The organism is Kribbella sp. NPDC051936 (genome assembly GCF_040680955.1).
GTDB lineage: Bacteria > Actinomycetota > Actinomycetes > Propionibacteriales > Kribbellaceae > Kribbella.
In genome coordinates this window covers 506345-621687 of record NZ_JBFAXS010000005.1, presented here as the reverse complement: position 1 = coordinate 621687, position 115343 = coordinate 506345, and the positions used below count along the sequence as shown (strand labels likewise).

The following is a 115343-nucleotide window of genomic DNA, read 5'->3' as shown; positions in this document are numbered from 1 at the left end:
TGCGGGACCGCATCGACTCGGCGGTGTTCCCCGGACCGTGGGCGTTCGACCTGGCGACGACCGGCCACTGGCTCACTGTCCCGTCGACGCACCTGCCGCTGACCGGCGCCGCGCTGTACGCCGCTCTGCTGCGCGCCTCGCTGACGATCCCGGCCGTCGACCTGAGCCGCGTCAGCATCGACTCGCTCTCCCTCGCGGACGTCTCCGAGGCGTACAGCGAGATCGGCCTCGACACGGCGCAGGTGTACGACGTCCCGTACGAAGGGCCCGAGTCGGTGGCCGGCTTCGCGGCGTTCCACCGGGAGAAGTTCGAGCGCCAGCACACCACCGTCGCGCTGACCACGATCCTGTCCGTGGAGCGCGAGCTGCGCGCGGACGGCGTACCCGTACTGCGGATCGCGCCGACGCGGTCGAGTGTGCGGGACGCGCTGGAGACCGCCGTACTGCTCGGGCAGGGCACGCGGATGGGTGCGCACCAGCTCGCGATGATCGCCGTACAGGTCATTCCGTCCGGTGCCGAGTCAGGTGATTACTGGCAGCAGGAGCTGGCGTTGTCGACGCACCAGAAGCTGCTGTCCGAGGCCCGCCAGGTCGGTGCCTCGGTAACGCGTCGCTCGGACACGCTCTTCCTCGTCACCACGACGTACGGCGCTCTGCTGCGGCTGACAGAGCAGTTCGCCGTCGCGCCCTTCCTTGGTGCGTTGACGGCACAGCTGGGCGTGCCTGTCGCTGTAGGCGCGGGCACCGGCCAGACTGCGCGTGCTGCCGAGGCAAACGCGCTCATGGCCGTTGAGGAATCTGTTGCGGCCGGCGGCAAGGTAGCGGTGTATCTGGACGGCAGCAGCGACCGGCTGGACCTGGAGCCCGGTGCTGCGACGACTGACGCCGCACCGATCGACGGTACGTCGCCGATCGACCAGCGGGCGCTGGAGATCGTCACCTCGATCGCCTCTGCCATGAGCTCCGCGCCGGGCCGGCAGGTCGTGGTTGACGTCGAGAGCGTCGCCGCGATCATGCAGGTCACCCAGCGCACCGGACGCCGGATGCTGAAGGAGCTGGTCGAGGCAGGTCTCGCTTGGCCGCTACCGCCGGCTCGCTCGACCGGGGGCGGACGGCCACGCCAGCAGTTCCGGCTACTGACCGAGAAGCTCGACTAGGAGGACGCTGTGCCCACACAAGCCGACCACCTCTATGCCCGCGCCAAGAAGGTGATCGCCGGCGGCGTCTCCAGCGACGCGCGGCGCGCCGACAAGCCGCTGTTCGTCGACCACGCCCGCGGCGCCGAGCTGTGGGACGTGGACGGCAAGAGGTACCTCGACTACGTGCTGGGGCAAGGCCCGAACCTGCTCGGCCACGCCGCCCCGCTCGTCGCGGACGCGGTCTCCGCACAGGTGCGCCGTGGCGTCGCGTACGCCGCGCAGCACGAACTGGAGGCCGAGGTCGCCGAACGCCTGTGCAGCATGGTGCCGGCGGCCGAGCTGGTCCGCTTCAACAGCGTCGGCTCGGAGGCGGTACACGGCGCGATCCGGCTGGCCCGCGGGCACACCGGACGGCCCAAGATCGTGAAGTTCGAGGGCAACTACCACGGCTGGCTCGACCCGGTCCTGTACAGCGTGCACCCCGACGTCGCGCTGGCCGGCGACGCGAAGCACCCGACCGCGGTCGGCGGTACGGCGGGCCAGCCGCGCCACGACGCGGACGACCTGATCGTCCTGCCCTACAACGATCTTGCTGCCGTCGCCGCGGTGCTCGACCGGTGCGGGGACGAGGTCGCCGCGGTCATCCTCGAGCCGCTGCTCTGCAACACCGGCTGCATCACTCCCTCCCCCGGCTACCTCGAAGGTCTGCGCGAGCTCACCAGGCAGCACGGGTCGTTGCTGATCTTCGACGAGATCATCACCGGGTTCCGGGTCGCTCCGGGCGGGGCGGGCGAGCTGCTCGGCGTCGTCCCCGATCTGGCCGCGTTCGGCAAGGCGATGGCCGGCGGGATGCAGGTGTCCGCGCTCGTCGGCTCGGCCGAGGTGATGGGGTCGATCGCCGACGGCAAGGTCGCGCACGCGGGCACGTTCAACTCGCACCCGGTCGCGATGGCCGCGGCGGACGCCGTCCTGACGTACCTCGACGAGAAGCGTGCCTCGGTCTACCCACCGCTCACCTCGACGGGTCAGCGGTTGATGGCCGGCCTGCGGACGGCGGCGGAGCGCCAAGGCGTACCGCTGCTCGTCGACGGGCCCGGTCCGGTGTTCCAGACCTACATCACGGACCAGGCCGCCGTCACGGACTATCGGTCGTTCGCCGCCTGCGACCGGGCCGCGATGGCTCGGTTCCATGCGGGGTTGTTCGCTGCCGGGATCAACATCGTCCCGCGCGGGCTGTGGTTCCTGTCCACCGAGCACACCGCGGACCAGGTCGACGAGACTCTTGCGGCAGCGGACTCAGTGCTTTCCTCCCTGTAGGTAGGAACAGGAGGCCGGGAACCCGCCGTACGGCGGACCCGGCCTCCTGCTGAGCAGCGAGTGTCAGGCGCTCTTCTCGCGCCGGTCGCGCTTGCTGCGCTCGATCTGGTCGCGCGGGATCAGCGTGGGGTTCACGTTCTCCAGGACGACCTCGCCGGTGACGACGACCTTCGCGACGTCCTCGCGGCTGGGCACCTCGTACATCACGTTCAGGAGGACTTCCTCCATGATCGCCCGCAGGCCACGGGCGCCGGTGCCGCGCAGCAGCGCCTGGTCCGCGATCGCCTCGACCGCGTCGTCGCTGAACTCGAGCTCGACGTTGTCGATCTCGAACAGCCGCCGGTACTGCTTGACCAGCGCGTTCTTCGGCTCGGACAGGATCTTGATCAGCGCCTCGCGGTCCAGCGGGGACACCGTCGTGATCACCGGGAGCCGGCCGATGAACTCGGGGATCAGACCGAACTTGAGCAGGTCCTCCGGCATGACGTCGGCATACCCGCCGAGCTCCTTCGGCTTCTCCGGCTCGCGGCTCGTGTTGAAGCCCAGCGTCTTCTTGCCGACCCGCTGCTCGACCATATGGTCCAGGCCGGCGAACGCGCCGCCGACGATGAACAGCACGTTGGTCGTGTCGATCTGGATGAACTCCTGGTGCGGATGCTTGCGGCCGCCCTGCGGCGGCACACTCGCCGTCGTCCCCTCGAGGATCTTCAGCAGCGCCTGCTGGACACCCTCACCGGAGACGTCCCGGGTGATCGACGGGTTCTCGCTCTTGCGGGCGATCTTGTCGACCTCGTCGATGTAGATGATCCCGGTCTCGGCCTTCTTGACGTCGTAGTCCGCCGCCTGGATCAGCTTCAGCAGGATGTTCTCGACGTCCTCACCGACGTACCCGGCCTCGGTCAGCGCCGTCGCGTCCGCGATCGCGAACGGGACGTTCAGCATCCGGGCGAGCGTCTGGGCGAGATAGGTCTTGCCGCAGCCGGTCGGGCCGATCAGCAGGATGTTCGACTTGGCCAGCTCGACGGCCTCGTCCTTCGCGTGCCGGCCGGCGCTCGACGCGCCCTGGCCGTCGCGGACCCGCTTGTAGTGGTTGTAGACCGCCACCGCGAGTGCCTTCTTGGCCACGTCCTGACCGACGACGTACGCGTTGAGGAAGTCGTAGATCTCCCGCGGCTTGGGCAGCTCGGTGAGTCCGACCTCGGAGCCCTCGTTCAGCTCCTCCTCGATGATCTCGTTGCAGAGATCGATGCATTCGTCGCAGATGTAGACGCCGGGACCGGCGATGAGCTTCTTGACCTGCTTCTGGCTCTTTCCGCAGAACGAGCACTTGAGCAGATCGCCGCCGTCACCAATGCGTGCCACCGGGACAGATCCCTTCTATGCGCAGTCGGACCGTTTTCGACGGTACCCCGTCCGGGGCCGAAAAACCGCGCTCGCCACCGGGTTGTGACTACGCCGGTGGCGAACGCGTCAAGCTCTTGACAGCCGGTCAGACCGGCCGAGCCTGATCTGAACCTGTTCAGACGCCGGCCGGGACCGGGGCCTTGAGGGACTGCAGGACGTCGTCGATCAGGCCGTACTCGATCGCCTGCTCGGCCGTCAGGAACTTGTCCCGCTCGATGTCCCGGGACACTTCCTCGTGCGACTTGCCGCTGGCGTCGGCGATCATCTTCTCCAGCAGCGCGCGCAACCGGAGGATCTCGTTCGCCTGGATCTCGATGTCACTCGACTGGCCGTACGTACCCTCGGTGGCCGGCTGGTGGATGATGATCCGGCTGTTCGGCAGGGCGAGCCGCTTGCCCGGCGTACCGGCGGCGAGCAGCACGGCGGCGGCCGACGCGGCCTGGCCGAGGCAGACCGTCTGGACGTCCGGCTTGATGTAGCGGACCGTGTCGTAGATCGCGGTCAGCGCGGTGAACGAGCCGCCGGGCGAGTTGATGTAGATGCTGATGTCGCGGTCGGAGTCCATCGACTGCAGGCACAGCAGCTGCGCCATCACGGCGTTCGCGATCTCGTCGGTGATCGGCGTGCCGAGGAAGATGATCCGGTCCTCGAACAGCTTCGTGTACGGGTCGATCCGGCGCATGCCGTACGACGTGCGCTCCTCCCACTGCGGGATGAAGTAGTTCATTGGTGCGTCCTTAACTGACGGAGTGGGAGATCAGGAGTTCGGGCTGCCCTGGCTGAGCTGAGCGGCGCTGCTGACCACGTGGTCGATGAAGCCGTACTCCTTCGCCTGGTCGGCGGTGAACCAGCGGTCCCGGTCGGCGTCGTTCTCGACCTGCTCGAGCGCCTGACCGGTGTGCTCCGAGATCAGCCGGAACAGCAGCGCCTTCAGGTGCAGCGACTGCTCGGCCTGGATCTTGATGTCCGACGCCGTTCCGCCCATACCGCCGGAGGGCTGGTGCATCATGATCCGCGCGTGCGGCAGAGCGAAGCGCTTGTTCTTCGCGCCGGCGCAGAGCAGGAACTGACCCATCGAGGCCGCCAGGCCCATGCCGACGGTGGCGACGTCGTTGGAGATCCACTGCATGGTGTCGTAGATCGCCATGCCGGAGTCCACCGAGCCACCCGGCGAGTTGATGTACAGCCAGATGTCCGCGTTGGGATCCTGCGCGTTCAGCAGCAGCATCTGCGCGCAGATCGCGTTCGCGTTGTCGTCGCGAACCTCGGACCCCAGGAAGATGATCCGATTTTTCCGCAGCTCGCGGTAGATGTCGTCGTCTTGTCCGCCGGATCCGTTGCCGCCCGCGGCGGTGGGGCTGGCTGCAAATGTCTCGTTCACGAACCCGACATTACTGGTCGGCGGCGACAGACCTAAGGCTGGGCCGGAGGTGTTCGCTCACGGCGCATCGCCCGCCCGCCGTTCGTCTGCTGTGAGCGAATTCGGGCGCGTTCACCAGCCGCACAGGACAACGGATCCGGATTCGTCGGCCGCTGCCTCGTCAGGTACCTCCGGCGCGGCCGGGCGGTCCGGTTCCCGCCGTACCTCCGGCTCCTGCAGCAGCGCGGTCACACCCGGCCCCCTCGCCTGGAAATCGTTTCACCAGCCACCGTAGGCGAGGTTTCTTGCGATCGTGTCGCGATCGTCCGGCGAACATGCGTACGGCCCGGACCCACCTGGGGTCCGGGCCGTACGGGGTCTTGCGGGCCTTGCGGGGTGGTGCCGGCGGGTCAGGCCTTCGCCGGCTCCGGCTCCTCGGCGGTCGCCTCGGCCTCGGCGGCCTCCGGGTCGGCGTAGGTGCCGTCCGGCTGCAGGGTCTTCAGCTCGACCGTGTTGCCGGAGGCGTCGGTGACCTTCGCGTTCTCCACCAGGTAGGCCAGCGCCTTGCCGCGGACGACCTCGGACACCAGGCTCGGGACCAGGTTGTTCTCCACCGCGTGCTGGGCGAACTGGTCCGGGCTGACGCCGGAACGCTGCGCGTGCCGGACGATGTGCTCGGTCAGCTCCTGGTCGTTGACGCTCAGCTCCTGCTGCTCGGCCACCAGGTCGAGCACGAACTGCGCCTTGATCGCGTCCTCGGAGCGCTTCTTCAGGTCCTCGTCGAACTCGTCCTGGGTCTGCTCCTCGCCCTCGAGGAACTGCTCCATGGTCATCCCGGAGTAACCGAGCTGCTGCTCCAGGTTCTCCTTGCGGGCGGCCAGCTCGTCGGTCAGCAGGCCCTCGGGGACCGGCACGTCGACCAGCGTCAGGATCTTCTCCAGCACGGCGTCGCGCGCCTCGCCGGCCTGCTCGAGCCGCTTGCCGCGCTCCAGCCGGCCCTGCACGTCGGCCTTCAGCTCGTCGGCGGTGTCGAACTCCGACGCGGTCTGCGCGAACTCGTCGTCGAACTCCGGCAGCTCCTGCTCCTTGACCGCGGTCACGGTCACCTCGACGTCGACGTCGTCGCCCTTCAGCGAGCCGCCGACCAGCTGGGTGACGAAGGTCTTCTTCTCGCCCGCGGTCAGGCCGATGACCGCCTCGTCCAGCCCGTCCAGCAGCTGACCGCTGCCGACCTGGTAGGACAGGCCGGTCGCCTGCGCCTCCTCGACCTTCTCGCCGTCCTTGCTGGCCGACAGGTCGATCGTGATGAAGTCCTTGTCGGCGACCGCGCGCTCGACCGGGTTCAGCGAGCCGAACCGCTGGCGCAGCGCCTCGATCTGCTCGGTCACCTCGTCGTCGGACACCGCGATGTCCTCGACCTCGGCCTCCAGGCCCTCCAGGTCCGGCAGTGTGATCTCCGGGCGGACCTCGACCTCGGCGGAGAACTGCAGGCTCTCCTTGTCGTTGAACTCGGTCACGTCGACCTCAGGCCGGCCGATCGCCTTCACCTGGTTGTCACTGACCGCCTGCGAGTACAGCTTCGGGAGGGCGTCGTTGATCGCCTCCTCGAGCACGGGGCCGCGGCCGACCCGCTGGTCGATGACCTGCGGCGGGATCTTGCCCTTGCGGAAGCCCGGCACCACGATCTGCTGGCCGATGCTCTTGTACGCCGCGTCGAGGCTCGGCTTGAGCTCCTCGAACGGCACCTCGACGATGAGCTTGACCTTGGTCGGGCTCAAGGACTCGACGGTGCTCTTCACGGTGGCGGTTCTCCTTGATTCGGTGACATGTTGCGACGCCGGACAGCCGACGCCACAGCCGGTGCTGCACGGGGTTTGTCGGGGCGACAGGACTCGAACCTGCGGTCTCCTGCTCCCAAAGCAGGCGCGCTAGCCACTACGCTACGCCCCGCAGTGACCGCACGAGTCTAGCCGCCCAGAACCAGTGCTCGCGCCACCGGGGCCCCCGAAAACCCGTTTTGGGTCCACAGCGCTCCGTATGGAATCATGTCCGAGCACCGCGGGTGTAGCTCAATGGTAGAGCCCCAGTCTTCCAAACTGGCTACGCGAGTTCGATTCTCGTCACCCGCTCGGAACGCAGAAGGCCCGTAGCCAAAGGGAATCCCTGGCTACGGGCCTTCTCTCACGCTGAGGCCCGATCCGGCCGCGTGCAATTAGCGTGCAACTAGGGGGTCGGCACCAGCACCCCGGCGGCACCGTCGTCGTCATCCCGCCTGTTCTCGCGCTCAACCACCTCATTCAGGGCGGAGGCGATCTCCCGAGCCCGTGCATCAGTAGCGTGCTGGTAAATCAGCGCGGCTCGCATCGTCCCGTGGCCCATCCTGTGCATGAGTTCCTTGGTGGACGCACCACTCTTCGACGCCAGGTGGTTACCGGTGTGACGCAGGTCATGGAAGTGGAACCCAGCCGGTAGGCCCGCAGCTTCGACCTTGGCCGTCCACTTCACGGTTGACCGCCAGCTCCCCCGCTTTGGCGTACCACCGCGCGGGCCGGTGAAGACGAGAGCCGTCTGCCCTTCCTTGACGTGCTCCGATAGATGAGTCCGCAGCTCTTCAACGAGCACAGCCGGGATCGGGACCGCGCGGGTACCAGCCGCCGACTTGGGCGGCTTTACCACCAGGCGGCCCCCGCTCAGCTCAGCGATGCTTCGGTGCACGCTGATTGTGGCGTCGTCCAAGTCGACATCGATCCGGCGCAGCGCGATCAGCTCGCCCCAGCGCAGGCCGGTGAACGCGGCAGCCAGGATGAAGGCTCGAAAGCGTGGACCAATCGCCTCAGCCAGCGCGTACACCTGTTTGACGCTGGCGACCGGTCGCTCAGCCCGGGCGGCGGTGTCAGCACCCTTGATACGGCACGGGTTGCGCTTGATCCTCCCGTCATCCACGGCAGTTGCCATGACTGCCCGAACCAGCCTGTACGCCTTGGCCACAGCATCCGCCGACCGCCCCTCCTCGGCCAGCTCCTTGCGCCACTTGCGGATCGTCTCGGGACCGATAGCCGCGAGTTCCTTCCGCCCGAGGAACGGATGGACGTGGAGTCGCAGCAAGGTCGCGTACAACTCCCGCGTGCGTTCACTCAGCTCATGCTCTTCGATCCAGCTCGCCGCGAAGTTGCCGAACGGGGCCAAGCCCCCCGAAGCCCGATCGGACATCTGACATGACCACTGCGCCCGACTGGACCCACAAGCACGCCGACCAGCTCACCGACCACTGGTGGTGGCGGCCCGGCTGGCAAATCGGCACGCGGTTCTATGCCTGGCACATCAACGTCTTCGAGGACGCGGCCCCGCTGCACCGCCTGGCGGCCCGCTATCAGGCCGAGCTGTCGAGCGTGCCGGGCCTCGACATGATCCCGCAGCAGTGGCTACACCTCACCATGCAAGGCGTCGGCTTCGTCAAGGACGTGACCACAGAGCAGGTCGACGCCCTCCTGGAGGCCGCGCGCTCCCGGCTCAGCGAGCTGGAGCCGCTCAAGGTCCGGTTCCAGCGGCCAGTTATCCGGCCCGAGGCGATTGCCCTTCCGCCGGACCCGTTCGTGCCGGTCCAGGACATCCGGTACACCGTGCGAGCTGCGATCGCGGATGTGTTCGGCCCGGACGGCGTCCCCGACAACGCCGACAACTACCAGCCCCACATCAGCCTTGCGTACGTCAGCACTCCGCAGCCCGCCAGCGTCACACTCGACACGATCAACCGAGTCACAGCCGACCCGGCCGACCTGACCATCAACGCCGTGTCACTCATCGAGATGCACCGCGACAACCGCATGTACGAGTGGCGGACGGTCGACGCTGTGCCGCTCGGCCACTCCGCCTAGCTCCCCGGTCTGTGCTCCGCCCGTTGATCAGCGACACATGTCTGCCAACTGACTCGCGACAGCCTAGAAGCCCGGCCACCACACCTGGGGCGGCGGCCAACGCACGGATCTGCCGATGACAGATCATCGGTCGGTCGGAAATGATGGAGCGGTGATGTGGCCGCCAAGTGACGAGCTTCCTGGGTGGAAGACCTCGGTCACCAAAGTGTCGGCAGGTGTGTTCAGGGTGAGCATCGTTGACGCTCGGGGTCATCGAGTCCAGGTCGTGGGCTCTGATCTGGATCAGCTCGTGGAACGTTGTCGGGTTGAACTTCTGGAGAATGGCCAAGCTGTGGGTCCTGAGCGAAGAATCCCGCCGTGGGTGGATCCTGGGACGCCTGAACGCCCGTGGCTGGACGTCGAGGCGGCGGTCCCTTGGTTGCGGCAGGAGCCGTACCTCGTCAACCCGAGTAGCGCCTCAGAGCTCCGAGAGCGCCTGTTCCGTGCCGGCTTCGTGGTGGTCGACGTGAGCTTGGCTGAGAGTCCGGAGGACCCGGAGGGTGCCTTCCTCGAAGCACTGACGCGAGGCTTGGGGTTTGATGAATTGGGCGCCGGAAGCTGGGCTGCGTTCAATGATCGGCTCTGGGATTTCCTGACGGGCGAGGAGTCGACGCCGCATGCCGTGGTGATCGAGGGTCTCGATGCGCTTGCTCGGTTCAGTACCTACCACTTTCTGCGGTGCGTGCATAACCTCCTGTCCTTGACCGAAGGCGCTGCCCTCGCTGACGTCACGGCCAACCGTCAAATTGAATGCTTCTTTGTTGGTGAATGGGTCAATCAGCAGACCGTTGTCCACGTCGAGGCGTGATCGTCAGCGACCCGCTCCCGAGCGAAGCCCCTGCCACGATCGGGGATCAGGCTCCACTCAACGCCGTTGGCGCGGACTGGTGGGGGTCAGTTCCACGGCAACCGATCGAGCTGCCGCGTTCGATCCTCCGGCCTGCAACGTCCGGTTCTGCCGCGATCCGTGCTTTCGCACTGTCGCAGATCACCTGGCGGACGAGTGACGCACATCAGTCGACGGAGGACACCTAGCTCCCCCGGTCTCTCTGCCGAGTTTGGCTCTTATGGATCAAGGGCGCGCCTTCGGCGCGCGGCCCCGGACTGCGGGCGGCGCCGGGGCGCCGTCCTCGCCGGTGCCCAGCAGCAGGGACGCTTCCTCGTCCAGGCGCTCCCAACTGCCAATGACCGACGTGTCTGGCGTCTGACCTCCCGATAGCCCCATCCCCCTCGCCGCTCGATCGTACGGTCATCACGACCCACATCAAGAGCGCCTACGGCGTCCCTGCGGGATCGGCAAGCCGACTCTTGACATGCGCCGCGCTGACCTGGGTTTGGCAGCTATGAGGGGGACGGGGCAGGTGTGGCGGTCGACCTACCTCCGTGCAATTAGCGTGCAATTACGACAGGTCAGCCGGGGTCAAGTGGGTCACTCAGCGGGCACCCTTCCACGCCTAAGCGGGACCCGTCAGCGTGCCATCGACCGATCTTCCAAACTGGCTACGCGAGTTCGATTCTCGTCACCCGCTCGGGCGAGCGGCGAGGTGTGCCGACGGAAAGCGTCGGCCTGCCTCGCCCTCTTCTTTTGTGCGACTTCGCTTCGCTCGGCGCGGGCGGGGGCTTCGCCACCCGCACCCCGTTGGCGTGGGCTGGGTCCGCTAGTTGGCGCCGCTCAGTCAGGTGGGTATCCAGGACGGCCACCAGGTGGGGACACCGCCGGAGCATCGCGGGTCGGGTGAGTCGACTGGTGTGCCTTGCCAGCGAACACAAACCACGCGAAGACGGCCAGTACGCCGAGCAGTTTCTGACGCCGGGTGCTGCCAGAGACGACGGCGAAGAGCAGGCCGAACAGGAACGGCAGCACGAAGAACAACAGAGTCGCGGAGTTGGCGCCGGCATTGACGCCGACGTCGCAGGCCCCCCACCCATGGCCCAGCAGAGCGGCACCTCCGTACGCAGCGAGGCCACCGAGCAAGGCACCGAGGCGCCGCCCAGCCGGAAAGCGATCCCGCCAGTAGGAGGGCTCCTCCTCCACCCTGATCGACCTCATCACATCCGGTTGGCTCTACGCGCGAGCTACCCCAGCCGGTGACCCGCCGGCGTCTCATCCCCACGGACCAGGGGCGCCCTCTGCCGCCCTGACTGGTGGACGCCAGAGGTCACCCAAGGGTTCAGGCGTGGAGTCCCCATCTTGGACAGACTTGCTGCCACCCGTACGCCGTAGGGTGTGGCGGGTGGGATGGGATGCGTTGGGGTTGTGGGGGGACGACGCTGTTCGGGTTGAGCGGTTGTCGGGTGGGGTGGCCAATGACGTTTGGCGGGTGCGGGTTGGTGGGCGGGTGGCGGTTGGGCGGCTCGGGGGGCGGAGTGATGCTGATCTTGCTTGGGAGACCGAGCTGCTGCGGTATCTCGACCGTGAAGGGCTGACGGTGCCGGTGCCGATTCCGACCGTGGACGGGCGGCTGTTTGCCGACGGGTTGGTGGTGATGACGCATCTGGACGGTGGACCGCCGGAGACGCCGGCCGACTGGCGTCGGGTGGCCGGCACGCTGCGTGAGTTGCATCGGTTGACGCGGGGCTGGCCGCAGCGGCCGGGGTGGCGGTCGTCGACCGACCTGCTGCATGCCGAGACCGGTACGAAGATCGATCTCGGCGCGATGCCGCCGGAGGGTGTGGTCCGGTGCCGGGCCGCGTGGGCGCGGCTGGTTGGACGTGAGACGCGCGTCGTCCATGGCGACCCCAACCCCGGCAACATCCGCATGACCGCGGATCATGTCGGGCTGATCGACTGGGACGAGTCACACGTCGACGTCCCGGACCTCGACCTCGTCCTGCCCGACAACGCCGCCGACCTCGACGCCGCCGCGTACGACGTCGCCGCCCAAGCCTCCGCCGCCTGGGAAGCCGCCGTCTGCTGGGACGACGACTACTCCGTCAAACGCCTCGCCGAAGTACGTCCCGCCTGAGAACGACTCAGGAGCCCTGAGCTTCTCCGCCGGCGGATCGCCCCAGGACAGTGGGCGGGCGCGCCGCTACCGGTGCAGGCGGTGTAACCAGCGCGTCGCCTGGGCCGGCCGGGTGAGGTGGAGGAACTTGAGGTTCGGCAGGTCGGGGCGGGTGAGGAGCGTGCGGCCCTCCTGGCGGCGGACTTGGTGGGATGTCCAGGCCCAGCGCAGCGGATGCTGAGGATCACGCCAGATGGCTGATCCTCCGGGCTTGTGCGCTCCGGCTGGTCGGCGGGTCAGCTCGATCCTGACGGTCCGGCGCAACGCTCGCCACACGACCAGAGGCTTCGGGTAGTCGAGGAAGACGACAGTGTCCGCCGCCCGGTAGATGAGCTCGTCGGCGTAGTACGGCGCCCCGTCGAGGATCCATCGGGGCCGGGCGGCCAACTCGGCCAAGGCTTCGAGGTATTCGCGCGATCCCATCGCGCCCAGTGCGTCCCGCTCGGTCAGGGGCAACGCCGTACGCGCGGCCAACTCTCTCGCGAGGGTCGACTTGCCGCTGCCGGCGCAGCCCATGACCACTACCCGGTCCACGCCTCCAAGAATGTCAGGAGAACGCGGGTGGGCCGCCGTGGAGGGAGCGGCAGGTGGCACCGGGGTCGGTGAAGAAGTTGGGGACCTGGGTCTTGGCGTCGTAGTACCGGTGGAAGACGGGGGTCTGGGAGCCGGACAGGGGCGGGACGATCCAGCTCCAGTCGGCGGGGCATTCGCGGCCGGCGCGCTCCTCTTTCTCCAAGTGGATGAGGAACCTGCGGGACTCGGTGTGGTGGTCGCTGACGGTGACGCCGTTCAGGGTGAACGAGTGCAGGACCGCGCGGTTGATCTCGACCAGCGCCTGGTCGCGCCACAGCGTCGCCTCGTGTGAGGTGTCCAGCCCCATCCGCTCGGCGACCTGCGGCACCAGGTCGTACCGGTCGCTGTCGGCGAGGTTGCGGGCGCCGATCTCCGTGCCCATGTACCAGCCGTTGAACGGCGCCGCCGGATACGAGACGCCGCCGATGTCGAGCCGGTTGTTGCTGATCACCGGTACGGCGTGCCAGCGCAGCCCGAGCCCCGCGAACCAGGGCAGCTCGGGGTGCTCCAGCGGGACCTCCTGCACCGCGTCGCCGGGCAGCTGGAACATCCGCGGCCCCTCGTCGACGGTCTCCACGACGAGCGGGAGTACGTCGAACGCGCCCGGCCGGTCGGGCGGCCGCCACCCGCGCTGGATGAGCTTGGTGGTGAACGCGCGATAGCGGGGGTCGCCGAGCGATCGCCCGTTCGGCTGCTCGTACCCGGCGTACCGGATGAGTTGCTCGTTCCAGATCCTGGGCGCGGGCCGGTTCGGCGTCTCGGGGGCGAACACGCTGATCATCGGCCGGATCTTGCCGCCGTTGTGCGCGCTCCGCAGGTGATCGAAGCAGTGCGCGGCGACGCTGCCGGCGTCGGACACCGTCCGCAGGTCGCGCACCTGCAGGCTCCGCCAGTACAGCCTGCCGATGCACCGCTTGTTGTTGCGCCACGCGACGCGGGCGCCGAACGTCAGCTCGTCGGCGGTGTGCCAGTACGTCCCGGTCAGGTCGATCTCCTGCATGACCGCGGCGAGCCGTGGCTCGAGCCGCCCGGCCCGCGGGTTCTCGGCGTGGAAGAGCTCGAGGAACTCCTTCGCCGCGGCCCGGACCACCTCGACATCGGCGACGTCGGGCGCAGGCTCCGGTACGGGCGGGCCTGACGAGACCGGACAGCCGGTACGCCGGTCACCGCCCGGCTGCTCGGCGTCAACCTGGGGCCGAGGCCCTCCACCCTGCAGGCGAGACCTGCCGCCCCGGCGGCGAGGTCCGAGCCGAGGCTCGCCCGCTGGGGGCCGGGAGTCGCCGGCCTGAGCTCGGGATTCGCCGGGTTGGGGACGCTGGGTGCCGGGGCGTGCCTCGACGGCGTACGCGACGCAGATTCCCACCGCCAGGAAGAGAATTGCCGCGCCGAGCGCGATCGCGACGACTGTCGGGAGGTCGCCGCCGAGGCCGAGCGCGCCGACGACGCCGGCCGCCACGGCCAGCCCGAGAGCCGCCAGCGGGCGGGCCAGCGGGCGGGCCAACGGGCGTGCGGGCAGGCGGCGAAGAGGCACCGGCGCTTGATGGGCCGGAAGGCCCAACGTGTCGTCCTCTGCGGGAGCGGGTCTCAGAGGAGCTCGCACCGGTCAGTCCGAGCTCGGAGACGCGGGGCCGCTCCCGTTCCGCAGGCGGACCTGCCAGTCGCTCATGTCGTCGAACCAGGCGTCCTTCTGGCGGGCCTCCGGCTCGCCGGGGACGGCTGCGCTGCCGATCCGGTCGACCTCGGTGGCGAAGGTGTCCACGATCGACTGCATCCGCACCTGGGCCGTCTGGGCGTACGAGCGGACCTGCTGCCCGGCCGAGTCCATTGCCTCCTCGACGATCCGGCGCTCGTGGGCGCGTGCCTGCCCGATGCGCTCGCGGGCGTCACGGCTGACGTCCTGGACCATTTCCTCGGCGACGAGCTGCGCCTGGCTGAACAGCTGGACGATCTGCTCGTTCACGCGGTCGCCGGCCTGCTCGTACTCGTCCACCTGCGTCTGCGCGCGCTGGAGCTCGGCCCGGGTGCGCTGCAGCTCTGCCTGGAGACGCTGGTTCTCGGCCCGGCTCTCGCTGAGGTCGCTGGCCGTCGCGTGGACCTGCTCGGCCACCACGTCGAGGTAGTCGTACACCTGGTCGGCGTCGAGACCCCGCAGCCGGCGCTGGAACGTCTCGCCCCGGATCGCTTCGGGTGTCCGGTAGTGCGGAGAGCCGTGGCGGTGCTTTCCGTTCGTCACTTGTTGTCTCCTGACCTGGTCAACGCTGGGCCGGCGGTGGCGGTGTGCTCGTCAACGGCCGCGTAGTAGAAGTGCTCGTACTTGATGTGCTCGGTGTCGACACCAGCGGCGGCGAGCCTCTCCAGCGTGTGCGCGACCATCTGCGGTCCGCCACACACCATCGCCGTACGCCCGTGCAGGTCCTGCTGCGCCGCGATCGTCCCGGCCTTGCCGCGCGTCCCCGGGTAGGACGCGTCGTCGGACACGACCTCCGTGTAGTCGAACCACGGCCGGGTCTGGGCCAGCTCTCGCAACCGGGGGCGCTCGTACAGGTGCCAGGGCATCCGTACGCCGTGCAACAGCTGGACCCGCGGCGCTGTGCGCGTCCGGTTCCACTCGTTGTCGATCTGCTCCAGGACCGCGAGCAGCGGGGCGAGACCCGTTCCGCCGGCGACCATCAGCAGGTCCCGTACGTCGTCGTCGCGCCGGGTCAGCCGCTCGCCGACCGGCGCGCCCAGCTTCACGGCGTCACCGGCTTTGAGCGACCGTACGACGCTCGGGCTCACCTGACCGCCGTCGATCTGCTGGACGTGCAGGTCGATCGAGCCGTCGGCACGCGGGGCGTTCGCCGGGCTGAAGTACCGCCACATCTTGGGGCGCTGCGGGATCTCCATCGAGATGGACTGACCGGGGCGGAAGTAGTACGCGCGCCGCGGCCGGACCGTGAGCAGGGTGAGATCCATGGTGCGCCGCTCGACCGAGAGCACGTCGGCGTCCCACCAGTCCGGGCTGGTCTCGGAGGACGTCTCCGCGGACTCGACCATGATCCGGGCGATCACCTGGTAGGCGGCCGTCCAGTGCATGGCGAGGTCCTCGTCCCACTCGGGGCCGAGGAAGTGCTTCAGGGTCGCGCAGAGCGAGGCGCCGACGGCGTTGTAGTGCTCCGCGACGACGGCGTACTTGCGGTGGTCGCGGCCGAGGTGCTGCAGGAAGGCCGCGTCCTGGTCGATGTGGTTGGCATGGCTGACGATCCGGCCGAGCGCGCTGACGAACTTGTCCCGCTGGCCCGACATCGACAGCGGAAACATCGCGCGTACTTCGGGATAGGAGACGAACAGGTGTGAGTAGAAGTACAGCGGCACCTGTTCACCGTGTCGCGTCACCCGGTCCCAGCTGTCCTGGAGGGCGTTGGCATCCATCGGGCTTCGCTATCCGGCTCGAGAAGGCAGCTCCTCGAAAGGTGCGAACGGCCCGTCAGCGGGCGCGATTGACTGCCGTTCGTCGGCAGGTCGCGCCGACGGATACTGCGTTGACAAGGGTGCCCTCCCAGTTCCAGTCCCCGAGTCTTCTTCTTCAGTCCTCAGTTTGTCTCCGCGGAGACCTACCCCCGGGCTCTGGCACCGAAACCGCCAATCGGACTTGAACGTGCCGAAAACCCCGAGCCGCGCTCAAACCCTTTGAATTCAAACGATTGAGAGGCTCAGGGAGCTCGGAGGAAGGCGATGCCGTCGACGGTGGCCGGAGCTGTCGAGGTGGAGATGATTTTCAGGGCTCCGGTGCGGAACGGGGTCGTCGGGAGGTAGGTGACCACTCGGCTGGTGGTGGTGGCCGCGAGTGAGACGGTGCCGATCTTGATGTTGGCGTGGTAGATGTCCACGCGGCCTTGGCCCGGGCCGTGCAGGGCTACCAGGGCGACGCGCAGGCCTGCCTCGGTCGCCTTGGTCAGGTAGGCGCCGTTGGCCTTGAGGATGGTGGTGGTGCCCTGGAACGCGAGCGTGCTCGTGGAGCGGGTGACCGTGCCGGCCGACGTGAGCGCGCGGTCATCCTCGGGGGCGACCGAGCAGATGGGAGCCGACCAGGCGGAGAGGTTGCCCAGGTAGTCGCGGGCGCGAACCATGAAGCATTCGTCCCAACCGAGACGCGGCGCCCAGGTGATCGACGTGATGCGCGTGTTCTGCCAGACCGTCGGGTAGATCCACTTCCCGAACGCGACACCCGGCGCAGCGGTCTTGTAGACCACGTCGTACGACGCGATGTCGGTGTCGTCCTTGTACGCCCAGCGCACCGTCGCGGATCCACTGAGCTGGACGCGATCACCGATCCGCCACGTGACCAGCGACGGAGCGGTCCCGTCCACCTCACTGCAGTACGACGCGCTCCACGCGCTCAGGTTGCCGGCGTAGTCACGCGCCCGCACCTGCCAGCACGTATCGGTGCCGATCGGCGCGGTAAGACTCGCTCCGGTCGTCTTCAGCCCCTGCCACGCGGCAGGCTGGACCCACGCGCCGTACGGCGAGGTGCGGTTCGGGCGCTGCTGGTACTGCAGGTCGTAGCTGTTCACACCCGTCGCCGGCGAGTTCGGGTCCTGCGGGTCGTCGTACGCCCACTCGAAGGACAGACTCGTGTTGTCGCGGATCCGGTCACCCGCCGACGCAGCGGTCAGTACGGGCGCCACGGTGTCGGGGCGCTGCTGCGGGTCTGCGGCCAGCCAGCTCAGCGTGATCACGCGAGGCTTGCTCGACGCGTCGGCGTACACGATCTTCGCCAGTCCGGAGCCGTCCGCGCGGAAGCTAGGAGTAGCGGTGCGGATCGGCCCGTACCGCCGCTGGCCCAGCGCCTGGTCGTTGAGATCGGTCACCAGCAGGTCGGAGCCGGACGTCTGCACCGCGAAGCCGTTGCCCAGCTGAGAGTCCGCGGCCACGGACAGATTGCGCGGCGGCTGCGGCCCGTTGACGTCCACGACCTGGTTGCAGCCGCTCAGCACAGCCCACCGGCCGTTGACGTCGTCGGGGCCGACTGTGCACGCGCCGGCGACCAGCACGGTCTTCACCACACCGGTCGTCAGGTTCTTGCCGTCCAGATGCCCCGGCTCGGTCACCTTCCAGACCGTGTCGCCCGCCATGGCGAACGGCGGGGCGAAGTCGGCCAGCTTGGTCTTCGTCGCGACGTCGTACACCTCAGCCGTCGCCGGCGCGGCCGCCCGGTGCGAGACGAGCTTGCCGCCCTTCCCCAGCACCACCTCGTCCGTCGCGGGGAACGTGAGCCCGCCGACCTTCGCCGTACCGCTGTCGAAGGTCAGCAGCGATGACCCTTCGACCTGCAGCGGCTTGCCGTCGTTCGAGCCTCCGGAGGCCGTCCAGGTGGTCCCGTTGTTGCTCGTCTCGTAGACAGGGTTCGAGACGACCACACGCGTGCCCGACATCCCGACGTCGACCGCGGTCTTCCCCGGGACGAGCACACCCTCCCCCAGGTGCTCCGGCGGGTCTGCCGCCATCACCTGCGACGACACCGTCAACGGCAGCAGTACGACGGCACAGACAGCAGCCGCCTTCACGCGAAAGCTCGGCACAGCAGACCCCCAGTACTCCTTCATCGTCGCGCCGCACCCTAGCCAGTAACCACCGGTAACGGAAGCGCCCTGGAAAACCGCGTGACACACAGTGACCGCAGGAGGATCCTGAAGGGCTGGCCAACAGTCACTCACCAACCACGAAGGGAACTGATGCAGGCGGGAATCACGGTGTCGGCGGCCGAGCTGCCCGAAGTACTGCTGCACGTGGCAGTGGTACGCCCGGTCTTCCTCTGGGGCGCACCGGGGATCGGGAAGAGCAGTCTGGTGCGAGCGTTCGCGGAATCGCTCGGTCTGGAATGCGTCACGCTCCTGGGCACCCAACTGGCGCCGGAGGACCTGATCGGCGTACCGCAGATCGTCGACGGCCGCAGCCGCTTCGCACCGCCGGTGGCGATCGCCCGCGACGAGCCGTACTGCCTGTTCCTGGACGAGCTGAACGCGTCCTCCGCCGAGGTGCAGAAGGCCTTCTACTCGCTGATCCTGGACCGCCGCATCGGCGAGTACGAGCTGCCCGAGGGCTCCGTCGTGATCGGGGCCGGCAACCGCGCCACCGACAACGCCCTGGCACGCCCGATGGCCAGCGCCCTGGTCAACAGGCTCGTGCACATCCATCTGCGCGCCTCCGCGACCGACTGGCTGCGGTGGGCGGGGACGGCGGGCATTCACCCGTGGGTCCTCGAGTACCTGCGCAACCGCCCGGACCACCTGTGGACCGCGCCACCGAAGACCGAGGAGCCGTTCTCGACCCCGCGCAGCTGGCACATGCTGTCGGACGCCCTCCTGTCGTACGGCGACGACGTATCCAACGAGACCCTCCGTGTCCTTGCCTTCGGCACCTTGTCGGCGGCGCACGCGTCGACGTTCCGCGCGTACGTGAAGACGGTGCGGCACGCGTTCGGCCTGGACGCCGTACTGAAGGGCGAGACCGGCTGGCCGTCCGCGCCGGAGGACCGGGACCTGCTGTACTTCCTGGCCGAGACGTTCCGGGCCCGGCTGGTCAAGGAACTGGCCGCCGACAAGGCGTCCGCGAGCCCTGCGGCCCGTCAGCTCGCACACCGCGGCAAGGCGCTGCTCGTCGAGCTGGCGGAGATCTCGCTGGAGGTGGCGCAGTTGGTGATCGCGGCCGACGACGACGGCCGCCCGGTGTTGCCGACGTGGTTCCTGGTCGAGGTCAGCCGCGACCTGCCGCGTCTTGTGGCCGCACGTGCCTAAGAAGAAGGCGCGACGGGACCCGGCCTGGGAGGCGATCCAGGCCGGCTGGGGCGTCGTCGCCCGGCACCCGCTGTTCGCGCCGATGGCGGACTGGGCGCACAGCCCGCTCCGCGACGACAGCTGCCCGGCGGACGGCTGGGCGACCATCGACTCGAACGGTCAGATCCGTACGCACCGGACGCGCCGGGCGACGCCGGAGGAATGGTCGTGGGTCTTCGCGCACCTGCTGATCCACCTCGGCCTGGGTCACGCCGAGCGGGACCTGTCGGCAGCTGACCAGGCTATGAGCGCCTCGTACGACGTGGCGGTCAACTGCTACCTCCAGTCGCTCAAACTCGGTACGCCGGTCGTCGACCTCCCGGTGTCCTTCCCAGCCATGGAGGAGGACGCGCTGGCGCGGCTGTGGCGGCGCGAGGGTGTACCCGCGGACTACGAGCGCCTCGGCGTTGCCAGTCACGCACCGGACGTCCAGACCGCCCGCTGGAACGGCTGGGGCAAACCGCCGAACTGGAGCGAGCTGTTCGCGGCCGGCCTCTCGGCTGCCGCTGCAGCGGCTGTCGACGTTGCAGGCGGCGCACGCTCCTCGCTGACCGCGGGTCGCCGCGGGAGGGACAAGTGGGACCTGGCTCTCGGCTGGTTCGTGTCGTCGTACCCGCTGCTCGGCGCGATCGCGTCGAGCATGAAGGTCGTCGCCGAGACCGAACTCGCGCGTGGCTGGGACATCCACACCGCGGCGGTCAACGCGTCCGTCGGCGAGATCTACATCAACCCGCTCACCGACCTCACGCTCGACGAGTGGCGGTTCGTGATGGCGCACGAGATGCTGCACGCCGCGCTCCGGCACGGTGAGCGCGTCGGCGGCCGCGACCCGTACCTGTGGAACGTCGCCGCCGACCTGGTGATCAACGGCTGGCTCCTGGAGATGGGAGTCGGCACGATGCCCGACGGGGCCCTCCACGACCCCGCGCTCAAGGGCATGTCCGCCGAGCAGGTCTACGACCGCATCGCCACCGACCTGCGCCGCTACCGCAAGCTGGCGACGCTGCGCGGAGTCGGCCTCGGCGACGTCCTCGGGCACCCGCTCCCGCATGCAGGCGAGACTGCCCGCGCGGCCGGGCTGGACGACATCTACCGTCGCGCGCTCAGCACCGGGCTGGCGTACCACGACTCCTCCCGGGGCACATTGCCTGCCGGACTCGTCGAGGAGATCCGCGCGCTGGACCACCCGCCGCTCGCCTGGGACGCGCAGCTGGCGCGCTGGTTCGAGGAGCACGTCCCGGCCATCGAGAAGACCCGCACGTACGCCCGTGCCTCTCGGCGCCAGACCGGTACGCCGGACATCCCGCGGCCCGGCTGGATCCGCCCCGTCGAGCTCGAACGGCTCCCGACGTACGGCGTCGTTCTGGACACGTCGGGCTCGATGGACCGCGAGCTCCTCGGCAAGGCACTCGGCGCGATCGCGTCGTACTCACGCGCCCGCGACGTACCGGCCGCGCGGGTCGTGTACTGCGACGCTGCGGCGTACGACGCCGGCTACGTGCCGGTGGACGACATCGCGGGCCGCGTGAAGGTGCACGGTCGCGGCGGGACCGTGCTGCAGCCCGGTGTCGACCTTCTCGAGCGCGCAGCCGACTTCCCTGCGCACGGGCCGATCCTGCTCATCACCGACGGCCAGTGCGACGTCGTCCGGGTACGACGGGAGCACGCGTGGCTGATCCCCCGCGGCGCATCACTTCCGTTCACCGCGAAGGGGCCGGTGTTTCGCGTGGAGTGAACTGCCTCTGCTCAGGGCGAACAGGCGTAGTCGGACGACTCTGCTGAGTGACAGGTTCGCAGGCATGGCATGGGTCGTGAGAGGCGAGTTCCGAAAGCTGTGGATCGGGCAGCTGGTGTCGGCGTCGGGCAGTGCGGTCACCACTGTCGCGCTGCCGCTGGTGGCCGTCGTCAGCCTGCAGGCGTCAGCAGTGCAGATGGGTGCGTTGTCGGCGTTGACGATCGCGCCGCACCTCGTGTTCGGGCTGCTGGCCGGCGTCTGGGTCGACAGGTGGTCCCTCCGCCGCGTGCTGATCTGGACCGATGTCGGTCGGCTGTTCCTGCTCGGCTCAGTGCCAGCCGCGGCGGCACTGGGCTGGCTGCGCATCGAGCAGCTGTACGCCGTCGCCGTACTGACTGGAGTGCTGACTCTGCTGTCCGACACCGCGTCCCAGACGATGATCCCGTGGCTGGTGCCACGGGCGGAGCTGATGCAGGCGAACAGCGCAGCGCTGCTCAATCTCAACCTCGCCTCCACGCTCGGTCCCTCCACGGCCGGCTTCCTCGTGCAGGTACTCACGGCACCGTTCGCGATCGTCATCGACGCGGCGTCGTACGTCGTGTCCACGGTGGCGGCGTACCTCATCCGTGAGCCCGCCCGTGGAGCTGTGCCGGAGCGGTCCCAGGTACGACTGTCGGCCGGACTGCAGGTGCTGTTCGGCGACCGGATGCTGCGGCCGCTCGTGGTGTCCGCGGCTGTTGCGGCCATGGCCGGAGCGACGCAGGGACCGCTGGTCGTGCTGTTCCTGATCCGGGAGCTGCACAAATCACCGGCGTTCGTCGGGCTTTCGCTGACCGCGTTCGGTGGTGCCGCGGTGGCGGGTACGTTCGTCGCCCCCGGCTGGTGCCGGCGCGGAGGAATCGGCCGCTCCTATCTCAGCGGTGTGTTTCTGGCGTCACTCAACGGCGTGGCATTGTTCACCGGCGTGACGCCGCTCATCCTGCTCGGACAGGTACTCGCCGGACTCGGAATGTCCTTGTTCGCCGTCCCGCAGCGGACCCTGCGACAGTCCATGGCCCCACCGCACCTACTGGGCCAGGTAACCGCCTCATGGCGAACCCTGGTGATCGGCGGCCAGACCGTCGGCGCAGCCGTCTCCGGCGTGCTGGCCGCCGCGATCCAGATCCGCCCGACGCTGCTGCTGGCCACCGGAGGCATGCTCGGCGGGCTGCTGATCGCCCTGTGCTCCCCGCTCCGGGACCTCCGGGAACTACCCCAAGAGGCATCAGGCCGGCGATCGATCGCCACGCACTGATCATGGAACGTGATAGGTCCGGAACCCCTCGCCGCCTGGCACCCGGACGGCCTATTGCGACAAGCGGTAATTCATCGCCCGGGAATGGAATTGGCAGGACAAGCGCTTACCCACTGGGCGATACTGGAAAGTGCGCCGTTTTCAGGTCGCCGAAACCCTTTGACGAAGTAGATGGGAAGTGCGCCCGTCCAGATGCCCTCCGAGCACGCTGTCCAAGCGCCGTCGATCGCTGCCCCTACCACCCGTGCCCCCGAACGTAGCCGCAATCTGTGGCGGCTGCGTCCCTATCTGAAGCCCCACCGCTGGCGCCTCTCGGTGATGTTCACCACCGCGATGCTCGGCGTCGCCGTCAGCCTCACCGTCCCGCTGGTCACCAGGGCCATCATCGACGGCCCGGTCACCCGGCGCGAGCTGAGCATGCTGGTCCCGCTGGCCCTGCTGGCCCTCGGGCTCAGCATCTCCGAGGTCCTCCTGGTCTGGATGCGCCGCTGGGCGCAGTCACGGACCGTCAGCGACCTGGAGGCCACGCTCCGGCACGACCTGTACGTCCGGCTGCAGTCGCTGCCGATGGAGTTCCACACCCGCTGGCAGAGCGGCCAGCTGCTGTCCCGCGTCACCACCGACCTGTCCACCATCCGCCGGTTCATGGGCTTCGGCCTGCTGTTCCTGGTGATGAACGTCCTGCAGCTGGTCGTGGTCACGATCCTGCTGCTCCAGCTCTACTGGCCGCTCGGTCTCGTGGTCCTCGTGGCCGCCGTACCGATCGTGATGGTCTCGCTGAAGTTCGAGAAGAAGTACCTGCGGATCTCCCGCAAGGTGCAGGACCAGCAGGGCGACCTGGCCACCCGGATCGAGGAGTCGGCGCTCGGCTTCCGGGTGATCAAGGCGTTCGGCCGCCGGCCGCACGTCCAGGCGCAGTTCGACGACGAGGCGACCACGCTGTACCACACCGAGGTCGAGAAGGTCCGGCTCGCATCCCGGTTCTGGAGCTTCCTCGGCGTCATCCCGAACCTGACCCTGGTGATCGTGCTGCTGCTCGGCGCGCTCGCCGTCGGCCGGGAGGCGATCACGCTCGGCACCCTGGTCGCGTTCATCACGCTGATGCTGTCGCTGGTCTGGCCGGTCACCTCGCTCGGCGCGATCCTCGCGATGGCCCAGGAGGCGATGACCGCGGCGGACCGGATCAGCGAGATCCTCGACACCCACTCGGTGATCAAGTCGGGCGCGGAGGAGCTCACCCACCCGCGCGGTCACCTGCGCTTCGAGCACGTCGGGTTCCGGTTCTCCGACGACTCCACCGAGGTGCTGCACGACATCAACCTGGACCTGACTCCTGGTACGACGCTCGCATTGGTCGGCGCCACCGGGTCCGGCAAGACCACGCTGACCGCACTGGTCCCCCGGCTGTACGACGTGACGGCGGGGCGGATCACCATCGACGGACACGACATCCGGGACCTGACCCTGGTGTCGCTGCGGACCGCGGTCGCGTCCGCGTTCGACGACCCCACGCTGTTCTCCATGAGCGTCCGGGAGAACCTCACGCTCGGCCGTCCGGACGCCACCGACGCCGAGGTCCAGCAGGCGCTGGAGGTCGCCCAGGCACAGTTCGCCAACGACCTCCCGTGGGGCCTCGAGACACGCGTCGGCGAGCAAGGCATGTCGCTGTCGGGTGGTCAGCGTCAGCGGCTCGCACTGGCGCGGGCAGTGCTCGCGAAGCCCGCCGTACTGGTGCTGGACGACACCCTGTCCGCGCTCGACGTACACACCGAGGCCTTGGTCGAGGAAGCGCTGCAGAACGTGCTCTCCGAGACCACCGGCATCGTGGTCGCGCACCGCGCGTCGACGGTGATGCTGGCCGACAAGGTCGCTCTGCTCCAGAACGGCACAGTCACCCACGTAGGAACCCATCAAGAACTACTGGCCACGGTGCCCGAGTACCGGCACCTCCTGGCCGCAGAGGAAGAGGAGGTGCACGCATGACGACGACCCAGCAGACACCTCCTCGCGAGGATGTGAAGGACGACCAGCCGGAGGAACAGAGCTGGCGGGGTCAGTTCGAGGAGGACCCCGACCGCGAGATCTCCCGGGCCACCAGCATCCGGCTGAAGGAGGACTCCCGGAAGCTGCTCGGCGAGCTGCTCAGGCCGTACCAGAAGCTGATCTGGCTGCTGGTCGTGATCGTGATCGTCGAGAACGGCGCCCGGCTCGCCGTGCCGTACCTGGTGCACCTGGGCATCGACAACGGCATCCCGCCGATCCTCGCCGGTCAGGGCTCGCGGGAGCTGATCACGATCGTGATCGCCGTGCTCGCCTCGGCACTGCTGCAGGCCTGGGCACGGCAGCTGTTCCTGATGCGCTCCGGCCGGCTCGGCCAGACCATCCTGCTCGGCCTGCGGCGCCGGGTCTTCGACCACTTCCAGCGGCTCAGCCCGGCCTTCCACGACAAGTTCACCTCGGGCCGGGTGATCTCCCGGCTGACGTCCGACGTCCAGGTCATCGACGAGATGCTGGCGAACGGGTTCGACGGTCTGGTCACCGCAGCGCTGACCCTGGTGGGTACGGCGATCATCCTGCTCACGCTGGACCTCAAGCTCGGTCTGCTCGCGCTGCTGTCGTTCCCGGCGCTGCTGATCCTGACGGCGTGGTTCCGGAAGCGGTCCGCGGTCGTCTACCGGCAGACCCGGGAGGCGGTCGTGCTGGTCATCGTGCACTTCGTCGAGTCGATGACCGGGATCCGCGCGGTGCAGGCGTTCCGTCGCGAGCCGCGCAACGAGGAGATCTTCCACGGCGTCAACGACCGCTACCGGAAGGCGAACCTGAAGTCGTTCCAGCTGAACGCGATCTTCATGCCGTCGATCAAGGGTGTCGGCAACATCACCATCGTCGCGATCCTGGCCTACGGCGGTTACCAGGCCTATCACGGGCACGTGACGGTCGGCGTCCTGACCGCGTTCCTGCTGTACCTGCGGCAGTTCTTCGAGCCGCTGCAGGACATCTCGCAGTTCTACAACACCTTCCTGTCCGCCTCGGCGGCGCTGGAGAAGCTGTCCGGCGTGCTGAACGAGACCCCGGACGTGCCGGAGCCGATCCAGCCGGCCAAGCCGGGCCCGGCGCGGGGTCACCTCGAGCTGCGGAACGTGCGCTTCGAGTACGTCGACGGCGTGCCGGTGCTGCCCGGCCTGCAGCTGGACGTGCCGGCCGGTCAGACACTGGCCCTGGTCGGCACGACGGGTGCCGGCAAGACCACGATCGCCAAGCTGGTGGCCAGGTTCTACGACCCGACGGGCGGGCACGTGCTGCTCGACGGTGTCGACCTGCGGGACCTGTCCGAGGACGACCTGCGCGAGCGGGTCGTGATGGTGACGCAGGAGAACTTCCTCTTCACCGGCTCGGTCGCGGACAACATCCGGTTCGGCAAGCCGGACGCGACGATGGAGGAGGTCGTCGAGGCCGCGAAGGTGATCGGCGCACACGACTTCATCATGGCGCTGCCGAACGGCTACGAGACCGCGGTCGAGAAGCGCGGCTCGCGGTTGTCCGCGGGGCAGCGGCAACTGGTCGCCTTCGCGCGGGCGTTCCTGGCCAACCCCGCCGTGCTCATCCTGGACGAGGCGACGTCGAGCCTGGACATCCCGAGCGAACGGCTGATCCAGCGGGCGCTGAAGACTATCCTGGCCGACCGTACGGCGATCGTCATCGCCCACCGGCTGTCCACGGTCGAGACCGCCGACCGCGTCCTGGTGCTGGAATACGGCCAGATCATCGAGGACGGCGCACCCGACCACCTGATCACGGTGGACGGCCACTACGCCGGACTGCACCAGGCCTGGGAAGAATCCTTGGCCTGACCTGACGGCACACAGCGGGGCGCAGGGGTCTTCCCTGCGCCCCGCTACCCGTTTCGGCGGGCCGCGTTCGTGTCCCGGACGACGGCCCACGCGTCGGCGACCGGGCCGACGTGCCGGAGCTTGTCCGGGTTCACCACCGCACGGATCGCCTGGATCTGTCCGTCGGCGATGTCGAGCGTCCAGGTGTTGACCACCCGACCCGCATTGTCGCGGAAGATCGCGCCGGGCTGGCCGTTCATCACGTGCGGCTCCACGACACCACCGATCTGGGTGAACGGCGCGGACAGGGCAGCCAACATTCCCGCGACGTTGTGAGCGCCTGTGACGACGCCCCGGCCCCACTGCGGCGCCTTGCCACCGGCGTCCCCCACCAACTGGACGTCGGCGGCCAGGAACTCCAGCAGGTTGTCGACGTCGCCTTCTTTGAACGCGTCGAAGAAGCGCACCGCCAACTCCTCCCGCTCACGCTGGTCCGCAGCGAAGCGCGGCCGCCCTGCCTCCATATGGCGACGCGCTCGCACCACCAACTGACGGCAGGCGGCCTCAGTCCGTCCCAGCGCCGACGACACGTCAGCGAAGTCGAACCCGAACACTTCCCGCAGCACGAACCCTGCCCGCTCCAGCGGAGACAGCCGCTCCAGCAGGAGCAGCGCGGCCATCGACACCGAGTCGGCCAGCTCAGCCGCTCGCTCCGGGTCCTCGTACGGGTCGGACAGCAACGGCTCCGGGAACCACGGTCCGACGTACGTCTCCCGACGGCGCCGAGCAGACCGCAGCACGTCGACGCAGATACGGGTCACGACAGCGGACAGGAACGCCTTCGCGGACGCCGGCTCCGTCCGTGAGGCGGCGTACCGGAGCCACGTGTCCTGTACAGCGTCCTCCGCCTCGCTGACGCTGCCGAGGATCCGGTAGGCGATCGAGAACAGCAGCGGTCGCAGCTCCTCGAACTCCTCGTCGCGGGTGCGCATTACGCCAGCTCGGCCTTAAAACCCTGACGCCACGACGGGTACTGCAACTCCCAGCCCAGCTCCCGCTTCGCCTTGGCGTTGGAGAACCCGCGGCCCTCGGTCATCATCACCACAGCCTGGTCCCCCGCCAGCCGTCGCGCCAGCCACACCGGAACACGCAGCGGCGGCTTCGCGCCTGCGCACTCCGCCAGGTACGGCAGCCAGTCGCGGGCCGGTGCCGGGTCGTCATCGACGATGTTGAACACACCGCCGGCCTTCTGCTCGACAGCCAGCACTGTCGCGCCGGCCGCGTCGTCGAGATGCACCCAGGAACTGTAGCCAGTTCCGCGTCCCACCAGCGGGTACTGGCGTTTGCGCACGAGCTCCACCTGGTCGTCGATGGCCCCCGGGCCGTAGAACGCGCCGTACCGCATGACAGCTCCACCGATCTTCAGCACGAGGTCCTCGATCCGGCTGAGCGCCTTCAGGCCGACGTACGCGGCTGTCCCTTCCAGAAGGTCCAGTGGGTCCTCCTCGGTCTTGACCCACCCGCCTTCGCGGATGCCGTTCCAGCTCGCGTAGCCCTGGGCAACGAAGTGCGGCACACCGACTGCCTCGGCCGCGGCCAGCAGGTGGTCGGTCCCCTCGGTCCGCAGCCGGTTGGTCTTCGCGAACCAGCGGTCCGGGTGCTTGATGTCCGGCTTGCCCGCATGCGCCATCGAGATCGCGGTCATCTGGTGCACGATCACGTCCGGCCGTGCGAGCGCGACCGCCTCGCCGACAGCCGCACCGTCCAGCCCGTCCATCACCACTGCTTCGGCACCTGCTGCTCTGACCAGCTCCAGCTTGGCCGCACTGGTCGTCGTAGCGGTCACCTGATGCCCACGTGCTACGAGCTGCGGCACCAGCCGCCGCCCCAGAACTCCACTCCCACCAGCCACGAACACACGCATCCTCTTCACACTCCTTGATCGGTTGCGCCCCCGAGACGAGACAGCGCGGCCGGCTGTGACACGCCAGGTTTAGGAAAAATATTTTCGAAAGTCCTCGCCGAGCTGTTGACCGGTTGCGTACCGCCATTTAGTTTGGGCCGCGATCAAAATCGGAGGTCAGGTTGATGAACCGACGTACCAGGGTCCGGCGATGGCTCGCCGCGACGACCGCGGCAGCCACTGTGGCAACGGCGGCGCTGCTGCTCGGCGCGCCATCCGCACTGGCGGACTCCCCGGAGCAGGGCCCGTCCGCCCGCCCGCTCTTCGACACCGGTCCGGCCAAGGACGCGATCCGGCGCCTGGTCGGCACCGGGCACGGCAGCCAGATCACGCTCGCCACGATCCCGGCGTCCGCGGGCCGCGACACGTTCCGGATCATCAGCCGCGGCGCGCGGCCGGTCGTCGAGGGCAGCAGTACGTCGGCGTTGCTGATGGGGTTCAACTGGTACCTCAAGCACGTCGTGAAGGCGGACATCTCCTGGACCGGCGACCAGCTCGACCTGCCGCCGGTCCTGCCCGCGCCGCAGCGGCCGATCGAGCAGTCGTCGGTCGTCGAGCACCGGTTCGCCGGCAACGACACCGAGGACGGGTACTCCGGCCCGTACCGGACGTTCGAGGACTGGGAACGGCTGATCGACGTCCAGGCACTGCACGGTGTGAACGAGATCTTCATGCCCATCGGGACCGAGGCCGTGTACTACGAGGCGCTGCAGTCCTTCGGGTACCAGGCGGACGAGGTGCGCGCCTGGATCCCAACACCCGGGTACCAGCCGTGGTGGCTGCTGCAGAACATGTCCAACTTCACCGCGCCGGTCGGCGCCCAGGTGATCCAGGAGCGCGCGGAGCTCGGCCGGCGGATCGCGGACCGGATGCGATCGCTCGGGATCACGCCGGTCCTGCCCGGCTATTTCGGCACGGTGCCACGGAACTTCGCGGCGAAGAACCCCGGCGCCACCACGGTGCCGCAGGGCACGTGGGTCGGGCTGGAGCGGCCTGACTGGCTGGCGCCGACCGACCCACTGTTTGATCGGGTCGCGGCCCAGTTCTACGCGGTCCAGGAGCGGATCCTGGGTCCGTCGACGATGTTCAAGATGGATCTCCTGCACGAGGGCGGGCGGCCCGGCAGCATCTCGGTCGGTCAAGCGTCCGTCGCGGTGCAGAACGCCTTGGACAGGGCACATCCGGGCGCGATCTGGGCGATCCTCGGCTGGCAGAGCAACCCGCGGCCGGAGACGATCGCAGCCATCGACCGTAGCCGGATGCTGGTCGTCGACGGGCTGTCCGACCGGGCCTTGAGCCCTGACCGCGAGAAGGACTGGTCGGGGACGCCGTACGCGTTCGGGTCGATCTGGAACTTCGGCGGCAACTCCACCATGGGCGCCCCGATCCGCGCCTGGAACGAGCGTTTCTGGGCCTCGCTGGCGAAGCCCGGCTCGGCCCTGTCCGGCATCGCGATCATGCCCGAGGCCAGCTACAACAACGCGGTGGCGATGGAGTTCCTGGCCGAGCTGCCCTGGCACGACGGCCCCGTGGACCTGGACCAGTGGTTCGCCGACTACGCGGACGCCCGGTACGGCGGGACGGACCCGAAGGCGCGGGAGGCGTGGCGGATCCTGGCCGAGACCGCGTACTCGATTCCGCCGAACGGCGGCCGCTCGTCGGGCCACGGCGGCCTGTTCGCCGCGATCCCGAGCCTGACGGTCCAGCGGCCGCACAGCTGGGCGCAGGCGGCGTTCGCCTACGATCCGGCCGAGTTCGCGGGTGCGCTGCCCGCACTGCTCGCGGTCGGCAGCTCGCTGCGCAACAACACGGCGTACCGCAACGACCTGCTGGAGGTCGCACGTCAGTCCGTCGCCGACCGGTCCCGTACGTTGCTGCCGCAGATCCGGTCGGCGTACGAGGCCGGGGACCTCGGGCGCTTCACACAGCTGACCGACACGTGGCTCGGGTACATCGCCGGCGTCGACGACCTGGTCGGTACCAACGAGCAGTACCTGATCGGACGCTGGCTGGAGCAGGCCAGGAGCTGGGGTGCGGACAGCACCGAGTCCGCGCAGCTCGAGTACGACGCGCGCAAACAGCTGACGTCGTGGGGACTGCGCACCACAGACCTGCAGGACTACGCGTACCGCGAGTGGTCCGGGCTCCTCGACGGCTACTACGCGCCCCGCTGGAAGCAGTACTTCGAAGCGCTGAAGGCCACGGCCACACCGCAGATCGACTGGTACGACGTGGCGGAACGGTGGTCGTCCGACCAGACGACCTACCGCACCAGACCGACCGGCGACACCTACGTAGAGGCCACCAAACTGCTGGACCGACTGCGCAACGACGACTACGAGCTGACGCTGACACTGCGGCCGACGGGGACTGTGGACTCGTCAGGAGCCGCTCGAGTCACGGCAACTGTGACGAACACGAACTACTTCGCCGCAGTGACGGGACTGACCTTCGACATCCCGGCGCCCACTGGATTCACGGTCGAGCCTGTGGGCGAGGCGCCGGACCGGATCGAGCCAGGTGGAACGGTGTCGCGTACGTGGACTGTCCGTGGAGGTCCGACCAGCCAGGTGTCGCTCGACGTGACGATGCGGTCCGATCAGTCCTCACGCAAGGCCAGCGCGGTCCTGCCGGTCGCAGCGACCGGGCGGTACCAGCTGAGCGACCTGCAGTTCGCCTCTTCACGGAACCACGACGGCGTCTACCCGGTCGCACGCGACACCGTCACGCCGGCCACGCCGTCCGGCAACGGCCGGCCGATCCTGCTCGACGGTGTTGCCTACAGCAAGGGCCTCGGCACCAACGCGAACGCCGACGTCCGGTTCGAGCTCGGCGGTGGCTGCGGGCGCTTCACCACGGTGGTGGGGATCGACGACGCGATGAACCACACTCCCGACGGCGATGTGGTCGTCCGCGTCTTCGGTGACGGCAGACTGCTGACCGAGTCCGGCGTACTGCGCAGCGGGATCGCGGGCGACGCGTCGAAGGCGGTCGTGCTCGACGCGGACGTCACCGGCGTACGGCAGTTGCGGCTGCAGGTGCACCAGTACGACGCGAACCGGTACTTCGACGCGTTGTCGTTCGGCGTACCGACGGTCACGTGCTCAACGCCGCCGCCGGTCTCCTTGAGCCTCGGGAAGCCTGTAGCGGCTACCAGCGCGGAAGGTGGCCACGCGGCGGCCAGCGCGGTCGACGGCGATCTGAGCACCGGCTGGTTCTGCGCGCCCGCACAGTGCGCAGGGCAACCGTCGTCGCTGCAGGTGGATCTCGGCGCTGCTCACGCACTGTCCGCTGTCCGCGTCACGCCGTACTACGCCGACGGCCGGTCGTACCTCTATCGTGTCGACGGAAGCGTGGACGGGCAGACGTGGACCCGGCTGGCGGAGAAGGTGACCCACAAGGCGCAGACTGATGTGGGCGACCGGTACGACGTGACAGGCGCCTACCGGTACGTCCGGGTGACCGGATTCGCGAACACCACCAACGCCTACACGCTCCACCTCCAAGAGTTGGCGGTGTACGGCGTGTACTGAAGGCAGGGATGACGAAGGCGATACGGATCACCGAGAAGGTGACGCCCGGCGTACTGCGCGAGCGCAACACCCGACTGGTCCTGCAGACCGTGCTGATCGGCGACGGCAGCATGTCGCGCGCGGACATCTCCCGGTCGACCGGTCTGGCGCGCGCGGTGGTGTCGGAGATCGTCGAGTCCCTGATGGCACGGCATCTGGTGGTCGAGGAGGCCGGGACGCCGAGCGGCCGCGGCAAACCCGCGAAGCCGCTCCGCGTCGACACCGGCCGCCAGTGCCTGCTGATGGCCGACCTCCGGCCGACCGAGATCGTCGCGGGCGTGGTGGGACTGGACGGGGTGATCAGCACGACCGGCCGGGTGGCCCTGCCGCCCGGCCCCGGCGTCGACGACGTGATCTCGGTCCTGGGCAGCTTCCTGCGGCAACTGGCCGCCGACGACGGGCGGACGGTGCTCGCCGCGGGCGTCGCCGTCCCGGCCATGCTGTCGCCGGAGCAGGGCATCGTCGAGTCGATCCAGTTCCGCTGGCACGACGTCGACCTCGCCGGGCCGTTGCGGGAGGCCCTCGGGTACGACGTGGTGCTCGTCAACGACGCGACCGCGGTGGCGATGTCCGAACTCTCGCACCGCAGTCAGGCCGGCGGCAGTGTGATCGTGCTGCACATCGCCGGCGGTATCGGGTCCGCCATCATCCTCGACGGACGCGTGCACCTCGGCGAACGGCAGCGGGCCGGCGAGGTCGGGCACATCGACGTCGGCGTCAGCGACCGGCGCTGCGAATGCGGCCGGACGGGCTGCCTGGAAACGGTGGCGAACCTGCCCGCGATCCTCGGCGACGCCTCCGTCGAGGACCTCGACGCGGTCGCGGCCCCCGGCGAGCCACCGGAGCTGCGAGCCCTCGCCGAGCGGGTCGAATTCGCGGGCCGGAGCCTCGGCGCGCTGGTCTGCGTCCAGGCGGCGATCCTCGACATCCCGGACGTCGTGATCGACGGGCCGGTCCGCCGGGCCGGGGCGCGGCTGCTCGACGCCATCGAGCAGGAGCTCGCCCGCCGCCTGCCCGCGGTCGACGTACGCCGTCCGCGGTTCTCGACGATGGCGGACCGGAGCAAGATGCACGGCGCGGCGGCCGCGGCGATGCTGCAGGAACTCGGAGTCCTCTGGCACATCTCCCCGGACCGCGCCGAGACCTGATTGTCGGAGGGCGTCGGTACCTTGACTGACATGCTGACGACGCTGGCGGTGGAGAACTACCGGTCACTGCGGCGGATCGTCATGCCGCTGCGCGGTCTGAACGTGGTGACCGGTGCGAACGGGACGGGCAAGTCGAGTCTGTACCGGGCGCTGCGGTTGCTGGCCGACGCCTCGCGGAACGGGGCGGTCGCGGCGCTTGCCCGTGAAGGTGGGTTGCAGTCGACGCTGTGGGCCGGGCCGGAGCAGGTGCGGAAGGATCGACCGACGCAGGGCACCGTGCGGACCGGGCCGGTGACGTTGCGGATGGGCTTCGCGGGCCACGACTACGGCTATCTGATGGATCTCGGGTTGCCGATCGCGCACGGATCAGAATTCGACCTGGATCCGGTGATCAAGCGCGAAGCCTTGTGGGCCGGGCCGTTCCTCCGCCCGGCGGCGCTGCTGGTCGAGCGCAACAACCACGAGGTGCGGATCCGTTCGGCGAGCGGTGAGTGGCAGCGCGGCGGGCACCCGCTCCAGACGTTCGACAGCATGCTGAGCGAGTTCGCGGATCCGGAGCGCGCGCCCGAGCTGCTGCTGGTGCGAGAGCGGCTGCGCGGGTGGCGGTTCTACGACCACTTCCGCACGGACGCGACAGCGCCCGCCCGTCGGGTACAGGTCGGCACGCGCACCGCCGTGCTCGCCGCGGACGGCGCGGATGTCGCGGCCGCCCTGCAAACGATCCGGGAGCTGGGCCCACACGGGGCGCTGGACGAGGCGATCGAGCTGGCCTTTCCCGGCAGCCGGGTGCAGATCGTCAACACCGCAGGCCGTTTCGAGATCGCGTTCCACCAGCACGGTCTGCTCCGCCCGCTGTCCGGGGCCGAGCTGTCCGACGGCACCCTCAGATATCTGCTCTGGGTCGCCGCGCTGCTCACCCCGCGGCCGCCCGAGCTCCTCGTCCTCAACGAGCCCGAGACCAGCCTGCACCCGGATCTCCTGCCCGCATTGGCCAACCTGGTGGTGACCGCCGCGAAGGAGACCCAGGTCATCGTGGTCACCCACTCCCGCCCGTTCATCGCCGCACTCGAAGCCCTCTCCCCCGACCTCCAGACACTCGAGCTCGCCAAGGAGAAGGGCGCCACGACCATCACCGGCCAGGGCCCACTCGACGAGCCGCCGTGGAAGTGGCCGAGCCGCTAGGGACCGGCCGGTACGTCCTGGGGTTTCACGCTCTCGAAGCGAACCAAGATGACCGAACCCGCAGCGGACAGGAGGAAACCGATGATCGCAGCCGGCCACCAGCCGGCACGGACGGCATCGTCGAGCACGAAGACGCCGACGGCGGCAGGTGTGACGGTCTGCAGCGCGATCATCGGCGTGGTGGCCAGCGTCACCGATCCCCGCTGCAGCGCCAACGAGTAGAGGATGAACGCCAGCGCGCCGCTGATCGGCAAGGTGTAGAGCGTCGGGCTTCGTACGAGCTCGCTCATCGACCCGTCCTGCAACAAGCGGGCCGAGATCGCGACGCCGGCGTACCCGAGACCGGCCAGCAGGCCGAGCAACGCCGTGGACACACCGTGCTGCGAACGGCTGGCGACGGCGCCCAGGACAGCAATCGTCACGAGCCCGATGATGATGCCGATCGTGAGGCCGTGGTGCTGCGCGCTGTCGCCGGCATCACCGGCAGCCACCGCGAGCAGACCGAGCCCGACGCAGACGCCGATCACCGCGGACCATTCCAGCGCGCTCAGCCGGTCCGACATCAGCCGCGTGGCGAGCAACGCGGTGATCACGAGACTGACGGCGATCCCGGCCTGCGCCAGGTACAGCGGCAGCAGGCGCAGCGCGACGAAGTGCAGCCCGAAGCCCGCCAGGTTCAGCGCGAGCGCACCGAGGAACGCGGGCTGCTTGAGCAGCGCGGCCACGAATCCGCCGAGCCGGCGCGGATCCAGCTCCGACTCGGTCGGCACCTTCCGCGACCCGACGGCCTGCAGGATCGCCGCGATACCGAACAGCACCGCGGCGCCGAGCGCCGCGCTCAGCCCGAGAACCACTACGCGACGGCCCTACGGCGCCAGGTGAGGTAGAGGCTCAGGCCGCCGTAGTACACCAGGTACGACAGCGAGATCGCGACCACGACCACGTTCGGGTCCGGCATCTGCGCGAGCAGCACGGCGTACGACGCCAGCCAGATCGCGGTCGTCAGCAGGTTCAGCGAGCGGAACGCCTTGGTGCGCGACGGGTACACGTACTTCACCGGGATGAAGACGAGCACCGAGCAGACCACCAGGATGATGCCGGTGGTGACCGGGCTGAGGCTCAGGACCACGACATAGAACGCGACCACGTTCCAGTAGCTGGGGAAGCCGAGGAAGAAGTGGTCCTCGGTCTTCGCGTCGACCCGGCAGAACTGGTAGCTGGACGCGAGCAGCGGCAGCGCGCCGAGCACCGCGCCCCAGGTCCCGGACGGGAGATAGCCGCCGGTCCACAGCAACACGATCGGCGCGAACGCGTACGTCAGGTAGTCGACGATGTTGTCGAGCATCGCACCGTCGAACCACGGGATCGTCTCCTTGACCCGCAGCCGGCGGGCGAGCATCCCGTCCGTGCCGTCGATCACCAGGGTCGCGAGCCCGAGCCAGAGCGCCCGCACGGCGTCGCCGTCGATGGCGGCGATGACGATCAGCAGCGCGAGCACCGTTCCGCTCGCGGTATAGGCATGCAGTGCCAGTCCGGCCAGACGCAGCCGCGTCGACCCGACGAACGGTTCCCGCACCGCGTCGTGTGTGGTCAGGACAACTCCCAGAACTCAGGCGACGCAAGGCGTCGGGCCGGGTCGAGGTCGACCCAGCCGTCGCCAGCGTCTCACAAGCCTGGCCCGCGCCTCGTCACCGACCGTCGACCGAGGCGAGATCTTTGCAAGGACTTAGTTGACCGGGTCGAGCAGGAAGAGCGGGATCTTCCGGGTGGTCTTGGTCTGGTACTCGGCGTACGGCGGGTACGCGGCCACCGAGCGCTGCCACCACTCGTCGTACTCGTCGCCCTCGATCTCGCGCGCGACGTACTCCTTGGTGACGTCGCCGTCCTGGAGGCTGACCTTCGGGTCGGCCTTCAGGTTGTAGTACCAGACCGGGTTCTTCGGTGCGCCGCCGAGCGAGGCGACCGCGGCGTACACGCCGTCCTTCTCGACCCGCATCACGGGCACCTTGCGGATCTTGCCGGACTTCGCACCGCGCATAGTCATCAGCACGACCTTGAGCCCGATGATGTCGACCGCGTCGGTGGTCCCGGCCTCGGTGACCTTCTCCACCTGCTCGCGGACCCAGTCGCTGGTGCTGGGGGCGTACTCGTCGCTGTTGGTTGTCATGTCACCCATGATAATGGTGACGCATCACCATCAACAGCCCCGGCGCGTCGCGCGGACAGGTCAGAGCGCCGGAGCGAGCTCGGTCAGGGCCGCGAGCGCGTTGTCCCAGGCCTGCACGGACTGCTCGGGGTCGTGCTGCTCGTCCAGGCGGTCGAAGCCCGACTCGACCACCAGCAGCCGGGTGCCGTCGCCCTCGGGCGTGAGCGTGAACTCGACCAGGTTCGCGTTGCCCGGCACCGGCTCCACACCCGGCTCCACGGCGTACCGGTAGGCGAACCGGCGGCCCGGCTCGACCTTCTCCACGAAGCCGCGGAACTCGCCGTGCTCGTCCCAGCGCATCACCAGCCGCCCACCCGGGCGCAGATCGATCTCCGCCCCGCCGAACGCGTACCACCGGGCAAAGGTCTCCGGCTGCGTCACCGCGGCCCACACCACCTCCGGCCGGGCCTCGACGTACACCTCACGCTCCACGCTGTCCATGACGCCTATCCTCCCCGTTCGGGGGTGCCCAGATTCGTCCGGCTTGATTCATCGGCCTCGACTCATCGGGCGCAGGAGCGGAGCTGGGTTGCGGTCGCGATCGTCGCCTCGATCCAGCGCCGGCGCAGGAAGTGCGCCTTCAGCAGCCGGTGGACGCCGTCCAGCACGACCAGCCGGCCGCGGTACGCGACCAGGTTGATCGGGAAGTCGAGGTCCGCGTCCATCACCCGCTGGTAGTGCGCGCGGAAGTTCATCGGCGTCTCGGCGACCTGGTGCGGCGTCACCCTGAACCGTTCGCCCTCGAGCTGCCACAGCGGCAGGTCGAACATCCAGACCAGGTCGGCGATCTCGACCGGCTCGACCTTCAGGTCGAGCTCCCACAGTTTCGCGAGCTGCCAGCGGTACGGCGGGAACACCTCCCGCAACGCCTCCGGCATCATCGCGACGAGTTCCTCGAACGACACGTCCGGCGCCGCCGGATCCGCGTCCGAGCCGAACGTGTCACCCAGCCCATCGATCGTCACGACGGAGCAGGCTACGCCATCGCCGGGGCGACGACGGACCGGTACGCGGCCGCCCCGGACGGAGCGGGCGGCCGCGTGCGGATGACGGTCAGGCGGTGTGCTTGCCGCGGCGGCGGAAGGTGACCACTCCGGCGCCGGCCATCAGGATGCCGCCGGCCGCGAGCAGCAGGCCGCCCGCGAGACCGAACGCACCATTGCTGTTGGCAACCGAGTCGCCGTCGGATCCGCCGAAGCCGGCGTCGATCGCGGTCGGAACACCGGCGGTCGGCGTGTCACTCGGCACGTCGGAGACCGGAGTCGACTCGGTCACCGGCGGCGGCGTGCTCGTCGGGTTCACCGAAGTCCCCGGGGTGGACGGCGTGTCAGTCGGCGTCGCAGGCGGAGTGTCCGTCGTGGTGGGCGACTCCGTCGGCGTGGTCGGCGGCGTCGTGGGCGGAGTGTCCGTGGTCGTCGGCGGGGTCGTGGGCGGAGTGTCCGTGGTCGTCGGCGGGGTCGTCGGCGGCGTCGTGGGCGGAGTGTCCGTCGTGGTCGGCGGAGTCGTCGGCGGCGTGGTGGGCGGCGTCGTGGTGCAGCCCTCGACCCAGAACACCTTGTGCTTGACGTCGTTGCCGATCGAGCCGGGGGCGTTCACGGTCAGCTTCACGTGGTAGCCCTGCTGCGGGTGCGGCTCGCCGGTGAACTTCAGCGTGTAGACCTCACGCGCGTCCAGGTCCGTGCCGCCACCGGCTTCGTCCTCGCCGATGAACGGGTTCAGGTTGCCGGACACCACCTGCAGGCCGGCATCCGCCGTCGGGGCCTGGTCCTCGAAGGTGACCGTGGCCTTGTACGAGTCGTCCTTGTCGTAGTTGTAGAACTCGACGGTGAACGTGCAGCCCTGGTGCGGGTTGTTGTCCGGCGGTCCGCTCTGGATGTCGGCGCCCTCGATCTTCACCGTGCCGTTGTTGCCCGGTGGGTTGTGGCCGGCGGTCTGATCCGCGTTGGCCGAGGGCGCGACGAGCAGAGCCGCCGCGCCGAGAAGCAGTGAAAGCGCTCCGGCGCCGGCGAAGATGCCGGCCGCGCGGGAGCGAACGCCCGTGTGGGTCATGTCCGTCCTCGAACGAGTGCAGGGGTTAGGCCTTGGAGAAGTATTTCGGTTCCGTTACGGCAGTCAAGCTCGTTCGGTAACGATTGGCCCGCGTGTCGCAGGGTTTTCCACAGCCCCCGCTGCCCAAGGCCTGTGGACAGCGCACAAACGACAGACCGAACCGATCCCACCGGCCGGCGTCCACCACAGCCGATACCCCAGAACTCCGATCTCGAGCGACGCGTCGCCGCCGCACTCGTCGTACTCACCCGCACACCACGTCCCAGCGGTCGTGGCAGTGGAGTGAGCAAACGCGCCACCCGCGAGAAGCATGCCGCCGACCTCGGACAGCCTGTCATCACGGGCTCGCCGTCACCGAACGGATCGGCGCACTAGGCAGGCCGGCGTTCATAGCAGTCGGCACACCGGAACCCGCCGTACTCGTAAGGCGCGTCGATGCCGAACTCGTCGTACGCGCCCGTGGAGGGCTGCGGAAACCACGTCCCAGCGGTCGTGACAGCGGAGTGAGCCGACCGCGCCACCGGCCAGAAGCACTCCTCCGCGCGCCATCAGTTGCCACCGGCCCCGGTCGGCCTGTCGTCACTACTTGCCGCGACAGGTCGGCGGACCGGGCAGGGCGTTCACCGCAGTCGGTACGCCAGAAACTCATCAAGCTCGTACGGCGCGTCGGCGCAGGAATCGCCGTACGAGCCGGCGGAGGGCTACCGACAGCGCGCATCCCTGCGGTCGTGACAGTTGAGCGAGCCGATCACGCCACTGACGAGAAGTACTCCTCCGGACGTCATCAGTTGCCGCTGGCCCCGGTCGGCCAGTCGTCACTGCTTGCCGCGATGGGTCGGCGGACCGGGCAGGCCGACGTTCACCGCAGTCGGTACGCCGGAACTTGCCGAGCTCGTGCGGCGCGGCGGTCCTGGGGGCGTCGTACTCGCCGGTGGAGGGCTGCGGACAGCACGCGTCCCGGCGAAGTGAGCCGATTGCGCCACTCGCGAAAGCATGTCGCCGCCCCACGTCGAACTGTCGTCGGTTGCCGCGACCGGACGGGTCGGCAGGCCGGGGTTCGCCGAAGTCGGTACGCCGGAGCTTGCCTAGCCCGTGTGGGGCGTCGGCGCCGGCGTACTCGTCGGTGGAGGGCTGTGGGTCCCGGCGGTTGTGACGGCCGCCGGGACCGGGGCTCTATCTGGTGTGGCGGCCGTGGCGGCGGAGTGAGCCGATTGCGCCGCCGGCGAGGAGCATGCCGCCGAGCGTCATCAGGATGCTGCCCGCCTGGGACGGGCTGTCGTCGCTGGTGACCGCGACCGGGCGTGTCGGCGGACCGGGCAGGCCGGCGTTCACCGCAGTCGGTACGCCGGAGCTCGCCGAGCTCGTGCGGTGCGTCGGCGCCGGAGTCGTCGGCCTCGTCGTCGTACTGGCCGGCGGCGTACTCGACACCGTTCCCGGAGGCACCGTCGGCGTCGTCACCGGAGTGCTAGGAGGCGTGGTGGGCGGCGTGGTCGGAGGCGTCGTGGGAGGCGTGGTCGGAGGCGTCGTGGGAGGCGTCGTGGGAGGCGTGGTCGGAGGCGTCGTGGGAGGCGTCGTGGGCGGTGTCGTCGGAGGCGTCGTGGGCGGTGTCGTCGGAGGCGTCGTCGGCGGTGTCGTCGGAGGCGTCGTCGGCGGCGTCGTTGGCGGCGTTGTCGGGGGTGTAGTTGGGGGTGTGGTTGGGGGTGGGGCGTCGCAGCCCTTGACCCAGAAGACTTTGTGTTTGGTGTCGTTGCCCTGGGCGCCGGGGGCGTGGATGGTGATCTTGAGGTGATAGCCCTGCACGGGATGCGGCTGGCCGGTGAACTTCACCGTGTAGACCACGCGTGCGTCGAGGTCGTTGCCGCCGCCTGCAGGATCGCCGCCGATGAACGGGTTCAGGTCGCCGGACACCACCTGCACGCCGGCGTCGGACGTCGGCGCCTGGTCCTGGAAGATGACCTGCGCGTTGTACGGCCCTTCCTCGTAGTTGTAGAACTCGACGGTGAACGAACACCCCTGGTGCGGGTTGTTCTCCGGCGGTTTGTCGCCGAGCTCCACCCCGTCGATCTTGATCGTCCCGTTGTTGCCCGGCGGCGCCGCCATCGCCGCGCCGGCCGGCAGCGCGTCCCCGCCCGGCCGCACGAACATCGCGGCGGCGCCGATCAGAAGCGTGAGCGCCCCGGCGGCCGCCACCATCGTGGCAGCCTGAGCGCGAACCCCCTTGACGACCATCCCCAGTCCCCTGTCTCACCAATGGTCACAATCCGGGCGGACATCTCTCCAGCAGTATGCCCCTCTCGTTGCCCAAGTCAACAAAGTCGGGGGATGACAACGAGAGACTTGGTTGCCTCAGGCATGCGCCATGCGGTGGATGATGACGATCGCCGAGTCGTCGCCCGGCCCGCCGGCGGTGGCCACCAGCTCCGCGGCCGCGCCCAGGAACCCCTGCCCCACCAGCCGCTCCGCGTGGCCCGCGAGCCGGTCCGTGCCGCGGCCGATGTCCTGGCGCGGCGTCTCGACCATCCCGTCGCTGTACAGGAACAACGCGTCCCCGAGCTTCAGCTGCCCGTGGTTCACCTCGAACTCGGGCGACTCCACCAGCCCGAGCAGCGGCCCGTCGGTGTCCCGCGTCTGCCAGCGCCCGGACCACGCGTCGAACTGGATCGCCGGCGGATGCCCGGCCGTCCGGACGTCGAAGTCCCCCGTGCGCAGGTCCAGCACGACGTGCACCACGGTCGCGAAGTCGTCGTCCCACTCCTGCCGCCGGATGTACCGGTTCGCCGACGACAGGAACTCCTCTTCCGGTACGACGCCCAGCAGCCCGCCGAACGCGCCGGACAGCAACAGCGCCCGGGTCCCGGCGTCGATGCCCTTGCCGGAGACATCGACCAGCGCCACCTCGAGGACGTGCTCGTGCACCGTCGACACGACGAAGTCACCGGAGAACGTCGACCCGCCCGCGGACTGGATCGCGACTTCGACCCGCCAGCCGGGCGGCAACGTCGGCAACTCGCCCTGTGCGGTGAGCGTGTCGCGCAGCTCCATCAGCATCGACTCGCCGCGCGTCCCGGGAACGCCGAGCCGGCTGCGCACCTTCGCGCTGGTGATCATGATCCAGCCGACGACCACGAGCACGAGCACGAAGCCGATCCGGGGCAGCGTCAGGCCGCGCGACAGGACGACGTACGCGCCGAACGTCGTCGTGATCGCGGTCAGCGCGACCAGCTCCCCGAACCGCAGCAGCACGCCGCCGACCACCAGCGGGACGATCAGGAAGGAGGCCGGCACGAACGTCGACCAGGCCAGGCACGCGATCGAGATCAGCAACTGCACCAGCATGAGCGCGCCGAAGGCGACGCGGTGCGAACGGCGGGCACGCCGGCCCAGCGCCTCGACCCGGCGGCCGATGCGTCGTATCAGCGCGAGTCCGCCGCTCTTCCTCATGGTGTGAAGAACATAACGGTACCGATCGGTCCGTGCATCACTTCGAAACACAACCGATGACTGTCAGCTCTTGCGAGTGAGACCGGTTCGCTGGCACTTGGGGCACCAGAACAAGTTACGGCCCGCGAGGATCTTCGTGCGGATCACCGACTGGCAGACGAAACACCGTTGCCCCTGACGCCGGTAGACGTAGACCTCGCCCCCATGGTCGTCCCGGCGCGGGTCACGGCCCATCGCCTCCGGGGTGTGGTCGTCGGCAACGGTGTCGATCCGCCCGGTCTCCACGCCGTACTTCATCAGCGCGAGCAGGTCGTCCCACATGCCCTGCCACTCGCGCTTCTTCACCACGTTGCCCGGTGTCATCGGGTTCAGCTTGGCCCGGAACAGCACCTCGGCGCGGTACACGTTGCCGACCCCGCTCAGCACGTCCTGGTTCATCAGCAACTGACCGATCGGCAGCTTGCTACGGTGGATGCGGTTCCATGCCAGGTCCGGATCCGCGTCGTCACGCAGCGGGTCCGGACCGAGCCGGCCGAGCAGCTTGTCGCGCTCCTCGTCGGTGATCACCTCGCACACGGTCGCACCGCGCAGGTCGGCGTACGCCGTGGCGTTCTGCAGCCGCAGCCGGACCTGACCGACCGGTTCGGGGACCGGCGCCGGGCGGATGTCCATCTTCCCGATCAGCCCGAGGTGGACGTGCAGCCAGCCCGCGCCCTCGAAGTCGGCGAGGAAGTGCTTGCCGTGCGCCTCGGTCTGGCGCAGCAGGTGCCCGTCGAGCAGCGCGGCGCCCTCGGCGAACCGGCCCTGCGGGCTCGACGCCCGAACCGTCCGGCCGCCGAACGCGTCCCAGACGTCGTTCGCCAATCGATGCAGGGTGTGACCTTCAGGCATAGTTCCTCTTATGGGGACGACAGATGGATCCAGAGGGGGCCGGACGAGTCCGCCCACCCCGGCCGTTGTCGGCACCGGCCGGAGCATGCGGGCCCGCGACGTGTCGCGGCCCCGTCAGCCCGTCGTACGTCGCCCCGTCCTGCCGAGCACCGATGCGGCCGATGCGGCCGATGCGGCCGATGCGGCCGATGCGACCGATGCGACCGAGCACGATGATCAGGGCAGCGGCGGGAGTTCGCCGGTGGACTCGTAGGCGGACAGCATCTCGATCCGGCGGGTGTGCCGTTCCTCGCCGGAGTAGTCGGTGGCCAGGAACGTCTCGACGAACGCGGTGGCCTCCTCCTCGGTGTGCATCCGGGCGCCGACGCTGATCACGTTGGCGTTGTTGTGTTCGCGACCGAGCCGCGCGGTGTCGGTGCTCCAGGCGAGCACCGCCCGGACGCCCTTCACCTTGTTGGCGGCGATCTGCTCGCCGTTGCCCGAGCCGCCGATCACGATGCCCAGGCTGCCCGGTTCGCCGGCCACGGCCTGGCCCGTGCGCAGGCAGTACGGCGGGTAGTCGTCGACGGCGTCGTACACCGCCGGACCGTGGTCCACGACGTCGTGCCCGGCAGCCGTCAGGTGCTGCACCAGGTGGTTCTTGAGTTCGAAGCCGGCATGGTCGGAGCCGATGTGCACTCGCATGGCCCGCAATCTACTTGTCAGCTTTCCGCACGTGTACGCCGCCTGGCACCGTCAGCTCCGCGGTCAGCTCCGTCACAGCGGCGTACGCCTGCTCGTACGGCGTCCCGCTCGGGTGCAGCGTGAAGACCGCGACGATGCTCCGGTCGTCCGGCCCGACGGTGCCGGTCGTGTGCAGCGCGTCGTTGACGAGGTCGACCACGGACTCCGGTTTCGCCCGGTCCGACCGATACCCGCTGGACCCGTGGAACCCGGACCAGCCCTGCTTGATGCTGTAGCCGTCCTCGAAGACCGACGGGATCCCGAAGAACTGGTCGAAGCCGTCCGTGCCGTGGCGGGTGGCCTGGTGCAGGTGGCCCATCACGAAGTCGCGGACCGGCCGCGGGGCGTCCTCCAGCAGGTGGCGGTAGATCCGGACGGTGTCGGCGGCGGTGATCGCGACGTACCCCCAGAAACCCGGGTGGCTGGGCGGCGGGCCGGCCGTGTGCGTCAGGCCGAGCCGCTCGGCCGTGCGGTCCACGATCGCGGCGCCACCCAGCTGGTCCCAGTAGTAGCTCGCCGCGTCGTCGTCACTGCTGCGCAGCATGACCTCGAGCCGTTTCCCGTCGTCGGGCGGTACGTCGTACTCCGGTCCGCGGCGTGCGAAGAAGTCCAGCGCGATCAGCAGCTTCACCACCGACGCGGACCGGAAGCGCTGGTCCGCGTCCTCCTGGTGGACGAACTGCCCGGTCTGGCGGTCGAACACGGCGACGCCGGCGGCCAAGGTCATCTGGAATCCCACTCACTCCTGGACGGACTCATGAGTGAGTAACTTTCACCGCCCGGGTGCTGAGAGTTCAACCCCTGAACCGTCAGTCGAAGATCGGCCCGCGGTCCCGGGTGCGCTTGATCTCGAAGAAGCCCTCGGTGCCGGCCACCAGCCGGACGCCGTCCCAGAGCTTGCCGGCCGCCTCGCCCTTGGGCGCCGGGGTCACCACCGGACCGAAGAACGCGGTGCCCTCGACAGAGATCACCGGCGTGCCGACCTCCATCCCGACCTGGTCCATACCGGCGTGATGCGACTTCTTCAGCGCGTCGTCGTACCGATCGGTGTCGGCGGCCTCGATCAGCGACGCCGGCAGCCCGACCTCGGCCAGCGCCTCCTTGATCACGTCGCCCTTGCCGTCGCCGATCCCCCGGCCCTCGACATGGATCCGCCGGCCGAGCGCGGTGTACAGCGGCAGCAGAACCTCGTTGCCGTGCGCCTGCTCGGCCGCGATCAGCACGCGGACCGGGCCCCACGCGTTGCTCAGGAAGCTGCGGTACTTCTCGGGGAGCTCGTCACGGCCGTCGTTCAGAACGGCGAGGCTCATCACGTGCCAAGTCGTCGTCACGTCCCGGACCTGCTCGACCTCGAGCATCCAGCGGGACGTCATCCAGGCCCAGGGGCAGGCCGGGTCGAACCAGAAATCAGCGGAGGCAGTCATATTCACCATCATACAAAGTTGAAACAACGGTTATACCGACTCGGTATCCAATACCCAATGTCGGGGGGAAACCCTCGGCCAACCCGCGAGCCAGGTGCATAGGATGCCGACATGCCTGGAACCAACCTGACGCGCGACGAGGCGCGTTCCCGTGCGGGCGTGGTCAGCGACGTGAGCTACGCAGTCGAGCTCGATCTGGCCAACGCCCCGACCGGTGCTCCGACCTACCCGTCGGTGACCACCATCACGTTCGCGGCCGAGGCCGGGGCGAGCACCTTCGCCGACCTGATCGCGGACACGGTCCGTTCGGTGACGCTGAACGGCGTGACCCTCGACCCGGACGCCGTGTACGACGGTGCCCGCATCCAGCTCGACGGGCTGGCGGAGCGCAACGAGCTCACCGTGGTGGCGGACTGCCTGTACTCGCGGACCGGTGAAGGGCTGCACCGTTCGGTCGACCCGGCCGACAAGGAGACCTACCTCTACACCCAGTTCGAGGTGCCGGACGCCCGCCGGGTGTTCGCCACCTTCGAGCAGCCCGACCTCAAGGCCCCGTTCACCTTCACCGTTTCCGCACCGGCCCGCTGGGTCGTCATCTCGAACGCCCCGACGCCCGAGCCCACGCCGTACCAGGGCGCGAACGGCGAGGAGCTGGCGCGCTGGGAGTTCCCGCCGACCGAGCGGATCTCCACCTACATCACCGCGGTGGTCGCGGGTCCGTACCACGTGGTCACCGACGTGTACGAAGGGCCGCACGGGACGTACCCGCTGTCGCTGCTGTGCCGTCCGTCGCTGAAGGGCGCGCTGGACGTCGACGACCTGTTCGAGGTCACCAAGCAGGGCTTCGCGCTCTTCGAGGAGGCGTTCGGTACGCCGTACCCGTTCCACAAGTACGATCAGGCCTTCGTGCCGGAGTACAACATGGGCGCGATGGAGAACGCGGGCTGCGTGACGCTGCGCGACGAGTACCTGTTCCGCAGCCGGACGACGCACGCGGAGATGGAGGCGCGCGCCAACACCGTGCTGCACGAGCTGGCGCACATGTGGTTCGGCGACCTGGTCACGATGACCTGGTGGGACGACCTGTGGCTGAACGAGTCGTTCGCCGAGTGGGCCAGCCACTGGGCGCAGGTGGTCGCCACGACGAAGTACTCCGACGCGTGGACGACGTTCTGCAACGCCCGCAAGAACTGGGCGTACCGGCAGGACCAGCTGCCGTCGACGCACCCGATCGCGGCCGACATGATCGACTTCCACGCGGTCGAGGTGAACTTCGACGGCATCACCTACGCCAAGGGCGCCTCGACGCTGCGCCAGCTGGTCGCGTTCGTCGGTGAGGACACCTTCGTCAGCGCGCTGAAGGAGTACTTCAAGGACCACGCGTTCTCGAACACCGAGCTCGCCGACCTGCTGAAGCCGCTGGAGAAGGCGTCCGGCCGCGACCTCGACGACTGGACCGAGCGCTGGCTGCGGACCGCCGGCGTGAACACGCTGCGGGCCGACTTCGCCGTCGACGACCAGGGCGCGTTCACGTCGTTCGCGATCGAGCAGACCGCGACCGAGAAGTTCCCGGTGCTGCGGCCGCACCGGCTCGCGGTCGGCCTGTACCGGCGGAGCGAGGCCGGCCTGGTCCGGACCGAGCGTTTCGAGGTGGACATCGATGGGCCGCGCACCGAGCTCCCGGAGCTGACCGGCGCGACCCAGCCGGACCTGGTGCTGCTGAACGACGACGACCTCACCTACGCCAAGATCCGCCTCGACGAGCGCTCCCGCGGCACGCTGGTGGAGTCGATCGACCAGCTCACCGAGTCGTTGCCGAGGGCACTCGCCTGGGGCTCCGCGTGGGACATGACCCGGGACGCGGAGATGCCGGCCAGCCAGTACGTCGGCATCGTGCTGCGCGGTATCCGGGCCGAGACCGACCTGACCGGTGTCCGCTCCCTGCTCAACCAGGCGAGCAGCGCGATCAACCAGTACGCCGCTCCGCAGAACCGGCCCGCCCTGCGCGCGCAGTTCGAGGAGGCGCTCGCCGGACTGGTCGCCGACTCGGAGCCGGGCAGCGACCACCAACTGGCGTTCGTCCGGGCGTACAGCTCGGCGGTGTTCTCCGACACCGGTGCCGACCGGCTCGCCGGCTGGCTGGAAGGTCGCGACCTGCCGCAGGGCCTGGTCGTCGACACCGACCTGCGCTGGACGCTGATCGTGGCGCTGGCCCGGCTCGGCCGGATCGGCGCCGACGAGATCGACGACGAGCTCACCCGCGACACCACGATCACCGGTCAGGAGCGGGCCGCCCAGGCCCGTGCCGCCCGGCCGACCGCGGAGGCGAAGGAAGAGGCCTGGCGGGTCGCCGTCGAGTCCGAGGACACTCCGAACGAGACGCAGTTCCGGACCATCCTCGGCTTCCAGCAGCCGGGCCAGGAGGACCTGCTGCGGCCGTACGTCGACAAGTACCTGAACGCGGCCAAGGACGTGTACACGCGGCTCGGCTCGTCCATGGGCGAGAACGTGCTCGTGTACCTGTCCCCGCGGCATCTCGCCGACCAGGGCGCGCTCGACGCGCTGACGGGCTGGCTGGCTGTGGAGTCGTCGACCGTCGACGCTCCGACGCTCCGGTACGTCACCGAGGCCCAGGCCGACCTGACCCGCGCGATCGCCGCGCAGGCGAAGGACATCGTCGCCTGACAGCCTTCCGACAGGGCCGGTCTCATCACGGGACCGGCCCTGTCGCTTTGAACCTCGTCGTGCGGTAAGACTGGGTCGGTGCCCGCCTCTGATCCCGCCTTGGCTGGTGCGGCAGCTGTTGCGCTGACCGGACTCGCAGAGGCGTACCGACCCCGCCCCATCACCCCACTGATGCCCTGGCGGTACACCCACCGTCTGGTGAAGCCGTACGTCGTCACAGCGCGCGGCCGGCAATGGGACGACCACATGGTCGACGTCGCCCGCGGTACCGCCACCCGGCAGCTCGAGTTCGACGACGCGATGGGGTCCGTCGGGCTCGGGGTCGTCGTACTGCATCTGGGCGACGACGGCATCTACCTCGTGGTGCAGAGCTGGGCGAAGGACTTCCAGTCACGGCTGAGCATCTTCAGCGGGATGGACGTCGACGACCTGCGGCCGGCACCGATCGGCGCCGCGCCCTGCGTCTGGGAACTCGAGGTGCTCAGCCACGAGCGCGCGTCGTACGTGCAGCACATCCTGTCGGCCGGCGTGGACGTCGACAGCTGGCTCGACGACGTCCTCGACACCCGCCCCACCCCGCGCCCCGACGGCATACCGTCCGGCACCTAGTTCTGACCAGCCGCGTCCAGACGGTTCCGCTGGTCCGCGGTGAGCTCCAGGTCGACGGATGCGAGCGTCTCGTCGAGCTGGGCGACCGACGACGCACCGACCAGCGGGATGATCGAGACCTCGCCACCCATCAGCCAGGCCAGCACCACCTGGTTCGCTGTCGCACCGGTCTCGCGTACGACGTCGTCCAGCGCCAGCTTGCGAGCTCTCGTGCCGGCGTGGTCGTACGACTCGTCCAGCGGCTTGTCGGCGCGCACATAACCACCGCTGAGCAGAGGCGAGTACGCGACCAGGCTCATGCTGGGCTCTGCACGCAGATAGCTGAGCAGCTGGCCGTCGGTGACTCCGATGGCGCCGTCACGCGACCGGAGTCCGCCCTGATCGGTCCGGGCCCGGAAGTACGTGTGGTGATGCTGCAGCACCTCGCACCCCGGTAGACCTGCCGCAGCCGCCAATGTCCTGAACCGCTCGATCTGCCAGCTCCAGTAGTTGCTCAGCCCGACCAGGCCGACGGTCCCCTCGGCCACGTGTGCGCCGAAGGTCTCGACCTGCACCTCCAGCGGTACGGCGGGATCGGGCACGTGGGCGTAGTACACGTCGACATGGTCCCGGCCGAGGTTCTCCAGACTGCGCGCCAGCGACTCCTTGATCACCTGTGGCGACAGGCCCTCCAGGTCTTCACTGAGCTGCCTGGCGGGCCGCGGCGGCCGGCCACCGACCTTGGTCGCGATCGTCAACTCGTCGCCCACGCCGCGACTCCGCAGCCAGCGGCCGAGCAGCTGCTCGCTCTCACCGCCCTGGGTGCCGTTCACCCAGAACGCGTAGTTGTTGGCCGTGTCGACGAACGTCCCGCCCGCCTCGACGTACCGGTCCAGGATCGCGAACGAGGTCGCCTCGTCGGTCACCGTCCCCATCAGCATCGCCCCGAGGGCGATCTGGCTGACCCGGCGCTGCCGCGCGGAGTCGCCGCCAATCGTCAGATATCGCATGACCGTCAGCGAACCAACTAGAGCGCCCTCTAGGTCAAGCGGTCCGGCAGAACGCGTTGTCGATGAGCTGCTTCGCGGCCTTCTCCTGGGCGAGCAGGGCCGGCACCGAGTCGTTCAGCTGACTCGACATCGACTCGACGACGCTGCGGCGGCCGCCGGAGGCTGCCAGCGCCGCCGGACGGCAGCCATCGCCTCCGGACCCGGACAGTGGTAGCGCGAACGCTACCCGTGAGAATCAAACGATTGTTGGTCGGCGGATCGTGAAGGGGTGTGCGCGGTGCGCGATTCCCTTCTGGGGAAAGAGATTCTTACCACCTGAAGAAGGCTCACTTACTCGTGCGTTCGGTTTAAGCTGCACCGCATATATCCATCAGGGTGTCTGGGGAGGGGCCCTTGCCGTGACACGCGTCGACCACCGGAAGCCGCCCGCCCGGGCTGCCCGCAGACAGCAGCGGCCTGCCGCCCGACGGAACGCGCCCGCGGCGCGGTCGCGGAAGCCGCAGCGATCGCGCAGTGCGATCGGCGCAGCGATCGTGGCCGGCCTGGCGATGGTCGCGGTGTTCGCGTTCATCCTCACCCGCGGCGCGGACTCGGAGACACCCGCCGACGGACTGCGCATGGGGTCAGGGACCGACAACGGCGCCGCGGCACCGGCCGCGCCGACCGCGAGCGCGACCGGCAGCGTCACCAAGGCCGACCGGAAGCCGCCGGTGTCCGCGACCGCCCCGAAGCCGACAGCGAAGGCTCAGACGACCACGCCGCCGCCGGTGAACACCGGTCCGGCCTCGCCGAAGTTCAAGAGCGGCCAGTGGATCGCGATGCTGGACAAGTACCCGGCCGACGCGGGCGAGACGGCCAAGGAGACGGCCGCCAAGATCACGCGCGCCGGCATCCCGGCGAAGGCGATGCTGGTCGACGGTCAGTACCCGGGCCTCACGACCAGCTCACTCACACCGGTCACCGGCACCTGGATGGTCTACCTCGGCCCGGGCACGTCCTCGGAGCAGATGCTGAACCTGTGCCTGGACCCGCGCACGCAGGCGGCGTACCAGAGCCCGTGCCCGACCTACGAACCGGCCGGCTGAGGTACCGAGGGCACTGACGGCACTGAGTCGGTCGCCAGCCGGGCGTGCAGGTGCGAGTCGTGCCGCTGCCCGGTCGGCTCGACGTAGTAGTCACGCATCACGCCTTCGAGCTGGAACCCGGCGCGCTGTGCGACGTGGCAGGACCCCGCGTTGACCAGCGCGTGGTCGAGCGAGATGCGGTGCAGCCGCAGGCCGTCGGCTGCGAAGCCCCAGCGCGCGGCCGCGTCCAGCGCGCGGGCGCCGAGCCGGCGACCACGGGCGAGCGGGCTCACCCAGTACGCCGCCACGGCCTGGTCCGGTACGCGGTGGACGTCCCGCAGCGTCACGCTGCCGATCACCTGATCGGTCTGCGTGTCCGCGATCGCGAAGACCGCGTTGCCGCGCGCCCAGCTGTCGATCCGCGGCTCGAGCCAGCGGCGGGCGCGCTTGTCGGCCGGCGTGCTGATCACCGCCGTACCGGCGGTCCAGCGGAGGATGCCAGGGTCCTGCAGCGCGAGGGCCACCGCAGCCTCGTCGGAGGCGACGAACGGACGCAGTACGACGTCGTCCAGGTCGATGCGACGGGACTGCAGGGCCGCCACGTCAGAGCTTGTGCGGCTCGTTGTTCGCGTGCAGCAGCGGCGGCTGGTGGGCGTGCGCGCCCAGCTGCTGGACGCCGGTGACCAGGCCGCCGGTGAGGTCACCGGTCGCGAACGAGGTCTGCATGGTCAGCGCGGCCAGGCCGGCGGACGCGTCCGACAGCTGCCGCCTGGCCAGCGAGCCGGTGACGATCTCGAGGCGACGGCCGGCCGGGTCGACGTACACCAGGATGCTGCTGTCCGGGTCGTCGAGCTCGTTCAGCAGCTCGATCGCGAACGGGCGGGTCTCCGAGTCCGCGCCGCCGACGTACACCGAGAAGTGCAGGCCGGAGGTCTCCTCGGCGTGCCGGACGGCGCGCTCGATGTCGTAGAGCTGGTCGGGGGTGAATGCGTCACCAGCTGGCACTTGCGCCTCCGAGCGTGCGGGCGACGCCGGTGCCGGCGGTCGCGGTGGCACCCGGTGCACTGGTCAGCTCAGGCATCTCGGGCAGGTTGGCCGGGTCGGGCTTGGTCGCCGTCGGTCCGTTGATCCAGACCGGCGGGGCCCACCAGGACAGGCCCGGACGGTACCGCGGGCCGCTCGCGATCGACGACGCGAACACCAGCAGCGCCAGCACGGCGATGACGAGGGCAGGAATCCCGACGAACACCAGCAACGAGTGCCCGGACAATTCGACAATCACAAGCCGAAGCCTAGTACCCGCAGCACGGGAGGGACCGAGGCCCCTCCCGCAAGACCTGTCAGCAGCTCTTGTCAGCAGCTCTTGTCAGCAGCCGCCGCAGTTGTAGTAGGTGATGTCCCAGTGGCTGCCTTCGTCGGCGTAGATGTTGCCGGCGCCGGAGCGCCACTGGGCGGCGCCGTCGCCGCGGTCGGCGATCCGGGTGAACGTGTTGCGGATGTAGTTGCCGACACAGGTGTACTTCGAGATGTCGACCTTGTATCCGTTCCAGTGGCTGTAGGTGCCGCTCGCGTGGCCGACCTCGGTACCGCCGGTGATGTTGACCGCGCACCCGCTGGCCGTCTTCAGCGTGCGCACGCCGTACGCCGTGCTGTCGTTGATCTGCTCGAACGACGTGCACGTGGAGTTGTAGCGGTCCGAGCAGCCACCGCTGGACGACCAGGTCAGGCCCGCGGCCCGGAAGATCGAGGTCGCCTGGGAGTGCGTCAGCTTGGTCAGCGCGGACGCCTGCTCGACCGCCACCACTCCGGGCAGCAGACCGACGAGCACGGCGACCAGGGGAACCACGACGCGACGGAGCAACTTCATGGGGACACTCCTTGAAATATGGGGCGGTTATTTCAAGGAGTGCAATTCCCAGGAAAGTTATTGGCGAAACGTCAGGTTGAATCAGAAATTAACGTCCGAGCACTGATAGAAGGCGTTCCCGGTGTCGGCGATCGTCCAGACCGCGAGGATCATGTGCCGCCCGGACCGACCGGTCGGGATCGTGCCGGGGTGCGACACGTCGTTCGGCGGCCGGCTGCCGTTCATCTTGATCGTCAGGAACGGCGTCAGCTCGAGCGCGGACCGGGTCAGGGGCTGGGACGGGTTCCAGCCCTGCTTCGTCATGTAGTACGAGAAGTCGGCGGTCGAGTGCGGGGCGGTCAGGTGCCAGGTGAACGTGAACCCCTGCCCACCTTGCAACTGGGTAGCCGGCCAGGCTCCCCCGCGCTGGTCGTCGAGTTCGTGGAACTGAGCGAGCCCGGCCGAGCACAGCACACCGTCAGCCGGTCCCGCGGCCGGGAAGCCCTTCGGCCCTTCGACACTCTGCGGCTCCCACTGGATCGCGCCGCAGTTCTGTACCGCGCCTTTCTGACACAGCTTGGCGCGACTGATCGGCGAGTTCGTCCAACCATGTCCGTAAGCGAGCGGGACCGACGTACTGACCGTCAGCGCGAGAGCGCCGACGGCAATTCCGGCCAGGCTGAGCCTTCGTTTGGGCAGCATGCAACAAACTCCTTCAACTGTTGGGGCGGTGGACAGCGAAGGAAGGCGCCTCTCCTGCTCAATAGAAAACAACCGTTCAAATCTATTGTCAACGGTTCGTGAGCAGGCGGGTACAGAAAGATACGAAGAGCTAGATGTTCAGCGCGCCGATCAGTCGTCGGAGGCGCTGGTTGTTGGGCAGGTCCTCGATCAGGACGGGCTCGCCGCGCGGTCCGCCGAGCGGGACGCGCCAGTTCGGGTACTCGTCGGTGGTGCCGGGCTGGTTCTGCGTACGGCGTTCGCCGACGGCATCCGTCAGCGCGACACCGACGAGCTTCGCCGGCGTGTGCGCGACGTACCGGTGCATGGCCTCGACGATGCGCTCGACATCGCCGTCGGTGTTGCTGAGCAGGTGGCGCTCACGCAGCGCGTCGAGCCAGGCGTCGCGATCGGCTTCGTCGACCGCCAGCTCCTCTTCCACAGGCCGGGTCAGCAGCCCCAGCCGGTTCCGCAGCTCGACATGATCACCGGCGAGGTAACCGGCCGTCGGCGGCAGGTCGTGGGTGGTGACCGTGGCAAGGCACAGCTCCCGCCACCGCTCCGGCGACAACGGCTTGCCGTTGGCATCCCGCTCGAACCACAGCACCGACGTACCGAGGATGCCCCGCTCGGTCAGGTAGTCGCGCACCCATGGCTCGACGGTCCCTAGGTCTTCACCGATCACGGTCACCCCGGAGCGTTGCGCTTCCAGCACCAGGATGCCGACCAGTGCCTCGTGGTCGTACCGCACGTACGTGCCCTCGGTCGGCCGCTCCGGCGACGTCACCCACCACAGGCGGAACATGCCGAGGATGTGGTCGATCCGCAGCCCGCCGCCGTGCCGCATCACCGCACGCACCAGGTCCCGCCACGCGGCGTACCCGGTCTCGGCGAGCGCGTTGGGCCGCCACGGCGGCTGCGACCAGTCCTGCCCCTGCTGGTTGAACGCGTCCGGCGGCGCACCCACGTGGATGTTGCGCGCAAGTACGTTCTGCAGCGCCCAGGCGTCGGCGCCGTCCGGGTGCACACCGACGGCCAGGTCGTGAACCACGCCCAGCGACATGCCGGCTGCCTTCGCGCGGGCCTGGGTCCGCGCCAGCTGCTCGTCGAGCTGCCACTGCAGCCAGCAGTGGAACTCCACCGCGTCCGGATTCTCATTGCGGAAGGCAACAACTTCCGGCGAGGTCGGCTCCTGCAGTTCCTCGGGCCACTTGCTCCACTCCGGCCCGTGCACGTCGGCGATCGCGGCCCAGGTGGCGAAGTCGATCAGCCCCTGGCTCTCCCGGTCGCAGAACGCGCCGTACTCCGCGATCCGCCCCACGGACGGCTGCACGCCGAACAGCACCTGCAGCGCCTCCCGCTTGGCCGCCCAGACCGTGTCGCGGTCGAGCGCCGTCGAGTCCTCGCTCAGTGCGCGTACCTGCAGCGCCAGCGCCCGCACCCGGTCGCGCTCCGCCGGGGCGAGGTCGCCGTACTCGTCGATGTCCTCGATGCGCAGGTAGATCGGGTTCGCGAAGCGCCGGGACGCCGGCAGGTACGGCGAGGGCTCCATACGGCCGGCCAGCTCCGCGGCGTGCAGCGGGTTCACCAGGACGAAGCCCGCTCCCAGGTCGTGCGCCGACCACGCGGCAAGGTCTCCCAGGTCGTGCAGGTCACCGATGCCCCAGGAGCGGCGGGAGCGCACGGAGTACAGCTGCAGCACCCAGCCCCACGTCCGCTGCAGCTTCTCCGGCTCCAGCTTCGCCGGCGTGACGATCAGGGTGCTGACCGAGATCTCCGGGTTGGTGCCGATCCGCGCGCACAGCCGGTGGTACCCGAGCGGCAGGTCGCCCGGCAACTGGAACGTCGCCTCACCGACCTGGACACCGTCGATCCACTCCGGCTCGACCCAGTGCTCCTGCTGCGGGATGTCCCGCCGGTGGCCGCCGTCCTCGAGGTCGATCCACACCTCCGCCGCGGAGCCGTGCGGGAGGTGTACGGCGAACCACGGGGTCCAGCCCTCCCGCATCACGACGGTTGCCGGCAGCGTCCGGCGCCAGCGCGCCTGCTGGTGCTCGGCCAGCGCCAGGGCCGCCTTCTCCGGCGTCGAGGCGTCCACACCGAGGGCCGCGAGTACGTCGGCCACGACCTCACTGGAGACGATCACATGCTCGCCCTGCCAGTTCCAGTACTCCGTCGCCACGCCATGGGCAACCGCTAGCTCGACAAGGGCCGGAGTGGGAGCAGTCACCCCAGCGAGTCTGCCGTATCAACGGCACCCACGGCCAAACGGCGCGCGTTGAAGACCCTCCTACGCGTTCGAGCGGCGTCGGCTGAGCATGAGGACGGCCAGCAGGAGGACCGCGCTGGCGACGACGAGGCCGATGGCGACGCCGGCCAGGTTGTCGGTCAGTTGATACAGGGCGGTCGGCCAGATGACCAGGAGGATCGCGCAGCCGACGACGGCGTACGCCGAGCGCCGGGTCCGCCCGTACGCGACCAGCAGCGCCGCGGGGCCCGCCGTACCGACGGCCAGCGCCATGATCTCGCCGCGCTCCTGGACCAGCCAGCAGATCGACGAACTGAACATCGCCGCTCCGGCCAGTGACCACGACGTCACCTGATCACGCACCAGGCCGAGCATCGCGAACACGAACGCGACGATGATGAACCCGGTCCCGGCGATCCCCGCACTGTTCGGCGCCGACCCGGTGTCCGGAGTGAGGACATCTGCCGTGATCACCAACACACCCACGGCCAGGATCCCGAACGTTGCCACCAGCAACGAAGGCTGCGTCAGCCACCACACCCCGCCGGCCGCCAAAGCGAGCGCGATCGCCACCCCGGCCACCCGGCCGGTCTCCCCCTCGATCGCCACGTAGGTCGCGAACCCGGCCACGCAGCACCCCAGGGCCGCGAGTGCCGAGCTCAGCTGTTCCCGCCGCCGCAGCAGCGCCAGCACGACCGCGGCGCCGAGCAACACGACCGCGGCCGCCGTACCGGTCGTGATCCGGGCGGCGCGACCCATCTCACCCCAGTTCGCCAAGGTCAGGAGCGCGACGGCGCCGAGCAGCAACGCGCCGCCGACGTACCCGAGCACCTCCACCAGCGCGCTCGTACGGGCGGGGGCAGGCGACCGCTTGCTCTTGGCCGGCTCCGGCTCGGCGGGCTCCTGGTGCGGACGGGGCCGGCCGGGGTCGGCGAGCGCCGCGTCGATCTCGGCGTCGGCGGCGTCCCGGATCGAGTCGGCCTGGTACTGGCGCAGCACACCAGCGCTCACGAGCCTGGAGAGCTCGTCGTCCAGCCGGCTCGACATGCTTTTCCGTCTCCTTGTCAGCCCTACTAACATCAGGCGGCGAGATGCCTATTCTGACCAGCTACCTTGCGTCCCTAGTCAGTCACCCCCCGTTTTCCCCGTTGTTGAGTCTGCCGGACACGTTCCCGACGTTCTTCCGGATGGGCAACGACGGCAAGCTGGAGGTGACCGATCAGGTCGTGGTCGTGCCGGCCCGGATCGCCGGCCTGATCATCGGCTTCTTCGTGCTGCGCTGGCTGCTGCACAAGATCATCCGCCGGTTCGCCCGGCGGACCGGCAACGGTGCGGTGGCCGGCGTCCTGTCCAAGTCGAAACTCGGCCAGGGTTTCGTGGAGAGCACGCTCGCCAGCGAGCGCCGGACCCAGCGCGCCGAGACGATCGCCTCGCTGCTGTGCAGCGCGATCACCATCGTGCTGAGCGCGGTCCTGGTGGTGATGGTGCTCGCCGAGCTCGGCTTCAACATCCTCCCGGTGATCGCGTCCGCGAGCATCATCGGCGTGGCGCTCGGCTTCGGCGCGCAGACGCTGGTGAAGGACTTCCTGGCCGGCGTGTTCATGATCTTCGAGGACCAGTACGGCGTCGGCGACCTGATCGACATGGAGAAGGCGACCGGCGTCGTGGTCGCGGTCGGCCTGCGGATCACCACGCTGCGCGGCGAGGACGGCACCACTTGGTACGTCCGCAACGGCGAGGTCCTCCGGGTCGGCAACTTGACCACCCGCGACCCGAACAGCACCCTGACCTCCGGCGTCGGCTCCGGCACCGAGAAGGAAGAAGAGGCCAGGGCCGACGACAGCGCAGCCACCGAGAAGCAGGACGAGGCCCGGAGCTGAGACGCGGACGCCTCCCGTGCCGAGGCACGGGAGGCGTCAGAGCGGTGGATTCAGCGCCGGTGATTCAGGCGGTGATTCAGGCGGTGAAAGTGACGTCCAGGGTGATCGGGACGGCGGACAGCGCCTGCGAGACCGGGCAGTTCTTCTTCGCACCCTCGGCGAACTCCGCGAACTCGTCGGCGGTCAGCCCGGGCACGTTGCCGTTCACGGCCAGCTTGATCCCGGTGATGCCCTCACCCGGCTGGAAGGTCACGTCGGCCTGGGTGTCGAGCGACGCCGGCGGGTTGCCGGCCTGCGCCAGCGCGTGCGACAGCGCCATCGAGAAGCAGGTGGAGTGCGCGGCCGCGATCAGCTCCTCCGGGCTGGTCTTGCCGTTGGCGTCGTTCGCGCGGGAGGCCCAGGTGACGTCATAGGTGCCGACACCGGACGACTCCAAGGCGACCTGGCCGGCGCCCTCCATCAGCGAGCCTTCCCAGTGGGCCTTCGCCGTACGAGTGGTAGCCATGCTCGTGTTGTCTCCTTCTGGAAGATTCAGACAGTGGTTCAGCGGCCGGACACGTCGATCGCGCCCGGGTACTGCGGTTCGTCGGTGTTCACCATGCTGTGCGCGGCCATCACCATGTAGCGCCAGATCTCCTCGTCCCGCTCCGGGGACAGGGCGATCTCGTCGAGCGCGGCCCGCATGTGGCCGAGCCACCGGTCCCGCGCGCCCGGGGTGACGGCGAACGGGGCGTGCCGCATCCGCAGCCGGGGGTGCCCGCGCTGCTCGGAGTACGTCTTCGGGCCGCCCCAGTACTGCTCGAGGAACATCCGGAAGCGCACCTCGGCCGGACCGAGGTCCTCCTCCGGGTACATCGCCCGCAGTTCCGGATCGGCGGCAACCCCGCGGTAGAACGCTGCCACCAACCGGTGGAAGGTCTCCGCCCCACCGACGGCGTCGTAGAAGCTCTGCTGCTCAGTCATCTCGGACCTAGGGTATGTCGCCCGATCCCACGCCGTAGCGAGCAGGTGCTCGGCGGAGCGCCTCGGCGTGCTGGAGGGAAGGGCTCGATGTGGTTCCATCGTGCCCTTTCCTCCAGTGCGGCGAGGTGCCCGCCGAGCGCCGCGCCGTAGGCGTGGGATCGGGCGACATGCCCTCCTCTCAACTGGTCACAAGGTGTCGGAGGAGGGCTGCCTTTTCGGTGTCGCCGAGGGGCCGTTTGGCGTGGGTGGCGCCGTCCACGGCGACGATCACCGACTCCGCCTTGGCGTACACGTCCTCCGCGCCGGCGCTGCGGTCCACGATGCGGGAGCCGAGCGTGTACGACGACGTACCGACGGAGGCGATCCACACGTCCACGTCGTACGGCGGGTGCCGGAGCAGGATCGGGCGCAGGTAGTCCACCGTCTGGCTGACCAGCACGCACGGGTACTGCGCGAAGAAGTCGCCCGTCGTCTCCATCACCTGCCCGAGGAACGCGATCCGCGCCTCCTGCAGGTAGTCGAAGTACCGCACGTTGTTCACGTGGTCGTACGAGTCGATGTCGGACCACCGGACCAGGACCGGGTGTGTGTACATCAGGCGCCCACCAGCTTCTCCAGCGCGGTCCGCTCGACCGGGGTGATCCGGCGCAGGCGGTTCGCGGTGAAATCGAACGGGACCAGCTTGGTCCGCGCCTCGACGTACGTCCGGCGTTCCGGCTCGGCGTCGAGGATCTCGTAGTCGACCGTGAACGACGCGGCCCGGATCTCGCTGATCCAGAGCTCGATCCGCACCGGCTCGGGCCGGAAGTGCAACGGCGCGCGGTACTGCACCTCGTGCCGGGCCACCAGCAGGCCGGTCTCGAGGTTGTCGGCGCCGAGCTCCTTGGCGGTCCGGAACAGGAAGTCGACGCGGGCGTCCTGGAGGTAGTCCACGTACCGGCCGTTGTTCACATGGCCGAGCGCGTCCATGTCTCCCCAGCGCAACGGGCAGTCGTAGACGTGGCGGTTGTGATGATCCACACCACGATCATGTCATCCGGGGTACTTCCCGGGTGACTGACCGTGGGTAATGTCATCTCCGGCAGACCAGTGGACCGATTGGAGTGGTGGATGAGCGAGCAGCGGGTGGCGATCGTGACCGGGGCGGCCCGGGGAATCGGCGCGGCCGTCGCGCAGCGGCTCGCCGCGGACGGTCACGCCGTCGCGGTCGTCGACCTCGACGAGGGCGCCTGCGAGGCGACCGTGAAGGCCATCACCGAGGCCGGCGGCAGGGCGATCGGCGTCGGCGCCGACGTCAGCAAGGCCGACCAGGTCACGGCTGCCGTCGAGCGGGTGGCCGCGGAGCTCGGCGCGCCGACGATCCTGGTCAACAACGCCGGCGTCCTGCGGGACAACCTGCTGTTCAAGATGTCCGAGGACGACTGGGACACGGTCATGTCGGTGCACCTCAAGGGCAGCTTCCTGATGTCGAAGGCCTGCCAGGCGCACATGGTCGAGGCCAAGTACGGCCGGATGGTGTTCCTGTCCTCGACCTCGGCCCTCGGCAACCGCGGCCAGGCGAACTACGCGTCCGCGAAGGCCGGTCTGCAGGGCCTGGCGAAGACGCTCGCGATCGAGCTGGGCAAGTTCGGTGTCACGGCGAACGCTATCGCGCCGGGGTTCATCGAGACCGACATGACGGCCGCGACCGCGGCTCGCGTCGGCGTCGACTTCGAGGAGTTCAAGAAGGCGACCGCCGCGAGCATCCCGGTGCAACGCACCGGCAAGCCGGAGGACATCGCCGCCGCGGCGTCGTTCTTCTGCAGCGAGGAGGCCGGCTTCGTGTCCGGCCAGGTCCTGTACGTCGCCGGCGGACCGCGGAACTAGGAGGCAGGCGACATGCCGCAGACGTTCAACGGCGTCGACGAGGTGGTGCACGCGGTCGGCACAACGCTCGGTGAGAGCGCGTGGCTGGAGATCACCCAGGAGCAGGTGAACCAGTTCGCCGACGCGACCGGCGACCACCAGTGGATCCACGTCGACGTCGACCGCGCCGCCAAGGGCCCGTACGGCGGGACGATCGCGCACGGTTACCTGACGCTGAGCCTGATCGCCCGCTTCGGCGAGGAACTGTTCAAGGTCGACGGCGTGATCGCGAAACTCAACTACGGCGTCAACAAGGTCCGCTTCCCGGCCCCGGTCCCGGTCGGCACCCGGGTCCGCGCCGGCGCCTCGATCGCGAACGCCGTACAGACCCCCGCCGGCGTCCAGGTCTCCCTCAACTGGGTGATCGAGCTGGAAAACTCCACCAAGCCGGCCTGCGTCGCCGAAACGGTCGTCCTGCTCGTTCCTTAAAGCGGGCAGATCAGCACCGCGTGGGTCGCGATGCGGTGGTAGCCGAGCCATTCGTTGACGGCGATCATGGGGGCGTTGCCGTCGTAGTTGGCGGTGTAGGCGCCGTGCACTCCGGCCTCGGCGGCGCGGTGCAGGGCCGCGGCTTTGACCAGCTTGGCCAGGCCGCGGCCGCGGTACTCGGGCAGCGTCGATGTCATCTTCGACCAGATCATCGTGTGGTCGCCGAGCCCCAGCGTGAACGCGACCACGCGGCCCTCGTACACGGCGGCGACGCTCAGATCGAGCACCGTGTCCGGGTTGCGCCAGACGCCCGCCAGCCAGTCGTCGTACGGCCGGGTGGAGATCTTGGCGTCGCCCGGCTTGGTGCGCTGGGCAACCATGTCGGCCTCGTACAGCAGCCGCGGATCGACGGCGCCGGCCGACAGCAACTCCACGCCGCTCGGGATCTCGGGCAGCTCCGGCGCCTTCCGCGGATCGATGCCCGCGTAGTGCACCTGGCGCGTCTGCCGGTACCCGAACCGGGCCGCCCAGGCGACCGATCCCGGGTCCGCGAACACCCGCGCCGACGTCGCGCCGGCCGCCCTCAGGTTGGCATGCGTTGCCTCCAGCAGCCGCGTCCCGATCCCCCGCCGCCGGTACTCCGGCCGGACCAGCACCCGCAACTCCCCGTCCAGCGGGTCGGAACCGGCGATCAGGCCGTCCGTCGCCCAGCCCGCGAGCGTGGCATCGTCGCCGACGGCCGCGAACGTTCCCCGACCGGGTGCGTTCCCCGTGCCGGTCCGGCGGGCGAGCGCGCCCCGGGTGGTCGCCAGGTACGGCACCAGTGCGTCGTGCAGCGCGACCGCCGCGTCCACATCGCGTGGCTCAGCCGCCCTGATCTCCATCTGAAACTCCTTGGGCACTCCAACGACACCGAAGTTCCCCGGAATCTAGCGCCATTTCAGGTGCATACCGGAAGTGAACCCATTACAGCTCGGTCTCAGAGGGTTTTCAGCAGCCCCAGCTCGGTCTGCACCCGGCGGTACCCGAGCCAGTTGTTGACGGCAAGCATCGGGCCGTTCTCGTCGTCGTTGGACGTGTACGCCGAGGTGATCCCGGCGGCCGCCGCACGCCGGAGCGCGACCGACTTCACCAGCTTCGCCAGGCCGGTCCCGCGGTAGGCCGGAACCGTGCCGGTCATCCCCGACCACATCCGGTCCCCGGCCGTCTCGACGACGGTGAAGGCCGCCATCTCCTCGCCGGCCATCGCGCCGACGCTGAGCGACCTGTCCACGGAGGGGCTGTTCCAGACCTCCTCCAGCCACTGGTCGTAGTCGACCGAGTCCAGCGGCGAGTCGCTCGGCTCGTCCAGCGACGCGATCGTGTCGGCCGTGTACGCCGTCCGCGGATCCACGCTGTCCAGCGCCACCAGCTCGATCCCCGCCGGCGTCTCCGGCTGCTCGGGCAGATGCGCCGTCAGGTCGAGGCCGGCGAAGTGCATCTGCCGCGTCCCGTCGTACCCGAGGTTGCGCGCGAACTCGAGCCCGTCGGGCTGCACGAACGACCGGACCCGGACCGCGCCGACCTCGGTGAGGTGCTGGTGCAGGCGTTCGGCGAGCTCGCTGCCGATGCCCTGCTTGCGGTGGTCCGGATGCACGTAGATGCTGAGATGGGCCTGCCCCGGCTGACTGGTCCACACGTTGATCCCGGCCGAGGCCCACGCGACGATCTCACCCTCGCGGTCGGCGACCAACGGCAGGAACCGTTCCTTCGGCGACTGCACGGTGATCAGGTGCCGCGTCGCCGCGGCCGACATCACCTTGTACGGCGCGACGATCGCCCGGACCGTTGCCACCGCCTCGGCATCGTCTGCCACTGCCAGCCGTACCACCGCCCGAGTCGTCATGCCCGGACCCTAGCCAGCAGGCTGGAGAGCCGCCACGGATTAAGTGATGTGATCGCGCGCGTCCCGTGATTCGGATGTGCGCCGGACTCGTACTAGAGTGGCGCGGTGCTGTCGGACTGATCGCCCCGACCGCCGGAAGTGCCATCGTGGTTCCACGCGACGGGGTCACCGGCGGCGGGGCGTCCGGGCCTAGGCTTGAGCTCATGCAGATCCCCGACGGTGCGGCGGCCGCCCGGACGCTGGCCGGCCTGATGGTCTCCGACGCCCCGCGCCCCGAGTTCGCCGAGCCGTTCCGCCCGTTCGCGCCGCTGATCGGGAGCTGGGACCTCGACGTCGCCTGGTACGACGACAGCGGCGCCGTGATCCGGCAGACCACGGGGGAATGGCACTTCGCCTGGGCGCTCGACGGCCGCGCGGTCGCCGACATCTGGATCACTCCGAGCCGAGCAGCGCGGGCGACCGACGGTGACGGGGAGTGGGGACTGTCGATCCGGATCTACGATCCCGGACTGGAGGCGTTCCGCTCGACCTGGCTGGGTCCGAAGGCCGCGTTCGTGATGCCGTTCATCGCCCACGCGACCGCGGACACCATCACGCTCGAGGCGCAGAACGCGAGTACCCGCTGGCAGTTCACCGGCATCACCACGACGGGTTTCCACTGGCGCAACGAGGACATCGCTGCCGACGGCAACGTGATCCTGCGGCAGACGTTCGTGGCCACCCGTCAGCCGTAGGTCGCCACCGCCGCCTTCGCCAGCTCGAGCATCCGCGCCCTGATGCCGGCCGGCTCCAGCACCTCGACATCGCCGGCGAACCCCAGCAGTACGCCGCACGCGGCCTCGCGCACCCGGAAGTGCATCCGCAGGTGCGGCCATTCGTCGTCGGCCGGTACGTCGCGCGCCGCCTCCCCCGTGGCCAGCATCGGCGTGGCGATCCGCCGGACCATCTCGACCCGGTCCGGCCGCACCCGAACCAGCACGTCCGCCCCGACCGGCAGTTGCCGCTCGAGCCCTGAGCGCAACCGCTCCCACTCGGCGCGGACGTCCAGCCCTTCCGGCCGCTCCGCCGCCTCCTCGAGTACGTCGGCCTGCTCGACGCGGGACACCCGGTACATCCGCGCGGCGCCACGATGCGCAGCCACCAGGTACCACCTGCCGGCCTGCTCCACGAGCCCCCACGGATCGACGGTTCGTTGCTGAACGCCCTCACTCGCCGACGCGTAGCGCAGCCGCACCCGCCGGCGCGTGACGACGGCCTGCCGCAGTACCGGCAACGCGCCGGTGTCCTCGGTGTCGGCGAACCACCGCCGCCGGTCCACCACGATCGCGCCCGACAAGGCGTCCGCATCGCCCTGCAGCTCGGCCGGCAACGTCGCGGACAGCTTCCCCATCGCCGAGTGCAGCGCGTCCCGCAACCCGAGCTCTTCCGACAACGCCGCTCGCCCGGACCAGGCGAACAGCGCCTGCGCCTCGCGCGGTGTCAGCTCACTCACGTCGGCGCGGTACCCGGGCAGCAGCACGCAGCCCCCGTTGCGCCCACGCTCGGAGTACACCGGTACGCCGGCCGCCGACAACGCCTCCATGTCCCGCATGACAGTCCGCGTCGACACCTCGAGCCGCTCGGCCAGCTCCCGTGCGCTCAGCCTCTCGTGCCGCTGCAGCAACAGGATGATCTGCAACAACCGGTCCGCGCGCATGTTTCCAACAATATGGGACAGAAGATGTCGTATATACCCCTCGAAGCTGTCTTCATGACCAACGACCCACGCGCACTGTTCGTCCGTGCCCTCGACCAGACCCAGCAGCTCGTCGACACCACCAGTCCCGACGACCTTGACCTCCAGACCCCCTGCGACGAGTACGACGTCCGCACTCTCCTCGGCCACCTGCTCACGGTCGCGGCACGAATCGACCTGGCGCTGAACGGCGGCGACCCGCTGACCATCCCCGTCGTCACCACCGGAGTCGACGACGTCCCGGCCGCCTGGAAGGAACGCCGCATCGCGCTCGACGCCACCCTGGCCGACGACTCGATCCTCGGGCGGACCTGCAAGCTGCCCTGGGGCACTTTCCCCGGCGCAGCAGCCATCGGCGCGTACACGGGTGAGCTCGCCACCCACGCCTGGGACCTGGCCACGGCGACGGGCCGCCGTGACCAGCTCGACGAGGAGCTGGCGGCACAGGTGCTTCCGATGGTTCGGCAATACGTCCCGGCCGAGCAGCGCGGCGGGCACATCCCGTTCGGCCCGGTGGTACCGGTGGCCGCCGACGCGCCGCCGTACGACCAGCTGGCGGGCTGGCAGGGCCGCCGGCCCTAGGCGATCCCGCCGTTCAGCATCAGCCCGCCGTCGATGGTGATGGTCTGGCCGGTGATCCACGACGCCTCGTCGGACAGCAGGAACCACACCAGCGAGGCGACGTCCTCCGGCCGGCCCAGCCGTCCCAGCGGGTACGTCGACGCCACCTTGTCCTCACGGCCCTCGTAGAGCGCTCCGGCGAACTTGGTCTTCACCACCGCCGGGGCCACGGCGTTGACCCTGATCTCCGGAGCCAGCTCGACGGCCAGCTCCTGCGTGACCCGGGACACCATCGCCTTGGTCGCGCCGTACCAGCCGATGCCGGGTGACGGCCCCTGACCGGCCACCGAGGACAGGTTGACCACGGCCCCGCCGTGCGCGCGCATCCACGCGTCCCGGCAGGCCCGCACCCAGGCGATCGCGGCCAGCACGTTGGTGTCCACCATCTTGGCCGCGACCGCCTGGTCGACGTCCAGCAGCTTTCCGTAGATCGGGTTGATGCCGGCGTTGTTCACCAGCAGGTCCACCGAGCCGTACGTCGCCACCGCGGCGGCCACCACCTGCGACCGATGCTCCGGGTCGGCCGCCTTGCCGGCCACCGCGAGGGCGTGCTCCCGGCCGCCCAGGGCCTCGACCGCCTGGTCGAGGGTCTCCTGGGTGCGTCCGGTGATGACGACCCGCGCGCCGTCGGCCACCAGGCGCTGCGCGATCGCCAGCCCGATACCGCGTGAGGCTCCGGTGACGATCGCCGTCCGGCCGTCGAGGCTCATCAGCTGAGGCGCTCGAGCACGATCGCCATACCCTGCCCGCCGCCGACGCACATGGTCTCCAGGCCGAACTGCTTGTCCTCGAACTGCAGACCGTTGACCAGCGTGGTCATGATCCGCGCGCCGGTCGAGCCGAACGGGTGGCCGAGCGCGATCGCGCCGCCGTGCACGTTCAGCTTGTCCTCGTCGATCCCGAGCTCGCGCGCGGAGCCGATCACCTGGACCGCGAACGCCTCGTTGATCTCGACCAGGTCGATGTCGTTGATGCTCATCCCGGCCCGGGCCAGCGCCTGCTTCGAGGCCTCGACCGGCCCGAGGCCCATGATCTCCGGCGACAGACCGCTGACACCGGTCGACACGATCCGCGCCAGCGGCGTCAGGCCGAGTTCGCGTGCCTTGGTGTCGCTCATGATCACGACCGCCGCGGCGCCGTCGTTCAGCGGGCAGCAGTTCCCGGCCGTCACGGTGCCGTCGGGGCGGAACACCGGCTGCAGCTGGCTCACCTTCTCCAGCGTCGTCCCGGCCCGCGGGCCGTCGTCCTTGCTCACCACGGTCCCGTCCGGCAGCGTCACCGGCGTGATCTCGCGCTCGAAGAACCCGTTGTTGATCGCCTTCTCGGCCAGGTTCTGCGAGCGGACGCCGAAGACGTCCTGGTCCTCGCGGCTGATGCCACGCAGCGTCGCCACGTTCTCGGCGGTCTGGCCCATCGAGATGTAGATGTCCGGGATCTGCCCGTCCGCGCGCGGGTCGTGCCAGGTGTCGTTGGTCTCGGCGTACTTCTCGGTCCGCGCGACCGCGTCGGTGAAGAGCGGGTTGAACGAGCTCGGGTCGCCGACACCGGCGGAGCCGAAGTTCTTGTACCGCGAGACGCACTCGACGCCGGCGCTGACGAAGATGTCGCCCTCGCCGGCCTTGATCGCGTGGTAGGCCATCCGCGCGGTCTGCGTCGACGACGCGCAGAACCGGTTGACCGTGGTCGCCGGCGTGTTGTCCCAGCCGAGCTGCACCGCGACCCGGCGCGCCATGTTGCCGCCGTGCTCGTCGTGCGGCTCCGCGCACCCGAGCGCGAGGTCCTCGATCTGGTCACCGGTCAGCCCGGCCTTGCCGACCGCGGCCTGGATCATCTGTACGGCGAGGTCGTCCGGCCGGATCGTGGTCAGCGATCCCTTGTACGCACGGCCGATCGGCGACCGGGCCGTGGACACGATGACTGCTTCAGGCACAGCAATTCCCTTCTACAGGCCGAGGTCGCGGCCGATCAGCTCTTTCATGATTTCGTTGCTTCCGGCCCAGATCTTGGTGACGCGGGCGTCGCGCCAGGCGCGCGCGACCCGGTACTCGTTCATGTAGCCGTAGCCGCCGTGCAGCTGGACGCAGGCGTCCAGGATCTCGTTCTGCACGTGGGCGCTCCACCACTTCGTCTTCGCCGCGTCCACCGCGGACAGCCGGTCCTCGTCGTGCGCGACGATCGCGTTGTCGACGTACGACTGGGTGACCTCGGCCTTGGTGACCAGCTCGGCGATCAGGAACTTGTTGTACTGGAACGAGCCGACCGGCTGGCCGAACGCCTTGCGCTGCTTCACGTAGTCGATCGTCTCGGCGAGGATCTGGGTGGCGTGCGCGATGTTCGACACCGCGGCGCCGATCCGCTCCTGCGCCAGCCGCTCCATCATGTGGATGAACCCGCGGTCCAGCTCGCCGAGCACGTTGCCGTCACCGACGAACAGGTCCTCGAAGAACAGCTCCGACGTACCGGACTCGGTCTGGCCGACCTTGTCGAGCTTGCGGCCGCGGGCGAAGCCCTCCATACCCTCCTCGACCACAAACAGCGTGATGCCCTTCGCGCCCTTCTCCGGCGTCGTGCGGGCCGCGACGATCACCAGGTCGGCCATGTCGCCGTTCGTGATGAAGGTCTTCGAGCCGTTCAGCACCCAGCCGCCGTCGGCCTTCTTCGCGGTCGTCTTCAGCGCGGCCAGGTCCGAACCGCCGGACGGCTCGGTCATCCCGATCGCGGCGACGTACTCACCGGCACAGAACTTCGGCAGCCAGCGCTGCTTCTGCTCCTCGGTGCCGAGGTCCACGAAGTACGGCGCGGCGCAGTCGTAGTGGATGCCGAAGCAGCTCGACAGCGACGCGGAGACCTTCGACACCTCCTCGGCGAACACGGCGTTGAACCGGTAGTCGCCGACGCTCGAGCCGCCGTACTCCTCCGGCACGTCGAGCCCGAGGAAGCCCTGCTTCCCGGCCTCCAGCCAGGCGGCACGGTCGATCGTCTTCTCTTCGAGGAACTGCTCCATCCGCGGCACCAGCGAGCGGTCGCAGTACTCCTTGGCGCTGGCGCGGAACGCGTGGTGGTCCTCGCCGAAGATGACGCGCTCCATGGGGCCTCCCCGAGGATTTGAGACAAATGGCTAAGCGCTTGCTTAGCTTCACGCGTTCGGTGCAAGGTGTCAACGTGTCCGCAGTCACCGATCCCCTGGTGTGGGAGCACGTCCAGCCGGCCGCGGCGCGCCGGCTGCTGACCGGCGCCGTCGACGCCTTCGCCGAGCGCGGCTACCAGGCCACCACCACCCGCGACATCGCCTCGCGCGCCGGGATGAGCCCCGCCGCGCTGTACGTGCACTACCCGTCGAAGGAGCGCCTGCTCTTCGAGATCAGCCGCTACGGTCACAACGCGGCCCTCGACGTACTGCGCTCCGCCGACACCGGCTCCGCGCCCGCGGACCGGCTCCGCTCGCTGGTCGCGGCCTTCACCGCCTGGCACGCGGAGCATCACACGATCGCGCGCGTGGTCCAGTACGAGCTGGCCGCCCTGTCACCCGAGCACCTGGCCGAGGTCGCGACGATCCGCCGGGCGATCTCCGCCCAGATCGAGCAGGTTCTCGCCGACGGCGTCGCCGCGGGCGAGTTCACGGTGCCCGACCTGCCCGGCACCACCCTCGCCGTGCTCTCGCTGTCCATCGACGTCGCCCGGTGGTACACCCCGCACCGCGGCGACCCGGCCGCGCTCGGCAAGCTCTACGCGGACCTCGCCCATCGCATGGTCCAGGCATAGCAAAGACCCCGCGCCGAGCGGCGCGGGGTCTTTCGGTTTTGCCGGGGTCAGGCCTGCAGCGCGGCCTGGACGTCGAGGTGGATGTCCACCTTGTCACCGATCAGCAGCTTGCCGCCCTCGAGCGGCACGTTGAAGTCGATGCCCCACTCCTTGCGGCTGATCGACGCGGAGGCCTCGAAACCGATGATGGTCTGGCCGTAGGCGTTCTGGTCGACGCCGAGGAACTCGACGGCCAGCTCGATCGGCTTGGTGACGTCCTTGATGGTCAGCTCGCCGGCCAGGACGTAGTCGTCGCCCTCGGGCTTGATGGCGGTGCTGACGAAGGTCATCTTGGGGCTGTTCTCGGCGTCGAAGAAGTCGCCGGAGCGCAGGTGCCCGTCGCGCTGCTCGCTGCGGGTGTGCACCGACGCCAGCTCGATCGCGACGTTGGTCGTGGACTCCTCGATGGAGTCCTTGACGACGATCTCGCCGCTGAACTCCTGGAAGGTGCCGCGGACCTTGGTCATCAGGTGCCGGACGGTGAAGCCGACCTCGCTGTGCGCGGTGTCGAGGGCGTACGTGCCGGCGACCAGGCCGGGAATGCTGCTGGTCGCGGTGCCGGTGGTGGTGTCGCTCATGGGGTCCTCTCGGAAGGTGGTTCGTACTGGTCGGGGGCGACGCAGCCGTGGTAGTTAAAACTTCAACCGATGACTACGACAGTAGGCAGTAACGGTTTAAAAGTCAACTACATTCCCGCTACACTGTTCCCGTGACGATGGAGACTGAGATGGACCGGGGGACTCGGTGGCTCGACGCCGAGCAGCAGGTGGCGTGGCGTGCGTACCTGCTGGGCACCGCACGCCTGATGGCCAAACTCGACGAGGATCTGCGCCAGTTCGGCCTCGGAATCAACGACTACGAGATCCTGGTGCGGCTCTCCGAGGCGCCCGACCGGCGGCTCCGGATGGCCGACCTCGCCGACCGGCTGCACCAGAGCCGGTCCCGCCTGACGCACACCGTCGGCCGCCTGGAGGCCGCCGAGCTGGTCCGCCGCACGTCGTGCACGAGCGACAAGCGCGGCGTCTGGGCCGAGCTGACCGACGCCGGCTTCGCCCTGCTCGAGCAGGCCGCGCCGTTCCACGTGGAGGGCGTCCGGGAGAACCTGGTCAACCTCGCCAGCCCCGAGGACTTCGCCGCGGTCGGCCGGGTCTTCGACGCCGTCTCCGAGCACATCGGCCAACGCTGAAGCCGTCGGCTAAAGCGTTTGAGACCGGCCGTCCGCGTCGGGGAACCTTCTTCGCGTGACGGAACTCCCCCAGGACGGCCGGGCCGGTATCGACGCAGCGCTGGTACGGCGATTGATCGCACAGCAGTTCCCGCAGTGGGCCGGTCTCCCGGTGACGCCGGTCGAAGTCGACGGCTGGGACAACCGGACGTACCGGCTCGGCGCCGGGCTGACCGCCCGGCTGCCGACGCACGCTAGCTACGTGGCGGCCGTGGACAAGGAGCACACGTGGCTGCCGGTTCTCGGTCCACAGCTCCCGGTCGAGATCCCCGAGGCCGTCGCGAAGGGCGCGCCCGGCGAGGGCTACCCGCACCCGTGGGCGATCCGGCGCTGGATCGACGGCCGGACCGCGTCAGCGGACACCGTGACGGACCTGCCCGGTTTCGCTCGGTCGATCGCGGAGTTCATCCGCGCCTTGCAGGACGTCGACCCCACCGGCGGGCCGCTCGCCGGTGCGCACAGCTTCCATCGCGGCGGCCCCCCGGCGTACTACCACGACGAGACGATCGAGGCCCTCGCCGCATTGAAGGGCCGGATCGACACCGATCTCGCGCGTGAAGTGTGGGACGCGGCGCTGGCGACTTCCTGGGACCGGCCGCCGGTGTGGTTCCACGGCGACATCGCCAACGGCAACCTGCTGGTCCGCGACGGCCGGCTCTCCGCGGTCATCGACTTCGGTACGTCGGGAGTCGGCGACCCTGCGTGCGACCTGGTGATCGCCTACACCTTCTTCTCCGGCGCCTCCCGCGCCGCCTTCCGGGAGGCTGTCGACCAGGACGCCGGCACCTGGGCCCGGGCCCGCGGCTGGGCGCTCTGGAAGGCGCTCATCACCGAGGACCTGCGCGTCGTTGGCAACGTTTTGACCGACTATCTGGCGCAGACCGTTTAGCCGGGCGGCCACCGGCGTTACCTTCGGAAGATGTGGTGGTTTCTGGCCGCGTTGGGGGGCGGGAGTTTGGCACTCGCGGGCCGGTACTTCTGGGACCGGCGAGCCGCGCAGCGCGGTGACGCCGAGGAACTGGAGCAGATCCGCAAGCTTGCCGACGAGGACGTGACGCTGCTCGGCGAGGAGCTGCGGCGGCTGGACACGCAAGTGGAAGGGCATCCGCTCGACCCGGACGCGCGGGCGGACTACCAGGTCGCACTCGACGCGTACGAGGCGGCACAGCGGGCAGTCACGCGCATCCGGGCCGCCGACGGCATCAGCTCCGTCGCCGACACGCTGGCGACCGGTCGCTACGCGATCGTCTGCGTCCAGGCGCGGATGCGCGGCGAACCGGTGCCGGAGCGCCGGGTTCCGTGCTTCTTCAACCCGCAGCACGGTCCGTCGACGACCGACATCGTCTGGACCCAGCCGAAGTACGGCACCCGGACCGTACCGGCCTGTGCCCAGGATGCTGCCCGGATCGGCGAAGGTGACCAGCCGAAGGTTCGCTACGTCAAGTACGGCAGCCGCGAGGTCCCGTACTGGGAGGCGGGCGCAGCCGTGATGCCGTACGGCCAGGGGTACTTCGCGGCCACCGCCGGCATGAACTTCATCCCGTTCGCCGGCTTCGAGCCGAACCCCGGCAGGTCCTTTGGCTGGGGACATCTCGAAGGCCCCACCGGCCACGACTTCGGCGGCGAGGGCTGAGTCAGACGTACGCCGTGACGCCTTCGTACTCCCCCACCGGGGCGGCGCCGACCGCCTCGTACTCGAGCAGCATGAGTCCGCTCGGCGTCGCCTCCTGTGCCTGAAGTCTCAGCCCTGCCCCGTCACCCGGCTGCTCGAACAGCCGCCTTCCGGCGCCGAGCACAGTCGGCGCGACGACCAGCCGCACCAGGTCGACCAGCCCCGCCTTCAACAGCGCGTACCCGAGCCGTGCGCTGCCGTGGATCTGCAGCTCGCCGCCTGGCTGCCGCTTCAGCTCGCCGACGTCGTCGAGGCCGGTCAGCACCGTCGTCGGATGCCAGGTGCCCGCGGTGCGCGTGCTGGTCACGACGTACTTCGGTAGCGAGTTCATCCGCTCGGTGTACGGATCGTCGGGGTCGGTGACCTGCGGCCAGTCGCGCGCGAACGCGTCGTACGTGCGCCGCCCCAGGAGCAGCCCGCCGGCGCGTTCGAGCCATTCGGCCGTCCGGCGTACGAAGAGCTCGTCGATGTACGGCACGAGCCAGCCGCCGCGGGTGAAGCCGTCGGTCGTGTCCTCGGTCGGCGAGCCCGGCCCCTGGCTGACGCCGTCGAGCGTCACGAACTCCGTCAGTACGAGCTTCATCGCTCCACCAACTTCGCCAGCTGCTCGGTGACCGTTCCCCATCCGTCCGCGAACCCCATTTCCGCGTGCCGGCCGCGAGTCGCCGGGTCCCCGTGCCGGGCGATCATCCGGTACGCCGTACCGTCCGGGTGGTCGTCCAGGAGCACCTCGGCCGTCATCGCGATCGGCTGCGGATCCGCCGGGCGCCAGGTGCTGTCGATCGCGTTCGTGAAGGCGATCCGCTCGAGCTCGTCGGCCACCAGGACGACCGCCTCGAGATGCGGTACGAAGTCGCTGCCGTCCTCGCTGAGCCGCGTGACGATCGCCCCGCCCGGCCGCATCTCCAGCCGCTCGACCCGGCAGAGCGCCGGAGCCGGCACCCACCACTGCTCGAAGCGTCGCGGATCGGTCCAGGCCCGCCACAGGGCCTTGCGGGGCGCGCGGATCACCCGCTCCACCATCAGGTCCAGCTCCGGATCGAACCCTGTACGACTCACGATTCCTCCTCCTCGATGACGAAACGCTCCAGCCGGTCGGTGCGCTCCTCCCAGATCCGCCGCTGCTCGGCGAGCCAGCCGTCCACCAACTCCAGCCGCTCCCGGTTGAGCACGCACGTGCGCACCCGGCCGGTCTTCACGGTGCGGATCAGCCCGTTCGACTCGAGCGTCCGGACGTGCTTCATGAACGACGGCAACGTGATGGGGAACTCCGCCGCGAGCTCGCCCACGCTCGTCGGTCCCCGCCCCAGCCGCCGGATGACGCTGCGCCGCGTCGGATCGGCGAGCGCAACGAAGACACCGTCGACCTGCTCCGAATACTGTGCCATGAGGCTAAGTATTGCCGCGGCTCGATAGTTAGCGCAAGGGCTAAGTGTTGGAACGCGCGAAGGGCCCCGGCTCCTGATGCGGAGCGGGGCCCTTCGGGTCGGCCGATGCCTCTTCGGGCTGTTCGCGTTACTCGCGGGTGAGCTTGCGGTGGGTGACGCGGTGCGGCCGCGCCGCCTCCGGGCCGAGACGCTCGATCTTGTTCGCCTCGTAGGCCGCGAAGTTGCCCTCGAACCAGAACCAGTTGGCCGGGTCGTCGTCGCTGCCCTCCCAGGCCAGGATGTGCGTCGCCACCCGGTCCAGGAACCACCGGTCGTGGGACACGACCACCGCACAGCCCGGGAACTCCAGCAGGGCGTCCTCGAGCGACTGCAGGGTCTCGACGTCCAGGTCGTTGGTCGGCTCGTCGAGGAGCAGCAGGTTGCCGCCCATCTTCAGCGTCAGCGCCAGGTTCAGCCGGTTCCGCTCACCGCCGGACAGGACGCCGGTCGGCTTCTGCTGGTCCGGGCCCTTGAACCCGAACGAGGCGACGTACGCCCGGCTCGGCATCTCGAAGTTCGCGACCTTGATGAAGTCGAGCTCGTCGGACACCTGCTGCCAGACCGTCTTCTTCGGGTCCAGGCCGCCGCGCGACTGGTCGACGTACGAGATCTTCACGGTCTCGCCGAGCTTCAGCGAGCCCGCGTCCGGCTGCTCCTCGCCGACGATCATCCGGAACAGCGTCGACTTGCCGACGCCGTTCGGCCCGACGATACCGACGATGCCGGCCCGCGGGAGGCTGAAGCTCAGGCCGTCGATCAGCTTGCGGTCGCCGAAGCCCTTCTCCAGCTTGTTCACCTCGAGCACGGTGCTGCCCAGGCGTGGGCCCGGCGGGATGTTGATCTCGTCGATGTCGAGCTTGCGGTTCCGCTCGGCCTCGGCGGCGAGCTCCTCGTACCGCGCGAGCCGGGCCTTGCTCTTGGTCTGCCGGGCCTTCGCGTTCGACCGGACCCACTCGAGCTCGCGCTCCAGGATCTTCTGCCGCTTGGCGTCCTTCTGACCCTCGACGACGAGGCGCTGCTTCTTGGTCTCCAGGTACTTCGAGTAGTTCCCCTCGTACCCGTACGTGCGGCCGCGGTCGAGCTCGAGGATCCACTCGGCGACGTTGTCCAGGAAGTACCGGTCGTGGGTGATCGCCATGACGGCGCCCGGATACTTCTGCAGGTGCTGCTCGAGCCACAGCACGGACTCGGCGTCCAGGTGGTTGGTGGGCTCGTCGAGCAGCAGCAGGTCCGGCTGCTGCAGCAGCAGCTTGCAGAGCGCGACCCGGCGGCGCTCACCACCTGACAGCTTGTCGACGATCGCATCCGGCGGCGGGCAGCGCAGCGCGTCCATCGCCTGCTCCAGCTGCGCGTCGATGTCCCAGGCGTTGCGGTGGTCGAGCTCCGTCTGCAGGTCGCCCATCTCGGCGAGCAGCGTGTCGTAGTCAGCGTCCGGATCGGCCAGCTCGGCGGAGATCTCGTTGAAGCGGTCCAGCTTCTGCTTGGTGTCGCCGACCCCTTCCTGGACGTTCTCCAGCACGGTCTTGCCCTCGGTCAACGGCGGCTCCTGCAGCAGGATCCCGACCGTCGCGTCCTCGGCCAGCCGAGCCTCACCGTTGGAGGGCTGGTCGAGCCCCGCCATGATCTTGAACAGCGAGGACTTACCGGTGCCGTTCGGCCCGACCACGCCGATCTTCGCCCCGGTCAGGAAGTTCAGCGTCACATTGTCGAGAACGACCTTGTCGCCGTGCGCCTTCCGGACGTTGCGAAGCGTGTAGATGAATTCCGCCATACCCCAGAGCCTATGTCATCCACAGGCTCCGACTTTCCCCGCCCGACCCGGCCCCGATCGGTGCATCTTCTCCGTCGACAGAACTCTTCACGGAAGGCGATCCCATGAGCCTCAACGAAACCTATGTGACAGTCTTCGGCCGCGTCGGCAGCGATCCTGACCTCAAGGAGCGCGGCCACTCCCCCCACCTGTCGTTCCGGCTCGCATCCACCCCGAGACAGTTCGACAAGAACCTCGGCTACTTCATCGACAAGACCACCACCTGGTTCCAGGTCGAGTGCTGGCGCCAACTGGCGCAGAACACCGCCGACTCGGTGCAGCTGGGCCAACCGGTCATCGTCGCCGGCAAACTCCGCACCCACGAGTGGAAGGACGACAACGGTGAGCCTCGCAGCCGCCTGGTCCTGGAAGCCTTCGCCATCGGCCACGACCTGAACCGAGGCACCACCAGCTACACCAAATCCGCGCCCCGCTCGGAAGCCTCCACGCCTGAAGTCACCGCCACCCCGTTCCCCGCCGACGAATACTCCACCGCCTCGCTCCCGCTGGCAGCGGACGCCGCATGAGCTCGACGACTCGCAGCGCCCTCGCAGCGAAGGTCAGCGACGCCGCCGAACCCCATAGGTCAGTGTTGACTTATATAAGTGAATCCCGGCATTGTGGTGCTCTCCAGACATCCTTAGGAGAGGGAACCACCCGTGATCGACATCCTCGAGCACATCAACGCGGTCCAGCGCGAGGTCAGCCGCACCGGGGAGACCGTGACGGTGCTGATGCGCCGTTCCTACCGGGCCGAGCCGGCCGAGGTGTGGGACGCCCTGACGGATCCGGAGCGGATGCGGCGCTGGTTCATGCCGGTCAGCGGCGACCTGAAGGTCGGCGGCTCGTTCCAGCTGGAGGGCAACGCCGGCGGCGACATCCTGGAGTGCGATCCGCCGAAGAGGTTCAAGGTGACCTTCGGCGGCCCGACCAGCCTGCTGGAGCTCCGGCTGCTGCCCGGCGCGGACTCCTCCACGGAGCTCGAGCTGGAGCACTCGATGGGCGAGGCCCCGGCGCCCGGCGGCTCCGGCGCGCTCTGGGTCGGGCCGGGCTGGGACGGCGGCCTGCTCGGCCTCGCCCTCTACGTCACCGGCGAGCTCCCGGCCGACGCCGACCCGGTCGAGATGGCCAACTCTCCCGAGGTCGTCGACTACAACGAGCAGTCCGTCCGCGCCTGGATCGAGGCGATCCGGACGTCCGGCACCACGGCCGAGGAGGATCTCCTCAACGCCGCCAAGATCTCCCTGTCGCAGTACGCGCCAGACGCCGAGCTCTGATCGCCCTCGCCGCCGCGCGTCGTCTCATCCGCGAGGCGCGGCGGTCGAGCACCGCCTGCCCGCCGGCAGAACCACCGACGGGCGGCGGACTATCCGCGGGCAGCGGCGACGCTGTCCCGGCACTTCGCGTACGCCGCGAGCTCCTCGCGCGCCGGCGCCACAACGTGGCTGTCGGCAACGTTCACCAGCTCGGCGCGAAGCGCCGTCGCCACCTGCCGGGAGCGCCGCAGCGCGCCGTTCGTGGCGAACACCCGGCAGACGAACGAGAGCGCCACTCCAAGGACGGCACCACCGACCAGCATGATCCACGCGTAGGGAATGCCGTTCCATTCCGGCAGCGGCGGATCGTTCCGGTTGGCGATCCGCGCCACCAGCAAGGCGATCAGCCACGCGGCGCCGCCGAGCGTGACCAGGAACAGCAACCACTGCACGACCCTGGCGAAACCCCACCACCCGGGGTTGCCGGACACACCCAGATCGGTCCGCGCGACCGCCTGGTCGAGTTCGTCTCCGAGCGACTCCTCGCGCCGCCGGATCGCCGTACGCACGGAGTCCGCCCACGGGCGCGACAGGCCCTCGGCGGCCTTGTTCGTGATCGTCCGGACCGCGGCATCCATCCGCGCCCGCTGCACTGGCGTTGCCGCAGGCAACGAAGAGCGCGCGATCGCGACCTCGCTCGCCGCGGACTTGCGCAGCGCCTTGCCCTGCTCGCGCGAGACCTGGTCGCCGTGCAGCCGCCGCAACGGATCCGGACGGAACCGCCCGAGCCACTTGGTCAACGGCCACCCGGTCGCCGCCCGCGCCCGCTGCAGGTAGGAGCGCCGTACGGCGTCCGATACGACGGACAGCCCACTCGCGTCCGCGAGCGCGTCGACGAGCTCGGTGACATCGGCCTCGGCGATCTCCGGCGTCTTGGCGTTGCCGCACTGGCTCGCCATCCGGTCCGCGACCCGATCGACGTCGGCCGCGAGCCGCTCCCGCGCGGAGCGCTTGTTGCTGACCCGCTTGACCAGCAGCGAACGGACTTCTTCCAGACCGTCGCCGCTGGTGGCCGACGTGGCGACGACGGTCGGCGACTTGAGGCCGTCCGACTTCAGCAACCGGTCCAGGTCCTCGAGGCAGCTCGTCCGCTGGTCGGGCGTCAGCTTGTCGATGTGGTTCAGCGCGAACACCATCACCGGGGAATGCGAGGCGAACGGCTTGATGTACCGGTTGTGCAGCGCCGCGTCGGCGTACTTCTGCGGGTCCACCACCCATACGAGCAGGTCGACGAGCTCCACCAGCCGGTCGACGATCAGCCGGTGCTCGACCTCGGTCGAGTCGTGGTCGGGGAGGTCCAGCAGCACCAGACCGTCGAGGTCTTCGGAATGGGCTTCCTCGAGCGAGCTGCGGTGCTGCACCTGGTGCCGGCGCGGGATGCCCAGCCAGGTCAGCACCTCACCGGCCGGCTCGTCACCCCAGACACAGGCCAGCGGCATCGAGCTCGTCGGCCGCCGGGTTCCGATCGCGGCCAGGTCGAGCCCGGTCAGCGCATTGAACAGCGACGACTTCCCCGAGCCGGTCGCGCCCGCGAGCGCGACCACCGTCAGGTCGCCCGACATCCGCAGGCGCTGCGCGGCCCGGTCGACGATCTGCCCGGCCTCGGTGAGCACCACGGGGTCGAGCCGGCCGTCGCCGGCCTCCGCGGCCGCCTCGAGTGCGTCGATCTTCTTCAGGACATCGGTCTCGGCCCGCACCGGGGTCTCGACCGTATCCACTGTTTCCGTCACGTGCAGTCCTCCACCGCGCGCGCGGCCTCGGTGAGTTGCCTGGCCGTCTCGGCGTCGACCGGATGCTGGTCGAGGACAGCCAGATACCGGGCGAATTCGGCATCCATCAGGGCATGAACCTTACCGTCCAGCTCCTCGCGTGCCTTGTCCACCATGCCCTGAACGGCCTTGTCGCCGAAAACTGCCTCCAGCAGCCGCTTCCCGACGACCGCACTGCCCGCGCCGGCGCTGGCCTCGGCACCCTTCGGAATGCCTGCGCCGCTGGCGAACACCACCACCATGAGCGAGAGGCCCAGCCCGTTGACGCCGTACTCCAGGATCCGTGCCGTCGACTTCTTGTCCGCGCCTTCCTTGCGGACCAGCTCGAGGACGAAGGTCTGCCACTCCCGGACCGCCCGGCTCGCAGCGGCCGCGAAGTCCTCCGACACCACGCCCAGCGACTGCCCACTGTTGCCCTCGGCATCATTCGCCTCGGCGGCGGCCAGGAGCTGGCGACCGGGAGCAGTTGCCTGCCACACCTTCTCCGCGCGCTCGGCGGCAGCTGTCGCATGCTCGCCCAGCAACGACTCCAGACCGGACTGGATCGCGTCGCTGACGTCACGGGTCTCCGCCGGCTTGTTGCCGAGCGAGCTCTTCAACCGATCCCGCAACCGGCCGGCATTGGACTGCAGACCCTTCAGCAGCTCGCCGGTCCCGACGAACTCCTGCCACCGGGCCAGCACCTCGCCCCGCAACAGCGTCCCGTCCTGGCACGCCTTCGCGATGTCCTTGACGCCCTGGTCGAATGCCGACTCCGCCGAGGACCGCAGCTCCACCGCGGTGTCGGCCTGCGCCTTCACCGCCTCCGCGAACGGCGCGGTCTTCTTCACCATCGCACTGACCGCGCCCTGCAGCGTACGGCGCACGACCGCCGCCCGCGCCTCGGCGTCAGCGGCCAGGTCCGCCAGCCAGTCCTTGATCGAGGCAACGGCCGGCTGCGGCAACATTCCGTTGCCATCGACAACAGTCTCCTGGATCGAGAACAGCGGCGACTCCCCGAGCCCGCGCTCGAGCAGCATCTGCGCGAGGTGGCCGGTGATGTCGTCGATCGTCTCGCTCGGCGCCCGGTCGAGCACGACCGCGACCGCCGTACTGCGATCCGACGCGCTCTGCAGAAACTCCCACGGCACCGCGTCGGAGTACCGGGCCGCAGTGGTCACGAACAACCAAAGATCCGCCGCCGCGAGCAGCTGGGTCGCGAGATCACGGTTCGTCTCGACGACCGAGTCGATGTCCGGCGCGTCCAGGATCGCCAGGCCCCGCGGCACGGTGTCGGCCTCCACCAGCCGCAACTGCCCCGCGTCCTCCATGCCACCCGGCTCGTCCGAACTGGTCCGAGCCATCCCCGGCAACACCCGGTCCCCCACGAACCAGTCGGCATCAGCCGGGTGATGAATCAGCACCGGCGACCGCGTCGTCGGCCGCAGCACGCCCGGCTCGCTCACGACCTTGCCGATCACCGTGTTCACCAGCGTCGACTTACCGGCGCCGGTCGACCCACCAACCACAGCCAGAATCGGAGCCTCGAGCTGCACCAACCGAGGCAACAAGTAGTCGTCGAGCTGATCCAGCATCGCCTTCTGCTGCTGCCTAGCCTCGTCAGCCCCCACAACCTCCAACGGCAACTGACTCCCCGCCAGCACCCCCCGCAGCTTCATCAGCGCCGTAATAAGCGCCATAGCAGCCTGCTCAGCCGCCAACCGCCGAGCCAACTCCTCCCCAGTCAGCTCCGGCTCATCCCGCCCCTCAGAACCGTCACTGGAAGCCCCTTCGGCCCCGTCCCCCTCACCAACACCTCTCGCAGCCGCAGCCACGTCCCCCTCGGCCGAGTGACCCTCGACAGCGTCACCTTCAGCCGCGTCACCCTGGGCCGCGTCGCCTTCAGCCGCGTCACCCTGGGCCGCTTCACCTTCAGCCGCGTCGCCCTCAGCCGCGACACCCTCAGCAGCACCACCCCTGGCCGGATCAGCCTCGGGCGCGTCGCCCTCGGGAGCGTCACCCTCAGCCACATGCCCCTTAGCCGCATGACCCTCGGCAACAGCGCCGTCAGCCGCATCGTCCTCAGCAGCCGCAACGGCGCCACCATCAGCCGAGCCATCGCCCGCCGCATCCGCCTCGTCGACGACCGCGCCCTCGCCGGCGGGATCAGCTGGCTCATCTCCAGCGCTGTCCCCAGCAGCGCCGCCCTCGACATCACCGTCTTCAGCCGTCCCGCCCTCCCCAGCGGCAGCGTCATCCGGTGAGCCATCCCCGGCCGCACCCGCCTCGCCGACCGGAACAACCGGCTCGTCTCCAGCGCCGTCCCCGACAGCGCCAGCCTCGCCATCGGCGGCCGTACCGCCCTCCTCAGCAGCAGCGTCATCAGCCGAGCCATGCCCCGACGCACCCGCGCCGTGACCGCCGGGAGATCCGTCTAGAGACTCGTCAGCGCCATCTGCCGCGGCTCCGTCAGCAGCAGCCTCTTCGCCGCCGTCCGCCGCCGAGGAATCGATCGACTCGTCGCCAGGGCCATCCACGCCGGCGCTGCCCGCCGACCCATCGGCCCGCTCAGCACCCGCAGACTCATCCGACTGACCAGCAGGCTCATCAGCAGCCGCCCCAGCGCCCCCTGCAGCCACATCCGCGCTGTCAGCAACGCCCGCACCAGCCCCGACGTTCGCAACAGCCTCAGTACCCGCGTCGGACCCCTCGACCACCGGGCCGGCTGAGGCATCCGCCTCGCCGCCTCCAGCCGCCTTGCCGTACGCATTGCCACCCTCGGCCGCGTCTTCCACGGACTGCTCATCCGCAGCCTCCGCAGCCCCGTCGCCAGCCTCGCCGTCATCGGCAGCCGCTGCGGGCGCCTCCACCGCTCCATCGCCCTGTACGTCGCCCTGAGTGTCAGGCGCCCCCTCGGCACCACCGACAGTCCCAGCCGCCACGCCAGTTCCAGCCCCGCCGCCGGCTCCAGCCCGGCCCCCAGCTTCAGGCCCATCGCCAGCCTCGGCCGCGTCGCCAACTTCAGCCCCGTCGCCAGCTCCAGCCCGGTCCCCAGCTTCAGGCCCATCGCCAGCTTCAGCCGCGTCGCCAGCTTCAGGCCGGTCGCCAGCTTCAGCCGCGTCGCCAGCTTCAGCCGCGTCGCCAGCTTCAGCCGCGTCGCCGGTCCCGGCGCCCTCGCCCTTACCGTCCGCCGGGCTCGCTTCGTCTCGGTCGCCCGCACGATCCGCCTCGTCGGCAGGGTCTGCGGGGTGCACGCCGTCGGCGACCTCCGGGGGGTGCGGCTCATCGGCACCGTCGGCGGCCTGGGCCGTGTGAGCTGAGGTGTCGGCCTTCTCCGGTTGTTTGGGGAGGCCGATGATGATGTTGCCGTACTCGAGAGGGAATCCGTCCGGCGACTCGTCAGGTTCGTACACGACACCGACCGCCGAGCGCGGGCGCTCGCCTGCGGTTGCCGGACGTACGGCGGCCTGCTCGGCGGTCGAGGTACCAGATGGGCCGCCCGTCCGGCCGGTCGTCGTACCAGCAGTTGCCGAACCTGCGGAGGCCTTGCGGTCTGCCGTGCCCGGGTCGCCGCCTTCTGCGGCTGTCAGCCCAGCTGATGCCTGGCCGTCCGGGTTGCCCGACGCAGTTTCCACGGCGGAAGCGTCCTTTGCGTCGGCTTGCACGGCAGACGTCTCCCCGGCAGTTCCATCCTGGGGCCCGGTCCCTGCGGCCGCCGCGCCTCGATTGGCGTCGGTGGACGCATCAGCCCGGGCGGGGGCGTCAGCTGTCCCCTTTGCCCTCGTGCGGGCCCCTGCGGGCGTGTCTGCAGCTTTGCCGTCTGCTGACACGCCTGCGGCGTCGTCGGCTGCGGAGGCCACTGGGGCGTCCGCCGAGGCGTCGGCGGTGCCGTCGCCCGGCTGGGCCGCACCAGACTCCTCGCCCGGCTGCGCCTCAGCCGATCCCGGCTGGGCCTCGCCCGCGCCAACTCCTTGCCGGGCGCTGGCCGCCACGTCTCCAGGCTGAGCGCTGGTTGAGCCGGAACCCGGCTGAGCCTTAGCCGATCCTGGCTGCGCCTCGCCCGAGTCGGCCCCTTGCTGCGTGCCGGCCGCCACGTCTCCAGGCTGAGCGTTCGCCGCGCCGTCCGTCGGCTGGGCGCTGGTCGAGCCGGAACCCGGCTGAGCCTTAGCCGATCCTGGCTGGGCCTCGCCTGATTCGGCCCTTTCCTGCGTGCTGGCCGTCGTGTCTCCGGGCTGAGCGCTCGCCGAGCCGTCCGCCGGCTGGGCGCTGGACGAGTCGGGGCTCGGATGGGCCTCTGTCGCGGCCGGCAGGGGCTGGTCCGAGTCAGCCCCTCGCTGGGCGGTGGCTGAGCTGTCTCCGGGCGGCGTGGTTGCCGTGGAGGGGGTGGGGTCGTCGGTGGGCTTTTTGCGGCGGCGGCGCCAGAAGCCTCGGGGCTTGGGGGGTGATTGGGCGATGAGGTTCGCCAGCTCCTGGGCATGCTGATCCTGGTTCGGAACCCGCGGTTCCGAACCGTCACCAGCTGCTGACCTGGTGTCAGCCACGGCGTCCGCCCACGAGCACAGAGTGCCCGGTCGGACAGCGCAGAAGCAAAGTCATCGTCATCCCCGTTTGGCGGCGTGGACGGGTGGCAGTCACTGCGGTGGTGGATACGGACCGTATCCTCCCGGCGGTCCTTGTCGTCCAGGGGGTCCCGGTGGGTAACCAGGCTGACCGGTTCCGTGACCGGGTTGTCCGGAGGGATACCCGGATTGAGCAGGCGGATATCCGTCCTGCGGCCGCGGGTACGGCGCCTGGCCCGGCACCGCGCCGTCCACTCCTGGCACCGCTCCGCCCGCGCCCTGCCCTGCTCCGCCGAGCCCCGGCTGCGCACCAGGCCCACCAGGTGCCCCCGGCCCCACCTGCACCCCAGGTCCACCAGGCCCCATCTGCCCCCCAGGTCCACCAGGCGGGATCGGCGCGCCGGGATACCCGGGCGCACCGGCGTACTGCGGTGCGGCCTGAGCGAACGCCGGCATCGGCGGGAACGGGACGCTCGGGCGCCGGTCCCGGAGCTCGTCGAGCAGCGACTTCTCGGTCTCCAGCGCCTCGGGGCCGATCACCTGGCGGACGATCTTGTCGCGCAGGTACGCCAGCTCGGTCGCGTTGTGCTGGAAGGCCTTCGCGGCGGCTTCCGCCTGGGAGCCGTATCGGCGCGCGTTCTGCCGGAGCGCCTTGCGCCCGCGCAGCGTCGCGATCAGCGGTACGTCCTGCGGCACCAGCCAACCGAACCGGACGTAGTCATACAGCCGCGAGGCGATCATCTGCCCCTCCCGCGACCGCATCACCAGCGCGAAGACGACCAGGCAGATGAACAGCGGCACCATCAGGCACAGGTACGCGAGGATGAAGCCCCCGCCGCCGGCCCAGCTCGCCGACGCGTTCCAGGCCGCGTGCGCGAGGACCGCGGCCAGGTACCCGACGACCGGGGCCAGATACCGTACAGCGGTACTTCGGTGCCGGATCGCGACGCCGATGCCGATCGCGGTGAACGACGTGAAGAGCGGATGCGCGAACGGCGAGATCACGCCGCGGATAATGAACAGCGCGAACGCGCCGCGCAGGCCGGCGTCGCTGCCGGCCTCCTCGGAGAGCGTGTTGAAGACGCGGCCGTAGTACAGGATGTTCTCGGTGAAGGCGAAGCCGACGCCCACCATGCCGGCGTACACCAGGCCGTCGATGATGCCGTCGAACTCCTTGCGTCGGACCAGCGCCAGCAGCAGGATCACGGAGCCCTTGGCGAACTCCTCCACCGGCGGGGCGACGAAGACCGCGGACCGGTCGCCGCCGACGCCGGTCTCGGCCAGGCGGTGCGACACCTCGGTGTTGATGAAGATCGCGACCAGCGTGGCGATGAACGCGCCCCAGCAGAGCGCGAAGACGATGTACTTCGTGGGCTCGGGCTCGTACCGGTCCAGCCACAGGTAGAGCGCGATCACCGGGATGACCGGGACGAACGCGAACACCAGGCCCCAGGTGAAGCCGCCGGCGCCGGTCGACTTGGCCACGATCCCGAAGATCACCAGACCGGCGATCGCGAACACGACCGCGATCACGATGCCGATCAGCACGCCGCGGTTGCGCCGCTGCCCGGGCACGGGATGGCTCCCGAGCACGTTGGGCTGCGGGTACGGTCCGCCGGGTGAGTACGCCGACCCCGCCGCGGGCTGCGGCGCGCCGGACGGGCCTGGTGAGGGGTGACTCATGCCCCGAAGCCTAGTTGGGGTCAAGATCCAGCGGCAGGACCACCCACTCAGCGTTACCGGGATGGAACGACAACCCTGTACTTCGGCCCCGCCGCGAACCGGCACGATCAGGAACCCGGAGGCGAGATCACCCGGAGATCTGAGACACTCTTCCGTGCCACGCGCCCGTAGCTCAGCTGGATAGAGCGTCGGACTTCTAATCCGTTGGTCGCAGGTTCGAATCCTGCCGGGCGCGCAAGCTGTGACCTGGGCAGATACCGGACCGGGGTCTGCCCAGGTTCGACTCTGGAACAGGATTCGGCCGCGACCCGGTGACCGGCCGTCGCGGGCAGTACACTGAAGTCCCCCCATCGTGTGGTCCGGCCTTGCCACCCAAGGCGCCACACGGGACGGGTGCCCCGCTTCTCGGACCGGGGCACTCCGTTCACGCCGAGCCACAGCCTTGACGTCGAGTCTTCGCTTCCGGCATGAGCCGGGCGTTGTGCGCTAGCGGCAACGACCATCGGTCGAGGTACCGAGCGCGTGGTGCGCTGCTGCGTTGGGTGTGCCGGCGGGGCGGCCCCAAGTTGGCTGTCCGCGCGGTTGCGCCCGCTTCGCCGGTGGCCCAGGCCGAGCTCATCCACCGAGGGGGAGGCGATTCGCCTGGATCGATTGTGGGGTGGCGGCAGATGCGTTCACCACGACCAGGGGAGCCTGATTGTGCCTGCAGACCTGAGCGACCGTACGGATTTCGAGAACGCAACGCGGGGTTTGGTGGCGCGTCTGGAGCCAGGGGTGATCAAAGCAGCCGACGGCCGGGTCGTCTATGACGCTGATGCCTATACCGCGGCCACGTCCGGACAGTGTCCTGACACGGTGAATCCGAGTCTGTGGCGGCAGAGTCAGCTGACGTCGATCCAGGGCCTGTTCGAGGTGACGGAGGGCATCTACCAGCTGCGCGGCATCGAGCTGTCGAACATGACCATCGTCGAAGGCGACGCAGGGGTGATCGTGATCGACCCTGCGGTGTCGGCCGAGGTGTCTGCTGCTGGTCTCGCGCTCTACCGCGAGCACCGCGGCGATCGACAGGTACAGGCGGTGATCTACACACATTCGCACATCGATCATTTCGGCGGTGTCCTGGGCGTGGTGGATGCCGACACGGATGTGCCGATCGTGGGGCCGGCTGGGTTCCTAGAGCACGCGGTGTCGGAGAACGTCTACGCCGGAACGGCGATGCTTCGTCGCGGGCTGTACCACACCGGAATGGGCCTGCCGGTGAGCGCGACCGGGACCCTCGGAGTCGGCCTCGGTCCAGGCACCTCGACCGGCACGGTCGGATTGATCGCCCCCACGCTTGACATCACGCGCACCGGCCAGGAGGAGACCCTCGACGGTGTGCGGATCGTCTTCCAGCTCACGCCCGGCACCGAAGCGCCGGCCGAGATGAACTTTCAGTTTCCGCAGCGGCGCGCCCTGTGCCTGGCCGAGAACGTTACCCACAACCTGCACAACCTGCTCACGCTGCGCGGTGCCGAGGTACGTGACGCGCGCGGCTGGTCCCGCTACATCAACGAAGCCATCGAACTGTTCGGGGACGACTCCGACGTGGCGTTCGCGTCCCACCACTGGCCGACCTGGGGCTCGGACAACATCGTCACGCTGATGAAGCAACAACGTGACCTGTACGCATTCCTGCACGACCAGACGCTGCGACTGATGAACCAGGGCTATGTCGGCAGCGAGATCGCCGAAACGATCGAACTGCCCCCTGAGCTGGACGCGGTCTGGCACACCCACGGCTACTACGGCTCTGTCAGCCACAACGTCAAAGGGATCTACCAGCGCTACCTCGGCTGGTACGACGGCAACCCCGCCCACCTCTGGCAGCACCCGCCAGAGGCAGCGGCCGCCCGCTACGTCCAAGTGATCGGGGGCGTCGAGGCCACCGTGGAACGAGCTCGCGAGTTCGCCGAGTCTGGAGACCTCCGCTTCGCCGCCGAGCTCGCCAGTCACGCCGTGTTCGCCGACCCGGCCCACGCCGGCGCGAAGACGCTGCTCGGCGAGGTGTTCACCCGCCTGGGCCACGGTTCGGAATGCGGCACCTGGCGCAACAACTTCCTCACCGGCGCACAAGAACTTCATGGTCCGGTCGCACCCGCCCCCGTGAGCTCGGCCGGGATGGCAAGTGCCCTCACCGTCACCCAACTGTTCGACAGCCTCGCGATCCGCGTCGACGGACGACGCGCGTGGGATCTCAAGGCGTCCATCCTCTGGCGCTTCAGCGACACCGGCGACAGCTACCGAATGGAACTGTCCAACGGCGTCCTCACTCACCACCCGACCAGCCGAACCAAGGACGCAGACCTCGTGATCACGCTCACCGAACCGCAACTGCTCCGCATGCTCGGCGGTGCGGGCAGCGACGACGTCCAGTTCGACGGCGATCCGACGATTTTCACCAAGATCAGCAGCCTCACCGACCAGCCCGACCCCGCCTTCGCGATCGTCACCCCGTGAACCTCTAGGCCCGGCCGCTCGCTGTCAGGCTTCGGGAACGTCGACCACGGCGACCGGTCGGTCTGCGTCGTTCAGCACTCGCCGGCTGACGGATCCGAGCAGGATTCGGCGTACCAAGCCCTTGCCGTGGGTGCCGACCACGATCAGCCGCGCATCCTTGGCGTGGTCCAGGATCGCCTCCGCGGCGGGGCCCTGCACTGCGACGGATTCCACGCTCACCGAGGCGGTGTCGGTGCCCTGCACCTCGTCGAGCGCATGGGCGATGGTGTCGGCGGTCTCCCGCTCGACGTCGGCCTGCATGCGGGCGACGAGCTCCGGGTCGTCCCGGAGCGCGGGATGCAGCAGCTCGTAGGCGGCGACGGCGCGGACCGCGGTTCGGTGCACGGCTGCCTCGGCGAGCGCGTAGCGCAGCGCGTGCACGCCGAACTCCGACCCATCGATGCCGACCACGATCGGGCCGGTCGTCGGCCGCTGTTCCTCTCCGACCACGACCAGCGGACATTTCGCCTGGCTCGTCAGCCGGTTGCTCACCGAACCCATCAGTGTGCTCGCGACGCTGCCCAGCCCGCGCCGGCCGACCACGACGGCGTCCGCGGCCTCTGAAGCCTCAGCGAGCAAGTAGGCCGGGTGGCCGAGCTGCGAGGTCAGCTTGCAGGTGAGAGCGGGCGCGAGCTCCCGTACCCGTGTCGCCGCGGCCTCGAGCAGCTGCCCGGAGAAGTCGATGTACCAATCCACAGGCTGGCTCGGTGCGCCGTAGAAGCCGTAGAAATTGAGCTCTGGAACGAGCGTGTAGGCGTTGAGCAGCTCGAGTTGCTCGCCTCCGAGGCGTGCCCGCTCCACCGCCCACTCGAGCGCGTTGCCGCTTTGCTGTGAGCCGTCGATGCCGACGACGATCCGACCGGTCATGTGACGTCCTCCCGCGAGAGAGCCCAGGGACCCGAATCTAGCGTGCGACACCCCTCATAGCACGCCTATCAGGATGATGATCGTGGCGGGGAGCGCGATGAAGACGGTGATGAGATAGACGGCGAGGACCCACCTGCGCTCGGACGCGACGCGAGCCAGGGTCTGGGCGCAGAACAGCGGTACGGGACGCAGGAGCGGTATGACGTAGATCGCCACGATCGCGAAGATGTTGTAGAGCAAATGCACGAAGGCTGCTTGCAGGCCGATCTTCGCGTCCTGGCCGACGACCGCGAACGCCGCGAGTACCACCGTGAAGGTCGTGCCGAGGTTGGAGCCGACGACGACCGGATAGATCTGCGCCGGCGTCAGGATCCCCGCTCCGGCGAAGGGCACCAGCACGGACGTGGTGATGGTCGAGGACTGGGTGACGACGGTGACTCCCATGCCGGACGCCATGGCCAGGTAGGCATTGCGGCCGACCGCGCTGATCAGGGCGTCGCGGGCCTTTCCGACCATGAGCTGCTTGAGCAACTTTCCGAGATAGCGGACCGCGACCAGGATCAGGCCGGCGCCGATCACGATCGTGACCAGCGGACCGAGCGCGCTGCTGAGTTGCGAGGTCGCATGAATCACGGCGTGTTCCACCGGCCGGGTCGCCGCCCGGATGAAGTTGAAGTGGGCCGGATTCGGCAGCCAGCCCGTGCCGTACAGCGCATCGGTCAACGCCCCGCTGACGCGTTCCAGGGGATGCCAGAGCAACTCGACCGGGAAGAAGATCAGCAGCGCGAGCCAGTTGTAGAAGTCGTGGACGGTGGACGCGCCGAGCGCCCTGCGGAACTCGGTGCGGTTGCCGACGAAGGTGAGGGCGACCAGGCTGGTCGTGACGGTAGTGCCGACGTTCGCGCCGAGAATGATCGGGATCGCGCTGTGAACGGACAACGCGCCGGATCCGACGGCGGTGACAGTGATGGCTGTCGTCGTGGTCGATGACTGGATCAGGACCGTACCGAGGATGCCGACACTCAGCCCGACCAACGGGTGCTCGGCGAAGGCGAACAGGGTGTGCGCTGCCTCGCTGCCCAGCCCCGCGAACCCGCGGCTGATGATGCTCACCGCGCAGATCAGCAGGTAGATCAAAGCAGCGACACCGCACCACTCGACGGCAATGATCCAGGTGGCGCGCTGCGCGACCTGGCCACCGTCAACAGCGGTGGCCGCAGGCGCCGAGCCGCTGGCAGCGGACCGTCCAGCGACGTGCCCCTTCTCAGGGGAAATGTCCGGCCCCTGATCGGGCCTGGCTTTCGCCATACGACCAACACTACGAGTTCCCGACGAGTCGAGCGCCTCGTCCGTGGCGGGTGAGGCTGCCGTTGGGTCTCCAGCCCTAGCGTTGTGGGCTCGGTCTCGGTCACCGGGAGGGCTCGCATGAGCGACACCGCGCAGGTCAAGAGCCGGGCGGGTGGGGTGCTCGCGGCCACGTGTATCTCGACGCTCGTGGTGAACGCGAACACCTCGGCGGTCAGCATTCTGCTGCCCGCCATCTCGGAGGACACCGGCACGTCGGTCACCACGCTGCAGTGGGCGGTGACCGGCTACTCGCTGGTCGGCGCCGCGGTCATCGTCACATCGGGCTCGCTGGGCGACGTGTTCGGCCGCAGGCGGGTCTTCCAGTTGGGCCTGCTGCTGTTCGTGGCGTCGTGCGTGCTGATCGCGCTGTCCGGGTCAGGCGGGATGGTGATCGCCGGCCGCCTCATCCAGGGCGCGGCGGGGGCAACGATCCTCGCGTGCGGCCTGAGCCTGCTCACGGTCGCCAACGAGGGCTCCGCGCAACTGCGGGCGGTCTCGTTGTGGGGCGCGGCGGCGGCCGTCGGCGCGGCCGCGGGTCCGTTGGTGGGCGGCGCGCTCGTCGGGATCACCGGATGGCAGGGGCTGTTCTGGATCGACGCCGGCATTGCCGTGCTCTGTATGTTGCTGACGGCAGCGACCGTGAGCGAGTCACGCGACCCGGATCGGCCGAAGACGATCGACTACGCGGGCACCGTGCTCGTCGCGCTGACCCTGACTCCGCTCATCCTCGGGGTCTCCAAGAGCAGCGACTGGGGCTGGATCTCCGTTGCCACCTTGGGGTGCTTCGCGATCACGATCGCGGCCGGGTACGCGTTCATCGCAGTCGAGCGACGCGTCGCCGTACCGTTGCTGGACCTGTCGCTGCTGCGCAACCGCGTCCTGGTGGGCTCGACCATCGCGATCCTCATCGGCGCAGGCACGATCAACGCGCTGATGTACCTGCTCAGCCTGTACTTCCAGGATCCCGCCGTGCTCGACTTCAGCCCGCTCCAGGCCGGACTGGCGACGTTGCCGGCGACCGTCGGTCTCGTCGTCGTGGCGCCCTTCGTACCGAAGCTGGCCGCGAAGATCGGCGGCCGGCAGACGATCGGCGCCGGATTCGCCCTCACCACGCTGGGATTCGTCATCGTGGGCTTCGTGGACGCTTCGTGGAAGTACGTCGCGTTCCTGCTGCCGCTGATCGCCATCGCGGTCGGCATGGGCCTGTCGAACGGTCCCGCGTCGTCCGCGTCGACGGCGTCGGTTCCGCAGAACCAGGTCGGCGGGGCTTCCGGTGTCTCCAACATGGCCCGGTACGTCGGTGCCGCGGTGGCCACCGCGCTGGCCGCCACCATCTACGGCTCGGTGATCGGCAACCGGACCGCCGACGGCGCGTCGCAGGGTGACTCACTCGCCTCGGGTCTCGCCGCGGCCTCCTGGATGATGGCGATCTTCAGCTTCCTGGGCGTCCTGATGGCATTCGTGATCGGCCGGCACCGCGCGGCCACCGGGACGCTCGACGACGCCGCCGCGGCAGCGGCCGCGCACACCCACACCCTGCCGACCTCGGCAACTGCCGGACGAACGACAGCCGAGCAAGGCTGAGCTCGACGCCCGCACCCGGGAGGAATCGATGACCACAACCCGGCCGGCAGCACCGGCTCCCTTCACGACCGAGGACTACGCGGCACGGATGCGGCGCGTCCTGGCCGACGCCGTACGCGCGGGGCTCGACGGGCTCCTGATCACCCCCGGGCCGGACCTGGTCTGGCTCACCGGGTACCGCCCGACAGCGATCACAGAGCGACTGACGGCGCTTGTCCTGACTCCGGATCAGGAGCCGACCCTGGTGGTGCCGACCCTCGAACGACCGGACGCCGAAGCGGCTCCGGGCGCGCCGAGCCTGACGATCGTCGACTGGGCCGACGGAGACGACCCGTTCGCGAGAACCGCCGGCTACCTTCGCGAGACCGGAACTCTTGGCATCGCGGACTCGGCCTGGGCACTGCATCTGCTCGGCCTGCAGCAGGCGGTTCCCGGATCCTCGTACCGCTCCCTCACGCAGAGCCTGCCGATGCTCCGGGCGGTCAAGGACGCCAGCGAGCTGGCCCGGCTGGAGGCGGCCGGAGCCGCTGCGGATGCGACGTACGAGCGGATCCTGGAGGTGCGGTTCTCCGGCCGGAAGGAGACCGACGTCGCGGCCGATCTGGCCGGGCTGCTGCGGGAGTTCGGGCACGAACAGGTCGACTTCACCGTGGTCGGCTCGGGTCCCAACGGCGCCAATCCGCACCACGAGGCCGGCGACCGGACGATCGAGGCCGGCGACGCGGTGGTGCTCGACTTCGGCGGGCTGATGTACGGCTACGGATCGGACACCAGCCGCACCGTGTGCGTGGGCGAGCCGTCCGCCCGGATCCGCGAGGTGCACGAGATCGTGCGCCTGGCCCAGCAGGCCGGCGTCGAGGCGGTCCGGCCGGGCGTCGCGTGTCAGGAGGTCGATCGGGCGGCCAGGAAGGTGATCACGGAGGCCGGCTACGGCGAGCGGTTCATCCATCGCACCGGCCACGGTATCGGCACCACGACCCACGAACCGCCGTACATGATCGAGGGTGAGGAGCAGCCGCTGGTGCCCGGGATGTGCTTCTCCGTGGAGCCGGGCATCTACCTCGCCGGGGAGTTCGGGGTGCGGATCGAGGACATCGTGACCGTCACCGGGACCGGCGGGCGCCGACTCAACAACACCGGGCGCGACCTGCGCATCGTCCGGTAAGGCCATCGCAGGGCGGGTGTCCCGTGTACGTCATCCGGACAGGATGAGGACCAGCCGACCGCCCCCCTTCCAGACTGTGACGAGTGGCCTACCTACTGGGGCCTGGGGAGCGGAGGCTCTCATGAATGCACGAGCAACGCATCGAGGACGGTCATGAGCGCCGCGGACGTGCCGGCCGACGGCACCGAAGCTGCTGCCGCCGCGCGCTCGCGCGCCACCACCACCCAGTGGATCTCGTGGGTGGCGCTGGCGATGATGACGACGAGCTCGGTCGCCAGCCTCCGGGCGGCGCCGACGATGGCGGTGTACGGACTGGCCTGCGTCTTCTTGTACCTGCTCCCGGCCATCGTGTTCCTGCTGCCCACCTCGCTGGTTTCCGCGGAGTTGGCGTCGGGTTGGAACGGCGGGATCTACAAGTGGGTCTCGGAAGGCATCTCCAAGCCGGCAGGCTTCCTCGCGGTGTGGTGCCAGTTCGCGATGACGATCTTCTACTACCCGAGCCTGCTGGGGTTCGTGGCGAGCACCCTCGCGTATGTGTTCAACCCGGAGCTGGCCAGCAGCGGCGTCTGGACTGCGGCGGTCATCATCGTCGTCTACTGGTCGGGTGTCTGGGTCTCCTCCCGCGGTACCAAGGGCGTGGCCGGACTGGCCAGCGGGGGCCTGATCATCGGCACGCTGATCCCGGGCGTCGTCCTGGTGACCCTCGGCATCGTCTTCCTCGGCCAGGGCAACCCGTCGGCCGCGCCGATGACCGCCGACAACATCTTCCCCGCGTGGGCAGGGCTCTCGAGCCTCGTGCTGATCGTCAACAACTTCCTGTCGTACTCCGGCATGGAGATGAACGCCGTGCACGTGTCGTCGCTGCGGAAGCCTGCCAAGGAGTTCCCGCGGGCGATGTTCCTTGCCATGGGCATGGTGCTGGCGATCTTCATCCTGCCCGCGCTGGCGATCAGCTGGGTCGTACCGGCCGAGGAACTGTCCCTCACCGCCGGCGTGATGCAGGCCTTCGACGCCGTCTTCGCCAACTTCGGCTGGCAATGGCTGACCCCGATCGTCGGGATCATGCTGGTCACCGCCTCGCTTGGCGGCATGCTGACCTGGCTGGCCGGGCCGTCCAAGGGGCTGCTGCTCATCTCCCGGCAGGAGGGCTACCTCCCGCCGTTCCTGCAGCGCCTGAACAAGAACGGCGTCCAGCAGAACATCCTGGTCGTCCAGGGCCTGCTCACCACCGTGATCGGCCTCGCGTACGCGTTGATCCCGGACGTGTCGAGCGCCTACTGGATCTTCTCGGTGATCACCACGCAGGTGTATCTGATCATGTACCTGCTGATGTTCGTGGCCGCGATCCAGTTGCGCCGCAAGGATCCGGACCACGCACGCGGCTACCGGGCGCCGATGCTGTTCGGGTTGTGCGGCGTCGGCTTCGCGGCCTCGCTGGCCGCGTTGCTGGTCGGATTCATCCCGCCGTCGCAGTTCGAGTCCGGCAACTCCGGCGTGTACCTGCTGATCGTCGGCGGCGGCGCCCTCGGTCTCGGCCTGCTCGTACCTTTCCTGTTCTACCGCCTGCGCAAGCCCTCCTGGAGGCAGCCGGAATCGGAGGAGGTGACTCCGTCATGAGCACGTCCGCCGAGAATCAGCCCAGGCACGAGCGAACGTGGATCTATGTCACCGCCTGCGTCGTCCTCGGCGTGATGCTGATCGTGGGCCTGCTCACCTTCAGCTCCCACAGGCGAACGAACGAGGCCAACCAGAAAGCCGATCAGCTGATCGCAGCGCTTGCGGCCGCCGGGGCCCGAACCCCGGACAAGGACCAGATCGTGCGCGTGCTCGGGACCGACGGAGGCGCGACCTGCGAGAACCCGAACGACGCCCTGAGCCGCGCGGTGCTGTTCACCCAGCTCGCCAACGGCGCCGCGGGCCCGGGCGCCAGGCCGGTCATCGTCGACAGCCGGGTACTCAAGGGCCAGCTGCTCATCATCCAGATCTACTGCCCCAACGAGCTGAACGACTTCAAGAAGTTCGTCGAGGACCTCAAGACCGATGACGTGGCGGGGTACTGACATGGACGACCTGCGGCAGCGCATCACGGACCTGATGCCCAAGGCCCACGACGAACTTGCCGAGCTCGTCGCGCTGCGATCGGTGGCCGACCCACGCCAGTACCCCGCCGAGGAGTGCGAGCGCACCGCCCAGTGGGTGCTCGAGAGGTTCGCGGGCATCGGGTTCTCCGACGCCCGTCTCGAGCAGACCGCCGACGGCAGCATGGCGGTCGTCGGATCCAGGAAGTGTTCCCGGGCCGATGCCCCGACCGTGCTGCTGTACGCCCACTACGACGTCCAGCCGCCGCTCGACGACGCCGCCTGGCGCACTCCACCGTTCCAGCTGACCGAGGTCGACGGACGCTGGCACGGCCGCGGAGCCGCAGACTGCAAGGGCAACATCGTCATGCACCTGGCGGCCCTGCGCGCACTCGGGGAGGACGTCCCGGTCGACCTGAAGCTGGTGGTCGAAGGCTCCGAGGAGCAGGGCACCGGCGGCCTCGAGGCGTTCGTCCCCGAGCACGCGGACCTCCTCCGCGCCGACGCGATCCTCGTCTGCGACACCGGCAACGCCGCGGTCGGCCACCCGGCCGCCACCGTGAGTCTGCGCGGCATGGTCAACCTCGTCGTCACCGTCGAGGCCCTCTCCTCCGAGATCCACTCCGGCATGTTCGGCGGCCCCGCTCCCGACGCCCTCGCCGCACTGGTGGCGATGTTGTCCACACTGCGCGACGCGAAGGGGAACACCACGATCACCGGTCTGGACAACACCCGTACCTGGTCCGGCGCGCCGTACCCGACCGACCAGTTCACCGCGGACGCCGGCGTACTGGCAGGAGTCTCGCTGCTCGGGGACGGCAGCGTGTCCGACATGCTGTGGGCCCGGCCGGCGCTCACCATTCTCGGCATCGACTGCCCACCGGTCGTCGGCTCGGCTGCCGCCGTGGTCCCCAAGGCCGCGGCGCGGCTGAACCTGCGCATCCCGCCCGGCCTGTCACCCGAGACCGCCCAGCGGGCCCTCATCGAGCACCTGAAAGCCGCCGCCCCCTGGGGCGTGCACGTCACAGCCGACGTCGAGGCCGCCGGTGCTCCTTTCGAGGCGGCGACCGACGGCCCGGCGTACGGGGCGATGGCCAGGGCGATGCAGGAGGCGTACGGCCGGCCGATGACCAGTCTCGGACAGGGCGGCTCGATTCCCCTGTGCAACGTGTTCGAGGAGACCTACCCCGACGCCGAGCTGATCCTGATCGGTGTCGAGGAGCCCTTGGCCCTCATCCACGCGCCCAACGAGAGCGTGGACCCGACCGAGATCGAAGCCATGGCCTTGACCGAGGCACTGTTTCTCCGGCACTACGCCGCCATGAGCAGCTGAGCGTACGGCGCCTACATGCCGTCGGTACGGCGGTGCCGGAACGGGCCGACCATCCGTGGACCCGCGAGCCTGGTCTCGAGTCGACGCGCCTCGCGCTTGAGCGGCCGCGCGAGGTACTGACCGAGGATCACCCCGGCCGCGAGCGCGAGTGCCGTCGCGAGCGCGGAGGCCAGCTCGAGGACGCCGTCCTTGCCATCCGCGATGAGGGCGAGGCCCCGGTAGATGTCGAGTCCCGGCAGGAGCGGCACGATCGCAGGAACGACCACGACCAGCGGCGGCACCCGGAAACGGCCTGCCACGAGGTAACAGACCGCGCCGACGGTGACGGCAGCGACCGCCGAACCCCACGTCCGGCCGACCTCGGAGCTGTCGACCGCCAGCAGAACCCCTTGTCCGAGCGCCGCTACGAGGGCCACCGCCACCAGCGAGCGCGGTGGCGCGTACGACGCGAACGCGAAGGCCCCGGCGGCCAGTGCGGCGCCGAACACGGTGACCCCCACCTCCGCGAGGCCGGCCGCGCCGGGCGTGAAGGTGGTCAGGCCGACCCCGAGCAGGTCGCCGACCGTGAGCCCGGCAGCCACCCCGGCGATGATGCCCGCCGTATTCAGCACGGCATCGATCAAACGGGCGCTGGCCGTGACCGGGAAGCCGGTCAGTGCGTCCTGGGTGGCGCCCATGATGCCGACTCCCGCGAGGAGCATGACGATCCCCGCGGTGACAACGCGCGACGGATCCACATCGAGCTCCGTGACCGAGGCCGTGACCGCGATGAGCGTGGCCACGAGGCCGCCCGCTGCGTGCTGGTAGAACGTCGGGATGCGGTGCAGAGGCAGCAGCAACTGGGTTCCGTCGATCGCGCAGGCGGTCAGGAACGCGAGCAGGCACACGACCAGGCTGCCGCCCAGGGTGAGCGCAACACCGGTCCCCATCGCGCCCCAGCCGACGGTCACCGCCCACCGGTGCCGGTGGCGGCCGGTGGACACGATCCGGGCGACCTGGTCACGAGCCTCGCCGCGGTTGATGTCCCCGGCAACAAGGCTGTTCACTGTCTCGTCGACCTCGATCAGCTCCGCATAGTCGACCGGGCGCCAGGTCACCCGGCGTACCTGCAGGGCGGCGGGCACGTCACTCGCCGGTTGATGGCGCAGGCTCAGGTCCACGAACGTCACGTCCGCGCTCACGTGGCGCACACCGCAGGCCTCCGTCACGGCGAGCATGGCGGCCGTCACATCGGCGGCTCCCGCCCCGGACAACAGGAGAACCTCCCCGATCCGCAGCGCCAGGTCGAGCGCTTCGTAGACCTCTCCGCGTCGCTCCGTCATGTCCCTGTCCGATCACGACGTCCTCAATCACTCCACACCTGCTCGGCGCAGGACGGACGACACTTGTTGTGGCGCCATCGTCTGTGTCCCGGACCCCCGCGTCATCGTCCGGCGTGGGTGAGTGGCCGGGCGAATCATTCGTCGCGGGTGATTCGCACCGACCGAGCGGCAGCCACCATGGTGCGACGTCTGACCGAATGGCGGTCGGAGGACTTCAGGGGGATCCGATGGGCTGCCTGTTCGCGTTGATGGCCGGCGTGTTTCCGCGGCTCGGGGTGTTCATCGTCTGGGTCGCGCGGCCGGAGCGGGTCGACGCGGCGTTCAGCACCTGGTTGTGGCCGCTGCTCGGCATCATCTTCCTGCCGTTCACGACGCTGATCTACCTGTTCCTGTGGGCTCCCGGGGGCATCCACGGGTTCGACTGGTTCTGGATCGGCCTGGCCGCTCTGCTCGACCTCGGGCACTGGGCGGCGAGCGCGACGCAGCGCAACCAGATCCCGGGCCGGCAGGCGCGCCCGGCCTGATCCCGGAGACACCCAGAGATATCCAGAGGCGAGGTAGTCATGGCAGAGACGGCAACCGGCCCGAAGGCGGCGGACGTCCTGGTGATCTTCGGGATCACCGGCGACCTGGCCAAGGTGATGACGTTCCGCTCGCTGTACCAGCTGGAGGCGCGTGGTCTGCTGGACTGCCCGATCGTGGGGGTTGCGGCCGACGACTGGACCGTCGACCAGTTGATCGAGCGGGCCAGGACGTCGATCGAGGGGACCGGCGTCACGATCGACAAGGCCGTCTTCGACAGGTTCGCCGACCGGCTGTCGTACGTCGGCGGCGACTTCACCGACGCGCCGCTGTACGCGCGGGTGGGCGAGGCGATCAAGGGCGCCCAGACCCCGGTGTTCTACCTCGAGATCCCGCCGTTCCTGTTCGGCCGCGTGATCCGGGGACTGTCCGAGGCCGGGCTGACCACCGGGGCCCGGGTCGTGGTCGAGAAGCCGTTCGGTCACGATCAGCAGTCGGCCCGCGACCTGGCCGCCGAGCTGCACCAGTACCTCGACGAGCCGCAGCTGTTCCGGATCGACCACTACCTCGGGAAGATGGGGCTGGAGGAGATCCTGTACCTGCGGTTCGCGAACGCGGTGCTCGAGCCGCTGTGGAGCCGCAACTACCTGGACTGTGTCCAGATCACCATGGCGGAGAGTTTCGGCGTCGAGGACCGCGGCCATTTCTACGACCCGGTCGGCGCGCTGCGCGACGTCGTGGTCAACCACCTGATGCAGGTGGTCGCGGCGGCCGCGATGGAGCCGCCGTCGCGCGGCGATCCGAGCACGCTCAAGGACTCGCAGGTCATCTTGTTCCGCGCGGTGGAGGACGCCGATCCGGCCCACTACGTCCGCGGTCAGTACGACGGCTACCTCGGGATCGACGGGGTCGCGAAGGGTTCGGCCACCGAGACGTACGCCGCGCTCCGGCTCGACATCGAGAACTGGCGCTGGGCCGGCGTGCCGTTCTTCATCCGCACCGGGAAGCGGCTGCCGGCGACCCAGACCGAGCTCCGGCTGGTCTTCAAGCGCCCGCCGCGGCTGGGGTTCGGGCCGCGGGGACACATCGCCGAGCCGAACCAGTTGGTGATCAAGCTCGACCCGTCGACCGGCGTCCGGGTCCGGATCGACGCGCACCGTGCGGACATGGCACGGATCGCGCCGATCGACCTGGACACGGAGTTCGCCGCCGAGGGCGGTGAGGGCCCGACGCCGTACGAGGTGCTGCTGCACGCGGCGATGACCGGGCAGAGCACCCGGTTCACGCGCCAGGACGCCGTCGAGGAGCAGTGGCGGGTCATGCAACCGTTGCTCGACGCACCGACGCCGATCCACACGTATCAGCCCGGGACCTGGGGGCCGGCCGCGGCCGCCGAAGTACCGGCCGGGTACGGCGGCTGGCGGCACCCCTGGATCCCGAGCTGACGCACAGCTGTATCAGGCGAGGCGCTCCAGCAGGTGGTCACCGACGCGCAGGGCGTTCGCCATCGCGGTGAGCGCCGGATTCACCGCGCCGATGCTCGGGAAGAAGCTGGTGTCGACGACGTACAGGTTGTCGACCTCGTGCGCGCGGCAGTTGACGTCCAGCGCCGAGGTCTCCGGATCGTGCCCGAACCGGACCGTCCCGGCCTGGTGCGCGCAGCCTGCCACCGGGATGTCGTTCTTCATGTAGACGCTGCGCGGGATCAGGTGGCGCGGGTGCATGCCGAGCCGGCCCAGGTTCTTCTTGATCCGCCGGTACAGCTGAGTCATCGGCTCGGTGTTGTTCGGCGTGTAGCTCAGGACGACAGCGCCGTCCCGGTCGAGCGTCACCCGGTTGTCCTGATCGGGCAGGTCCTCGACCGACAGCCAGAAGTCGACGGCGTGCGCCGCGACGTCGCGCAGCGCGAACGTCGGCGCCAGGAGGGTCTCGACCGGCTTCTCCCCGCGGTACATCGGGGCCGACGACTTGCCGACCATCTGCAGGTTGCCCATCGGGTAGTCGAAGTCGGCGTCGCCGAAGTAGTAGTCGTTCAGACCGAGCGTCTTCTGGAACCGGGTGTCGTTCTTCTCGGCCGAGACCGCCAGGAAGGCCCGGCTGTTGTGGAACACGTAGTTGCGCCCGACCTGGTCGGACCCGTTCGCGAGCCCGTTCGGATGCCGGTCGCCGGCACTCGCGAGCAGGATCCGCGCCGAGTTCACGGCGCCGGCCGACAGCACGACGATGTCGCCGCTGAACCGTTGTTCGGCCCCCTCGACGTCGGCGACGACCGCGGTCACCGTGCGGCCGGTCGCGTCGGTCTCGAGGCGCCGTACGACGGCGTTGCGCAGCAGCGTCACGTTGTCGTGCTCGATCGCGGGCCGGACCGCGATGACGTCCGCGTCGGACTTCGCGTGCACGAGACACGGGAACCCGTCGCAGGTCGCGCAGCGCACGCAGGTGCTGAACGCGGGCCGGCTCTCGTCCAGCATCACGCCGCACGGCGCGTGGTACGGATGCAGCCCGACCGCGGCCATGTCGTCGAACAGCTTCTGGATCCGCGGCTCGTGCGACACCGGCGGGAACGGGTACGGCGCGGACGCGGGCGGGTCCGTCGGGTCCTCGCCCCGGACGCCGTGAACCTGGTAGAGCTGTTCGGCCTGCGTGTAGTACGGCTCCATCGTGTCGTAGGAGATCGGCCAGGCCGGCGAGACGCCGCCGTGGTGCTTGAGCTCACCGAAGTCCCGCTCGCGCAGCCGGTACAGCGCGGCGCCGTAGAACTTGGTCGCACCGCCGACGAAGTAGTGCACCTGGGGCTGGAACGGCTTGCCCTCGCTGTCGAACCACTGGTCCGGTGAGACGTAGCGGTTGTCCACGAAGACGGCCTCGGCGTCCCAGTTCTCGGCCTCCCGCAGGAGCCAGTCCCCCCGCTCCAGGATCAGGACCCGCCGTCCCGACGGCGCGAGCCGGTGTGCGAGAGTGCCGCCACCTGCTCCCGATCCCACGATGACGACGTCGTAGTGGTCGGACATGTCTGTTCTCCTCAGGCGTCGCGGGCGGTCGGGTCGCCTCGGTCCAGGACGATGTGCGGAACGTCGGCGGCCTCGTCGCCCCAGGCGATCCGCTCCGGCGTGGCGGACCACTCGACGGTCGCGGCGTGGTCACGGTCGAAGTAGTCCCAGGCCCAGGACAAGAACGCGTCGGTCCTGCTGTGCGCACCGCTGACCAGCATCGCGTGGACGCCGAGCCACGCCGCGAACGCGACCGGGCCCTCCACCTGGTGCCGATGCCGGCCGACCTCGGCGACGGCCGCGTTCCGGCCGATCATCGCCATGATGCCTTTGTCCTTGTAGTGGAACGGTTTGGCCTTGTCTCCGTGCAGTTCCCGCAGGATGTTGCCGGCGGCCCATGCGCCGGACTGCTGCGCGACCGAGCCCAGCTGCGGCAGGATCGTGCCGTCCTTGGCCGGGATGTTCGCGACGTCGCCGACCGCGTAGACGTGCGGGTGGCCGTCGACCGTGAGATCCGGAAGTACGTCGATGCGCCCGCCGCGGCCGGTCGGCAGCCCGGGCGCGTTCGCCACCACCGAGGCGGCCGACTCGCCGCCGCCCCAGATGACCGTCCGGGTGCGGATCGACGTCCCGTCGTCGAACTCGACGCGGTCGGCGTGCACCGCGGACACCCCGGTACCGAGCCTCGGCTCGGCGCCTTCCTTGGTGAGCCGCTCGTGCGCGTACTCGTGCGACTTCTCGGAGAACGCACCGAGCAACGTGTCACCGCGGTCGACCACGGTGACCTTGCCCGGCCGCGGGATCCGTTCGGTGGCCACCAGCGCGGCCATCAGCTCGGTGAGTGCCCCGGTGATCTCGACGCCGGTCGGGCCGCCGCCGACGACCACGATGTCGAGCTCGCTCTCGTCCGCGTTCGGCTCGGCGCCGGCCTGGACCAGGGACTGGACGTGGATCCGCAACCGCTCCGCGTCGGCGACCGAGTACAGGGCGAACGCGTGCTCGGCCGCGCCCGGAACCCCGAAGTACTCCGGCCGCGCGCCGGCCGCGATCACCAGGTGCGATCCGGTGATCGCGTCGCCGTCGGTCAACTTCAGCGTGAGGTTGCCGGCATCGATCTGCGCGACGTCGGCGGTGCGCACCTCGACCGTCGGATGCTCGCGGAAGATCGCCCGGTGCGGCCGGGCGATGTCCTCGGCCGGCAGTTGCGCCGTCGCGACCTGGTAGAGCAACGGCTGGAACTGGTGATAGTCGTTACGGTCGACCAGCGTGACCCGGACTCCCTCGTCCCCGAGGCGGTGCGCACACGCGACCCCGCCGAGCCCGCCCCCGAGTACGACGACGTGCGGGCTCTCCTGTCCCTGCGCGTTCACAGCGACAACTCCTCCCGGAAGTCCGCGAGGATGATCCGGCCGGCCGCTCCGATCAGCGCCAGGTGCGAGAACGCCTGCGGGAAGTTGCCCAGGTGCCGGGCCCGGTCCACCTCGAACTCCTCGGCGTACAGGCCGAGCTTCGACTCGATCCGGATCAGCCGCTCGAACTGGCTGCGGGCACGGTCGATCTCACCGATGACCGCCAGCGCGGACACCAGCCAGAACGAGCAGATCAGGAACGTGCCTTCCTTGCCGGACATGCCGTCGTCGGTCTCGTCGGTCCGGTAGCGCAGCACGAAGCCGTTCTCGGTCAGCTCGTTGTCGATCGCCTCGACGGTCGCCCGCATCCGCTCGTCGCTTCCCGGCAGGAAGCCGAACAGCGGGGCCAGCAGGGTCGAGGCATCCAGCGCGTCGGTGTCGTAGTGCTGGCGCAGGACACCGCGGTCGCTCACCCCGTGCTCGAGGATGTCGTCGCGGATCTCCTCGGCCGTCTTCGCCCACAGCTCGGCGAGGTCTTCGTCGTTGCGGATCCGGGCCAGCCGGGACGCACGATCCAGGGCCACCCAGCCCATCAGCTTGGACGAGACATAGTGCTGCGGATCTCCACGGGCCTCCCAGATGCCCTGGTCGGGATCGCGCCACGACGACATCGCACACTGGGCCTGCGACTCGACCAGGGGCCAGAGCCGGCGCGGCAGTCGCTTGCTCCGCACGGTGTGCAGCAGCACCGAGTCCAGCACCGCGCCGAACACGTCGTTCTGCCGTTGGTCGAACGCGCCGTTGCCGATCCGCACCGGGCTGGCGCCCTCGTAGCCGCTGAGGTCGTCACGGGTCGACTCGGCCAGGTCGCGGCGGCCGTCGATGCCGTACATGATCTGCAGCGCGCCGTCCGAGTTGGGCTCCAGGTCGGCCACGAACTGCATGAACTCGTTGGCCTCCCAGTCCAGGTTCAGGTAGTGCAGCGCCTGCAAGGTGAACGTCGTGTCGCGGATCCAGGTGTAGCGGTAGTCCCAGTTGCGTTCGCCGCCCGGCGTCTCCGGCAGCGAGGTGGTCAGTGCGGCGATCGTGGCTCCGGTCGGCATGTAGGTCAGGCCCTTGATGGTCAGTGCCGACCGCTCCAGCGGATGCCGGTACCGGTGGTCGGGGATCCGGGCCCGGGCCAGCCAGTTGCGCCAGAACCGGATCGTCGCGGCGATGCGTGCCTCCGCGTCGGCGAGGTCGGCCGGTGACGCCAGACCGTCGGCCCAGGACAGCGCGCAGTACGCCTTCTCCCCCTTGGAGATGACGTGCCGGGCCCGGGCGGAGCCCCCCTCGATCCCGATCAGCATGTCGGTGCTCAGCCGGAACGTCCGGCCGGCGCCGGACGCGTCCGCGGTGTGCGCGTCGTCGCCGACCATCGCCCATTCGGCCGGGACGCGCCCGTAGTCGAAGGCCGGTTCGCAGACGAGCTCGATCTCGACCGATCCCTCGAGGCACTCGACGGTTCTGATCAGGACGTGCTCGGCGTCGTCGTCGGCCGGCGGGCGGGTGTGCGGGGTCACCGTGTCCGGGCCCTGTGACGGGCCCATCGTCAAGGCGTCGTGGACGAGCAGCCAGCCGGCCGGGGTGTGCCACGTGGTCGTCATCACGTTCGTGCCCGGCACGTACGTCCGGGCGGTCGGCTGGTTGATCCCGTACGGACCGAACCGGAAGGACCCGGCCCCGCGGTCCAGCAGGTTGCCGAACACGCTCGGTGCGTCGAACGACGGCAGACAGAGCCAGTCGACCGATCCGTCCGGAGCTACCAGGGCACCGGTGTGGCAGTTCGACAGAAAGGCGTAATCGGCGATCGGCGGGAACGGCGACGAAGTCATGGCGGGAGCTCCTTCACAGTCGTGACACGCGACGTCACGGGACTGCCTCCACGATCTGCGGCCGTGCAGGACAAGGAATCACCCGCCAGAGGTGATTGGACGGTCGCCGACGTCCTCGACACTCTCGTCGGGCAGCAGCGCTCGCTGGTCGAGCACGTAGAGCAGGACGAAGCCGGGCACGACGATCAGCACTGCCAGCCCGACCGCCACGAGCAACGCGACCAGCGTGTCGTCGGGTGCGGCCGCCGCCGCGACGGTCAAGCTCTCCGGCAACAGGTACGGCCACTGGGCGATGCCCCAGGTGACGATGATCCCGGCCACTGCGAGTACGGCGAGGACCCGCGCACCGCGGGCGGCGTACCGCATCAGCAGCACCAGCGCGCCGAATCCGCACAGCACACTGAGGATCGCGGCGGGCAGCCCTCTCGACGTCATGCCGTCGAAGACGTGCGACGCCTTGGCGTTCAGGACGAACAGTGCGGCCACCGCGACCACCGCGGCGACGACGGCGCTCACCACGGCGCGGCGCCGGAAGTACTCGGCCATCGCGAACTGGCGGAAGTGGCGAGCGTCCCAGACCAGATAGACCGCGGCCAGGTACGCCGCCACGACGACCGCGAGCACGCCGGTGAGCAAGGACGTCGGGTTCAGCCAGCTGTCCACCGGGTCGCCGGCCTTGCCGCCCGATGGCACCTGCCCCGACGCGATGCCACCCGCGATCGCACCCATGCAGAACGGCACGAGCACCGACGACAACGCGAACGCCCCGCCGAAGATCCGCCGGAACCGCAGCGTCACGACCCCTTTGCGGAAGGCGAAACTCGCGCCCCGCAACACGATCCCGAGCGCGGCCACGGTCAGCGGGACGAACATCGTCAGCATGATCGACTGGTACGCCGCCGGGAACGCGGTCCAGGTGACGACGAAGATGAAGATCAGCCAGACGTGGTTCGCCTCCCACACCGGACCGATCGAGCGCTCGATCACCGCGCGCGGCTCCGCGCCGCGGTCCGGTCCGCCCGCGACGAGGTCCCAGAACCCGGCGCCGAAGTCCGCCCCGCCGAACACGGCGTACGTCGCCAGGGCGAGGAGCAGCACCACCGCGATCGTCGTACTCACGGCGTCCGCTCCTCGACCTGCTCGGCCGCCTCGACCTCGTCGGCCGTGACCGCCTCCGTCGGTCCGTACGGCGTGTCCCCCTCGACGAAGCCGCCCGCGCGGCGGAAGCGCCGGCTCATCCCGCGCAGCACCAGGATCAGCGTGACGCCGAGGGCGGCGTACAGCACGAAGACGCCGATGAAGGTGAGCCAGACACCGGTGTTCGCGGTCGCGGCCGCCTCGACCTTCATCCGCTGGTAGACGATCCACGGCTGCCGGCCGACCTCGGTGACGATCCAGCCGGCCTCCATCGTGATCACGGCGAGGACACCGGAGCAGGCCGCGGCGCCTAGGAACCACTTGCTCCGGGGCATCCGGCGGCGGACGAGCCAGATCACGCCGTACCAGACCGACAGCAGGAAGAGCGCGGTACCGATCCCGACCATGACGTCCCACGCGAGGTGGACGATGTTCGTCTCGTCGACGGTCGGGCGTTCGTCGGCCGGCACGCTGTTCAGCCCCTCGACGACGGTCGATCGACCGGTGCTCGGATCCGACAGCCAGGAGGCCAGACCCGGGATCGGGATGCCGCCGGTGACCTTGCCGGCCGGATTCAGCTTGCCGAGCAACCGCTCCGGTACGTCGGAACTCGTCGTCGGCACCAGCTCGATCGCGGCGAACTTCACCGGCTGGTTGTTGAACACCCACCGGGCCAGCGCATCGCCGACCCCCATCTGGATCGGCGTCGCCACCGCGGCGACCGTGAACGCGATCGTGAACGCGAGCCGGTGGTACCGGTCGTCCCGGCCGCGCAGCATCCCGGCGGCGTACACCGACGCGACCAGGAACCCGCCGACCAGGTACGCCGCGATCACCATGTGCGCGGCCTGCAACGGCATCGCGTCGTTGAAGATCACCTTGACCGGATCGACGTCGGTGATCTCGCCGTTCGCGTTCATCGTGAATCCGCCCGGGGCGTTCATCCACGCGTTCGCCGCGACCACCGAGATCGAGCCGAAGACGCCGGCGACCGGGATCGGTACGCCGGTCCAGAAGTGCGTCCAGGGTTTCAGCCGGCGCCAGCCGAAGATGTAGATCGCGACGAAGATCGCCTCGGTGAAGAAGAACAGGCCCTCGAACGCGAACGGGATCCCGAACGCGTCGCCCCAGGTGCCCATGAACCGCGGCCAGAGCAGGCCGAACTCGAAGCTCAGCACGGTCCCCGTCACCGCACCGACGGCGAACGTCACGGCCATGTACTTCGACCACCGCTGCGCGAGCAGCAGCGCGTCGTGGTCGTCGTGCCGTACCGCCCGGTAGTTGGCGATCAGGGTCATGAACGCCCAAGACACCCCGAGCGGCACCAGGACGATGTGGAAGGCGAGGGTGAACGCCATCTGCGACCGCGCCCACGGGACCGGATCCGCGGCGGCCGCGACGGCCAGACCGATCACGGTCTCCCCCACCATCATCGAGCCTCCCCTGCCCGCCGGACTCCTCCGGCCTCGACTCTGTCCGGTCCGAACGGCGCCCGGCATCACTCGCCCGGAGTGATTGGTCAGATCAGGTTCAGGTCCCACGCCCGGCGGACCGACTCGTTGCGGCTCGAGACCGACAGCTTCCGCAGGATGTTGCGGATGTGCGACTTCACCGTGTTGACCGAGATGAACAGTTCGGCGGCGATCTCGGTGGTGGTGCGCAGCGCCGCCAGCAGCCGCAGGACCTCGAGCTCCCGCTCCGACAGTTCCTCCACGATCGGCGCCGGGCCGTCCGACGGGTCCCCGGTCGTCAGCTCGTCCGGGCCGAGCCAGCCGGCCAGTGAGCGCAGCGCGGCGTCGTTGCGGATGATCGCCCGGATCCGGCCGGACGTGTGCGCGAACGGACGGCGAAGCCGCTCGGCGCGACCGAGCGACAGCGCCTTGGCGATGTCGGACCGGCCGTCGCGGACGTTCCCGTCGAGCCATTCGGCCAGTGCCTGGTCCAGGAGCTCCTGCATCTGCTGCGACGCGGTGATCGTCCCGCGCCCGGTCGTGTCGTGCCGCCCGGCCCGGTTAGGACCGACGCCTGCCGCCTCGGCGTCGATGGACCTGCGCAGCCAGCTGTCCGGCGGTTCCGGGTCCGCCAGCGCGCCGCGGGCGCCGATCCGGTCGCCCCGGTCCCGCATCAGCCGGACGCTCAGCAGCGAGAACATCGAGCTGAAGAGGTGGTCGCTGTGCGTCTCACGGAGCCGGCGAGCGCGGTCGAGGGACTGCTGCGCTCCGGCGAGGTCCTGACGCTCCAGCGCAACCCAGGCGTGCGCCAGATGTGTTGCGGCGGGACGCTCGGCCGCGGCGACGGACTCCGCAGCGAGGCGCTCGGCGGTGTCCGCGAGTCCTTGGGCGCGGGACAGGTGGCCCCGGCAGGCTTCGGCGAGCGCCAGCGTGGCAAGGCAGAGCAACCGGAGATCCGCGCAGTCACCCGTTGCGGCCGTCCGGACCGCGTCGGTGAGCACAGCACACGCGACATCGAGGTCGCCGCCCCGCAGATGCGCCTTGCCCTCCGCGCCCAGTACCAACGCGTTCAGTACTGCGTTGCCGTGCGCGGCCAGTTCCTCCCGTTGCGCTCGGGCGGCGAGCAATGTCTGGTCGACACTGCCCGACTTGTCGTACAGCAAGGTGGTCACGGCAGCGGCCGACGCCGACCAGTCACCGCTGACGGGGTGGTCCACCGCGCAGTCCGCGAGGAGCTGCCTGGCTGCGGTGACGTCGTCGTTGGCGACGGCGATCGCGGCGCGCACGAGCTGTACGTCGACGGAATCCACGGCCGGCATGTCCGACAGGCCACGGGCCAGCTCCGTGCCGACTCCGGTCCGCAGCAGCAGGTCTCCGACGCCCAGCCCGGTGACCACGAAACCGGCGGCGCGCTCCCAGTCGCCCGTCTCGGCGGCATGGCTGACGGCCTGCACCAGTCGGCCGTTCGCGCCGTACCAGTCCGCGGCCCGCCGCCGGAGGTCGTCGATCGCGCCGGGCAGGGTGCGGGCGAGCTCGGCGCGGAGGAACTCCCGGACGAGCCCGTGGATCCGGTAGTGGCCGTGCACAGGTTGGACGAAGGTGTTGCCGATCGCCATCCGCCGCAGCACGCTGTCCGCGTCCGGGCGATCCGCGAGCGCGGCAGCGAGCTCTGCCGGAAGTTCGTCCACCAGGCTGATCCTGAGCAGGAAGTCCCGATCGTCCCGGTCGAGACCGGCGAACACCTCGGCAGCCAGGTAGTCGGCCGCGAACCCCGTCGGCAGGGTCTTGTGGTCGCCGGCCCACAGCGCGAGCGCTGCCAGCCGCACGCCGGCGGCCCAGCCCTCGGTCCGTTCGAACACCTCCTGGACCGCCTCCGGCGCCTCGATGTCGTGGACGCCGAGCAAGGCCCCGACTTCCGCGGCGGTGAAGGCGAGGTCGTCGGAGCGGATCTCCGAGACCGTCCCCTCGAGTCTGAGCCGGTGCAGCGGCAGCGGCGGATCCGCCCGGGTCGTCATCAGCACGCGGAGCCGGTCCCCGGCCGCGTCGAGCAGCCTGCCCAGCTGCTCGAACACCACCTGGCGCCGTACGCGGTCGGCGGCGTCGAGGACGAGGACCACCGGTTCGTCCAGCAGCAGCAAGTGCGCGGACAGTGCCTCGACGTCGGTCAGGTGCGGATCGTCGGCGTCCAGAACACCGGCGCCCGCGAGCGCACTGCACACGTCCGGGATGAACGTGTCGTCACGATCGGACAGTGAGAGCCAGGCGACCGGCGTCTGTCGGTGGTGCCTCGCCCAGGCTGCGGTGAGCACCGTCTTGCCGGAACCGGCACCGGCGCTCACCAGCGTGAGCGGGGCCTCGCGGACGCCCCGCGAGATGAGATCGAGCAACCGCGGCCGCTGGACGACCCGGAACGGCGGCGGCCCCGGTGGACGGATCCGGTCGGGCGGGACGGCCGAGACGGTCACGCGTCTGAGACCGTACGTACCCGCGGTGTGTTGTCCGATGCGCTCCGTCCGCAAGTCTGCCCTCATATCCCCCCGGCCTCTCCCCACAGCCTGCTGCACACGTCCGGCACGACCCGGACGATGTGAGCGGTCTTCGTTCGACTGTGGATTCGCCGCTGACCCCGCGGCATCGCCCACACTGGGTGAAACCACGATCGCGGAACACACGCTGTTCGCGGGGCCTCACAGCCGCGTTATGTTGCAGAGGGACGAGCGGAGTGGCGCGCTGTCACTGATCGGGTCGCCAGGTTGCTGGGGCAGCACGAGGTTGAGGTTGGCGCTGCCGGGGCCCTCGACCGGGTAGCCAGGGAGATCGAGGTCAGCGCAGCCCTGCCACCAGCCGTGCTGGCCGCAGACCACCGACGGGTCGAGGCCGGCGTTGAACTTGGCGCGGGCCCGGACGCTGCCGGCCGGAGTGGAGATGCGAACCCAGTCGCCGGCTGCAATCCCACGCGCAGCGGCCGTGTCGGGGTGCAGCTCGACCTGCGGGTCCGGCGTGGACTTGCGGAGGGCCGCGATGCCGCGATGCTGCGACTCGCAGAACCACAGCGACTTCGCACACGTGAGGACGAGCGGGAACTCCGCGGCCAGCTCGGGGCGGGACCGCGGGCTGGTGGCCGGCTCGGAGTACGCCGGGAGCGGCGGAGCACCCGCGGCCCCGAGCGTCTCGGAGTACAACTCGATCTTGCGGGTCGGCGTGCGGAAGCCGGTGTCGCGATACTTTCGGTACGCCGTGGTGAGCGGGACGCGGACGCCCGTCGGGTTGTCCCGCAACTGCTCCAGCGTGATACCGGCCGGCTCCAACTGGTGGCGGAACGCGGCCTCGATGTCCCCGCCGAAGAACTGGTCCCCGACGCCGAGGCGCTCGGCCAGCGCGAAGACGATCTGCAGGTCGGAGCGGGCTTCCCCGCGCGGCGCCGCCAACGGGGTGCGCAGCTGGACGAGCGACTGCGCGTCCTGGCTGGTCTCGAAGCCGATCCGCAGCGCCTCGGCCTCGAACGCGGCGGCCACCGGCAGGACGATGTCGGCGAGTTCGGCGGTCGGGTTCAGGAACAGGTCCGCGTGCGCCACGAAATCGACGGCGGCGAGTGCCTTCCGGCCGCGCGCGGTGTCGCCGTGGGCCATCACCAGGTTCGCACCGAACGTCAGCAGCGCCCGGACGCGACCGTCGAGCGCGGCCTCGTACAGGGCCGACCCGGTGACGAAGCCGAGCCGAGCCGGGCCGAGCGGGCGTTCAGTGAACCCGAGAGTCTGCACCTGCTCTGCCGGCGCGGTCCTCGGCGCCACCGGGTTCGATGGGACCGCCGAGAACAACACGTTGCCACCTGGAGCGTCGAGGCAGCCGGTCAGTGTGTAGAGCACGTCGATCGCACGGACCGTCTGCGTGACGTTGCTGTGCTGCTCGAGTCCGCTCCACGTGTAGAAGGCGACCGGGCGGGACTCCCACAGGGTCCGCGCACACGCCTCGATCTCCTCCGCCGGCACTCCTGTCAGGTCCTCCGCCGCTTCCGGCGTCATGCGGGCACACTCCTCGGCCAGTACGGCGAACACAGGGCGGCACACGACCGGCCCGGCGGCCGTCGGCACGAGATGTGTTCCGGCGAGGTCCAACTGCGACTCGTCGACCTCGTACCGGCCTGCTGAGGGGTCGTACCGGACCGGGTGACCCGCCCACGCGACGTACCCCGCCGGATCGCCGTCCGCGCGGAGCAACTGCCCGGTGTCGCTGCGGACGAGCAGTGGCGCGTTCGTCCAGCGTCGTACGAAGTCCTCGTCGTACCAGCCGCGCGTGATCATCACCTGCGTCATCGCCAGGGCCAAAGCGGCGTCGGTCCCGGGCCGGACCCGCAGCCAGTGATCCGCCTTGCTCGCCAGTCCGGCGCGCCGCGGGTCCACGACGACGAGCTTGGCTCCGCGGCGCAGCGCGGCGGTCGTCGCCGTGGCGTGCGCCAACCGCGCCACCGACGGGTTGTAACCCCAGAACAGGATGCAGCCGGCGTTGTCGAGATCAGGCATGTACGCCGCGGGAACCGGCGCGCCGAACGTGAACAGCGGCGCACCCATCCGGCCCCACGCGCAGAGTTCCATGTAGACCGCGAAGTTCGGGCTCCCGACGGCGCGCCGCAGCCTGTCCACCCAGTCGATCGAGTCGGACATCGCCGACGTCGACGGGGACGCGCTCGCGAACACGACCGATTCCGGGCCGTACTCGCGCGCGGCGGCGGTCAGCCTCGCGGCGATCGTGTCCAGCGCCTCGTCCCAGCTGATCCGCTGCCAGCCAGGGTCCGCGGCGCCCTTCGGTGCGGTACGTCGGACCGGGTACAGCAGCCGATCAGGATGGTTCAGCACGGCGGGCGCCGCCTTGCCCTTGATACAGACGGCCTGCCCGGTCGGATGCGACGGATCGGGTTCCAGAGCAACGAACTCGCCGTCGTCGAGGACCGCGGTCGCGCCGCACTTGGACACGCACAACGGGCAGTAGGTCGGAACCCGGCGTACAGCACCGCCCATGGCCGCCACCTCCCTTGATTCGCACCGCTAGAACCGATGGTGGCACCTGTTAAGCTCGGTGTCGTGGAGATCGAGGTCGACAGAATCTAGCCACCGGACCGCCGGTGGCTTTCAGTTGCGTCCGACCCGTGCTGTCCCGCGGTCCGCCTGAGCCACGTCCGGCCTGTCCGCTTCGCGCCGACCTGTTCCCCGGGTCCGGGCGTTCCGACGCGCGTGACCTCGATCCACGAAAGCACACCTATGTCTTCCAAGTCCGCAATCACGCTGCGCGAGCTGACCTTCGAGTGGCCGGACGGCGTTGTCGCGCTGTCCGGCGTCAGCGGCACCGTCAACGCCGGCCGGACCGGTCTGATCGGGCGCAACGGCGCCGGCAAGTCGACCCTGCTGCGGTTGATCGCCGGCCTGCTCCGACCGGCGTCCGGGCAGATCGACGTGAGCGGCGAGGTCGGGTACCTGCCGCAGACGCTGACGCTGCGCCAGGACGCCACGATCGCCGAGCTCCTCGGGGTAGACGCGATCGTCGCCGCGATCCGCGCCATCGAGGCCGGTGACGCCGACGAGCGCCACTTCGACACGATCGGCGACGACTGGGACATCGAGGCCCGCGCCGGCGAGGCGCTCGACCAGCTCGGGTTCTCCGCCGCCGACCTCGACCGCCGCGTCGCCGAGGTGTCCGGCGGCGAGGCGATGCTGATCGCGATCACCGGGCTGCGCGTCCGCCGTACGCCGATCACGTTGCTCGACGAGCCGACCAACAACCTGGACCGGCCGACGCGCGCCAAACTCGCCGAGTTCGTCGACAAGTGGCCCGGGACGCTCGTTGTCGTCAGCCACGACCTCGAGCTCCTGGAGCACATGGAGAACACCACCGAGCTGTACGACGGCATGCTCAGCACGTACGGCGGTCCGTACAGCGCCTGGAAGGAGCACCGGGAGCAAGAACAAGCGGCCGCGCTCCAAGCCGCACGGTCTGCTCAGCAGGCGCTCAAGGTGGAGAAGCGGCAACGCGTCGAGGCAGAGACCAAACTGGCCCGCCGCGAACGCACCGCGAAGAAGACGCAGCAGCACGGCGGCATACCGAAGATCCTGGCGGGCAACCGCGCGAGCAAGGCACAGGCGTCGGCCGGTGCGATGCGTTCGACGCTGGACGACAAGGTGCAGTCGGCCCAGGCAGCGGTCGACGCCGCAGACGCCCGGGTACGCCAGGAGGAGCACATCAACCTCGTGCTCCCTGATCCCGACGTGCCGCGCGGACGGCGGATCGCCGAGCTGTTCGACAACGGCCGCACTGTCGTGATCCAGGGCCCCGAGCGGGTCGCGCTGGTCGGCGCGAACGGCAGCGGAAAGTCGACGCTGATCAGTCAGCTGGTCAACGGGACGGCTGCGACGCCCGGACGACCGCACGGGAAGCTCCTGACCGATCTGGTCGGCTATCTCCCGCAGCGCCTCGACGGCCTCGACGACGACGCGAGCGCACTGGCGAACGTGCAGGCCCTCGCTCCGCAGACGCCAGTCGGCACGATTCGCAACCAGCTCGCGCGTCTGCTGCTCCGCGGCGACAGCCCGGACCGTCCGGTGCGCACGCTGTCGGGTGGGGAGCGTTTTCGCGTCTCACTCGCCAGACTGCTGCTCGCGGAGCCGCCGGCGCAGCTGCTCGTACTGGACGAGCCCACCAACAACTTGGACCTCACGAGCGTGGAGCAACTCGCGGAGGCTCTCGACGCGTACCGCGGTGCTTTGCTCGTCGTCAGCCACGATTTCGCGTTTCTGGAACGGATCGGCGTCGACACGGTCGTCGAGCTCGATGGCGACGGCCGGATGCACCAGCGGCGCGACCTCCGGCGTTGACCGGAAAGCCGCAGGTCAGAGGGTTGTCGCGCGGTCTTCAGGGGCGGTCCGACGAGGGCTACGCTCGACACAGGGCGTAGCCCCCTGGGGGCCTGTGGGTTGCGCCGGACCTTCGAGGGGAGAGCGGTGGCATGACCACGTTCACGGTGTGGAAGTTCGATGACCCGGACGGCGCCGACAAAGCCGTCCGGATACTGAAGGGGGCCAGTGCGGACGGGTTGGTGAAGATCCTCGACCACGCGGTGGTCAGTTGGCCGAAGGGCCAGTCGAAGCCGACGACGCACCAGAGTCACGAGGAGACCTGGCGAGGGACCGGGTGGGGCGCGTTCTGGGGCCTGCTGCTCGGCGCACTGTTCTTCGTACCGCTGATCGGCGGCGCCGTCGGAGCGGCGATCGGCGCGATCAGCAAGGCGACAGAGGACGTCGGCATCACGAAGGAACAACTGCACAAGATTCACAGCGAAGTGACGGAAGGAACCTCGGCCCTGTTCGTCGTCACCGACCAAGGTGACCTCGATCGGCTGGGCGAGCGGTTCCACGGCCTGGGGATCAAGCTGGTCGACACCAACCTCACCGAGGGCGAGCGCGAGATCCTGCTGGAGACCTTCGGAACGCACTGACCCCACGATCTCTCAGGGAGTTCCTAACCACTTCTCAGCGTTCTTTCGGGGCCGCCGGCGGATCCTGTTCGTCCTACCTGTACCTGGCGAGTGCAGGAAGGACATGCATGGTGCATACGGGACTTGTCGAAGGAGTGCTGCGGGGACGAGAGCTGCGGTATGCGGTCGACGCGGTCGTACTGCTGGCCGGAATACCCGGCGCGGGGAAGAGCACGCTCCTGCGCCGGGTGTTCGCCGGCAACGACGACGTGCGCGTGTACGACTCCGCGCACATCCGCGACCGGTGGATGCCGGTCCTGGGAGTCCTCCCCTACGCCCTGTGGCGCCCCCTGGTGCATCTCGTGTACTACGTGACGCTCTTGACGGCTATGCGCCCCGGAGGCGGCCCGCTGGTGATCCACGACTGCGCCACCAGGCCGTGGGCGCGGACCCTGATCGGATGGCGCGCCCGCCAGGCTGGCCTGCCGCTGCACCTGATCCTGCTCGACGTACCGGGCGACGTGGCCCGCTCGGGGCAGCGGGCCCGTGGCCGCGTCGTACGGTCGGCCAGCATGGAGACGCATTGTCGACGCTGGCCGGACGTGGTCCGGAAGGCGGCGAGCGACCCGGGCCGCGTCGTACCTGGTGCACTGTCCGCAGTCGTTCTGACCAGACGGGAGGCCGAGCAGGTGGAGCGGATTACGTTCGGTGATCTGCGCCTACGGTCTGGTTGCAACTGACTTCAGGCGGGAACATGTGCACTGTCGGCGGTGCTCACCCCTGACAGGCGCCGACGACATTCCAGGGACCCCGCCCACACGGTCCCGCGATGTCGCAGGAGGAACAGTGAGGATCGAACGTACGTCACGCGTGCGCCGTACCGTCCAGCTCCTGGCCGCCGTCAGCGCGGTCGCAGCATCCCTGTACGCCGTACCGGCGCAAGCCAAGGCTCCGTCACCGGCCGCGCGGCTGGCCGCGGCGCAATCCGCGGTCGAACGGTCCGGCGTCGGCGGCGTCGCCTGGTACACCGACGCGGCCGCCGGCAAGGTCGTGGTGACGGCAGACAGCACGGTCTCTGCCAAGGGACTTGCGGCGCTGCAGCACGACGGTGTGCAGGTCAATCGCACCAACGGAGTGTTCAAGCCGCTGCTCTCGGCCGGTGATGCGATCTACGGCGGGCAGTACCGCTGCTCGCTCGGCTTCAACGTGCAGAAGGGCGGCAGCTACTACTTCCTCACCGCCGGGCACTGCGGCAAGGTCGCGAAGGAGTGGTTCACCAACTCCAACCACAGCACCCTGATCGGCCCGACCATCGGCTACAGCTTCCCCGGCAACGACTACGCCCTGGTGCAGTACACCAACACGTCACTGAGCCACCCGGGTGGCTTCACGGTCGGTGACGCGGTTGTCGGTGAGACCGTCACCCGCAAGGGCTCGACGACCGGCATCCACAGCGGCAGGGTCACCGCACTGAACGTCAGCGTCCGCTACCAGGGCGGCGGCAAGGTCGACGGCATGATCCAGACCACCGTCTGCGCCGAGCCGGGCGACTCCGGCGGCCCGCTGTACGACGGCACGAAGGCACTGGGCATCACGTCCGGCGGCAGCGGCGACTGCCGGACCGGAGGGACGACGTTCTTCCAGCCCGTCCGCGAAGCCGCGAACGCGTACGGCGTGACGATCTTCTGATCGTCGTTTCCTGAGGACGGACCGGCCGGTCCGCCGGTCCGTCCCGAAAACTGTCGGTGCCGCCTGATTGAGTCGTTCCTCTCGATGGGGAGGAGGAGCTGGGATGAAGATTCGAGTCGGGCGCGAGGTGCTGGCCGAGGCCGTCGGATGGGTTGCGCGCGGGCTGCCGAGCAGGCCGAGCGTGCCGATCCTGGCCGGGATGCTGGTCGAGGCAGCCGACGGTCAGGTGACGGTGTCCGGGTTCGACTACGAGAGCTCGGCGCAGGTCAGCGTGCCGGCCGAGGTGGCCGACGAGGGACGGGTGCTGGTGTCCGGGCGGTTGCTGTCGGACATCTGCAAGAGCATGCCGCGGGACTCGGTGGATCTGAGCGGCGAAGCGGCCCGGGTCCAGGTGAGCAGCGGGGCGGCCCGGTTCGTGCTGCACACCTTGCCGCTCGACGAGTATCCGCCGCTCCCGGAGGTCCCGGCGGCGAGCGGCATCGTCGACGCGGAGGTCTTCATGCGCGCCGTCGCGCAGGTGGTGAGCGCGGCCGGCCGCGACGACACGCTGCCGGTCTTCACCGGGATCCGGCTGGAGATCCGCGGATCGACCATCTCGCTGCTGGCGACCGACCGCTACCGGCTGGCCGTCCGGACCGTCCCGTGGCAGCCCGTCGATCCGGCCCTGGAGACGAACGCTCTGGTTCCCGCGAAGCTGCTCGCCGACGTCGCCAAGGCGATGTCCGGGCACGACATCACCCTCTCGCTCGGTTCGACCGGCGCCGGGGACGGCTTGATCGGGTTCGAGGGCGGCGGGCGGCATGCGACCAGCCGGCTGATCGACGGCGAGT

The 115343-nt window shown here is 69.4% G+C and carries 103 protein-coding genes and 3 tRNA genes (2 of these 106 running past the window's edge); 43 read left to right on the top strand and 63 right to left on the bottom strand.

Annotated features, from left to right (window positions below; translation table 11 throughout):
• Nucleotides 1-1157: the 3' portion of a hypothetical protein gene (locus AB0L64_RS20660; RefSeq protein WP_363712227.1), read on the top strand. The gene continues 202 nt to the left of window position 1, outside the view; only the last 1157 of its 1359 coding nucleotides appear in the window; the start codon falls outside the window, past its left edge; it ends in the stop codon at nt 1155-1157.
• A 9-nt stretch (nt 1158-1166) separates the two neighbouring features.
• Nucleotides 1167-2456, top strand: coding sequence for a glutamate-1-semialdehyde 2,1-aminomutase (locus tag AB0L64_RS20655; RefSeq protein WP_363712226.1), 1290 nt, complete (start codon nt 1167-1169; stop codon nt 2454-2456).
• Between the two features lie 63 nt (nt 2457-2519).
• Here AB0L64_RS20655 and clpX read toward each other — a convergent pair whose 3' ends face one another.
• The 5 genes from clpX to AB0L64_RS20630 form a co-directional block, all read right to left on the bottom strand.
• Nucleotides 2520-3818 (bottom strand): ATP-dependent Clp protease ATP-binding subunit ClpX, encoded by a 1299-nt coding sequence (clpX, locus tag AB0L64_RS20650; RefSeq protein WP_350277727.1) that lies wholly within the window; start codon nt 3816-3818, stop codon nt 2520-2522.
• A 157-nt stretch (nt 3819-3975) separates the two neighbouring features.
• Entirely contained in the window at nt 3976-4587 is a 612-nt protein-coding gene (locus tag AB0L64_RS20645) for an ATP-dependent Clp protease proteolytic subunit (protein ID WP_359937999.1), read from the bottom strand.
• 30 nt (nt 4588-4617) lie between these two features.
• On the bottom strand, nt 4618-5241 hold the full coding sequence (locus AB0L64_RS20640) for an ATP-dependent Clp protease proteolytic subunit (RefSeq protein WP_363712223.1): 624 nt from the start codon (nt 5239-5241) through the stop codon (nt 4618-4620).
• A gap of 389 nt (nt 5242-5630) precedes the next feature.
• Complete coding sequence (tig, locus tag AB0L64_RS20635; RefSeq protein WP_359938002.1) at nt 5631-7019, bottom strand: trigger factor; 1389 nt, start codon at nt 7017-7019, stop codon at nt 5631-5633.
• 78 nt (nt 7020-7097) lie between these two features.
• Nucleotides 7098-7170 (bottom strand) — tRNA-Pro (locus AB0L64_RS20630).
• 108 nt (nt 7171-7278) lie between these two features.
• On the opposite strand from AB0L64_RS20630, the gene AB0L64_RS20625 reads away from it, so the two are divergent.
• A tRNA-Gly gene (locus AB0L64_RS20625) sits at nt 7279-7349 on the top strand.
• 94 nt (nt 7350-7443) lie between these two features.
• On the opposite strand, the gene AB0L64_RS20620 is transcribed toward AB0L64_RS20625, so the two are convergent.
• Nucleotides 7444-8430 carry a tyrosine-type recombinase/integrase gene (locus AB0L64_RS20620; protein ID WP_363712220.1) on the bottom strand — a complete coding sequence of 329 codons (987 nt, stop codon included), beginning with the start codon at nt 8428-8430 and terminating at the stop codon, nt 7444-7446.
• A 5-nt stretch (nt 8431-8435) separates the two neighbouring features.
• Between AB0L64_RS20620 and AB0L64_RS20615 the strand changes: the two genes are divergently transcribed.
• Together AB0L64_RS20615 and AB0L64_RS20610 are read left to right on the top strand one after the other, a co-directional pair.
• Nucleotides 8436-9095, top strand: coding sequence for a 2'-5' RNA ligase family protein (locus AB0L64_RS20615; protein ID WP_363712218.1), 660 nt, complete (start codon nt 8436-8438; stop codon nt 9093-9095).
• A gap of 265 nt (nt 9096-9360) precedes the next feature.
• Nucleotides 9361-9942, top strand: a complete 582-nt coding sequence (locus AB0L64_RS20610; RefSeq protein ID WP_363712216.1) for a hypothetical protein — start codon at nt 9361-9363, stop codon at nt 9940-9942.
• An 864-nt stretch (nt 9943-10806) separates the two neighbouring features.
• Here the strand turns inward: AB0L64_RS20610 and AB0L64_RS20605 are convergent.
• Entirely contained in the window at nt 10807-11169 is a 363-nt protein-coding gene (locus tag AB0L64_RS20605) for a hypothetical protein (RefSeq protein WP_363712215.1), read from the bottom strand.
• 142 nt (nt 11170-11311) lie between these two features.
• Between AB0L64_RS20605 and AB0L64_RS20600 the strand changes: the two genes are divergently transcribed.
• Nucleotides 11312-12100, top strand: a complete 789-nt coding sequence (locus AB0L64_RS20600; RefSeq protein ID WP_363712213.1) for a phosphotransferase — start codon at nt 11312-11314, stop codon at nt 12098-12100.
• Between the two features lie 66 nt (nt 12101-12166).
• Here AB0L64_RS20600 and AB0L64_RS20595 read toward each other — a convergent pair whose 3' ends face one another.
• From AB0L64_RS20595 to AB0L64_RS20575, 5 genes are all read right to left on the bottom strand, one after another.
• Nucleotides 12167-12673, bottom strand: coding sequence for a hypothetical protein (locus tag AB0L64_RS20595; RefSeq protein WP_363712211.1), 507 nt, complete (start codon nt 12671-12673; stop codon nt 12167-12169).
• Between the two features lie 13 nt (nt 12674-12686).
• Nucleotides 12687-14243 carry a nitric oxide synthase oxygenase gene (locus AB0L64_RS20590; RefSeq protein WP_363712209.1) on the bottom strand — a complete coding sequence of 519 codons (1557 nt, stop codon included), beginning with the start codon at nt 14241-14243 and terminating at the stop codon, nt 12687-12689.
• A 72-nt stretch (nt 14244-14315) separates the two neighbouring features.
• The gene (locus AB0L64_RS20585; RefSeq protein ID WP_355689416.1) at nt 14316-14945 is read right to left on the bottom strand and encodes a DivIVA domain-containing protein; all 630 of its coding nucleotides are present in this window, start codon (nt 14943-14945) and stop codon (nt 14316-14318) included.
• Nucleotides 14942-16123 (bottom strand): globin domain-containing protein, encoded by a 1182-nt coding sequence (locus tag AB0L64_RS20580; RefSeq protein WP_359938021.1) that lies wholly within the window; start codon nt 16121-16123, stop codon nt 14942-14944. Before AB0L64_RS20580 ends, AB0L64_RS20585 begins: the two co-directional genes overlap by 4 nt.
• Nucleotides 16124-16404: 281 nt before the next feature.
• Nucleotides 16405-18297 carry a hypothetical protein gene (locus tag AB0L64_RS20575; RefSeq protein WP_363712207.1) on the bottom strand — a complete coding sequence of 631 codons (1893 nt, stop codon included), beginning with the start codon at nt 18295-18297 and terminating at the stop codon, nt 16405-16407.
• A 129-nt stretch (nt 18298-18426) separates the two neighbouring features.
• Here AB0L64_RS20575 and AB0L64_RS20570 point away from each other — a divergent pair, with 129 nt between their 5' ends.
• The 5 genes from AB0L64_RS20570 to AB0L64_RS20550 all read left to right on the top strand — a co-directional run bounded on the left by AB0L64_RS20570 (nt 18427) and on the right by AB0L64_RS20550 (nt 26407).
• Nucleotides 18427-19488: a MoxR family ATPase gene (locus AB0L64_RS20570; RefSeq protein WP_363712205.1), complete on the top strand. Its 1062-nt coding sequence runs from the start codon at nt 18427-18429 to the stop codon at nt 19486-19488.
• Nucleotides 19481-21262, top strand: a complete 1782-nt coding sequence (locus AB0L64_RS20565; RefSeq protein ID WP_363712203.1) for a hypothetical protein — start codon at nt 19481-19483, stop codon at nt 21260-21262. Before AB0L64_RS20570 ends, AB0L64_RS20565 begins: the two co-directional genes overlap by 8 nt.
• 64 nt (nt 21263-21326) lie before the next feature.
• Entirely contained in the window at nt 21327-22556 is a 1230-nt protein-coding gene (locus tag AB0L64_RS20560; protein ID WP_363712201.1) for an MFS transporter, read from the top strand.
• A 318-nt stretch (nt 22557-22874) separates the two neighbouring features.
• Nucleotides 22875-24539 carry an ABC transporter ATP-binding protein gene (locus AB0L64_RS20555; RefSeq protein WP_363712199.1) on the top strand — a complete coding sequence of 555 codons (1665 nt, stop codon included), beginning with the start codon at nt 22875-22877 and terminating at the stop codon, nt 24537-24539.
• Complete coding sequence (locus AB0L64_RS20550; RefSeq protein WP_363712197.1) at nt 24536-26407, top strand: ABC transporter ATP-binding protein; 1872 nt, start codon at nt 24536-24538, stop codon at nt 26405-26407. The genes AB0L64_RS20555 and AB0L64_RS20550 overlap by 4 nt, the downstream gene beginning before the upstream one ends.
• 44 nt (nt 26408-26451) lie before the next feature.
• Here the strand turns inward: AB0L64_RS20550 and AB0L64_RS20545 are convergent, their stop codons facing one another.
• Both AB0L64_RS20545 and AB0L64_RS20540 read right to left on the bottom strand, forming a co-directional pair.
• Entirely contained in the window at nt 26452-27378 is a 927-nt protein-coding gene (locus AB0L64_RS20545) for an RNA polymerase sigma-70 factor (protein ID WP_363712195.1), read from the bottom strand.
• Nucleotides 27378-28310, bottom strand: coding sequence for an NAD(P)-dependent oxidoreductase (locus AB0L64_RS20540; RefSeq protein ID WP_363712193.1), 933 nt, complete (start codon nt 28308-28310; stop codon nt 27378-27380). Before AB0L64_RS20540 ends, AB0L64_RS20545 begins: the two co-directional genes overlap by 1 nt.
• Before the next feature lie 164 nt (nt 28311-28474).
• Here AB0L64_RS20540 and AB0L64_RS20535 point away from each other — a divergent pair, with 164 nt between their 5' ends.
• The 3 genes from AB0L64_RS20535 to AB0L64_RS20525 are packed head-to-tail and all read left to right on the top strand — an operon-like array spanning nt 28475 to nt 34251.
• Nucleotides 28475-31882, top strand: a complete 3408-nt coding sequence (locus tag AB0L64_RS20535) for an alpha-N-acetylglucosaminidase TIM-barrel domain-containing protein (RefSeq protein ID WP_363712191.1) — start codon at nt 28475-28477, stop codon at nt 31880-31882.
• An 8-nt stretch (nt 31883-31890) separates the two neighbouring features.
• Nucleotides 31891-33069, top strand: coding sequence for an ROK family protein (locus AB0L64_RS20530; RefSeq protein WP_363712189.1), 1179 nt, complete (start codon nt 31891-31893; stop codon nt 33067-33069).
• 30 nt (nt 33070-33099) lie between these two features.
• Nucleotides 33100-34251 carry an AAA family ATPase gene (locus tag AB0L64_RS20525; protein WP_363712187.1) on the top strand — a complete coding sequence of 384 codons (1152 nt, stop codon included), beginning with the start codon at nt 33100-33102 and terminating at the stop codon, nt 34249-34251.
• Here the strand turns inward: AB0L64_RS20525 and AB0L64_RS20520 are convergent.
• The 12 genes from AB0L64_RS20520 to AB0L64_RS20465 all read right to left on the bottom strand — a co-directional run bounded on the left by AB0L64_RS20520 (nt 34248) and on the right by AB0L64_RS20465 (nt 44985).
• A complete protein-coding gene (locus AB0L64_RS20520) occupies nt 34248-35105 on the bottom strand; it encodes a hypothetical protein (protein WP_363712185.1) in 858 nt (285 codons plus the stop codon). The two genes, AB0L64_RS20525 and AB0L64_RS20520, sit on opposite strands and share 4 nt — an antisense overlap.
• Nucleotides 35105-35827: a CDP-alcohol phosphatidyltransferase family protein gene (locus AB0L64_RS20515; protein ID WP_363712183.1), complete on the bottom strand. Its 723-nt coding sequence runs from the start codon at nt 35825-35827 to the stop codon at nt 35105-35107. Before AB0L64_RS20515 ends, AB0L64_RS20520 begins: the two co-directional genes overlap by 1 nt.
• 150 nt (nt 35828-35977) lie before the next feature.
• Nucleotides 35978-36418, bottom strand: a complete 441-nt coding sequence (locus AB0L64_RS20510; RefSeq protein ID WP_359938053.1) for a nitroreductase family deazaflavin-dependent oxidoreductase — start codon at nt 36416-36418, stop codon at nt 35978-35980.
• Between the two features lie 60 nt (nt 36419-36478).
• Nucleotides 36479-36898, bottom strand: coding sequence for an SRPBCC domain-containing protein (locus AB0L64_RS20505; protein ID WP_363712180.1), 420 nt, complete (start codon nt 36896-36898; stop codon nt 36479-36481).
• A 62-nt stretch (nt 36899-36960) separates the two neighbouring features.
• Entirely contained in the window at nt 36961-37422 is a 462-nt protein-coding gene (locus AB0L64_RS20500; protein WP_363712179.1) for a hypothetical protein, read from the bottom strand.
• 88 nt (nt 37423-37510) lie between these two features.
• Nucleotides 37511-38506 carry a hypothetical protein gene (locus tag AB0L64_RS20495; RefSeq protein ID WP_363712177.1) on the bottom strand — a complete coding sequence of 332 codons (996 nt, stop codon included), beginning with the start codon at nt 38504-38506 and terminating at the stop codon, nt 37511-37513.
• A 1173-nt stretch (nt 38507-39679) separates the two neighbouring features.
• On the bottom strand, nt 39680-40735 hold the full coding sequence (locus AB0L64_RS20490) for a hypothetical protein (RefSeq protein WP_363712175.1): 1056 nt from the start codon (nt 40733-40735) through the stop codon (nt 39680-39682).
• Nucleotides 40736-40852: 117 nt separating this feature from the next.
• Nucleotides 40853-41947 carry a PP2C family protein-serine/threonine phosphatase gene (locus AB0L64_RS20485; RefSeq protein ID WP_363712173.1) on the bottom strand — a complete coding sequence of 365 codons (1095 nt, stop codon included), beginning with the start codon at nt 41945-41947 and terminating at the stop codon, nt 40853-40855.
• 63 nt (nt 41948-42010) lie between these two features.
• Nucleotides 42011-42838, bottom strand: a complete 828-nt coding sequence (locus AB0L64_RS20480) for a DNA-formamidopyrimidine glycosylase family protein (protein ID WP_363712171.1) — start codon at nt 42836-42838, stop codon at nt 42011-42013.
• A 216-nt stretch (nt 42839-43054) separates the two neighbouring features.
• Complete coding sequence (locus AB0L64_RS20475; RefSeq protein ID WP_363712169.1) at nt 43055-43522, bottom strand: ribose-5-phosphate isomerase; 468 nt, start codon at nt 43520-43522, stop codon at nt 43055-43057.
• A 10-nt stretch (nt 43523-43532) separates the two neighbouring features.
• On the bottom strand, nt 43533-44288 hold the full coding sequence (locus tag AB0L64_RS20470) for a hypothetical protein (protein WP_363712167.1): 756 nt from the start codon (nt 44286-44288) through the stop codon (nt 43533-43535).
• A gap of 82 nt (nt 44289-44370) precedes the next feature.
• Entirely contained in the window at nt 44371-44985 is a 615-nt protein-coding gene (locus AB0L64_RS20465; RefSeq protein ID WP_363712165.1) for a DsbA family protein, read from the bottom strand.
• A gap of 111 nt (nt 44986-45096) precedes the next feature.
• Between AB0L64_RS20465 and pepN the strand changes: the two genes are divergently transcribed.
• Entirely contained in the window at nt 45097-47670 is a 2574-nt protein-coding gene (gene pepN / locus AB0L64_RS20460; RefSeq protein WP_363712163.1) for an aminopeptidase N, read from the top strand.
• A gap of 78 nt (nt 47671-47748) precedes the next feature.
• Complete coding sequence (locus tag AB0L64_RS20455; protein WP_363712161.1) at nt 47749-48279, top strand: hypothetical protein; 531 nt, start codon at nt 47749-47751, stop codon at nt 48277-48279.
• Here the strand turns inward: AB0L64_RS20455 and AB0L64_RS20450 are convergent.
• Nucleotides 48276-49268, bottom strand: a complete 993-nt coding sequence (locus tag AB0L64_RS20450; RefSeq protein WP_363712159.1) for an aldo/keto reductase — start codon at nt 49266-49268, stop codon at nt 48276-48278. The two genes, AB0L64_RS20455 and AB0L64_RS20450, sit on opposite strands and share 4 nt — an antisense overlap.
• 398 nt (nt 49269-49666) lie before the next feature.
• Here AB0L64_RS20450 and AB0L64_RS20445 point away from each other — a divergent pair, with 398 nt between their 5' ends.
• A complete protein-coding gene (locus AB0L64_RS20445; protein ID WP_363712157.1) occupies nt 49667-50353 on the top strand; it encodes a hypothetical protein in 687 nt (228 codons plus the stop codon).
• Here the strand turns inward: AB0L64_RS20445 and AB0L64_RS20440 are convergent.
• The 7 genes from AB0L64_RS20440 to AB0L64_RS20410 all read right to left on the bottom strand — a co-directional run bounded on the left by AB0L64_RS20440 (nt 50335) and on the right by AB0L64_RS20410 (nt 56193).
• Nucleotides 50335-50934 carry a GNAT family protein gene (locus tag AB0L64_RS20440; RefSeq protein ID WP_363712155.1) on the bottom strand — a complete coding sequence of 200 codons (600 nt, stop codon included), beginning with the start codon at nt 50932-50934 and terminating at the stop codon, nt 50335-50337. The genes AB0L64_RS20445 and AB0L64_RS20440 overlap by 19 nt on opposite strands.
• 1 nt (nt 50935) lies before the next feature.
• On the bottom strand, nt 50936-51337 hold the full coding sequence (locus AB0L64_RS20435) for a DUF5130 family protein (RefSeq protein WP_363712153.1): 402 nt from the start codon (nt 51335-51337) through the stop codon (nt 50936-50938).
• On the bottom strand, nt 51324-51614 hold the full coding sequence (locus AB0L64_RS20430) for a hypothetical protein (RefSeq protein ID WP_355689473.1): 291 nt from the start codon (nt 51612-51614) through the stop codon (nt 51324-51326). The genes AB0L64_RS20435 and AB0L64_RS20430 overlap by 14 nt, the downstream gene beginning before the upstream one ends.
• Nucleotides 51615-51698: 84 nt before the next feature.
• Nucleotides 51699-52199, bottom strand: a complete 501-nt coding sequence (locus tag AB0L64_RS20425; protein WP_359938106.1) for a hypothetical protein — start codon at nt 52197-52199, stop codon at nt 51699-51701.
• Between the two features lie 81 nt (nt 52200-52280).
• Complete coding sequence (locus tag AB0L64_RS20420; protein ID WP_363712150.1) at nt 52281-52880, bottom strand: lytic polysaccharide monooxygenase; 600 nt, start codon at nt 52878-52880, stop codon at nt 52281-52283.
• Between the two features lie 130 nt (nt 52881-53010).
• Entirely contained in the window at nt 53011-55128 is a 2118-nt protein-coding gene (gene malQ / locus AB0L64_RS20415) for a 4-alpha-glucanotransferase (RefSeq protein WP_363712148.1), read from the bottom strand.
• A gap of 60 nt (nt 55129-55188) precedes the next feature.
• A complete protein-coding gene (locus tag AB0L64_RS20410) occupies nt 55189-56193 on the bottom strand; it encodes a hypothetical protein (RefSeq protein ID WP_363712146.1) in 1005 nt (334 codons plus the stop codon).
• Between the two features lie 104 nt (nt 56194-56297).
• Between AB0L64_RS20410 and AB0L64_RS20405 the strand changes: the two genes are divergently transcribed.
• Nucleotides 56298-57026: a mechanosensitive ion channel domain-containing protein gene (locus AB0L64_RS20405; RefSeq protein ID WP_363712144.1), complete on the top strand. Its 729-nt coding sequence runs from the start codon at nt 56298-56300 to the stop codon at nt 57024-57026.
• A gap of 76 nt (nt 57027-57102) precedes the next feature.
• Here AB0L64_RS20405 and AB0L64_RS20400 read toward each other — a convergent pair whose 3' ends face one another.
• The 4 genes from AB0L64_RS20400 to AB0L64_RS20385 form a co-directional block, all read right to left on the bottom strand.
• Nucleotides 57103-57531, bottom strand: coding sequence for an OsmC family protein (locus AB0L64_RS20400; RefSeq protein ID WP_363712142.1), 429 nt, complete (start codon nt 57529-57531; stop codon nt 57103-57105).
• Between the two features lie 38 nt (nt 57532-57569).
• Nucleotides 57570-57989, bottom strand: a complete 420-nt coding sequence (locus AB0L64_RS20395; protein WP_359938123.1) for a globin — start codon at nt 57987-57989, stop codon at nt 57570-57572.
• A 178-nt stretch (nt 57990-58167) separates the two neighbouring features.
• Nucleotides 58168-58584: an acyl-CoA thioesterase gene (locus AB0L64_RS20390; protein ID WP_363712139.1), complete on the bottom strand. Its 417-nt coding sequence runs from the start codon at nt 58582-58584 to the stop codon at nt 58168-58170.
• On the bottom strand, nt 58584-59009 hold the full coding sequence (locus AB0L64_RS20385; RefSeq protein WP_363712137.1) for a thioesterase family protein: 426 nt from the start codon (nt 59007-59009) through the stop codon (nt 58584-58586). The genes AB0L64_RS20390 and AB0L64_RS20385 overlap by 1 nt, the downstream gene beginning before the upstream one ends.
• A 90-nt stretch (nt 59010-59099) precedes the next feature.
• Here AB0L64_RS20385 and AB0L64_RS20380 point away from each other — a divergent pair, with 90 nt between their 5' ends.
• Both AB0L64_RS20380 and AB0L64_RS20375 read left to right on the top strand, forming a co-directional pair.
• Nucleotides 59100-59855, top strand: a complete 756-nt coding sequence (locus AB0L64_RS20380; protein WP_363712135.1) for an SDR family oxidoreductase — start codon at nt 59100-59102, stop codon at nt 59853-59855.
• A 12-nt stretch (nt 59856-59867) separates the two neighbouring features.
• Nucleotides 59868-60323 carry a MaoC family dehydratase gene (locus AB0L64_RS20375; RefSeq protein WP_363712133.1) on the top strand — a complete coding sequence of 152 codons (456 nt, stop codon included), beginning with the start codon at nt 59868-59870 and terminating at the stop codon, nt 60321-60323.
• Here the strand turns inward: AB0L64_RS20375 and AB0L64_RS20370 are convergent.
• Together AB0L64_RS20370 and AB0L64_RS20365 are read right to left on the bottom strand one after the other, a co-directional pair.
• Entirely contained in the window at nt 60320-61207 is an 888-nt protein-coding gene (locus AB0L64_RS20370; protein WP_363712131.1) for a GNAT family N-acetyltransferase, read from the bottom strand. The two genes, AB0L64_RS20375 and AB0L64_RS20370, sit on opposite strands and share 4 nt — an antisense overlap.
• Nucleotides 61208-61302: 95 nt before the next feature.
• The gene (locus AB0L64_RS20365; RefSeq protein WP_363712130.1) at nt 61303-62208 is read right to left on the bottom strand and encodes a GNAT family N-acetyltransferase; all 906 of its coding nucleotides are present in this window, start codon (nt 62206-62208) and stop codon (nt 61303-61305) included.
• Nucleotides 62209-62411: 203 nt separating this feature from the next.
• On the opposite strand from AB0L64_RS20365, the gene AB0L64_RS20360 reads away from it, so the two are divergent.
• Nucleotides 62412-62942 carry a hypothetical protein gene (locus AB0L64_RS20360; RefSeq protein WP_363712128.1) on the top strand — a complete coding sequence of 177 codons (531 nt, stop codon included), beginning with the start codon at nt 62412-62414 and terminating at the stop codon, nt 62940-62942.
• Here AB0L64_RS20360 and AB0L64_RS20355 read toward each other — a convergent pair.
• Entirely contained in the window at nt 62933-63904 is a 972-nt protein-coding gene (locus AB0L64_RS20355) for a WYL domain-containing protein (RefSeq protein WP_363712126.1), read from the bottom strand. The genes AB0L64_RS20360 and AB0L64_RS20355 overlap by 10 nt on opposite strands.
• Nucleotides 63905-63958: 54 nt before the next feature.
• Here AB0L64_RS20355 and AB0L64_RS20350 point away from each other — a divergent pair, with 54 nt between their 5' ends.
• Nucleotides 63959-64525, top strand: a complete 567-nt coding sequence (locus AB0L64_RS20350; RefSeq protein ID WP_363712124.1) for a TIGR03086 family metal-binding protein — start codon at nt 63959-63961, stop codon at nt 64523-64525.
• On the opposite strand, the gene AB0L64_RS20345 is transcribed toward AB0L64_RS20350, so the two are convergent.
• From AB0L64_RS20345 to AB0L64_RS20335, 3 genes are read right to left on the bottom strand one after another with little or no spacing between them, the layout of a single operon-like run.
• Nucleotides 64522-65274 carry an SDR family oxidoreductase gene (locus AB0L64_RS20345; RefSeq protein ID WP_359938155.1) on the bottom strand — a complete coding sequence of 251 codons (753 nt, stop codon included), beginning with the start codon at nt 65272-65274 and terminating at the stop codon, nt 64522-64524. The genes AB0L64_RS20350 and AB0L64_RS20345 overlap by 4 nt on opposite strands.
• Complete coding sequence (locus AB0L64_RS20340) at nt 65274-66494, bottom strand: acetyl-CoA C-acetyltransferase (RefSeq protein WP_363712122.1); 1221 nt, start codon at nt 66492-66494, stop codon at nt 65274-65276. Before AB0L64_RS20340 ends, AB0L64_RS20345 begins: the two co-directional genes overlap by 1 nt.
• 12 nt (nt 66495-66506) lie before the next feature.
• Nucleotides 66507-67652 carry an acyl-CoA dehydrogenase family protein gene (locus AB0L64_RS20335; protein ID WP_359938161.1) on the bottom strand — a complete coding sequence of 382 codons (1146 nt, stop codon included), beginning with the start codon at nt 67650-67652 and terminating at the stop codon, nt 66507-66509.
• 74 nt (nt 67653-67726) lie between these two features.
• On the opposite strand from AB0L64_RS20335, the gene AB0L64_RS20330 reads away from it, so the two are divergent.
• Complete coding sequence (locus AB0L64_RS20330; RefSeq protein WP_363712120.1) at nt 67727-68326, top strand: TetR/AcrR family transcriptional regulator; 600 nt, start codon at nt 67727-67729, stop codon at nt 68324-68326.
• 47 nt (nt 68327-68373) lie between these two features.
• Here the strand turns inward: AB0L64_RS20330 and AB0L64_RS20325 are convergent, their stop codons facing one another.
• Entirely contained in the window at nt 68374-68943 is a 570-nt protein-coding gene (locus AB0L64_RS20325; RefSeq protein WP_359939332.1) for a YceI family protein, read from the bottom strand.
• Nucleotides 68944-69092: 149 nt separating this feature from the next.
• Here AB0L64_RS20325 and AB0L64_RS20320 point away from each other — a divergent pair, with 149 nt between their 5' ends.
• The 3 genes from AB0L64_RS20320 to AB0L64_RS20310 are packed head-to-tail and all read left to right on the top strand — an operon-like array spanning nt 69093 to nt 71223.
• Entirely contained in the window at nt 69093-69551 is a 459-nt protein-coding gene (locus AB0L64_RS20320; protein WP_363712376.1) for a MarR family transcriptional regulator, read from the top strand.
• Nucleotides 69552-69606: 55 nt separating this feature from the next.
• Nucleotides 69607-70479: an aminoglycoside phosphotransferase family protein gene (locus AB0L64_RS20315; protein ID WP_363712117.1), complete on the top strand. Its 873-nt coding sequence runs from the start codon at nt 69607-69609 to the stop codon at nt 70477-70479.
• 30 nt (nt 70480-70509) lie between these two features.
• Nucleotides 70510-71223 carry a hypothetical protein gene (locus AB0L64_RS20310; protein ID WP_363712116.1) on the top strand — a complete coding sequence of 238 codons (714 nt, stop codon included), beginning with the start codon at nt 70510-70512 and terminating at the stop codon, nt 71221-71223.
• Between the two features lies 1 nt (nt 71224).
• Here AB0L64_RS20310 and AB0L64_RS20305 read toward each other — a convergent pair whose 3' ends face one another.
• The 4 genes from AB0L64_RS20305 to ettA form a co-directional block, all read right to left on the bottom strand.
• Complete coding sequence (locus AB0L64_RS20305; protein WP_363712114.1) at nt 71225-71845, bottom strand: dihydrofolate reductase family protein; 621 nt, start codon at nt 71843-71845, stop codon at nt 71225-71227.
• Nucleotides 71842-72321 carry an SRPBCC domain-containing protein gene (locus AB0L64_RS20300; RefSeq protein ID WP_363712112.1) on the bottom strand — a complete coding sequence of 160 codons (480 nt, stop codon included), beginning with the start codon at nt 72319-72321 and terminating at the stop codon, nt 71842-71844. Before AB0L64_RS20300 ends, AB0L64_RS20305 begins: the two co-directional genes overlap by 4 nt.
• A complete protein-coding gene (locus tag AB0L64_RS20295; protein WP_359939317.1) occupies nt 72318-72650 on the bottom strand; it encodes a metalloregulator ArsR/SmtB family transcription factor in 333 nt (110 codons plus the stop codon). The genes AB0L64_RS20300 and AB0L64_RS20295 overlap by 4 nt, the downstream gene beginning before the upstream one ends.
• A 127-nt stretch (nt 72651-72777) precedes the next feature.
• The gene (gene ettA / locus AB0L64_RS20290; protein ID WP_363712110.1) at nt 72778-74460 is read right to left on the bottom strand and encodes an energy-dependent translational throttle protein EttA; all 1683 of its coding nucleotides are present in this window, start codon (nt 74458-74460) and stop codon (nt 72778-72780) included.
• 104 nt (nt 74461-74564) lie between these two features.
• Here ettA and AB0L64_RS20285 point away from each other — a divergent pair, with 104 nt between their 5' ends.
• Nucleotides 74565-75026, top strand: a complete 462-nt coding sequence (locus AB0L64_RS20285) for a single-stranded DNA-binding protein (protein WP_363712108.1) — start codon at nt 74565-74567, stop codon at nt 75024-75026.
• Nucleotides 75027-75158: 132 nt separating this feature from the next.
• Nucleotides 75159-75776, top strand: coding sequence for an SRPBCC family protein (locus AB0L64_RS20280; protein WP_363712106.1), 618 nt, complete (start codon nt 75159-75161; stop codon nt 75774-75776).
• 89 nt (nt 75777-75865) lie between these two features.
• Here AB0L64_RS20280 and AB0L64_RS20275 read toward each other — a convergent pair whose 3' ends face one another.
• Entirely contained in the window at nt 75866-77545 is a 1680-nt protein-coding gene (locus AB0L64_RS20275) for a GTPase (protein WP_363712104.1), read from the bottom strand.
• Nucleotides 77542-79284 (bottom strand): ABC transporter, encoded by a 1743-nt coding sequence (locus AB0L64_RS20270; protein ID WP_363712102.1) that lies wholly within the window; start codon nt 79282-79284, stop codon nt 77542-77544. Before AB0L64_RS20270 ends, AB0L64_RS20275 begins: the two co-directional genes overlap by 4 nt.
• Nucleotides 79285-79413: 129 nt before the next feature.
• On the opposite strand from AB0L64_RS20270, the gene AB0L64_RS20265 reads away from it, so the two are divergent.
• Entirely contained in the window at nt 79414-79827 is a 414-nt protein-coding gene (locus AB0L64_RS20265; RefSeq protein WP_363712100.1) for a hypothetical protein, read from the top strand.
• Nucleotides 79828-79997: 170 nt separating this feature from the next.
• Here the strand turns inward: AB0L64_RS20265 and AB0L64_RS20260 are convergent, their stop codons facing one another.
• Nucleotides 79998-80849: a hypothetical protein gene (locus AB0L64_RS20260; RefSeq protein ID WP_363712098.1), complete on the bottom strand. Its 852-nt coding sequence runs from the start codon at nt 80847-80849 to the stop codon at nt 79998-80000.
• A 1345-nt stretch (nt 80850-82194) separates the two neighbouring features.
• Nucleotides 82195-83805 carry a PrsW family intramembrane metalloprotease gene (locus AB0L64_RS20255; protein WP_363712096.1) on the bottom strand — a complete coding sequence of 537 codons (1611 nt, stop codon included), beginning with the start codon at nt 83803-83805 and terminating at the stop codon, nt 82195-82197.
• 161 nt (nt 83806-83966) lie between these two features.
• On the opposite strand from AB0L64_RS20255, the gene AB0L64_RS20250 reads away from it, so the two are divergent.
• Together AB0L64_RS20250 and AB0L64_RS20245 are read left to right on the top strand one after the other, a co-directional pair.
• Nucleotides 83967-84040, top strand: a tRNA-Arg gene (locus AB0L64_RS20250).
• A gap of 416 nt (nt 84041-84456) precedes the next feature.
• On the top strand, nt 84457-86304 hold the full coding sequence (locus tag AB0L64_RS20245) for an alkyl sulfatase dimerization domain-containing protein (RefSeq protein WP_363712094.1): 1848 nt from the start codon (nt 84457-84459) through the stop codon (nt 86302-86304).
• Nucleotides 86305-86328: 24 nt separating this feature from the next.
• On the opposite strand, the gene AB0L64_RS20240 is transcribed toward AB0L64_RS20245, so the two are convergent.
• Complete coding sequence (locus AB0L64_RS20240) at nt 86329-87210, bottom strand: universal stress protein (protein WP_363712092.1); 882 nt, start codon at nt 87208-87210, stop codon at nt 86329-86331.
• Between the two features lie 54 nt (nt 87211-87264).
• Entirely contained in the window at nt 87265-88518 is a 1254-nt protein-coding gene (locus AB0L64_RS20235; protein WP_363712090.1) for a Na/Pi symporter, read from the bottom strand.
• A gap of 117 nt (nt 88519-88635) precedes the next feature.
• Here AB0L64_RS20235 and AB0L64_RS20230 point away from each other — a divergent pair, with 117 nt between their 5' ends.
• The 5 genes from AB0L64_RS20230 (at nt 88636) to AB0L64_RS20210 (ending at nt 94717) form a co-directional block, all read left to right on the top strand.
• Nucleotides 88636-90141, top strand: coding sequence for an MFS transporter (locus AB0L64_RS20230; protein ID WP_363712088.1), 1506 nt, complete (start codon nt 88636-88638; stop codon nt 90139-90141).
• Nucleotides 90142-90169: 28 nt separating this feature from the next.
• Nucleotides 90170-91306: a Xaa-Pro peptidase family protein gene (locus AB0L64_RS20225; protein WP_363712086.1), complete on the top strand. Its 1137-nt coding sequence runs from the start codon at nt 90170-90172 to the stop codon at nt 91304-91306.
• 153 nt (nt 91307-91459) lie between these two features.
• Nucleotides 91460-92923: an APC family permease gene (locus tag AB0L64_RS20220; protein ID WP_363712084.1), complete on the top strand. Its 1464-nt coding sequence runs from the start codon at nt 91460-91462 to the stop codon at nt 92921-92923.
• A complete protein-coding gene (locus tag AB0L64_RS20215) occupies nt 92920-93366 on the top strand; it encodes a hypothetical protein (RefSeq protein ID WP_363712082.1) in 447 nt (148 codons plus the stop codon). Before AB0L64_RS20220 ends, AB0L64_RS20215 begins: the two co-directional genes overlap by 4 nt.
• A 1-nt stretch (nt 93367) precedes the next feature.
• Nucleotides 93368-94717, top strand: coding sequence for a dipeptidase (locus AB0L64_RS20210; RefSeq protein WP_363712080.1), 1350 nt, complete (start codon nt 93368-93370; stop codon nt 94715-94717).
• Between the two features lie 11 nt (nt 94718-94728).
• Here AB0L64_RS20210 and AB0L64_RS20205 read toward each other — a convergent pair whose 3' ends face one another.
• Nucleotides 94729-96039: a threonine/serine exporter family protein gene (locus AB0L64_RS20205; RefSeq protein WP_363712079.1), complete on the bottom strand. Its 1311-nt coding sequence runs from the start codon at nt 96037-96039 to the stop codon at nt 94729-94731.
• 227 nt (nt 96040-96266) lie between these two features.
• Here AB0L64_RS20205 and AB0L64_RS20200 point away from each other — a divergent pair, with 227 nt between their 5' ends.
• Nucleotides 96267-96563, top strand: coding sequence for a hypothetical protein (locus AB0L64_RS20200; protein WP_355689551.1), 297 nt, complete (start codon nt 96267-96269; stop codon nt 96561-96563).
• A gap of 39 nt (nt 96564-96602) precedes the next feature.
• Complete coding sequence (gene zwf, locus AB0L64_RS20195) at nt 96603-98006, top strand: glucose-6-phosphate dehydrogenase (protein WP_363712077.1); 1404 nt, start codon at nt 96603-96605, stop codon at nt 98004-98006.
• Nucleotides 98007-98018: 12 nt separating this feature from the next.
• Here zwf and AB0L64_RS20190 read toward each other — a convergent pair whose 3' ends face one another.
• The 7 genes from AB0L64_RS20190 to AB0L64_RS20160 form a co-directional block, all read right to left on the bottom strand.
• Nucleotides 98019-99572, bottom strand: coding sequence for a GMC family oxidoreductase (locus AB0L64_RS20190; protein ID WP_363712075.1), 1554 nt, complete (start codon nt 99570-99572; stop codon nt 98019-98021).
• 11 nt (nt 99573-99583) lie between these two features.
• Nucleotides 99584-100921, bottom strand: coding sequence for an NAD(P)/FAD-dependent oxidoreductase (locus tag AB0L64_RS20185; RefSeq protein WP_363712073.1), 1338 nt, complete (start codon nt 100919-100921; stop codon nt 99584-99586).
• Nucleotides 100918-102774 carry a glycoside hydrolase family 15 protein gene (locus AB0L64_RS20180; RefSeq protein ID WP_363712072.1) on the bottom strand — a complete coding sequence of 619 codons (1857 nt, stop codon included), beginning with the start codon at nt 102772-102774 and terminating at the stop codon, nt 100918-100920. The genes AB0L64_RS20185 and AB0L64_RS20180 overlap by 4 nt, the downstream gene beginning before the upstream one ends.
• Nucleotides 102775-102852: 78 nt before the next feature.
• Nucleotides 102853-103893, bottom strand: a complete 1041-nt coding sequence (locus tag AB0L64_RS20175; RefSeq protein ID WP_363712071.1) for a cytochrome d ubiquinol oxidase subunit II — start codon at nt 103891-103893, stop codon at nt 102853-102855.
• Nucleotides 103890-105344: a cytochrome ubiquinol oxidase subunit I gene (locus AB0L64_RS20170; protein WP_363712069.1), complete on the bottom strand. Its 1455-nt coding sequence runs from the start codon at nt 105342-105344 to the stop codon at nt 103890-103892. The genes AB0L64_RS20175 and AB0L64_RS20170 overlap by 4 nt, the downstream gene beginning before the upstream one ends.
• A gap of 86 nt (nt 105345-105430) precedes the next feature.
• Nucleotides 105431-107827, bottom strand: coding sequence for a LuxR C-terminal-related transcriptional regulator (locus tag AB0L64_RS20165; RefSeq protein WP_363712067.1), 2397 nt, complete (start codon nt 107825-107827; stop codon nt 105431-105433).
• A gap of 222 nt (nt 107828-108049) precedes the next feature.
• A complete protein-coding gene (locus tag AB0L64_RS20160) occupies nt 108050-110377 on the bottom strand; it encodes a molybdopterin-dependent oxidoreductase (RefSeq protein ID WP_363712065.1) in 2328 nt (775 codons plus the stop codon).
• Between the two features lie 240 nt (nt 110378-110617).
• Here AB0L64_RS20160 and AB0L64_RS20155 point away from each other — a divergent pair, with 240 nt between their 5' ends.
• The 5 genes from AB0L64_RS20155 to dnaN all read left to right on the top strand — a co-directional run.
• Complete coding sequence (locus AB0L64_RS20155; RefSeq protein ID WP_363712063.1) at nt 110618-112225, top strand: ABC-F family ATP-binding cassette domain-containing protein; 1608 nt, start codon at nt 110618-110620, stop codon at nt 112223-112225.
• A gap of 131 nt (nt 112226-112356) precedes the next feature.
• Entirely contained in the window at nt 112357-112845 is a 489-nt protein-coding gene (locus AB0L64_RS20150) for a DUF1269 domain-containing protein (protein ID WP_363712061.1), read from the top strand.
• A gap of 107 nt (nt 112846-112952) precedes the next feature.
• Nucleotides 112953-113564 (top strand): AAA family ATPase, encoded by a 612-nt coding sequence (locus tag AB0L64_RS20145; protein WP_363712059.1) that lies wholly within the window; start codon nt 112953-112955, stop codon nt 113562-113564.
• A gap of 106 nt (nt 113565-113670) precedes the next feature.
• Nucleotides 113671-114513, top strand: a complete 843-nt coding sequence (locus AB0L64_RS20140) for a S1 family peptidase (RefSeq protein ID WP_363712057.1) — start codon at nt 113671-113673, stop codon at nt 114511-114513.
• A 103-nt stretch (nt 114514-114616) separates the two neighbouring features.
• Nucleotides 114617-115343, top strand: the 5' portion of a protein-coding gene (gene dnaN, locus AB0L64_RS20135; protein ID WP_363712055.1) for a DNA polymerase III subunit beta. The gene runs 407 nt beyond the window's last position; the window shows 727 of its 1134 coding nt (coding positions 1-727); it begins with the start codon at nt 114617-114619; its stop codon lies beyond the right edge, outside the window.

Excerpts from the sequence above, each read along its gene's own strand:
- AB0L64_RS20470 (WP_363712167.1), bottom strand. The coding sequence starts at position 44,288 with ATGACCTTGGCCGCCGGCGTCGCCGTGTTCGACCGCCAGACCGGGCAG.
- AB0L64_RS20425 (WP_359938106.1), bottom strand. The coding sequence starts at position 52,199 with ATGAAGTTGCTCCGTCGCGTCGTGGTTCCCCTGGTCGCCGTGCTCGTC.
- AB0L64_RS20295 (WP_359939317.1), bottom strand. The coding sequence starts at position 72,650 with ATGGCACAGTATTCGGAGCAGGTCGACGGTGTCTTCGTTGCGCTCGCC.
- pepN (WP_363712163.1), top strand. The coding sequence starts at position 45,097 with ATGCCTGGAACCAACCTGACGCGCGACGAGGCGCGTTCCCGTGCGGGC.
- AB0L64_RS20615 (WP_363712218.1), top strand. The coding sequence starts at position 8,436 with ATGACCACTGCGCCCGACTGGACCCACAAGCACGCCGACCAGCTCACC.
- AB0L64_RS20320 (WP_363712376.1), top strand. The coding sequence starts at position 69,093 with ATGGACCGGGGGACTCGGTGGCTCGACGCCGAGCAGCAGGTGGCGTGG.
- AB0L64_RS20200 (WP_355689551.1), top strand. The coding sequence starts at position 96,267 with ATGGGCTGCCTGTTCGCGTTGATGGCCGGCGTGTTTCCGCGGCTCGGG.
- AB0L64_RS20285 (WP_363712108.1), top strand. The coding sequence starts at position 74,565 with ATGAGCCTCAACGAAACCTATGTGACAGTCTTCGGCCGCGTCGGCAGC.
- AB0L64_RS20375 (WP_363712133.1), top strand. The coding sequence starts at position 59,868 with ATGCCGCAGACGTTCAACGGCGTCGACGAGGTGGTGCACGCGGTCGGC.
- AB0L64_RS20580 (WP_359938021.1), bottom strand. The coding sequence starts at position 16,123 with ATGGATGCCAACGCCCTCCAGGACAGCTGGGACCGGGTGACGCGACAC.
- AB0L64_RS20495 (WP_363712177.1), bottom strand. The coding sequence starts at position 38,506 with ATGACCCACACGGGCGTTCGCTCCCGCGCGGCCGGCATCTTCGCCGGC.
- AB0L64_RS20620 (WP_363712220.1), bottom strand. The coding sequence starts at position 8,430 with ATGTCCGATCGGGCTTCGGGGGGCTTGGCCCCGTTCGGCAACTTCGCG.
- AB0L64_RS20545 (WP_363712195.1), bottom strand. The coding sequence starts at position 27,378 with ATGCGCACCCGCGACGAGGAGTTCGAGGAGCTGCGACCGCTGCTGTTC.
- AB0L64_RS20535 (WP_363712191.1), top strand. The coding sequence starts at position 28,475 with ATGAACCGACGTACCAGGGTCCGGCGATGGCTCGCCGCGACGACCGCG.
- AB0L64_RS20310 (WP_363712116.1), top strand. The coding sequence starts at position 70,510 with ATGTGGTGGTTTCTGGCCGCGTTGGGGGGCGGGAGTTTGGCACTCGCG.
- AB0L64_RS20225 (WP_363712086.1), top strand. The coding sequence starts at position 90,170 with ATGACCACAACCCGGCCGGCAGCACCGGCTCCCTTCACGACCGAGGAC.
- AB0L64_RS20525 (WP_363712187.1), top strand. The coding sequence starts at position 33,100 with ATGCTGACGACGCTGGCGGTGGAGAACTACCGGTCACTGCGGCGGATC.
- AB0L64_RS20390 (WP_363712139.1), bottom strand. The coding sequence starts at position 58,584 with ATGTACACACACCCGGTCCTGGTCCGGTGGTCCGACATCGACTCGTAC.
- AB0L64_RS20335 (WP_359938161.1), bottom strand. The coding sequence starts at position 67,652 with ATGGAGCGCGTCATCTTCGGCGAGGACCACCACGCGTTCCGCGCCAGC.
- AB0L64_RS20350 (WP_363712124.1), top strand. The coding sequence starts at position 63,959 with ATGACCAACGACCCACGCGCACTGTTCGTCCGTGCCCTCGACCAGACC.
- AB0L64_RS20360 (WP_363712128.1), top strand. The coding sequence starts at position 62,412 with ATGCAGATCCCCGACGGTGCGGCGGCCGCCCGGACGCTGGCCGGCCTG.
- AB0L64_RS20475 (WP_363712169.1), bottom strand. The coding sequence starts at position 43,522 with ATGCGAGTGCACATCGGCTCCGACCATGCCGGCTTCGAACTCAAGAAC.
- AB0L64_RS20255 (WP_363712096.1), bottom strand. The coding sequence starts at position 83,805 with ATGAGTCACCCCTCACCAGGCCCGTCCGGCGCGCCGCAGCCCGCGGCG.
- AB0L64_RS20180 (WP_363712072.1), bottom strand. The coding sequence starts at position 102,774 with ATGACTTCGTCGCCGTTCCCGCCGATCGCCGATTACGCCTTTCTGTCG.
- AB0L64_RS20210 (WP_363712080.1), top strand. The coding sequence starts at position 93,368 with ATGGACGACCTGCGGCAGCGCATCACGGACCTGATGCCCAAGGCCCAC.
- AB0L64_RS20325 (WP_359939332.1), bottom strand. The coding sequence starts at position 68,943 with ATGAGCGACACCACCACCGGCACCGCGACCAGCAGCATTCCCGGCCTG.
- AB0L64_RS20220 (WP_363712084.1), top strand. The coding sequence starts at position 91,460 with ATGAGCGCCGCGGACGTGCCGGCCGACGGCACCGAAGCTGCTGCCGCC.
- zwf (WP_363712077.1), top strand. The coding sequence starts at position 96,603 with ATGGCAGAGACGGCAACCGGCCCGAAGGCGGCGGACGTCCTGGTGATC.
- AB0L64_RS20370 (WP_363712131.1), bottom strand. The coding sequence starts at position 61,207 with ATGGAGATCAGGGCGGCTGAGCCACGCGATGTGGACGCGGCGGTCGCG.
- AB0L64_RS20395 (WP_359938123.1), bottom strand. The coding sequence starts at position 57,989 with ATGACTGAGCAGCAGAGCTTCTACGACGCCGTCGGTGGGGCGGAGACC.
- AB0L64_RS20170 (WP_363712069.1), bottom strand. The coding sequence starts at position 105,344 with ATGATGGTGGGGGAGACCGTGATCGGTCTGGCCGTCGCGGCCGCCGCG.
- AB0L64_RS20160 (WP_363712065.1), bottom strand. The coding sequence starts at position 110,377 with ATGGGCGGTGCTGTACGCCGGGTTCCGACCTACTGCCCGTTGTGCGTG.
- ettA (WP_363712110.1), bottom strand. The coding sequence starts at position 74,460 with ATGGCGGAATTCATCTACACGCTTCGCAACGTCCGGAAGGCGCACGGC.
- AB0L64_RS20400 (WP_363712142.1), bottom strand. The coding sequence starts at position 57,531 with ATGGCTACCACTCGTACGGCGAAGGCCCACTGGGAAGGCTCGCTGATG.
- AB0L64_RS20465 (WP_363712165.1), bottom strand. The coding sequence starts at position 44,985 with ATGACTGCCTCCGCTGATTTCTGGTTCGACCCGGCCTGCCCCTGGGCC.
- AB0L64_RS20485 (WP_363712173.1), bottom strand. The coding sequence starts at position 41,947 with ATGAGGAAGAGCGGCGGACTCGCGCTGATACGACGCATCGGCCGCCGG.
- AB0L64_RS20345 (WP_359938155.1), bottom strand. The coding sequence starts at position 65,274 with ATGAGCCTCGACGGCCGGACGGCGATCGTCACCGGAGCCTCACGCGGT.
- AB0L64_RS20305 (WP_363712114.1), bottom strand. The coding sequence starts at position 71,845 with ATGAAGCTCGTACTGACGGAGTTCGTGACGCTCGACGGCGTCAGCCAG.
- AB0L64_RS20150 (WP_363712061.1), top strand. The coding sequence starts at position 112,357 with ATGACCACGTTCACGGTGTGGAAGTTCGATGACCCGGACGGCGCCGAC.
- AB0L64_RS20145 (WP_363712059.1), top strand. The coding sequence starts at position 112,953 with ATGGTGCATACGGGACTTGTCGAAGGAGTGCTGCGGGGACGAGAGCTG.
- AB0L64_RS20260 (WP_363712098.1), bottom strand. The coding sequence starts at position 80,849 with ATGAGCCGCACCCCCCGGAGGTCGCCGACGGCGTGCACCCCGCAGACC.
- AB0L64_RS20480 (WP_363712171.1), bottom strand. The coding sequence starts at position 42,838 with ATGCCTGAAGGTCACACCCTGCATCGATTGGCGAACGACGTCTGGGAC.
- AB0L64_RS20570 (WP_363712205.1), top strand. The coding sequence starts at position 18,427 with ATGCAGGCGGGAATCACGGTGTCGGCGGCCGAGCTGCCCGAAGTACTG.
- AB0L64_RS20555 (WP_363712199.1), top strand. The coding sequence starts at position 22,875 with ATGTTCACCACCGCGATGCTCGGCGTCGCCGTCAGCCTCACCGTCCCG.
- AB0L64_RS20450 (WP_363712159.1), bottom strand. The coding sequence starts at position 49,268 with ATGCGATATCTGACGATTGGCGGCGACTCCGCGCGGCAGCGCCGGGTC.
- AB0L64_RS20560 (WP_363712201.1), top strand. The coding sequence starts at position 21,327 with ATGGCATGGGTCGTGAGAGGCGAGTTCCGAAAGCTGTGGATCGGGCAG.
- AB0L64_RS20215 (WP_363712082.1), top strand. The coding sequence starts at position 92,920 with ATGAGCACGTCCGCCGAGAATCAGCCCAGGCACGAGCGAACGTGGATC.
- AB0L64_RS20490 (WP_363712175.1), bottom strand. The coding sequence starts at position 40,735 with ATGGTCGTCAAGGGGGTTCGCGCTCAGGCTGCCACGATGGTGGCGGCC.
- AB0L64_RS20240 (WP_363712092.1), bottom strand. The coding sequence starts at position 87,210 with ATGACCGGTCGGATCGTCGTCGGCATCGACGGCTCACAGCAAAGCGGC.
- AB0L64_RS20575 (WP_363712207.1), bottom strand. The coding sequence starts at position 18,297 with ATGAAGGAGTACTGGGGGTCTGCTGTGCCGAGCTTTCGCGTGAAGGCG.
- AB0L64_RS20505 (WP_363712180.1), bottom strand. The coding sequence starts at position 36,898 with ATGGACAGCGTGGAGCGTGAGGTGTACGTCGAGGCCCGGCCGGAGGTG.
- AB0L64_RS20645 (WP_359937999.1), bottom strand. The coding sequence starts at position 4,587 with ATGAACTACTTCATCCCGCAGTGGGAGGAGCGCACGTCGTACGGCATG.
- AB0L64_RS20190 (WP_363712075.1), bottom strand. The coding sequence starts at position 99,572 with ATGTCCGACCACTACGACGTCGTCATCGTGGGATCGGGAGCAGGTGGC.
- AB0L64_RS20365 (WP_363712130.1), bottom strand. The coding sequence starts at position 62,208 with ATGACGACTCGGGCGGTGGTACGGCTGGCAGTGGCAGACGATGCCGAG.
- AB0L64_RS20230 (WP_363712088.1), top strand. The coding sequence starts at position 88,636 with ATGAGCGACACCGCGCAGGTCAAGAGCCGGGCGGGTGGGGTGCTCGCG.
- AB0L64_RS20540 (WP_363712193.1), bottom strand. The coding sequence starts at position 28,310 with ATGCGTGTGTTCGTGGCTGGTGGGAGTGGAGTTCTGGGGCGGCGGCTG.
- AB0L64_RS20155 (WP_363712063.1), top strand. The coding sequence starts at position 110,618 with ATGTCTTCCAAGTCCGCAATCACGCTGCGCGAGCTGACCTTCGAGTGG.
- AB0L64_RS20205 (WP_363712079.1), bottom strand. The coding sequence starts at position 96,039 with ATGACGGAGCGACGCGGAGAGGTCTACGAAGCGCTCGACCTGGCGCTG.
- AB0L64_RS20530 (WP_363712189.1), top strand. The coding sequence starts at position 31,891 with ATGACGAAGGCGATACGGATCACCGAGAAGGTGACGCCCGGCGTACTG.
- AB0L64_RS20235 (WP_363712090.1), bottom strand. The coding sequence starts at position 88,518 with ATGGCGAAAGCCAGGCCCGATCAGGGGCCGGACATTTCCCCTGAGAAG.
- AB0L64_RS20550 (WP_363712197.1), top strand. The coding sequence starts at position 24,536 with ATGACGACGACCCAGCAGACACCTCCTCGCGAGGATGTGAAGGACGAC.
- AB0L64_RS20510 (WP_359938053.1), bottom strand. The coding sequence starts at position 36,418 with ATGACAACCAACAGCGACGAGTACGCCCCCAGCACCAGCGACTGGGTC.
- AB0L64_RS20380 (WP_363712135.1), top strand. The coding sequence starts at position 59,100 with ATGAGCGAGCAGCGGGTGGCGATCGTGACCGGGGCGGCCCGGGGAATC.
- AB0L64_RS20410 (WP_363712146.1), bottom strand. The coding sequence starts at position 56,193 with ATGTCGAGCCGGCTGGACGACGAGCTCTCCAGGCTCGTGAGCGCTGGT.
- AB0L64_RS20420 (WP_363712150.1), bottom strand. The coding sequence starts at position 52,880 with ATGCTGCCCAAACGAAGGCTCAGCCTGGCCGGAATTGCCGTCGGCGCT.
- AB0L64_RS20355 (WP_363712126.1), bottom strand. The coding sequence starts at position 63,904 with ATGCGCGCGGACCGGTTGTTGCAGATCATCCTGTTGCTGCAGCGGCAC.